The organism is Ancylomarina sp. YFZ004 (genome assembly GCF_054254355.1).
This window is the reverse complement of the sequence record NZ_JBTCHQ010000014.1, coordinates 1-110,835: the sequence shown is the minus strand read 5'-3', so window position 1 is coordinate 110,835 and position 110,835 is coordinate 1. Positions and strand designations below refer to the sequence as shown.

77 protein-coding genes and 2 riboswitches are annotated in these 110,835 nt (G+C 36.3%); of the genes, 61 read left to right on the top strand and 16 right to left on the bottom strand.

Annotated elements, in window-relative coordinates; all coding sequences use genetic code 11:
- The first annotated feature begins 572 nt into the window (after positions 1–572).
- From ACXR6G_RS18025 to ACXR6G_RS17995, 7 genes are all read left to right on the top strand, one after another.
- Positions 573–1,745 (top strand): thioredoxin fold domain-containing protein, encoded by a 1,173-nt coding sequence (locus tag ACXR6G_RS18025; protein ID WP_458362848.1) that lies wholly within the window; start codon positions 573–575, stop codon positions 1,743–1,745.
- A gap of 705 nt (positions 1,746–2,450) precedes the next feature.
- Positions 2,451–9,116, top strand: a complete 6,666-nt coding sequence (locus tag ACXR6G_RS18020) for an aminotransferase class I/II-fold pyridoxal phosphate-dependent enzyme (protein ID WP_458362847.1) — start codon at positions 2,451–2,453, stop codon at positions 9,114–9,116.
- Positions 9,117–9,310: 194 nt separating this feature from the next.
- Positions 9,311–9,784 carry a protein-disulfide reductase DsbD domain-containing protein gene (locus ACXR6G_RS18015; protein ID WP_458362846.1) on the top strand — a complete coding sequence of 158 codons (474 nt, stop codon included), beginning with the start codon at positions 9,311–9,313 and terminating at the stop codon, positions 9,782–9,784.
- A gap of 435 nt (positions 9,785–10,219) precedes the next feature.
- Entirely contained in the window at positions 10,220–10,708 is a 489-nt protein-coding gene (locus ACXR6G_RS18010) for a DUF4625 domain-containing protein (RefSeq protein WP_458362845.1), read from the top strand.
- Positions 10,709–11,559: 851 nt separating this feature from the next.
- The gene (locus ACXR6G_RS18005) at positions 11,560–13,575 is read left to right on the top strand and encodes a protein-disulfide reductase DsbD family protein (RefSeq protein WP_458362844.1); all 2,016 of its coding nucleotides are present in this window, start codon (positions 11,560–11,562) and stop codon (positions 13,573–13,575) included.
- Between the two features lie 387 nt (positions 13,576–13,962).
- A complete protein-coding gene (locus ACXR6G_RS18000; protein WP_458362843.1) occupies positions 13,963–16,764 on the top strand; it encodes a M16 family metallopeptidase in 2,802 nt (933 codons plus the stop codon).
- A 324-nt stretch (positions 16,765–17,088) separates the two neighbouring features.
- Complete coding sequence (locus tag ACXR6G_RS17995) at positions 17,089–18,369, top strand: L-cysteine desulfidase family protein (RefSeq protein WP_458362842.1); 1,281 nt, start codon at positions 17,089–17,091, stop codon at positions 18,367–18,369.
- Between the two features lie 308 nt (positions 18,370–18,677).
- On the opposite strand, the gene ACXR6G_RS17990 is transcribed toward ACXR6G_RS17995, so the two are convergent.
- The 4 genes from ACXR6G_RS17990 to ACXR6G_RS17975 all read right to left on the bottom strand — a co-directional run bounded on the left by ACXR6G_RS17990 (position 18,678) and on the right by ACXR6G_RS17975 (position 25,275).
- Positions 18,678–20,543 carry an ATP-binding protein gene (locus tag ACXR6G_RS17990; RefSeq protein WP_458362841.1) on the bottom strand — a complete coding sequence of 622 codons (1,866 nt, stop codon included), beginning with the start codon at positions 20,541–20,543 and terminating at the stop codon, positions 18,678–18,680.
- A gap of 9 nt (positions 20,544–20,552) precedes the next feature.
- Positions 20,553–21,017 carry a YfiR family protein gene (locus tag ACXR6G_RS17985; protein ID WP_458362849.1) on the bottom strand — a complete coding sequence of 155 codons (465 nt, stop codon included), beginning with the start codon at positions 21,015–21,017 and terminating at the stop codon, positions 20,553–20,555.
- An 80-nt stretch (positions 21,018–21,097) separates the two neighbouring features.
- Positions 21,098–22,966, bottom strand: a complete 1,869-nt coding sequence (locus tag ACXR6G_RS17980; protein ID WP_458362840.1) for a TonB-dependent receptor plug domain-containing protein — start codon at positions 22,964–22,966, stop codon at positions 21,098–21,100.
- Between the two features lie 854 nt (positions 22,967–23,820).
- The gene (locus tag ACXR6G_RS17975) at positions 23,821–25,275 is read right to left on the bottom strand and encodes a sodium:solute symporter family protein (RefSeq protein WP_458362839.1); all 1,455 of its coding nucleotides are present in this window, start codon (positions 25,273–25,275) and stop codon (positions 23,821–23,823) included.
- A 225-nt stretch (positions 25,276–25,500) separates the two neighbouring features.
- Positions 25,501–25,707, top strand: a riboswitch (cobalamin riboswitch).
- Positions 25,708–25,840: 133 nt separating this feature from the next.
- On the opposite strand from ACXR6G_RS17975, the gene ACXR6G_RS17970 reads away from it, so the two are divergent.
- The 12 genes from ACXR6G_RS17970 (at position 25,841) to ACXR6G_RS17915 (ending at position 38,637) form a co-directional block, all read left to right on the top strand.
- Positions 25,841–26,452, top strand: coding sequence for a precorrin-2 dehydrogenase/sirohydrochlorin ferrochelatase family protein (locus ACXR6G_RS17970; protein ID WP_458362838.1), 612 nt, complete (start codon positions 25,841–25,843; stop codon positions 26,450–26,452).
- A 47-nt stretch (positions 26,453–26,499) separates the two neighbouring features.
- The gene (cobA, locus tag ACXR6G_RS17965; protein ID WP_458362837.1) at positions 26,500–27,279 is read left to right on the top strand and encodes a uroporphyrinogen-III C-methyltransferase; all 780 of its coding nucleotides are present in this window, start codon (positions 26,500–26,502) and stop codon (positions 27,277–27,279) included.
- Positions 27,280–27,297: 18 nt separating this feature from the next.
- Positions 27,298–28,158 (top strand): sirohydrochlorin chelatase, encoded by an 861-nt coding sequence (locus ACXR6G_RS17960; RefSeq protein WP_458362836.1) that lies wholly within the window; start codon positions 27,298–27,300, stop codon positions 28,156–28,158.
- Between the two features lie 3 nt (positions 28,159–28,161).
- A complete protein-coding gene (cobI, locus tag ACXR6G_RS17955) occupies positions 28,162–28,863 on the top strand; it encodes a precorrin-2 C(20)-methyltransferase (RefSeq protein WP_458362835.1) in 702 nt (233 codons plus the stop codon).
- Between the two features lie 201 nt (positions 28,864–29,064).
- On the top strand, positions 29,065–30,462 hold the full coding sequence (gene cobJ, locus ACXR6G_RS17950; protein WP_458362834.1) for a precorrin-3B C(17)-methyltransferase: 1,398 nt from the start codon (positions 29,065–29,067) through the stop codon (positions 30,460–30,462).
- Complete coding sequence (cbiE, locus tag ACXR6G_RS17945; RefSeq protein ID WP_458362833.1) at positions 30,455–31,681, top strand: precorrin-6y C5,15-methyltransferase (decarboxylating) subunit CbiE; 1,227 nt, start codon at positions 30,455–30,457, stop codon at positions 31,679–31,681. The genes cobJ and cbiE overlap by 8 nt, the downstream gene beginning before the upstream one ends.
- A gap of 226 nt (positions 31,682–31,907) precedes the next feature.
- The gene (gene cobM / locus ACXR6G_RS17940; protein ID WP_458362832.1) at positions 31,908–33,734 is read left to right on the top strand and encodes a precorrin-4 C(11)-methyltransferase; all 1,827 of its coding nucleotides are present in this window, start codon (positions 31,908–31,910) and stop codon (positions 33,732–33,734) included.
- A gap of 172 nt (positions 33,735–33,906) precedes the next feature.
- Entirely contained in the window at positions 33,907–35,733 is a 1,827-nt protein-coding gene (cbiD, locus tag ACXR6G_RS17935; protein WP_458362831.1) for a cobalt-precorrin-5B (C(1))-methyltransferase CbiD, read from the top strand.
- 58 nt (positions 35,734–35,791) lie between these two features.
- Positions 35,792–36,514, top strand: a complete 723-nt coding sequence (locus tag ACXR6G_RS17930; RefSeq protein ID WP_458362830.1) for an energy-coupling factor ABC transporter permease — start codon at positions 35,792–35,794, stop codon at positions 36,512–36,514.
- A gap of 138 nt (positions 36,515–36,652) precedes the next feature.
- Positions 36,653–36,940 (top strand): energy-coupling factor ABC transporter substrate-binding protein, encoded by a 288-nt coding sequence (locus ACXR6G_RS17925; protein ID WP_458362829.1) that lies wholly within the window; start codon positions 36,653–36,655, stop codon positions 36,938–36,940.
- A gap of 57 nt (positions 36,941–36,997) precedes the next feature.
- Positions 36,998–37,765: an energy-coupling factor transporter transmembrane component T gene (locus ACXR6G_RS17920; protein WP_458362828.1), complete on the top strand. Its 768-nt coding sequence runs from the start codon at positions 36,998–37,000 to the stop codon at positions 37,763–37,765.
- Between the two features lie 74 nt (positions 37,766–37,839).
- Positions 37,840–38,637, top strand: coding sequence for an energy-coupling factor ABC transporter ATP-binding protein (locus ACXR6G_RS17915; protein WP_458362827.1), 798 nt, complete (start codon positions 37,840–37,842; stop codon positions 38,635–38,637).
- Positions 38,638–38,757: 120 nt separating this feature from the next.
- Here the strand turns inward: ACXR6G_RS17915 and ACXR6G_RS17910 are convergent, their stop codons facing one another.
- Complete coding sequence (locus tag ACXR6G_RS17910; RefSeq protein WP_458362826.1) at positions 38,758–39,030, bottom strand: DUF493 family protein; 273 nt, start codon at positions 39,028–39,030, stop codon at positions 38,758–38,760.
- Positions 39,031–39,332: 302 nt separating this feature from the next.
- On the opposite strand from ACXR6G_RS17910, the gene ACXR6G_RS17905 reads away from it, so the two are divergent.
- Both ACXR6G_RS17905 and ACXR6G_RS17900 read left to right on the top strand, forming a co-directional pair.
- Positions 39,333–39,788: a hypothetical protein gene (locus tag ACXR6G_RS17905; RefSeq protein ID WP_458362825.1), complete on the top strand. Its 456-nt coding sequence runs from the start codon at positions 39,333–39,335 to the stop codon at positions 39,786–39,788.
- Positions 39,789–40,210: 422 nt separating this feature from the next.
- On the top strand, positions 40,211–41,293 hold the full coding sequence (locus ACXR6G_RS17900; RefSeq protein WP_458362824.1) for a hypothetical protein: 1,083 nt from the start codon (positions 40,211–40,213) through the stop codon (positions 41,291–41,293).
- 116 nt (positions 41,294–41,409) lie between these two features.
- On the opposite strand, the gene ACXR6G_RS17895 is transcribed toward ACXR6G_RS17900, so the two are convergent.
- Entirely contained in the window at positions 41,410–42,324 is a 915-nt protein-coding gene (locus tag ACXR6G_RS17895) for a nuclear transport factor 2 family protein (protein WP_458362823.1), read from the bottom strand.
- 512 nt (positions 42,325–42,836) lie between these two features.
- On the opposite strand from ACXR6G_RS17895, the gene ACXR6G_RS17890 reads away from it, so the two are divergent.
- The 11 genes from ACXR6G_RS17890 to ACXR6G_RS17840 all read left to right on the top strand — a co-directional run bounded on the left by ACXR6G_RS17890 (position 42,837) and on the right by ACXR6G_RS17840 (position 52,100).
- A complete protein-coding gene (locus ACXR6G_RS17890) occupies positions 42,837–43,907 on the top strand; it encodes a carboxypeptidase-like regulatory domain-containing protein (RefSeq protein ID WP_458362822.1) in 1,071 nt (356 codons plus the stop codon).
- A 319-nt stretch (positions 43,908–44,226) separates the two neighbouring features.
- Positions 44,227–44,934 carry a hypothetical protein gene (locus ACXR6G_RS17885; RefSeq protein ID WP_458362821.1) on the top strand — a complete coding sequence of 236 codons (708 nt, stop codon included), beginning with the start codon at positions 44,227–44,229 and terminating at the stop codon, positions 44,932–44,934.
- Between the two features lie 250 nt (positions 44,935–45,184).
- Positions 45,185–45,907 (top strand): DNA alkylation repair protein, encoded by a 723-nt coding sequence (locus ACXR6G_RS17880; protein WP_458362820.1) that lies wholly within the window; start codon positions 45,185–45,187, stop codon positions 45,905–45,907.
- 248 nt (positions 45,908–46,155) lie between these two features.
- Entirely contained in the window at positions 46,156–47,157 is a 1,002-nt protein-coding gene (locus ACXR6G_RS17875) for a hypothetical protein (protein ID WP_458362819.1), read from the top strand.
- 106 nt (positions 47,158–47,263) lie between these two features.
- Positions 47,264–47,590 carry a hypothetical protein gene (locus ACXR6G_RS17870; protein WP_458362818.1) on the top strand — a complete coding sequence of 109 codons (327 nt, stop codon included), beginning with the start codon at positions 47,264–47,266 and terminating at the stop codon, positions 47,588–47,590.
- Between the two features lie 123 nt (positions 47,591–47,713).
- The gene (locus ACXR6G_RS17865; RefSeq protein ID WP_458362817.1) at positions 47,714–48,283 is read left to right on the top strand and encodes a hypothetical protein; all 570 of its coding nucleotides are present in this window, start codon (positions 47,714–47,716) and stop codon (positions 48,281–48,283) included.
- A gap of 81 nt (positions 48,284–48,364) precedes the next feature.
- Positions 48,365–48,829, top strand: coding sequence for a hypothetical protein (locus tag ACXR6G_RS17860; RefSeq protein WP_458362816.1), 465 nt, complete (start codon positions 48,365–48,367; stop codon positions 48,827–48,829).
- Positions 48,830–48,967: 138 nt separating this feature from the next.
- A complete protein-coding gene (locus ACXR6G_RS17855) occupies positions 48,968–49,372 on the top strand; it encodes a hypothetical protein (RefSeq protein WP_458362815.1) in 405 nt (134 codons plus the stop codon).
- Between the two features lie 678 nt (positions 49,373–50,050).
- Entirely contained in the window at positions 50,051–50,503 is a 453-nt protein-coding gene (locus tag ACXR6G_RS17850) for a hypothetical protein (protein ID WP_458362814.1), read from the top strand.
- A gap of 59 nt (positions 50,504–50,562) precedes the next feature.
- Positions 50,563–51,555, top strand: coding sequence for a PliI family lysozyme inhibitor of I-type lysozyme (locus ACXR6G_RS17845; protein ID WP_458362813.1), 993 nt, complete (start codon positions 50,563–50,565; stop codon positions 51,553–51,555).
- Positions 51,556–51,680: 125 nt separating this feature from the next.
- Positions 51,681–52,100: a hypothetical protein gene (locus tag ACXR6G_RS17840; RefSeq protein ID WP_458362812.1), complete on the top strand. Its 420-nt coding sequence runs from the start codon at positions 51,681–51,683 to the stop codon at positions 52,098–52,100.
- A gap of 4 nt (positions 52,101–52,104) precedes the next feature.
- On the opposite strand, the gene ACXR6G_RS17835 is transcribed toward ACXR6G_RS17840, so the two are convergent.
- Positions 52,105–54,177, bottom strand: coding sequence for a helix-turn-helix domain-containing protein (locus ACXR6G_RS17835; protein WP_458362811.1), 2,073 nt, complete (start codon positions 54,175–54,177; stop codon positions 52,105–52,107).
- A gap of 314 nt (positions 54,178–54,491) precedes the next feature.
- Between ACXR6G_RS17835 and ACXR6G_RS17830 the strand changes: the two genes are divergently transcribed.
- Both ACXR6G_RS17830 and ACXR6G_RS17825 read left to right on the top strand, forming a co-directional pair.
- Complete coding sequence (locus ACXR6G_RS17830) at positions 54,492–55,097, top strand: ankyrin repeat domain-containing protein (protein WP_458362810.1); 606 nt, start codon at positions 54,492–54,494, stop codon at positions 55,095–55,097.
- 96 nt (positions 55,098–55,193) lie between these two features.
- Complete coding sequence (locus tag ACXR6G_RS17825; RefSeq protein ID WP_458362809.1) at positions 55,194–56,297, top strand: acyltransferase family protein; 1,104 nt, start codon at positions 55,194–55,196, stop codon at positions 56,295–56,297.
- A gap of 88 nt (positions 56,298–56,385) precedes the next feature.
- On the opposite strand, the gene pepF is transcribed toward ACXR6G_RS17825, so the two are convergent.
- The gene (gene pepF / locus ACXR6G_RS17820) at positions 56,386–58,284 is read right to left on the bottom strand and encodes an oligoendopeptidase F (protein WP_458362808.1); all 1,899 of its coding nucleotides are present in this window, start codon (positions 58,282–58,284) and stop codon (positions 56,386–56,388) included.
- A 268-nt stretch (positions 58,285–58,552) separates the two neighbouring features.
- Here pepF and ACXR6G_RS17815 point away from each other — a divergent pair, with 268 nt between their 5' ends.
- The 13 genes from ACXR6G_RS17815 (at position 58,553) to ACXR6G_RS17755 (ending at position 74,032) form a co-directional block, all read left to right on the top strand.
- Entirely contained in the window at positions 58,553–59,251 is a 699-nt protein-coding gene (locus ACXR6G_RS17815) for an aspartate/glutamate racemase family protein (protein WP_458362807.1), read from the top strand.
- A 294-nt stretch (positions 59,252–59,545) separates the two neighbouring features.
- A complete protein-coding gene (mscL, locus tag ACXR6G_RS17810; protein WP_458362806.1) occupies positions 59,546–59,971 on the top strand; it encodes a large-conductance mechanosensitive channel protein MscL in 426 nt (141 codons plus the stop codon).
- 71 nt (positions 59,972–60,042) lie between these two features.
- Positions 60,043–60,486, top strand: a complete 444-nt coding sequence (locus ACXR6G_RS17805; protein WP_458362805.1) for an SRPBCC family protein — start codon at positions 60,043–60,045, stop codon at positions 60,484–60,486.
- A gap of 83 nt (positions 60,487–60,569) precedes the next feature.
- Positions 60,570–61,571, top strand: coding sequence for an AmmeMemoRadiSam system radical SAM enzyme (gene amrS / locus ACXR6G_RS17800; protein ID WP_458362804.1), 1,002 nt, complete (start codon positions 60,570–60,572; stop codon positions 61,569–61,571).
- A gap of 28 nt (positions 61,572–61,599) precedes the next feature.
- Positions 61,600–62,445 (top strand): AmmeMemoRadiSam system protein B, encoded by an 846-nt coding sequence (gene amrB / locus ACXR6G_RS17795; RefSeq protein WP_458362803.1) that lies wholly within the window; start codon positions 61,600–61,602, stop codon positions 62,443–62,445.
- 414 nt (positions 62,446–62,859) lie between these two features.
- Positions 62,860–63,645, top strand: a complete 786-nt coding sequence (locus ACXR6G_RS17790; RefSeq protein ID WP_458362802.1) for an outer membrane lipoprotein-sorting protein — start codon at positions 62,860–62,862, stop codon at positions 63,643–63,645.
- Between the two features lie 58 nt (positions 63,646–63,703).
- Positions 63,704–64,915, top strand: coding sequence for an ABC transporter permease (locus ACXR6G_RS17785; RefSeq protein ID WP_458362801.1), 1,212 nt, complete (start codon positions 63,704–63,706; stop codon positions 64,913–64,915).
- Between the two features lie 49 nt (positions 64,916–64,964).
- Positions 64,965–66,179, top strand: coding sequence for an ABC transporter permease (locus ACXR6G_RS17780; protein ID WP_458362800.1), 1,215 nt, complete (start codon positions 64,965–64,967; stop codon positions 66,177–66,179).
- Positions 66,180–66,251: 72 nt separating this feature from the next.
- Complete coding sequence (locus ACXR6G_RS17775; RefSeq protein ID WP_458362799.1) at positions 66,252–66,917, top strand: ABC transporter ATP-binding protein; 666 nt, start codon at positions 66,252–66,254, stop codon at positions 66,915–66,917.
- Positions 66,918–66,932: 15 nt separating this feature from the next.
- On the top strand, positions 66,933–68,078 hold the full coding sequence (locus tag ACXR6G_RS17770; protein ID WP_458362798.1) for a hypothetical protein: 1,146 nt from the start codon (positions 66,933–66,935) through the stop codon (positions 68,076–68,078).
- A gap of 229 nt (positions 68,079–68,307) precedes the next feature.
- On the top strand, positions 68,308–69,426 hold the full coding sequence (locus tag ACXR6G_RS17765; RefSeq protein WP_458362797.1) for an efflux RND transporter periplasmic adaptor subunit: 1,119 nt from the start codon (positions 68,308–68,310) through the stop codon (positions 69,424–69,426).
- 30 nt (positions 69,427–69,456) lie between these two features.
- The gene (locus ACXR6G_RS17760) at positions 69,457–72,621 is read left to right on the top strand and encodes an efflux RND transporter permease subunit (protein WP_458362796.1); all 3,165 of its coding nucleotides are present in this window, start codon (positions 69,457–69,459) and stop codon (positions 72,619–72,621) included.
- A 124-nt stretch (positions 72,622–72,745) separates the two neighbouring features.
- Entirely contained in the window at positions 72,746–74,032 is a 1,287-nt protein-coding gene (locus ACXR6G_RS17755) for a TolC family protein (protein ID WP_458362795.1), read from the top strand.
- Between the two features lie 73 nt (positions 74,033–74,105).
- Here ACXR6G_RS17755 and ACXR6G_RS17750 read toward each other — a convergent pair whose 3' ends face one another.
- The 3 genes from ACXR6G_RS17750 to ACXR6G_RS17740 all read right to left on the bottom strand — a co-directional run bounded on the left by ACXR6G_RS17750 (position 74,106) and on the right by ACXR6G_RS17740 (position 77,070).
- Positions 74,106–74,702 carry a porin family protein gene (locus ACXR6G_RS17750; protein ID WP_458362794.1) on the bottom strand — a complete coding sequence of 199 codons (597 nt, stop codon included), beginning with the start codon at positions 74,700–74,702 and terminating at the stop codon, positions 74,106–74,108.
- A gap of 215 nt (positions 74,703–74,917) precedes the next feature.
- The gene (locus ACXR6G_RS17745; RefSeq protein WP_458362793.1) at positions 74,918–76,132 is read right to left on the bottom strand and encodes an aminopeptidase C; all 1,215 of its coding nucleotides are present in this window, start codon (positions 76,130–76,132) and stop codon (positions 74,918–74,920) included.
- 251 nt (positions 76,133–76,383) lie between these two features.
- Positions 76,384–77,070 (bottom strand): cytidylate kinase-like family protein, encoded by a 687-nt coding sequence (locus ACXR6G_RS17740; RefSeq protein WP_458362792.1) that lies wholly within the window; start codon positions 77,068–77,070, stop codon positions 76,384–76,386.
- 294 nt (positions 77,071–77,364) lie between these two features.
- Here ACXR6G_RS17740 and ACXR6G_RS17735 point away from each other — a divergent pair, with 294 nt between their 5' ends.
- Both ACXR6G_RS17735 and ACXR6G_RS17730 read left to right on the top strand, forming a co-directional pair.
- Positions 77,365–79,344 carry a tetratricopeptide repeat protein gene (locus ACXR6G_RS17735; protein WP_458362791.1) on the top strand — a complete coding sequence of 660 codons (1,980 nt, stop codon included), beginning with the start codon at positions 77,365–77,367 and terminating at the stop codon, positions 79,342–79,344.
- Between the two features lie 124 nt (positions 79,345–79,468).
- A complete protein-coding gene (locus ACXR6G_RS17730) occupies positions 79,469–80,743 on the top strand; it encodes a replication-associated recombination protein A (RefSeq protein WP_458362790.1) in 1,275 nt (424 codons plus the stop codon).
- 70 nt (positions 80,744–80,813) lie between these two features.
- On the opposite strand, the gene ACXR6G_RS17725 is transcribed toward ACXR6G_RS17730, so the two are convergent.
- The gene (locus tag ACXR6G_RS17725) at positions 80,814–83,225 is read right to left on the bottom strand and encodes a penicillin-binding protein 1A (RefSeq protein WP_458362789.1); all 2,412 of its coding nucleotides are present in this window, start codon (positions 83,223–83,225) and stop codon (positions 80,814–80,816) included.
- A 572-nt stretch (positions 83,226–83,797) separates the two neighbouring features.
- Here ACXR6G_RS17725 and ACXR6G_RS17720 point away from each other — a divergent pair.
- From ACXR6G_RS17720 to ACXR6G_RS17695, 6 genes are all read left to right on the top strand, one after another.
- Entirely contained in the window at positions 83,798–85,138 is a 1,341-nt protein-coding gene (locus ACXR6G_RS17720; RefSeq protein ID WP_458362788.1) for a serine hydrolase domain-containing protein, read from the top strand.
- Between the two features lie 40 nt (positions 85,139–85,178).
- Entirely contained in the window at positions 85,179–86,297 is a 1,119-nt protein-coding gene (locus ACXR6G_RS17715) for a glycerate kinase family protein (protein WP_458362787.1), read from the top strand.
- A gap of 133 nt (positions 86,298–86,430) precedes the next feature.
- Positions 86,431–87,507 carry a butyrate kinase gene (gene buk / locus ACXR6G_RS17710; protein ID WP_458362786.1) on the top strand — a complete coding sequence of 359 codons (1,077 nt, stop codon included), beginning with the start codon at positions 86,431–86,433 and terminating at the stop codon, positions 87,505–87,507.
- A gap of 534 nt (positions 87,508–88,041) precedes the next feature.
- Positions 88,042–88,518, top strand: a complete 477-nt coding sequence (locus ACXR6G_RS17705) for an NADH-quinone oxidoreductase subunit NuoE family protein (RefSeq protein ID WP_458362785.1) — start codon at positions 88,042–88,044, stop codon at positions 88,516–88,518.
- A gap of 32 nt (positions 88,519–88,550) precedes the next feature.
- Positions 88,551–89,738 (top strand): NADH-ubiquinone oxidoreductase-F iron-sulfur binding region domain-containing protein, encoded by a 1,188-nt coding sequence (locus tag ACXR6G_RS17700; RefSeq protein ID WP_458362784.1) that lies wholly within the window; start codon positions 88,551–88,553, stop codon positions 89,736–89,738.
- A gap of 81 nt (positions 89,739–89,819) precedes the next feature.
- Entirely contained in the window at positions 89,820–91,610 is a 1,791-nt protein-coding gene (locus ACXR6G_RS17695) for an NADH-dependent [FeFe] hydrogenase, group A6 (RefSeq protein WP_458362783.1), read from the top strand.
- A gap of 153 nt (positions 91,611–91,763) precedes the next feature.
- Here ACXR6G_RS17695 and kdsA read toward each other — a convergent pair whose 3' ends face one another.
- Together kdsA and ACXR6G_RS17685 are read right to left on the bottom strand one after the other, a co-directional pair.
- A complete protein-coding gene (gene kdsA / locus ACXR6G_RS17690) occupies positions 91,764–92,582 on the bottom strand; it encodes a 3-deoxy-8-phosphooctulonate synthase (RefSeq protein WP_458362782.1) in 819 nt (272 codons plus the stop codon).
- Between the two features lie 86 nt (positions 92,583–92,668).
- Positions 92,669–93,502, bottom strand: a complete 834-nt coding sequence (locus ACXR6G_RS17685; protein WP_458362781.1) for a nitroreductase family protein — start codon at positions 93,500–93,502, stop codon at positions 92,669–92,671.
- A gap of 162 nt (positions 93,503–93,664) precedes the next feature.
- Between ACXR6G_RS17685 and ACXR6G_RS17680 the strand changes: the two genes are divergently transcribed.
- From ACXR6G_RS17680 to ACXR6G_RS17660, 5 genes are all read left to right on the top strand, one after another.
- Positions 93,665–95,605, top strand: coding sequence for a histidine kinase (locus tag ACXR6G_RS17680; RefSeq protein ID WP_458362780.1), 1,941 nt, complete (start codon positions 93,665–93,667; stop codon positions 95,603–95,605).
- A gap of 388 nt (positions 95,606–95,993) precedes the next feature.
- Positions 95,994–98,678, top strand: a complete 2,685-nt coding sequence (locus ACXR6G_RS17675) for a zinc-dependent metalloprotease (RefSeq protein ID WP_458362779.1) — start codon at positions 95,994–95,996, stop codon at positions 98,676–98,678.
- A gap of 94 nt (positions 98,679–98,772) precedes the next feature.
- The gene (locus tag ACXR6G_RS17670) at positions 98,773–102,093 is read left to right on the top strand and encodes a SusC/RagA family TonB-linked outer membrane protein (RefSeq protein ID WP_458362778.1); all 3,321 of its coding nucleotides are present in this window, start codon (positions 98,773–98,775) and stop codon (positions 102,091–102,093) included.
- A 10-nt stretch (positions 102,094–102,103) separates the two neighbouring features.
- Complete coding sequence (locus ACXR6G_RS17665; RefSeq protein ID WP_458362777.1) at positions 102,104–103,444, top strand: RagB/SusD family nutrient uptake outer membrane protein; 1,341 nt, start codon at positions 102,104–102,106, stop codon at positions 103,442–103,444.
- A gap of 96 nt (positions 103,445–103,540) precedes the next feature.
- Positions 103,541–104,311, top strand: coding sequence for a LytR/AlgR family response regulator transcription factor (locus tag ACXR6G_RS17660; RefSeq protein WP_458362776.1), 771 nt, complete (start codon positions 103,541–103,543; stop codon positions 104,309–104,311).
- A 75-nt stretch (positions 104,312–104,386) separates the two neighbouring features.
- Here the strand turns inward: ACXR6G_RS17660 and ACXR6G_RS17655 are convergent, their stop codons facing one another.
- Together ACXR6G_RS17655 and ACXR6G_RS17650 are read right to left on the bottom strand one after the other, a co-directional pair.
- Positions 104,387–105,406: a transglutaminase domain-containing protein gene (locus ACXR6G_RS17655; protein ID WP_458362775.1), complete on the bottom strand. Its 1,020-nt coding sequence runs from the start codon at positions 105,404–105,406 to the stop codon at positions 104,387–104,389.
- A gap of 205 nt (positions 105,407–105,611) precedes the next feature.
- Positions 105,612–108,041: a TonB-dependent receptor gene (locus ACXR6G_RS17650; RefSeq protein WP_458362774.1), complete on the bottom strand. Its 2,430-nt coding sequence runs from the start codon at positions 108,039–108,041 to the stop codon at positions 105,612–105,614.
- Positions 108,042–108,215: 174 nt separating this feature from the next.
- Positions 108,216–108,401, bottom strand: a riboswitch (cobalamin riboswitch).
- 236 nt (positions 108,402–108,637) lie between these two features.
- Between ACXR6G_RS17650 and hrpB the strand changes: the two genes are divergently transcribed.
- Positions 108,638–110,835, top strand: a 2,198-nt coding sequence (hrpB, locus tag ACXR6G_RS17645) for an ATP-dependent helicase HrpB (protein WP_458362773.1), incomplete at its 3' end; no start/stop codon positions are given.

Here is a 110,835-nt window from a genome sequence, read left to right as displayed (position 1 = left end):
TTTGCGATTTTGATGGATTTAAAGGTGATGTAGCCGAAGATTTCAATCTAAAATTTATACCTCAATTTTATATATTAGATCGTAAAGGTAAAATCTTAGCCAAAGGATTACGAGGTGAAGCTTTATATAATAAAGTAAAAGAAATATTTGAAAATGAATAACTAGTAAATTATAGTTATTGATTTTAAAGACACTTTCTCTCGAAGTGTAAAAAAATAAAACACTCCTTTCTGCACATCCAAACTGAGAGGGGTGTTTTTTGTATTATCTAGGATTTAATTAAATTCACGCTTGAGTTTTGTGACTGTTAGGGAAAGTCGTCAGATTGCTAATGGGTAAGAACCTATTGCCTCTGGACTAATAGTATTAAGTATTTCAGGAATTAATCGTTAATGTATTTTTTCTATCGATCTTCATTTATACAGAATTTGTAAAGACGAAAATGCTTATTAAATCTATGAGTTTAAGCTTATTTAACATTTATTTTGCCATATGAATTCACCCTAATTGCGTTTTATAGGTTCTTATATATGTAACTTGTTGCAAACTTTTGTGACATAAATCTAAAATTGATGAAAAAAATTATTCTATCACTAGTTGCAATATTTGCTTTTGCTGGTGTATTTGCGCAAGGAATTGAATTTGAGCATGGAACGCTTGAAGAAGCTTTAGTAAAGGCTAAAAAGGAAAATAAAATCATTTTCATGGATTGTTATACCACTTGGTGTGGACCATGTAAGTATCTGTCTAAAAATATTTTCACTCAAAAGCAAGTTGGAGATTTCTTCAATAAGAATTTTGTGAATGTGAAAATGGATATGGAGTCGGAAGCAGGTAAGCCTTTAATGGCTATGTACAATGTAAGTGCTTTCCCTACTCTATTGTGGTTAGATGCTGATGGTAATATTCAGCACAAAACTGTAGGTGCTGGCGATGCTAATTCATTAATAGTAACAGCGACATTAGCTTTAGATATGGAGAACAATTGGTCTGCTTTGGATAAACGATTCAAAAAGGGTGATCGCAGTTCTGAATTCATGCAAAAGTATATCATGACTTCATCAAGAGCGGGTATTGATGTGAAGGAAGCCACGGATATTTATTTTTCAAGTAAGAAACCTGAAACATTGATTAATTCTGGCGATGCTGAGTTGATTACTAACACAATTAAAAGCACGTCAAATCCTATATATCACTTTGTGCTGAAGAATAAGGCTAAGTTTTATGCCGTAGCTGATAAAGGCCGAGTTGATCAATTTCTGGAATATACGATGATGGGAGAACTGGGACAGTTAGCTCGTAAAGGTGACATGGATGCTTTTAATCTTAAGAAGCAGGAATTTATTTCACTTGATAAAGAAGTGGGAACTAAGGTGGTTGCCTTTATGGATATGAACATGCTTAGGAGAGATCCTGATCAGAAGAAGTATTATCAGGCAATGGCTGATTATGCCGTTAAGTATGATTTTGACAATTCTGAAAATCTAAATCGTTACGCATGGGGTATTGCAGAAGCTAAAGAAGATCTTGGTCAAGAGCTTTTGAGCACAGCTGTTAAAATGGCAAAACGTTCGGTTGAATTGAATGCCAATTTTGCAAACATCGATACTTACGCTTTTTTATTGAATAAAGTAGGACAGAAAGAAAATGCTAAAATTCAAGCTGAAAAATCAGTGGAACTTGCCCCTGAAGATCAGAAGAAAGACCTGTGGGCAGTGGAATTTCTTAAGGGAGAAGAAAATTAAGCATAGAAAAGATTGTAGCTCAAGGTGAAAAAGTTGGAGCCAGTGTTTTGCAATTGAAAAAGGAAATTGAAAATATGCAGTCATAGAGACTGCCTTTGTGATTGATAAATGTGTTTGGAATCAGCTTCATTTCGGGAGTGGTTTTTAAATTCCCCCTTTCAAAGTGGTCCCGATATCTATTTGGAAAGGAGAGTGTCTTTCAATCTTTTTTCACCTTTCATTCACCCATTTTAATCGATTAGGGGTCTTATAGGTATAAACATGAATTGTTTCAATAAACAATTAAGTACTTACAACAAACAACTATTCTATTCTTGTTTAGGATTAGATGATTTAAACCACCTCCACCTCGGGGGTGGTTTTTTTTATGACTTGTCTTCATCTGAAAACGATTGAAATCATAAAAACCTATTGTGCAAAGGTTTGCGAAATTAATAGTGGGAAAAAACACACGAAGGAGTGAAAAATCTCACTATGTTTGTATGACTGATGATGAATAATCTCTAGTCCGTATTTCTAACTAATATCAATTTAATTTCAAAAGTATCTTGAAATAAAATAAATTAGTTTTTAGCTAGATCGAGGCAAAAAAGTAAAAGATAGCCGTAGTTACCTTGCATCTTTTTTAACGAAGAGATAGCTGAAAAGAATCATTTTATAAGATATGTTTTGGTGTTAATTTGGTATACAACAACCAAAATTAAAATGCACGTATCCGGAAGGCCACAATCCGAATTAAACTACGAGGCGCAGGTTTTTATCAACCTGTACCAATCCTTGGGAGAAAGAGCAGAGAACTTTCTTCCACATCGTATTTTTGAAAGCCTTACTCAATTTGTAAGGCTTTGTTATGAAGAATCAGATGATCCGGTCAATCAAGAACTGGAAATCAACAAGCGACTATTAGACCTTAAAGAGTCTATTCCAGCTTATGTTGATGTTTCCCTGATGATTTTCCCTCATGAAAATTCGAAAGCATTTGAGTACAGCGCTAAACGACAGTCCTTTGTCAAGCGAATTAACCACCTAATGGACATCGAAGCTGTAGACGAAAAGGAAAAGAAACAACTGAATCACATTTTAAATGCGCCTGACTTTTCTGTTGGTACACCACCTGTTAGTCAACATCTAATCAACTTTCTGTATCAGATTTTACTTGGAGATAAGGTCCGTGAGCTACGAAAGTTTCGCGACGTCATCGGTGTAAACGGCTATATTGAAGAAGCTCAATGGAATTACCTTTTAGATGTAATGGATCAGCTTGTTGTTCAAAGTACACATTACACCACAGCAAAGGAGAAAGAGCATTTCTTAACCCGTACCGAATCGACCGTCAATTTTAAGGGCTTGAATGGTTTTATCAGAACTCTGGTTTCTGGAACGGCTGACACGGCTATTAAACTCATTCGTGATGAGATTTTCCAGCCTGAGATTGTTCGTGTGATTGAATTCACAAGTCCCGATGAGGTTTACGATCAAATTTGTGAGGATACTACCAGCATTTTTATCGTGAAGGTGCAGCATATGCGTCGAAACCCACTGAATGATTTCAAATGGTTTCCATTGCTAACACGTATGATATTTGTTGATTGCTCGCCTGAGTCATTGGCATCGAACACCAGCTTGGTATTCTCCTTCCACAACGAAGTGATCAATACCCTGAATAAGGTTCATACCAAGAAATTGGGAGCGCCTGCCAATACTCAAATGAATCTTCGTTTGATTCTGGATAAGGTGAATTCCCGTAATTTGGAGAAATTCCGTTTGGCTGCCGAAGCTAAGATCAAGGATTATGAAGAGGAGTTGGCTCGACTGAAAACCGAGCAATTGGCGGAACCAGAAAACCCTGACCAGGATATCATTTTATATAAGTTTGATGAGTTTGCTCGTCAGATTATTAAAGACAAATACATTTTGTCGAAACTAGTTGCTTTTATCTCTTTTATTGAGAATATAAAAGATTCTAAAAAGCAGACTGAGACCATTGAGATTTTGCTTCAAGAGTTTGAAACTCGTATGAAGTCCTATTTCTATGCTGATAGCAAGGATATTGAATTGGCTACCATTGTTGAAGGTGGTGGTCGAAATCAACTTAAAACCTATGGCGAATATCTGCTTGAGCGTAAGTTAAAGAGTTTAAAAAAGGATGTTGTTGAGCGTTGTCGTGTTATTTTGGATATCATTCCTGATAGTTATCAGCGTACCCTGCATAACCATTTCCATAAGAATTTTGGGATTAATCTTTTCCTCGAAAAGTATAAGGAGTATTTGATTAAAGTTGAGAACGAAGCGGATAATAAAGGCCGCTTCAGAAACCTATTGATTGATCTTGGTATAGAGAAAAAATACGAGCAGAAAAGCGAGGAGGATAAGCAAATTATTCGTGAGTTCATCTCAGGTTTGGGTAATCTAGAAAAAACATCAATCTCTGATGATGTTCAGATGATTATTCGTGATTTGGTCTTGAATCGCACTCATGCGAAGCCTTTTATTTTCTTGAATCAGCAAGCAGCCTGGGAGTATAAAGATTTGTTCCCAATCGAGCAATTCGATATGAATGCTTTCGATGTTGAGATTGAGTTAGATGATGAAGGTCGTATCGATTACGAGCGCTTTTTAACCAAGCTACAACGCATCAAGAGTTCTTTTCAATTGTTTGATGAGACAGGAAGTTTGTGGGATAATTTTTGTGCCAACTCGACCATCTTAATCAATGACCCTTCGAACCCAACAGGCTATACGGATTTTAATAATGTGGCATTAATAAAATTCCTGAAGTTTATTAGCAATACACAGTTAACTCTTTTCTTGGATGAGGCCTATAACGACTCCGTTAAGATCGATGATCCTGAAGAGCCAAAGTGGAGAACGATTTCTTCTTATATCATTAATAATATAGCCAGTTATGCGCGTATTTCTATGGTGGCATCTATATCGACCACTAAGAATTTGGGAGCAACTGGCGACCGATTGGGAGCCTTGGCCGTAACTGAGGCTAAAAAGGATGTAACGGCTTTTGCCCGTAAACAATCAGATGCAAGCAGGGGTAATTCTTGTTCGCTCTTTATGTTGGTGAATATTTTGGAAGTGGCTCAACAAGCCAAGCGAATAAAAGTTCAGATGGATGAGGCTCTTCCTAAGGATGCTTCTCGTCATAAGGTGAAGCAGAAGCTGGAGGATTTCATTAAATCGAAGGTGAAAAGCAATGTGCCAACAACTATAGCACTCAGTTCGGAGTCCACCAAAAGAGAATCTTTGTTTGAGGGTAGTCCGCTTCATCTTTTCCTTTTGGATGAGCTACTATCTTTAGATAAGCTAGATGTATTGGAACTTCCTGATGATTTTAAGTATAAGGGGGAAGCTTTCTTTAGCTATTACAAGCAGCATATTGTTGGTGAATTGAACCAATTTCGTGTTAACCGAATCTTTAGATCCGAATCAATCAAAAGGTTGAAAATGGCTAAGGCAGTGGCTGCTAAAATCATAGACGAACAGCAATTAAGCGATGTGGGATTCTTGAATTCTGAGGGTGCTTACTTATTCAATATGACATTGAAGGGGTATTCTTCCTATCAGGATTTAGAGGCCTTTACTCAGGCGTTTGCCGAGAAAAGAGGCATTGCTGCCATACCCTATAAAACGGGAATTGTTCGTTTCTCATTGGGTGACTATGTGGAAGGAACCGAGGCTAGCTATCAAGTTTATGCCAAAGAGTTAGAGAATGCATTCAGATTGTTTATCACTAACTGGATTCGTTTTAATGAAGGCAAGAAAAAGGGTGGACTGGAGAATGATGACGTTTTAAATGAACTCTTCCCAGTGAAACGTGATAGGGAGTTTATTGATTCAGTCCTTGAGGATTATAAGCAAATTCGTGATCTTGAAAAACGCACGAATTATAGCTTGAAGATCAATGATATTAAGACCATGTATCATGCATTTCCTAATGTGTGTGGCGTGAGTATTAATTCTATTGGAGATTCTACGAATGCTGTGATCGAATTCTACGAGAATATTGGTCAGTGTACCAACTTGGTTGAATTTTTGAGCAGTCAGGCTTTCTCGAAGATTTATGAGAATTTATTGCCTCAGATCTACAGAAATATACCTGCGATTAAGCATTTGGATATCAATGAAGTTCTGGCTCGTTATGGCAAGCCAACCATTCAAAAATATGTGAATAGCAAGTTGAAATACCAGCCTAATGCGCATCTTCTTGATGGTCCGGATGAGAAGCTTGTCATGACGGAAATTCTGATTGATATGGAGCGTATTCTCTTCTCAGATTCCAAGGTGAAGATGTTGGTTTTGAATGCCAATGAAAAAGACCCCTCGGGTGATTTGGCGAAGCTTGAGGGCTATAACGTTATTCTACGTAAGTACATCCGTGAAATTCTCTTGCATTTCAACTTGCCTTTCGAGAAAGAGTTGATAGAACCTTCAGTTGATCAGTTGTTTGCAAAAGCAAGTGAGCGCCTGCAGGAGATATCGGGTAAGCGGATGAGTGGCGTTAATCTTGATTTACTGGTGCATGATCTTTTACAAAGCTTAGCGTCTGAAAAAGAGTTGAGTGAGCATTCTCATAGGAATCTGATACTTGCTTCTGTTCAGTCAGAACTTAATACGTTATTAAAAGATAAATCCGCTGAAGGAAAGCTATTGTCTATCTATTTGATTCAATCAGAAGTGGCCTTGGTCAAGAATCTAACGAATTCGGTGAACAGACTATTCCGAGGACTGGGAACACATGATGAACCAGATACACGCTTGTATTCTGAGAGTTTGATTGCTAACGAAGTCAAGGTTCTGTTGGAGCAAATCGTTATTCGTCAATCATTTAAACTAGTCGAAGAACAGATCGTAAGTGAAGCCAGACAAATGAGCTTGTTCTTGACTTCTGCTTTGAATCGTACTCGAAATACACAGCTTTACAATAGGTTCAACCATATTTTGATTAAGCTATTGAGCATGGATTATCTGTGCCAAAATTCCAAGTTGAACGAGATGATTCAGCATGGTTTTACCATGTATCAGAATTTTGAAATGGAGAACAAGGTTTTGGATACCCATGAAAAAGGAAAACTTTCCTGGATTAATGAGGTGATGACCAAGTGTGGTGTGATTGCTGCCGAGCAACCCGTTCAAACGCATACGCGTATGAATACCGATGCGAAGAAGAGGGAGTATCCATTCCATAAAATTGATAGAGCTAATCTTGAAGATCATAAGATTTCGGAGCTTAGTGAACAATCGCCAAGAGAGTTTATTAAGAACATGTCGACACGTCCATCTTCAGATTTCTTTGCGACACGTATGTCTAAATTTATCCAAAATATGGATACCGACGATTACCGTTGTCGAATTGTAAAAGGTGGTTTGGTTAACGAACTGTATGTTTTCCAAAAGTCGTACATGAAGTACTTGGCGGATAATTATAGATTGATTCAGCCAAAGGCGGTTAGCTTAAAAGAAGCGAAGAATTTTGTGCCGGATATCGTCTTGTTTTTAGGTGCACCAGAGAAGGTGATTTCCTACCCACAAATTGGTTATTTCGATTTGAATGGACCCAATGGAAAGATTAAAACCATTGTTACACCTCTTAAGAAATCGGTAGACTATTTTGGTGACGTGAAAAAGCCAAGATTAACCATGCTGAACGAGAAGGTGAAAGAAATGGGAGGTGCTCCTGTTCACGGTTCATTCTTTGTGATAGAAGGTGATGATGGTTCTTTGTTTGGTTTATTAATCAGTGGTGACTCTGGAGTTGGCAAGTCTGAAATGCTAGCAGCTATGATGCTGAAATGGTTAAAGAAAGACCTGCCAGGGGTTCGTTCTATCAAGCTGGTTGCAGGTGATATGCTTCATCTTTTCCCTGATACTGAGGGGAACTTATATGGTGTAGGTACCGAGCTGGGTGATTTCTCTCGTGTCACTGACTTTGATCCGGAATACATCAAGCAATACAGACCTCTATTCGAGTCGAGTGCCGATTCTAATGTGGAGGATTTGAACTCAAGATCTACCATTTCGGGATTCTGTGATATTAGCATGCCTTATAAGGTTGATATTGTTTTAACAGCCAATAATTTTTCTAAGGATGAGGCTGGCATAGTGAAATATTCCAATCCTGAGAACTTTATGCTTTATCGCGATGCTCACGGTGAGCGTAAGGAAAAGGCAACTAGTCAGGATAACCCTCATTTCCAAAGAACTTTATTGCGCTATACGGCCGATAAGAATATTGTGGAAGTGTTGGATCAACATGGTAACTATTTGGATGAAGTTCTGGATTGGGAAAAGGATCCAAAGAATGGGAAATGGTACTTGGCTTCTTCCTATAAATTGATTGAGAAGATTGATATTGAAGAGGTGGTTAATAAGATATTTGCCAGGAAACAATTCCATAGAGAGGCATTGGATTTAGAAGTTAGATCTATCCGTTTTGATATCATCAAGAATCGATTTATTGTGACAGCTCAATCTGAAGATGCACCTGTTGAGTTTGTTCTGGATCGAGCTTTCTTTAGCAGCATCTTTAATTCTTTAGCAAGTACACCAGGAGGTAACCCGTTTATTCATGAAGATGATGAATTAGAGATTCGTAAGCATCTGATTGAAGTCCTTAAGGGAGGTAAATCGGGTAAAGGAAAAGGCAAGCACATACAGTGTGGTATTCTTTCTACTGATTTGGGTAAAAAAGGGAAGGAGATTACCGGGCCACAAAAGGCTGCTCAGGATGTGAGACGATTGATACAAGAGGTTAGGAATGCCAATCCAGACATTCATAAAACGAAGAATGTGGTGAAAAAGGATATTGAGCAAAAGTATGGCTGGTTGTTCTTGCATCATAAGAAGAGTTTGGAAGTGGAGCGATACAATTTCTTTTTGTACCAAATGGAGCAAATGAGAAAGGCGCGTTTTACCAGACTGGATAATACAAAGAAAGCGGTTGATTTTTCGATGTTGGATGGTTATGAACCACTTCCAAAGAATCATCAATTTAGTCCATTGTTGGTAACACCAAACATTAATATTGAGCTGAATAGTTTCACTGAAACCTATGAGCAATTAATGTGGTTGCCAAATAATCAGGAGTTTGCTGAGTCGTTTTACGAGGATTGTGATCAGCTTTATATTGCAGAAGCTTACAGTGAAGAAACCATTGTCAATAACATGATTGTTCAGCTTCTTTTGAAGAATGGTTATATCGCGGTAGATGATCTTTCCCGTGGAAAGATTACCGAAAAAGCGAATCGTGAAACCATTGCTGCGGCTAAATTTGCTGCTGTGAAAAAATACAGGGAGCATACGACAAAGGAGAGTAAAACCTCTGAGTCTGTCGTTAAAAAGCAAAGCAAAACGAAAAAGTAGCCTTGTTCATCTTATTACTTTTAAAGCCATCCTTAGGGGTGGCTTTTTTCAAAAGAATGGCTTGGACTCAGAGAATTAACATCCTTTAATAGTTTTTTCTGTATATTAATTCACCCATGTTGGTATTTTAGGGGGCATTATTATAGTGAGATGCTATCTTGCTGCATAATTTGTACAAATTAATAAAAGAAGATATGAACAGAAGAATTACTGTATTAGTTGGTTTGTTGTTGATGTTGAGTAGCCTATCTTTTGGGCAAATTCTAACTCCAGCAAAGTGGAAGGTAGACTTATCGAAAACAGAAATTAAAGTAGGTGATGTAATTGATGTTGTTTTTAAGGCAAAGATTGATAAGTCATGGCACTTGTATTCTAATGATTTTGATCCGGAATTGGGACCCATTTTGATTGAATTTGATTTTGAAGCGAATGCAAGTTATGAGCGTATTGGAAAAGTTAAGCCTTTGAATTCTAAGAAGAGCTACGATAAAGTTTGGGATGGTGAAGTGAGTTATTTCGAAAATACCGCAGAAATGCGTCAGCAAATTAAAGTGTTGAGTTTACCTCTAAAGATCGAAGGAACCTTTGATTTTCAATCTTGTTCTGATGTAAGTGGACAGTGTGTATTGGGGGATGATGAATTCGATTTGAACTACCCTGGCAAATAAAAAATAATCTTCTTTAAAAGATTTGAGTCATCCTTCGGGGTGACTTTTTTTGTATTTGCAATAAGTGTAAGGGCTTAATTAGAACCTTGTCTATTCAGTAAGGATACTTGTTTTAAATATGCTCATGAGTGTGACAGACAGTAGGTTTCGGGGATTGTCCAAGAAAAAATTAAAGATATCTGATCTTTAATTTTTATTAATCAATAAAGGTAGTAATGTGTGTTTTATCCCTTTATGGACTACTGAAATTAACATTTATTAACGAAATTGTTCTGTATTAAAGTTTTGATCTTGATCAAGTTTTCTGATCATTTTACATGTTAAAAGTGTCCTTTAACAGATGAAGTGTACATCTATTGTTTTTTTTATTCTTCAAGTCAGTTTACTATCTTTATTTCAGCTACATTGAAATAAGTAATCCCTAAATATAAACCTATGGCATATTTTACTTCCCCAAAAAGTAGGATTAATAAAATAAGATTTAATTCAAAACTGTTTATCTGTTTGTTAACTTTTCTTCCTTTAGTAGGATTTTCATATATTTCTCAAGAACAGACTGATAAGGTATCTCCAAAAATTAATTTACTAAGTCCCAATACTCACTTTGAAGTACGACGTGGAGATAAAATTCATATAAATGCACAACTTCAAGATGATCAGGAATTAGCATCCTATAGAATTGTAATAAGTAAGGGAGGTATCACTGCCGATAAATATTCTGATGCTTTTTCAACGCATCAGCAATTGGATGCTGAGGGAAAAGCTTTTCCGACTATTTTAGGAGCTAAATCATATGAACTTAATTTAGACGTAAAAGTTGGCGAGAATGCCATAGTTGGAGATTATAATTTTAAATTTCATTTAAAAGATAAGGCTGGTAATGAACACATAGTTGAGCGTTTTTTTAATGTTTCCCGTGATTAAAAAAAGATGCATAGAATCCACTACCTATGTAATTATCTTATATGATATTGAACCACCTCTACTTAGAGGTGGTTTTTTTGATCCTATCTTTTTTCGCTGTGTCAAGTAAATAAATTACCTGATATTCATCAAAATGATAACTTCCAATTTAAAGTGTTAAAATGGATTGAGATATTAAACCATGAATTCAACTGTCAGGTTCCAAGCTTTGTTTCGACTATTTCAGTGATATAGGATACCTGATCAGGAGGAAGCTTCATATAAGTACAGTCTCTGTTCTATTTCGTAATTAATGTATTATTGAAGGACAGCTCCATTTTGAAACGGACTTGTTTGTTTGAATATAATCCAGTGAATTATGAATTGCCTCGAGCTGCAATTGTTAACTCCTTGTTAAAAGAACGACTGTTCTAACAAAAAACGAGAAAAATAGGCTTGGTTTTAATCTGAATTTATCAATTTTACATCAGGTTAAGCTCTAGATGGAGACAGATGAAAAAAAAACACAAAAATGTTATTTTTTTTCAAGAAAGAATGAATTTCTATTTTCATCTAATCTAGATTAAATGTGAGCGTGTAAGTTTATGCAAATTAAGCTGCTTATGCGATCTTTTGTTAACAAAACAATTGGGGTGATTGTTTAGTCTATGATCGCTATCTTGCTGAGTTTAATATTTTTTGACAAAAAAAAATGAAATCTGATTCACCCATTTTACCTGATTGCGGGTCTTATGAGTGTAAGAAAATTGAAAATAATCAAAAAACACAATATCTCTCAGGAGATAAAAAGCAATATTGAATTAGTGGTATATTAATTTGCCACACACAACAACTAACAAAAACTAAGACCAATGAAATTGAATTTTAAATTTGCTCTCGTTTTTATTTTGAGCAGCATGATTACTTTAAGTGCATTTAGTCAGATTGTTCAGCCAGCCAAGTGGAAGGTCGAATTTTCGAAGAAAGATGTGAAGGTAGGAGAAACTCTTGAAGTATTAATTAAAGGAGACCTTGAGGATACATGGCATGTGTATTCAAATGACTTTGATCCTGATTTAGGCCCTATTGTAGCGACTTTCAACTTTACCGAAAATGATTCTTACGAATTAGTTGGTAAAGTAAAATCAATAAATGCCCATAAAAACTACGACGAAGTATGGGAAGGTGAAGTAAGCTATTTTGAAAAGAAAGCTGAATTTCGCCAAACAATTAAAGTTTTAACAGCTAATTTAAAAGTTGCGGGTTCGTTCGAGTATCAGGCATGTACTGATGTTTCTGGACGTTGTGTAATGGGGGAAGAAGATTTCAATTTATCATTAAGCGATAAAGAGACTGCAGCTGTTGTTAAGGAAGAGCTTAAGGCTGATACAAAAGAGGCAGCTCCGGTAGATAAGGAGCAAAAATCAAAGAAAGGTCTTTGGGCAATTTTCATTGCGGCTTTCATTGGTGGTTTGATTGCAATTGTTACACCTTGTGTATTCCCAATGATTCCTATGACAGTGAGTTATTTTATGCACTCTGGTGGGGGTAATAAAGCTAAGGGAAGAATGAATGCTTTCTTCTATGGTTTCTCAATTATTGCAATCTATACGATTATCGGTACTATCCTAGCCGTAGTGATGGGACCAGATTTTGCTAACTTCTTGAGTACACACTGGATTCCAAACGTACTGTTCTTCATCATCTTTGTTGTATTTGCATTTTCATTTTTTGGAATGTTCGAAATTACAATGCCAAGTTGGATGGTAAACAAGTCTGTTGCAAATGAAGATAAAGGTGGGTTTATGGGTTCATTCTTTATGGCTTTCACACTTGTGTTAGTTTCATTCTCATGTACTGGACCAATTGTAGGATCTATTCTTGTGGCTTCAGCAGGTGGTGAAGTTTTGATGCCAATTATTGGTATGTTAGGATTCTCATTAGCATTTGCACTTCCATTTACATTGTTTGCAATTTTCCCGGGATGGTTGAACAATATGCCTAAGTCAGGTGGATGGTTGAACTCTGTGAAAGTTGTATTGGGATTCTTGGAATTAGCTTTAGGATTGAAATTCTTAAGTATTGCAGATCAGACTTACCATTGGGGAATCTTAGATAGAGAAGTTTACTTAGCTATTTGGATTGTCATCTTCACATTAATGGGATTCTATTTGTTAGGGAAATTAATGTTCTCACACGATAGTCCAGTGAAACATGTAAGTGTTCCTAGATTAATGTTAGCTATCGCATCATTCTCTTTTGTAGTTTATATGATTCCAGGAATGTTCGGTGCTCCACTTAAAGCATTATCAGGATTTACACCTCCACAATCAAGTTTAGATTTTGATATTCAGGCAATGGTTCGTAATAGCGGTGGTTCTGGTGGAACTCATCAAGCTAAGATCAATGCAAAATATAGTGATTTCCTTCACTTGCCACATGGTTTACAAGGTTATTTCGATATGGATGAGGCCAAAGCAGCAGCCAAAGCTCAGAATAAACCATTGTTTATCGATTTTACGGGTCACGGTTGTGTAAATTGTCGTGAGATGGAGTCAAACGTATGGTCTAATCCTGAAGTGTTGAGACGCTTAAGAGACGATTATATCATCGTAGCCATGTATGTTGACGATAAGAAAAAATTACCAAAAGAAGAGTGGGTTGTATCTAACTACGATGGTAAGACAAAAAAGACATTGGGTAAGATTAATGCTAATTATCAAATAGAGCATTATAACGTAAACGCTCAACCTTATTATGTGCTTTTAGATAATGAAGGTAAAACTTTACATACACCAAGAGCTTACGATTTAGATGTGGAAGCATTTGTTAAGTTTCTTGATGATGGTATAAAGAATTTTAAGAACGGGACAAGCGTTACACTCTAGTTCTCTAGTGTAAAAAAAGCAATATATTTGCAGCGTCTTTGTACTGTATTATATGCAAATAGTTTTTTAATTATTTTTTTAGTTAGTCGGTAGAGGGGCAGGGTCCGTCTGGAATCGTTTGGTGTCTTAGAGGCACAATCTTCTTTAAAATCATCTTTGGTCGGATCTGTTTTTAAAGAAATTGAAAGCGAGCTCTTGGATTCTGTCCTTTCTTGTCGGAAAGATTTTACAAATAGTTGAAGAATGTCAAAGTCGAAAGAAACCAGTTAAACATCTAGTATGTTTTCCTTTTAAATCAAATTCAGTTGAAATAGATTAAAAATGTTTTGTACACCACTAAAGAAAGCAGGCTTACCTATTGGACCCACTGGATTAAATATTTTAAATATGACTTCAAAATTAAAATTTTCACTTCTAGTGTGTTTTAGCATTCTAGGATTGAACTCTTTTGCTCAGTATACAACTACTGTACCTACCAATGAGGCGGTAAAGACGGGTAAGCTGGAGAATGGCATGACCTACTACATTATGCATAACGAGGAACCTAAGGATAGAGCTAGTTTCTACTTCGTTCAGAATGTAGGTGCTATTCTTGAGGACGATGCACAGAATGGTTTGGCTCATTTTTTGGAGCACATGGCTTTCAATGGCCTAAAGAACTTCCCTGGTAAAAACATGCTCGATTACTTAGAGAAAAACGGTATTCTATTTGGTCGTGATATCAATGCATACACAGCTCAAGACGAAACGGTTTATAACTTGAGTAATATTCCTGTTGCAAGCGAGAATTTATTGGATTCAGCTTTATTGGTACTACATGATTGGTCTGGCGGACTATTATTAGAAGGTAAAGAAATTCAGTCGGAGCGTGGTGTCATTCACGAAGAGTGGCGTACAAGAAGAAATGTTCGTAAGCGTTTGGGAGATCAAACTTCTCCTGTGATGTATAATAATTCAAAATATGCTGATCGTGATGTGATTGGATCTTTAGATGTTATTGACAATTTTGAGCACTCAACATTACGTGATTATTACGAGAAATGGTATCGTCCGGATCTACAAGCTGTCGTTATAGTTGGAGATATTGATGCTGAGAAGATGGAAGCTAAAGTAAAAGCTTTATTCTCAAAAATCCCTATGCCTAAGAATGCTGCTGAGCGTACATACTGCCAAGTTGAAGATTCAAAAGAATTGGCCTACGTAGCAGCTAAAGATAAGGAAGCAAGAAGTCTGAGCATTATGTGGGGATTTCGTTATGATTTAGATCCAGTGATCACTGAAGAGACTCAAAGACGCGATATGGCTAATTCGATGTTCTCTCAGATGCTTAAATCTCGTATTTCTGAAAAAACGAAGAAATTAGAATGCTCTGCTGTTGGGATGGAGCTTGGCGATTTTGAAATGGCTAGAACCAAGGGGCTTAATTATATTTATGTATCTCCTAAAATTGGTAAAGAACTTGAGGCTTTTGCTGAAGTCCTTACAGAATTAGAACGTGTGAAGCGTCATGGTTTTAATCAATCAGAATTGGATCGTGTTAAAGTTCAAATTCAAAGATCATACGAATCGTACTATGCGAATCGTGCTAAAATAGGTAACGATTCTTGGGCAAAGCAATTGGGTGACTTGTTCTTAAAGTCAAAGCCTTTCCCGTCTATAGAGTGGGAGATGGCTTATGCGGCTAAAACAATCCCTGCAATTACGCTTGAAGAAGTGAATGCAATGGTTAACAAATATTCAGATGAGAATAATTCAGCATTGATTTTGAAAGGCCCTGAAAATGCGACACAATATTTCCCAACTAAAGAAGAGTTATTAGCTGTTGCAGCTAAAGTGAAGTCTTCTGATGTTGAAGCTTATAAAGATGAAGCTGGTGATCAGCCTCTTGTTGCTAAGAAATTAGCTACTGCTAAAATCACAAGCACATTTGAAGTTGATGGAACTGATGCAAAAGGCTATGTTCTTGAAAATGGTGCAAGAGTTGTTGTTCTTCCAACAGAATACAGCAAGGATAATATTTCAATGTCATCATTTAGTTTTGGTGGATCTTCATTAATTGCAGAAAAGGATTTAGCTTCAGCAGATATGGCTACTGGAATTGTTGGCATGTCTGGTGTTGGAGAATTCGATGCAACTCAATTAAAAAAGAAGTTAACGGGTAAAATTGTTGGTTTAAGTGCAAGCCTTGGTGAGCTGACTGAAGGCTTTTCAGGATCAGCTTCTCCTCAGGATTTTGAGACATTAATGCAATTGCTTTATTTGAATTTCGAAGCACCACGTTTTGAAGAAGCGCCTTTTAATGCACAAATGGCTCGAATTAAAAACTACCTTGCAAATATTGGTGTTGATAATAAGAAAGCTCTACAGGATACGATTTCATTAGCAAGTACAAATTATTCATCTCGTACTCTATTGTTTGGAGACGAGTTTGTAAATAATATTGATTTCAATAGAGCAAGCGAAATTTATAAAGAGCGTTTCTCTGATGCTAGTGATTTTACGTTCATCTTTGTGGGTAACATTAATGAAGAGGTACATTTGCCAATGATCCAAAAGTATGTTGGTAACATTAGCTCTACTAAGCGAAAAGAATCTTTCGTAGATCATAAAGTTGGTCCTGCAAAAGGAAAAACCAGCAAGATTTTTGATCGTAAGATGGCAGTGCCTAAAACAACGGTTTCATACTCTCTAAGCGGTGATTTTGATTACACACTTAAGAATAGATTGATGTTGAATGTGGTATCTCAACTTCTTTCAAAGCGTTACATGACAACCATTCGTGAAGAAGAAGGTGGTTCATATGGTGTAGGGGTTCGTCCTTCGTCATCAAAATTACCTACTCCTGAGTTTTCTTTAGGAATTAACTTTGATTGTGATCCAGAGAAATGTGATCGTCTGGTTGAGATTGTAAATGCAGAAATCATCAAAATTCAAAAAGAGACGTGTAGTGCTGCAGATCTAACTGAGATTAAGAATAATTTCATTAAAAGTAGAGAAGAAGCGGAATTACAAAATTCTTTCTGGATGAGTGCTTTAAAAAAGAACCAAATGTTAGGTTCTGAATTTACTTCAAAGGAAGATTATAAGAAATTGATTGAAGGTATCGATGCTGCTGCTGTTAAAAAGTTTGCAAAGAAACTTTTCAAGAAAACGAATACTGTAGAGGTTATTATGAACCCTGCAGAATAATTTTGATTGTTAGTTTGTGTTAGTTGTGGATCGATCGGTTTTAATCGGTCGATCCTCTCTTTTAATATCACAGATGAATTTGGAAAAAAGAATGAATGTTTTAGGGGCATTCGTTTTTTTTTATTGAGTTTCCTTATTTAAAGGTAGCATCGCTTAAACCTCAGACCGGTTAGATTTAGATGTGCACTTTTAAAAGCTCGAAATCTAAATTGCATTGTTTTACATCCCTATTGGGATCTACTTTTGAATTTTTTCACCAAGGTGAGAATAATTAATACTTAACCTAATTTAAAAGCGACTATTTGCTTTTAATAAACAACAACAATGAAGGACGTTTACTTAAACAAATTAAAGAAGGAGTTTGTGCCAGCTGCTGGCTGTACAGAACCTGCTTCTATTGCTTTGGCAGCTGCTAAGGCTAGTGAAATATTGAATGCTAAACCTGAAAGAATAGAAATGAAGGTTAGCGGAAATGTTTTTAAAAATGTGATGGGAGTAGGAATACCAGGCTCCACTCTTGTAGGTATGCCAATTTCAGCTGCTTTAGGAGCTTTAGGAGGTGAGTCTAAAAATGGATTAGAGATTTTCACTCACATTAGTAGTACTGTAGCTGAAGAAGCAAAGAATTTTGTTAGTGATGCGAAGGTTCAAATTCATATGGTACATGATGTACCTAAGCTTCATGTTGAATGTATTAGTTATAATGGCGATGATATGAGTCGTGTTGTTATTCAAGATAGACATGAAAATATCGTATTGGTAGAACGTAACGGAGAAGTTATTTTTACCAAGGAAGTAAATACATCAGTAGAAGTTTCTGATGGACAAGAAGATTGGAGTATTGAATCAATCTATAATTTTATAAAAGATGTGGAAATTTCTGAGCTTCAATTCCTTCATCATGGTATTGAGTTGAATAGAAAAATTGCAGAGGAAGGTCTTAAAGGTAGTTACGGATTGCAAGTTGGGAAGTCGATGTTGTTGAATATTGAAAAAGGTGTTCTTTCTGAAGATATTATCAATAAGTCGGTTATGATGGCCGCTGCTGGTTCTGATGCTAGAATGGCTGGTTGTTCATTACCTGTCATGTCTAATTGTGGTAGTGGTAATCAAGGTATGAGTTTGACTTTACCGATTATGGTTGCTGCAGAGAAATTAAAGGTTGCTGACGATACTATGCTAAGAGCATTGGGATTGGGATTATTAATCTCAATTCATATGAAAACTTTTGTAGGGCAATTGTCAGCACTTTGTGGTGTATTACTGTCAACATCAGGTGCTGCTTGTGGTATAACCTATATGATGGGGGGTGAATTGAATCATTTGAACTCAACATTGAAAAATATGACTGGATCCGTTACAGGTATGATTTGTGATGGTGCAAACAGCAGTTGTGCTCAGAAAATTTCGGCAAGTGTAAGCGCTGGAATTCAATCATCTTTATTAGCAATAAACAATCAATGTTTAAAGAATATGGACGGTATCGTTGACGAAGATGTCGAAGCCACAATTCGTAATATTGGTTTATTAGCAACTGAAGGAATGCAAATAACAGACGATGTTATTCTTAAAACAATGCTTGATAAGATGAATAGAGCTTGCTAGTATAAGATATAAATGAATTATTCGGTTTAGAATCGATTCAGAAAAATAATGGGCTATCGGATTTATTCTGATAGCCCATTGTTAGTTTTATACGTTTCATTTTTGCAGTCTAATTGGAGTCGCTACATTTACATGGACAAAAGATTAAGCTACCATTTTATAATATTCAATTTACAAATAAGCCCTGTGTCAGAACCAAACTGAGTATAACTAGAACTGTGGCTTAGTCTTAAAGCTAAATCAGTCCATTTTTAGTTGAAAATTAACAGATTTTACTTTTTGGATTATTTGAAGTAATTCATCCTTTTTCATTGTTTCGTAATATATGCATCACAGCCAGCTTCCAAGGCGTGCTCTTTATCGCCAGCAAGAGCAAATGCGGTAACTGCTATAATAGGTAAATCAGGCAAAAATGTTTTTATATGCCGGGTAGCTTCGTGACCATCTATTACGGGCATTTTAATATCCATCAATATTAGGCTAATACTTGGATTATTTTTACATATATCTACAGCTTCTTTACCATTATTCGCGCGAATAATTTTCACGGGTTTTTTAGAAAGCATCTCTTGGATAAGATTGAAATTTACATCATCATCTTCAGCTACCAGAATAGTATCACTCGCATACTGATTTATGTTTTGAGTAGGATTTTCAGAAACAATAGTCTTTTCTTTTTCAGCTTCTTTATATGGTATTGTAAAGGTGAATAATGATCCTTTGCCTGGTTCCGATTGAAGCTGTATAGCCCCACCCATCATTTCAATATATGCTTTTGAAATTGCAAGACCTAAGCCCGAACCACTATGCATAAATTGCAATTCATTATCTGCCTGTCGGAACCTATCAAATATAATATTGTGATACTTTTCATCAATTCCTAAACCGGAATCTTTAACAAAAAACTCCAGGTATGAATTGTTAACTTGTTTATATCCGAATTCGACAAATCCCTCTTCTGTGAATTTAAAAGCGTTTGTAAGCAAGTTTGTAAGTATTTGCTTTAATTTCGTTTCATCAGCAATGATTTTAACTAACAGTTTAGGCGATGAATTATTCAACTTAAAATCGACATCCTTATTTATTTGCTTACTAATACTCAATTCTTTAAAAACATTCAAGCTAAAAGCATCAATATCAATAGGTTCTTCCCTTAGTACGACTAAATTGACTTCAATTTTGGAGATCTCAATAATATCCGAGATTATAGATAATAGTTGCTTGCCACTTGAGTTGATAATATCAACGAACTCTGCTCTTTGGGCAAAAGAATATTCAGGAAACTTAAGTAAATCTGCATATCCAATTATTGCATTCATCGGAGTGCGTATTTCATGAGACAAGTTTGCCAAAAAAGATGACTTTAAACGATCGCTCTCTTCAGCTTTAATTTTTGCCTGCTCTAATTCAATTGTTCTCTTTTTTAAATTTTCCCGTTCAATTACGAGTTCTTTTTCCGCCTTATCGCGTTCCAATTGATACTCTTCTATACTGGTAAGCATACCATTAAATCGATCATATAGAATACCTGTCTCATCGTTTGTTGTTTTTTCAATTCTTAGGTGGTAGTTTGATGATTCAGATATTTTCTCTGCAAACTGAGCTAGGTTAAGTATTGGTTTCGAAACTATATTCTGAAACTTAGCGGCCAGAATAATAGCAATAATGATTACGATAATTAAATTTAGAATTGCACTTGCGATATAATTGAATATTTTTTCATGAATAGCTTCAGTTGATACCTCCAGGCACAGCGTACCATATTGTTTATTGTTGTAAAGTATTGGTTCATTTATAATTATATGATCGTTTTTCGTTTCAGTAATGTTCTTGATCAGAAGATTATGCTCTTCGTAATTTTCGTTTTTGCTCAAATAACTAGCAAAAATAAGACTATCCTTATCGTATATTCTGGCAAAATTTATGTTAGGAATTTTATTTAAAGTTTTCAGTACTCTATTTGCTCCTTCTGCATCATTAAACAAAAGAGTTGTAACACAGTTTTCTGCAATTAACTCAGCATTTAATTGTTGATTGTCAGTTATGTCTTCATTTAGATGTCGATAAGAGCTTAGAATTCCCAGAGTAGAGATTAAACCAATACTTATAATGGTAATACTCAGAATTATAAATATTATTTTTTGCTTTATCGTTAGTCTTTTGATTGGAATCATATCATCAAATTATAAAATGCGGGCACTTTTCATTAACAAATGGCTGATTTTAAATCCAGCTGAGTCTACAGAGCTCTTATTTATCTCAAATTTTAGCTTTCCTTTATCTATGAAAAAATTAATATGAACTCCTGCCTTTGCACACATCTTGTTTTGTGAAAAAAGAAGAATACCATATTTATTTGCCAAGGGTATAGTTGATTTCAGGCTTGCTGAATCAATTTTATCTATAAAACAGATTTGACATGAAGAAATATCGTCTCCTTCAAGTAAACTTAGAACCTTAACAGTTCTATTTTTTATTTTCTGCGATTTGAATATTTCTTTAATCGTATTCGCAAATGCTGGATTGTTCACAACACCAACTGTTATAATTGTATTCTCATCAGATAAACATTCCGAAGGCCATTCTACAAAACGGGTAATACGTTCCATATACGCAGCTCTAAGAAGGTCTTGGTCGACCTGCGCCATCATCTTCCCGGGGAAAATGAATATTAATAAAAGGATTATGATTTTCTGGATTTTCAATTTATTTTTATTTAACCCTGTTATTACAAATGCACCTTTAATCCAAAACTGAAATTTCTTCCATTTTGAATTATAGAATGTTGAGCGTGTTCGTATCCACCCGGATAAGCATATTCTGTATCAAATATGTTCCTTATTTTAAAATTGACCATTACATGATTAAATAACATTTTGGACCTTATATTGAGATTTGCCAGAAAAAACGGATCTGTTGAAGTTTTGTAAATCGTTTTCCTTTTTGATTCAAAAAAACATTCAGGAGAAATCGTAAACAAATCAGTAACTGATTGAATAACTCCTGCTTTTAAAAGTAATTTTGGCGAATTCGTTAGTTTAGTTTTTGAATTCGAATCAATAGACTTTTGTAATGCGCCATTTACAAATAGAGTCGTTTTATTTTGAGGTTTGTATTTAATTTCAAACTCTAAACCTTTACCAGAAACTCTCCCAATATTTTGAAAATAAACTAAGCCATCTTCCTCATCAAGAGTCTGATCAATTAGCTTTCTCATTTTGTATTGATATAATGCCGTTGATATAAAAAGATTATTTAGAGGATTATATTCCCAAACCACTTCTGTTGTTCGAATTCTTTCCGGGTCTATATTACTATTGGCTTTTAAATACCCATTCTCTTCATACTGTGTTTCATAAAAGCTGGGCGTTCTGTACGCTTCACAGTATAATAGTTTTAAGGTTGATTTTTTTGTGATATTGTATATTGCAGCTAGTCTTGGTGAGAAAGAATTGGTGCCAAATGAATGGTAATCAAACCGAAGACCTGCTGTTAACCGTAAATTTGGTAACACTTTATATTCATCCTGTACATAAATCGAAAATTCAGAATATGGTTTGTTCTTATCCATATATGTTTCATCCAAATCCCACTCCTTGTAACTGGCTTCAGAATTATATTTATATCCGACACCTCCTGAAAATTTATTTTTCTTGTTAATATTATAAATAAATTGTGCCTCAGTACCTAGCCAGTTACTATTCGATTTATCATAGCTTTTGTAAGATTCATAAGAGTATTTCCCCTTATAATTGTCACTGTCATAATATGAGCGAAGTAGAAAGGAAAGTTTTTTATTAAATTCTTTTTTGTATTGAAGATCGAAGTAATATCTTAAGTCCAGAGATTTTGAGGTGTTTATGAGGTCTGTTTCCCATGCGCCGGTCGGAATCCCTTTCCTGCGATTTGATAATGAAGCCTTAATTGTCAGATTTCCTTTAGAAATTTCTGAGTATAAACCATACAACTTTTCCCAATCAAGACCGTTCGAAATTCCGTGATTTGTTTCGGGAGTATCTAAATCTTCGAAATATAAATCGGGACCATCTGTTTGACCAGCAATTCCCGAGATAACTATATCAATGCCATTCTCCAATGTTTTTCCCCAGAGGGCAGAAGCTTCTTTTTTATTATAACTGCCTAATGTAGTTTTAATATCAAGGCCATCAATGTCATGACCCTTTTTGGTGATTATATTTATAACACTTAACATTGCACCGGAACCATACATCGATGAACCTGGTCCTCGTACGATTTCAATACGGTCAATTAAATCCATGTTAAATGATAAGGCCGAGCCAAACGATGCTGAACCAAACACATTTTCATTTAATGTATGCCCATTTATCAACAATTTACTACGATTGTTATAATCGCCCGACCTTCCAAATCCACGGGTTCCGATATAACTATAATTACGATCGTTTGAAATATAAAATCCTTTTTGGCTATTTAATGCTTCATCCAATGTATTATAACCATAATCCCTTATATCATCTGAAGTAACGATCGTAATTGAAGAAGGAGCTTCTGATAAAGACTGTTCGTATTTTGAAGCCGTTACAACATTTTGGTTTAGCAATTCTTCGAACGACATATCAAAGAGATTTTCAACTTTACTTGTATCTGTTTGGCTAAAGAGTTGAAACGAATTAAGTATCAAAATTAAGACAAGTAGGGGAACATTTTTGGGTAAATGGACCATGCGATTTGGGTTATATTTAGGCTTAAGAAGCCTTAACTTAAAAAATATTTAACTGATTAGCTAAATATCAATATTGATTTGTATTAAGATTAATTAAAAACAACATAAGATTAGTGTTATTGTAAATAGTGTTTTAAGATTTCAGGGGGAGTTGAAATGAAATTTATCTACTTAAAAAATACTTCAAAATATTCCAGTTGTAACTGATAAACCTATAATTATTATGCTTGATACCACTTGTGAAAAGCAACCATGTTTCTGTAAGTTGTTGTTCATAAGGGGAATGGGAGGTGCTGGGTTGTGTGTCTTTAAAAATGGAATCTATTTAACAGGGTGGGGGTGCCTCCGAAGTAGGGGGGAGTACCTCAAAAGAACCAAGTCGGAGTGAAAAGATGCCAAACCGGAACTCAGAAGTACCAAGCCGCACTTCCCAGGTAGGGAGGGTACCTCAGAAATACCAAAGCGGAGCAAATAAGGACCAAACCGGAGAAAAAAGATTCAAGGATAAAGAGAGTCTTAATAAGTGCGATGCTTATGTCGGACTTATACTAATTAGCTTCGCCGAGCTCCACTTCGTTTCAGTAGTATCGCGTTCCTTTGTTAGAAATAAAAACCACACGATGTAATCGTCCAGTAGCAAGGGGTTTTAGCACGCTGCTACTTTACTGTAACTTGATACTACTTGTGGAATTGTAGCCTATCATGCCGATGAATCTATTATATATCTTTGGGAGTGTAGAAACGTTTTATGATTTATTGAAACCAACCTTAGCAATAAATGATGCCGATTTATTTGTTTCAGCTTTGCTGACTAAGCTGGCAATTAAATAAACTAAGGCTGATCCAAGCATGCCAATTAAAACATGTTTGGCTGTTCCAATTTCCCAGGGAAGAGGCAGTTTGGCACCCAGAGCAACCGTTAAGTTGTAAAGCGAGAAAATGGTGCCAAAAATCATAGACGACATCGCTCCAATCGTAGTCCCCCTTTTCCAAATAAAGCCTAGCATTAAAGGGACGAAAGCACCCGTTGATAAAAGATCGGCAGCAAGCCATGAAACCTTAAGAATTGATTTTATTTCGAGACCAATAACCAAGGCAATAAGCGTGACAACAATTGTTCCTAGCTTTCCAACGATCAGAAGTTGTTTTTGTTTGGCATCAGGCTTAAACTTGTTTTTGTATATATCTACACAAAGAACCATAGCTCCCGTGTTGATCAAAGAATCCATGGTAGACATAATGGCCGAACAAATACCCACAAAGATTAATGCACCAAGGAATGGAGGCATATAATCATTGATAATGCCTGAAATAACACCACCTTGAGGCATCTCTTCAAATAAGCCTAAAGCTAGCATCCCCGTAAAAGTCACCATTAGGTAAAGAGGGATATAGACTAGAAAGCTTAAGCCTATCATCTTACGAGCATCGTGGGGAGATCGAGCTGCTGAAATTCGTTGCCAGACATTGGCCTGTATCATCCACGCACTACCAAATGTGATGATATAAACCATATTACTTGATATCTGATGGGTAAAAGAGAAATAGTTGCTTAAGCCTTTTGTATCAGCAATATTCTTAATTGCAGGAATTCCTCCTGAATAATAATAGGCGTAGGCAAAGACCAATATTGAGGCCGATAAGAGAAAGACAAATTGTATGATATCAGTACGGACAACAGCTTTGAATCCTCCAAAAAAGGAATAGAGTAAGACAATACCTGTTCCAATAATGGCTGACATCTTATAATCTAAGTGTAGAAATTTTTCGAAGAATATACCAATTCCTACAATTTGTGAGGCAGCTGTAATCGTCATGAATAAGAAAATCAGTACCGAAAGCATTAGTGCTGGAGCTTTTCCATATCGTTCTTCCAATAATTGGGGTTGCGTGATGCTGCCCACTTTTCGGATGGCCCTCGCAAATACAAAGAGTAAACCCGTAGAGAATAAAACAGGCATTCCATAAATCCAGAAGGCAGAAACTCCATTCTGATAGGAGTGATCAGCCGTTTCAATAGCTGAACCAGCTCCCCACCACGAAGCAATAAACGTGATGGCTAAGGCTAAGAAAGAGAGGGATCTGTTGGCTAGGAAATAGCCTTCAATAGAATCACTTTTCTTAGAAAATATAGATGATCCGACAATGAGAATAACATAGATTGCTAATAGGGTTATGGAGAATACTTGTAAAGAAGCCATGTGATTATTAAAACTTAAAAATTGATTAAAGATACATAGATACAGATTTTCTTGATGGTTTAGGAATAAAAAAAGAATAATTAGTCTGAATTAGAAGCTGTGATGACCTAATCAGAAAGCTTATGATGTTGATATTTAACACCTGTTCAGGATATTGATGTTTTATAACAAATCTAAAAAAGAACAAATCGTCTTTAAATTGTTTTGGAGAGAATAAAAAACGCTTACATTTGACGCAGTTTTGGTGAAAGCTTAATCGTCGATTGAGCTTTAAAAGGGAATTCGGTTAAAGTCCGATACAGCCCCCGCTACTGTAAGTTTTTTATGGTTTTTACTAAATCCACTGTTCCAACACTCGGAATGGGAAGGAATAAAACCGATCTATTGATCTACGAAACAAGTCAGGAAACCTGCCAAAACGGTAATCAAACTTAAGACTCTTGGGGAAGGGAGTTGTTTGTAGATATATTTATCTTCAATTAAACAAACATACCCCATCATATTTAGTTGCTTACCTGGAAATTGATTTGTTAAAAATCAGAGTGTTAATGTAAACTAAAGTGCGATGAGCTGGTATTCAGTAAGTTTAAATCTAAAGGGCCGGAATTGTTTAATTGTGGGCGGCGGAAAAGTGGCAGAACGTAAGCTTAAATCTTTGATTAAGGCTGAAGCAAATGTCACACTAATTGCTCCAAATATTACTGCTATTCTGCAAGAAATGCGTGAGGCAGGTGCCTACCATTATCTTAATAGCACGTATCAAGCCAATGATGTCAATGGCTTTTTTCTTGTAATAGCTGCAACTGATTGTTCAGAAACAAATTCTCGAATAGGTGCAGATGCTGAATCACAAGCTATTCTATTTAATTCAGCCAATTCATCTGAATATTCCAATTTTTATCCGGCAGCTGCTACTCAATGTGGCGATATTCAACTGGCTGTTTCATCCAATGGTCAAAATCCTTATCTGGCTAAAAAAATACGTACATATCTCGATCAAAAATTCGATAACTCTTTGCAAGAAGAAGTTCTGGAGTTGGGGCGTCTGAGAAATCAGATGGTAAAGGATACTCTTGGACTTGGCGAAAAGGAAAAGAAGGCCTTTATGAAGGATAATTTACTTGAAAAGGTAGAAGCATTATTAGATAAGGTTGATACAAAAACTTGGAACCTATAAATCGATTCGCATCGATAAATTGAGATACTATATTTAAGAAAGATATAATGAACGGAAAAGTATATATAACCGGAGCAGGACCTGGAGATAAAGGTTTAATTACCGTTAAGGCCGCTGAGGCTTTAAAAATTGCCGATGTCGTATTCTACGACTACTTGGTTAATATTGAACTTCTGGACTATTGTAAGGACAGTTGTGAGAGTATTTATGTTGGGAAAAAGCATAAGAATCACACTTGCCCACAGGAAGATATCAATCAGATGATTGTGGATTATGCCAAAATGGGTAAGACGGTTGTTCGATTAAAAGGTGGTGATCCTTACGTATTTGGTAGAGGGAGTGAAGAAGCGATTAAATTGCTTGAGAATGGAATTCAATTTGAAGAGATTCCTGGTATCACTTCAGGTATTGCTGCACCAGCTTATGCTGGTATTCCTGTAACGGCTCGTAATGTTTCTTCTTCAGTGGCATTCTTCACCGGTCATCCTCCAGTAAGTCGCGAAAGAGATTTGCAGTGGGATAAAATTTCTACAGGTATCGATACGCTTGTCTTTTATATGGGCATAACCAATGCGCCGACTATCATTAACAATTTGATGAAACATGGACGTTCAAAAGAAACTCCGGTTGCCTTAATTCGTTGGGGAACTTGTCCAGAGCAGGAAGTTGTGAAAGGTGAATTGCATAATATCATTGCAAAGATGGAAGCTTTAGATTTTCGCCCACCAGCCATTATGGTTGTTGGCGAGGTCGTTTCTATATCAGATAAACTGATGGCTGTAGCTGAAGAAGCACAAGCAAAAGAGGAATACTCAATCATCAATTAAAATTCATAAATCTTAAATATGAAGAAGGGAATATTACTGTGCGGACACGGTACTCGTGTTCAAGTTGGAGAGTTAGCTTTTAAAGCATTTGCAGAGAAATTTGCAAGCACAATAACTGATTATGAAGTTGAATATGGTTTTCTGGAACTTTCTGAACCTAATTTCGAACAAGGTGTAAGCAAGTTGAAGGCTAAGGGTGTAGAGGAAATTATTGCGGTGCCTGTTTTCTTATTCAATGGTGTTCATATTGCTGCTGATATTCCGAATAAGCTTCACGAGCTTCAGGAAAAACATGAGGTGACAATCAAATTGGCTAATTACATTGGCGTATGTCAGGAAATGGTGGATCTTTCTTTGGATCTAATCAAGAAGAGTATCTCTGATGAAGATATGAGCGATACCGCTTTCTTCCCAATTGGTATTGGTGCTTCTATGGCCGATTCAAATGGTGATATGCTCAAGCTCTCTCGTTTGGCTCAGGAAGAGTTGAAAATGCCATTCATGATCAATGCTTTTACTTCACGTATGACTTTCCCTTCGGTAGATAAAGCTTTGGCTGTTTTAGATCAATTATCATATAAGCGTATTATCGCTTTACCCTATATTTTCTTCCCAGGAGTTTATCTGGATAATGCAATTAGAAGCATAGAAGAATTCAAATTGAAGCATCCTGAAAAGGAGTTCATTCTATGTCCTAAAATTGGCGAGAGTGATCTGCTGATCGATATTCTGATGTTGAGATTGAAAGCGGTTGAAGAAGGCAAGGTGGATTTGATTGAAAGTAGAGATCCTTCTGCTTGTTCACATCACCACCATCACCATGGACACGATCACAGCCATGCACATCATCACGGACATTCACACGATCATAAACATTAGAATATGACAGGTAAAGTATATGGGGTTTCCTTAGGACCAGGCGATCCCGAATTGATTACAATAAAGGCTCTTAAAACACTTCAGCATTCTGATAAGATTTATTATCCTGCTAGTGTATCTGAGAAAAAAGGTAATTCTAGTTTTTCGCTCCCTATTTTAAAACAATTAGGTTTAAATGATTTGCAACTATATCCGATACCCTTGAAAATGTCTTACGACAGATCAGAGGCGGAGGGAGCCTATTTTGAATTGTTTCAGAAAATTCAGGCAGATATAGAGCAGGATTTGCATGTTTCGGTGGTGAGTGAGGGCGATATTTCGTTCTTCAGCACATTTGCTTATCTCTTAAAACATCTGAAAAATAACAATATATCATATGAAATGATTCCGGGTGTACCCGCTTTTATTTTGGCAGGTTCAAAATCAGGTTTACCCATTTGTACTTTAAGCGATAAGGTTTTAGTCGATCCGAATGTAGACAGCAAAGAAGGTTTGCTAAAACAACTTGAAGAGAATGATACCATCGTATTGATGAAAGTGTCAAAAGTAAAAACCTGGATTGCAGACTTTATTTTAGAGCATAAGCCAGAATTATTCTATGGAGAATATCTGGGAACCGATAAGGAGTTTATCACCGACGATGCAGAAGTGCTTCGTGACAGAAGAATCCCTTATTTCACGATCATTATTCTGAAGAAGGCTTAAAAGTTAGAGAGAGTTTAAAGTACTTACAAGTGCCTAAAATGCACTAGAGTTAAAAGTTATAAATTCAATTGTAACCTATTCTCCCTTTCAGGGGAGATGTCCGAAGGACAGAGGGGTGTTCGATTGTATGAAAAATAGATACAGTGATTTCGTATTGTAGATCATGTTTACAATAAACACAAGTATCAGATAGAAGAAATTATGCAAGGAAAAATATATATCGTTGGCTTGGGTCCTGGTGATCCAAACATGTTTTTAAATCCAGCTATTGATGCCATTAAAGAGGCAGATGTTGTTATTGGATACAAGTACTATTTCCAGTTTATTCAAACTTTCCTTCAAGAAGGAACAGAATGTTTGGATACAGGAATGAAACAAGAAACTCAACGAGCAGAGATTGCTTTTGAGCATGCTGAACAAGGCAAGAAAGTAGCTGTGATTAGTTCAGGTGATGCGGGCATCTACGGCATGGCGCCACTGATTTATGAGATGGCTGAAAAGCGTGAATCAAATGTTGATATTGAATTGATTCCAGGTATTTCTGCTTTCCAAGCTGCTGCCGCAAAATTGGGAGCTCCAATTGGTCACGATACTGTTATTCTTTCTTTATCGGATTTGTTAACCCCTTGGGAGTTGATCGAAAGGCGTATTAAAGCCGCTGCTTTTGGCGATTTTGTTACCGTATTATATAACCCTAAAAGTAAGGGGCGTTACTGGCAAATTTATCGTCTTCAGGAAATTTTCCTTGAGGAGCGTAGCCCGGAAACACCCGTTGCCATTGTTCGTCAGGTTGGACGAGCTGAAGAGAATATTGAGCTTAGTACGCTAGCCGAAGTAGATCTTGAAAAAGTGGATATGTTCTGCTTGGTTGTGATTGGAAACTCTCAATCTTATATCTCTAAAAATAAGAAATTTATAACCCCACGTGGTTATTACAATAAATACAGCGAAAAAGGTAAGCCTGGACCGCTAATTATGCAAAAAAGCTTTGCAACTATTGCTGAAGAGTTAAAGGGTAAAGATATACCCTTGGAGACAAAATGGGCTCTAATGCATTTGATTCATACCTCGGCAGATTTCCAAATGGTAGATCTATTGAAAGTGCGCAATGACGCATTGAATGTTTGGCATGAGAAGTTGAAACATGGGGGTGTGATTATCACTGATGTTACCATGATTACGTCTGGTATTCGTAAGGCTGCCTGCGAGCGAATGGGCATAGAAGTGAAATGTTATTTACACGACCCTCGTGTGGCTGAGTTGGCAGAAAAGCATAAAATCACCCGTACTCAAGCGGGTATACGTTTAGCGGTTGAAGATCATCCAGATGCTTTATATGTTTTTGGTAATGCACCAACTGCCCTAATCGAACTAACTGCCTTGATGCGTTCGAAGAATTTCTCCCCAATGGGAATTGTTGCATCGCCAGTAGGTTTTGTGAATGTAGAAGAATCAAAACATAGAGTGAAGAGTTTTGCGAAGCTACCAGCTGTCATTATCGAAGGACGAAAAGGTGGCTCAACATTAGCTGCAACTATTGTAAACTCGGTATTAAGCTTAGATGATGCTAAAGAATTAAAAGTTGGTCGCGATGTCTAAATTTGTGGTCATAGGCATTACAGATATGCCGCATCCCAACCTGAATAGAGAAGCGATTCAGCATATTGCTGAGTCTCGTTTCTTTTCGGGTGGAATTCGTCACAAGGAGTTGATTCAGGATTATTTGCCTGAAAATTCCGAGTGGATTAATATTACAGTGCCCTTGACTAATGTGTTTGATCAATACAGACAAATTGACGAAACCATTGTTGTCATTGCTTCGGGAGATCCTCTTTTCTATGGAATTGGGAACACGATTAAACGTGAATTTCCTGCTGCAGAACTCTTGGTCTATCCAGCTCACAATAGCCTTCAACTTTTAGCTCATCATTATCAGTTGGAATATGGTAAAATGCACATTGCGACTTTAACAGGACGCGATTGGCCTGAGATTGATTTGCCATTGATCAGAGGTGAACAGATGATTGGGGTTTTAACGGATAGACAAAGAACACCAAATACCATTGCTCAATATCTGCTTGACTACGGTTTTGATAATTACGATTGCTATTTAGGTGAAAAGCTAGGTGGTCCCAATCAGAAATGTCAGAAGTTAAGCATAGCAGAACTTTTAGAGGTTGATTTTGTTCATCCTAATTGTATGATATTAGTTCAGAAAGAGCCAATTATTCGCCAGTTTGGTATTCCCGATGAGGTTTTTCAAACTCTGGATGGGCGTCCAAAGATGATGACCAAGAGTCTGATTCGATTGGCTAGTTTGTCGAGTCTGCAATTGGATTCAGCCTCTGTCCTTTGGGATGTGGGCTATTGCACAGGATCGGTTTCGATAGAAGCGAAACAAGCTTTTCCAAAACTAAAGGTAATTGCCTTTGAGAAGAGAAGTGAATCAGATGCTATCATTCGCAACAATATGAAAACTTTTCATGTTCCGGGAATCGATATTCACAATGGTGATTTCTTCGAACAGAATTTAGACGTATTAACTGCACCTGATCGTATTTTCATTGGTGGACATGGAGGCAAACTTCAGGCGATGATGGAAAAACTACATGCTTATTTAAAGCCCAATGGTTGCATCGTATTCAATGCTGTTAGTGATGAAACCATCGCAACATTTAAAGAATCGGCCCTTGAGTTAGGGATGCAATTGGAAAAAACAAGTCGCATTCAGTTGGATGATTTTAATCCAATTGAAATATTAAAGGCAACAAAAGTTGATTCGATGATGTGCAAATGCGACGATTCGATAATGATTTAATTTCGTATCAGAAAATGCAAATGATAGCCCGAAGGGCTTAAATATGAATAACCGCGGATGAAGTCCGTGGTCAATCGAAAGTATATAAAAGAGTCCCGAAGGAGTTCACCAAAATATCTATCTGCAATTGAACTTGTAGATACAATCGAAAATATAAAAAGAGCCCCGAAGGGGTTCAATAAAATATCTATCTGCAATTGATGTTGTAGATGTAAATAATTGAGCCATGGATAAAATAGCCATAATCATAAATAATAAGCAGTCGCTAGAAGTTGCTGATACGCTTCGTAAAGAACTGGATCATGTTGAGATCTTTTCGGTTGGAGCATACGAAGGAACAACTAAAATTGAATCGATAAACTGTTTCCTTGAGAAAGATTTCAATCACTACAATGCCTTTGTGTTTATTGGAGCGTTAGGAATATGTGTACGATCAATAGCACCATTTATTCAGAATAAGCAGATCGATCCAGCAATCATTAATATGGATGTGAAAGGTCAATATGTACAGTCGGTATTGTCAGGACATAAAGGTGGCGCCAACCATTTGGCTAAAACCATTGCCAATATCTCAGGAGGAACAGCTTTGATTACTACTGCTAGCGATACGCTGAACCTTTGGGCTTTGGATATCATCGGTAGAAAATACAAGTGGACAAATGAGTATTTCAATACCACTGAAAATGACTTTATTGCTGCTTTTGTGAATGGCAAAAAGACGGCTTTATTACTTGATATAAAAGATGAAGGTAGCGAGCAATTGGAAAGAACGCTTCCTGATTTTGTAGAGGTCTTTTATGAGTTCTCAGCAATCAATCCTAAGGATTTTGACTTGATTATTGCTTTGACACCAAAGCTTTATGAAACAACACTTCCTGTTTTATTCTTCCGTCCAAAATGCCTGCATTTGGGAACGGGTGCTCAAAAGAGCATCAATGCTGATGAGTACGAAGCGCAAGTTTTGAGTTTGCTTGAAGAACAAGCTTACTCTAAGCATTCATTGGTGGCAATCAATACGGTTGACCTCAAAAAAGATGAAACAGCTTACAAAGCGATGAGTGAAAAGCATGCTTTGACTTTCAACTACTATGGAGCAGAAGATTTGAATGAAATTGATGCTGATCTATTATTCTCAGAAGCAGCACATGCAGCAACAGGGGCTAATAATGTGAGTGAAGCATCTGCACTATTGTCATCGGGAGCTAAGGCATTGTTGCTTGGGAAATCAAAGCATGTTGATTCTTTCGGTAAGCATTTCACTTTAGCCTTGGCTATGGATGTTCGTCAGGAAAGAAAAGCAGGTTTTGTAACCATTGTTGGTGCTGGTCCTGGTGATCCGGAATTGGTATCGGTTAAAGGAAAGAAACTATTGCAAAATGCAGACTTGATTCTTTATGCTGGAAGTTTGGTTCCACGTCGATTGACTGAATACGCTAAAGAAGGCTGTGTGGTTCGCAACTCTGCATCTATGACGCTTGAAGAGCAATTCGATATCATGCATGAGCATTACAAAATGGGACATTCAGTGGTGCGTTTGCATACAGGTGATCCTTGTATTTATGGTGCCATTCAAGAGCAGATGAATTTCTTCGATCACAATCATATGTCTTATGAAATTGTTCCTGGTATTTCTTCATTTCAAGCGGCAGCAGCTCGTTTAAAATCACAGTTTACGATTCCGGATCGTATTCAAACCATTATTCTAACTCGTGGCGAAGGGCGTACTGCCATGCCAGAGAGAGAAAAATTGACGGAGTTGGCTAAGTTTCAATCAACTATTTGTCTGTTCCTAAGTGCAACTTTGGTTGATCAGGTTCAAGCTGATTTATTGGCGGCTTACCCTCCTGAAACTCCAATTGCTGTTTGTTACAAACTGACTTGGCAGGAAGAAAAAATCTGGAGAGGAAAATTGAAGGATCTGGCTAATATTGTGAAGGAGAATGAGCTGACCCTAACCACTATGATTGTTGTTGGTGAAGCCATTGATAATAGAAAGAACCGATCGAAATTATACGATCCGACGTTCAGACATATTTTTAGAGAGAAAAGCTAATTGTCTGATGTGAATATTTGGGGATGTGTTGATATTATAATTGACGTTTGTTCGCAAATTTAATGCAGCTCCTGTTGATTTGAAATCAGCAGGTAAGGGCTTGGGGATTTCTAATCCCCTTATCAAAATCCTAATCGCTCATCACAAATTATTCATTGCTAATTATACTTGAATGAAAAGGCAGATTTTAATATTTGGAGGGACGACAGAGGGACGCAAAACAGCCAATTGGTTGAGCGATCTGAAGCAACCATTTTTCTATTCAACCAAGACCAATAGTCATCCTCTTATTTCGGAGATGGGTGAATGTTTGTCGGGAGGAATGAATGAGGAAGAAATGATTGAATTCTGCCGTAATCAGGAGATAAAATTGATCGTAGACGCAGCTCATCCTTTTGCAGCTGATTTGCATATCAACTTGCATCGTGTGGCTTCTGAACTTGACATAGCTATCGTTCGTATCGAACGTGAATTTATTGAAAGGTTAGATCACGAATTTATTCATTATTTGCCATCGATGGATGCTTGTATTGAGTCGATTAGGAAGATGGGAATTGAGCGAGTGCTTTCCTTGGTAGGTGTTAAAAATCTACCAAAGATAAAAAAGGCCTTACCTGATTGTGATATATGGTTTCGCATTCTCAACTTTCCAGAATCAATTCATATTGCGAATAAAGCAGAAGTGAAAGAAGAGAGATTGATTGTTTCTTCTCGTTTCGAAAACCTGCTTTTGGAAGAAGAATTGATTAAGGATGAGAGTGTACAAGCCATTATGACTAAGGAGAGTGGTTATTCGGGTTTACTCGATAAAAAGATGGACTTGGCAATTAAGCATGAGATTCCTCTATTTGTAGTGAAACGACCAGATCTTCCAGAATACGATAAGATTATTAAAACCCGATCTGAGTTTCAATCTTATTTAGATGAGGCTTTTGGTATTAAACGCCTGGAGTTGGCTCATGGCTATACTACAGGAACCTGTGCATCAATATCGGCAAAAGCTGCACTGAAAGCTTTAATTACTCAAGAAGGAATAGAATGGGAACGCGTTGACTTGCCTAATAATAGGGAAGCAATGATGCCGATACATTGTACCGAATTTACAGAGGATTATGGTATTTGTACGGTCATCAAAAACTCAGGTGACGATCCTGATGTGACTGATGGCACAGAGATAGGCTGTAAGATAAGCTTTAACGATTCTGGTGAGATTCGTTTTCTAAAAGGTGACGGTGTGGGAACAGTGACCAAGGCAGGTTTAGAAATGCCAATTGGTGATCCTGCCGTAAACCCGATACCTCGTCAAATAATGCAGAGAGAGCTCACAAGGGTTTTAGAGGCAAAGCATATTGATAGAGGTCTTGATGTTTCAATCTTTGTGCCTATGGGTGCTAATCTTGCGAAAAAAACCTTCAACTCACGTTTAGGAATTGAAGGTGGAATTTCAATCATTGGAACAACAGGTATACTGAAACCTTTTTCAGCTGAAGCCTATGTGCAAACCATTAAAAAACATGTGAGGTTTGCTGTTGAGAACGGTAGTTCACAGGTTTTTATCAACTCGGGAGGTCGATCTGAGCGATATCTGAAGCAGAAGTTCCCTGAAATGCCACAGCAGGCTTATATCCAATACGGAAACTTTATAGGTGATACCATTCATGCTATAAATGGGAGTGGGGTTGAAAAAGTGACAATGGGTATTATGATGGGGAAGGCTGTGAAACTAGCCGAAGGCCATTTGGATACACATAGCAAGAAGGTTGTTTTTAATAAGGAATTCCTCATACGAATTGCCCGAGAAGTAGATTATGATGATTCGTATATCGACCAAATAAAAGAGGTGAATATGGCACGCGATTTAGAGAGGATTTTCCCTTTTAATGAGGATGAGGTTTTCTATAAGCACCTAAAAAGTAAATGTTGCGAAGTGCTGGGAAAGGAAATTGAAGATTATGAGATCGAATTGCTCCTGATGAATATCAAAGGGGATATAATTTAACTATTCGAATCCTGACAGAGTACTCGTACCAGTCAGCGTTTAGAAAAAGGAAACGAAAATGAAGAAACTTTTTATAATACTAGCGATACTGTCACCTGTTCCTGCATTTAGTATGCACATTATGGAAGGCTTTTTACCTGCTTTTTGGTCCATGTTTTGGTCATTGGTTTACTTGCCCATCTTTATTATAGGATTCAGAAAAATTAAACAGTTAGTAGTTGAAAAGCCTGAATTGAAATTGCTTTTAGCCTTGGCAACTGCATTTGCATTTGTTTTATCAGCACTCAAGTTACCATCGGTAAGTGGTTCATGTTCTCACCCAACAGGAGTTGGATTAGGAGCCTTGCTTTTTGGACCTTGGGTGATGTCGGTCATTGGTGTCTTGGTCCTTTTGTTTCAGGTTTTGTTGTTGGCGCATGGTGGTATTACAACGCTTGGAGCGAACGCTTTTTCAATGGCTTTTATTGGACCTGTTTTTACTTGGTTAATTTTTTCTCTGAGTAATAAGTTGGGCGTTAATAAGAAAGTGGCTGTGTTTTTAGCAGTTTTTGTTGGGAATATGGCAACCTATATTTGTACATCTGCACAATTGGCTTTTGCACACCCTGATGTGGTAAATGGAGTGACTACAGCATTCTATAAGTTTGTTAGTATTTTTGGTTTGACTCAAATCCCAATCGCTATTATCGAAGGTTTATTAACCGTAGTGGTTCTGAATTTATTATCAGATCATGTGCCTATGCGATTTGATTTCTTAAGTCAGTATAAGAAGAGAAGTTGATGCGGTAATGATTTAATGTGGTGATATGTTGATGAGATAATGTTGGCTTAAAACATATAAACACAATATAAAAAAAAACAGCACCCTGAGCGCTTTGCATTGAGCGGAGTCGAAATGTGATGATGATATAAATTAGATATGATGACAAATAAAACGAGTAACCTGCTTTTGATAGGCGCCATAATATTAATTGTGGTGTTAACCTTATACTTTTTCCCAAATGCTGAGTTTATGGGAGCTGATGGTTTAGCTGAAGATTATATCACAGAATCTCAACCGAATTATAAACCTTGGTTTTCGAATATTTGGGAGCCACCAAGTGGTGAAATTGAAAGCCTTTTGTTTTCTTTGCAAGCCGCTATCGGTACAGGAGTCGTAGCCTACGTTATTGGTTACTATAAAGGCAAAAAGAAAGCTGTCAAATGATGATTTTCGAATTCAATTAATCAATCTAAAATCATAATTCTTAATTCAATATTGAGCGTGTTTATAAGCGAAAAATACAACCTATTACAAGCCAAACTCACTTGGCATCCTTTCGAAAAGTTCACTTTCTTTGTAGCTTTTCTTTTGGGTAGCTTGTTAACGCAAAATATTCTGGCACCCTTTCTTGTTATTGCTTGCATTTCGGCTTTCTTTCTTTACCATGGTTTATCTGTAAAAGCCTTATTACAAATTGCTGCTCTTCCAATGAGCTTTATGTTGGTAGCCGTTGCGAGTATTATTTGTATTATTAGCCAGGAGAGTTTCGACGCGATTTATATCACTCAATTTGGGAATTATCATATTGGTTTTTCTCAGGTCAGTTTGGATATGGGAATCTATATTGTAGGAAAAGCCATGGGAGCCATGTTTGCTTTCTATTTTTTGATTCTGACGAGTCCCATAGATGAGATTGAGTATCTGTTGAGAAAAATGAAATTACCAGATTTACTGATAGAACTCTTTGTTTTATCCTTTCGTTTTATAACCATTCTACTTATGTTCTCCCGACAATGCTATCTGTCACAGAAGAAACGAATGGCTTACCAATCATTCTCATCATCTATTCGATCCTCAGGCATGTTAGTATCATCAGTCTTGATAAAATCTCTTATTCATGCTGATTTTTCACAACAAGCCTTATTGAATAGAGGTTATAGAGGCGAAATGAGATTTATTGAAGCTCATGGTTCTTTCAAACTGAAACGAAGTATTATACCTTTCTTATTAATGATTAGCTTGATTGCTTTGGGTCAAATAAATTTATAGAGCGCATATAATTTATTCAAAATATCACATCATCTAATCAACTCATTTTCATATTAACTCATCATCATATCAAAATGCCTTATCTAGAACTAGAACATATCAGTTTCGAATATCCAAACCAGACTTTGGCTCTCGATCAAGTGAACTTGCATATTGAGAAGGGACAAAGAGTGGCAGTCGTTGGTGAAAATGGATCGGGTAAATCCTCCTTATTTCTATGTCTTTGTGGTATTCATTATGCGCAAACTGGTCGTTATATTATCGATGGAGAAGAGCAAAAATGTAAGCGTAAGGATAGGAACATGCTCTTTAGAAAGGTGGGCTATGTGTTTCAGGATCCTGAGGTTCAATTATTTGCTTCTACGGTAGAGAAGGATATTTCTTTTGGAGCTATTAATGCGGGTATGAAGGGGGAAGCATTGCAAGAATGTATGGATGAGGTGATGACGATGACTCAAACACATGAGTTAAGAAAAAAACCACCACATCAGCTTAGTTATGGGCAGAAAAAAAGAGTGGCTATTGCAGGCGTATTAGCTTGTAAGCCCGATGTCTTGCTTTTAGATGAACCTTTTGCCTGGTTGGATAATCAGCAGAAAAAAAACACCATTCAGGTGCTGGATCATTTGCATGAGCAGAATAAAACAATCATCATCTCTACTCATGACATTAACTTTGCTTACGAATGGGCTGATAAACTTGTGGTGATGAAAGAAGGACGGATTTTGGCAACGGGCCACCCACAAGACTTATTAGAAGATGAAAATTTACTTGAAACAGCTGGCTTAGAAATGCCTTTAATTCTTCAATTAACAAAGAAGTTAAACTTGGACACGACACCTAATACAATGGCAGATTTTCTTTCAAATTAATAAGGAATATAAAGTTAATGTGACCCTATAACTTCAATTGTTAGTGAAAAAAAAAGGATGTAGTAGATGTATATTACCCATCAACTCATCCTCATATTATCAAATCTCCAAATTAACCTCTTATAGAGCTAATAAGCCTTCAATATGCTTCGTTTGCTCATAAATAGCAATCACTGCATCAGCATCTTGCATCGTGATTTTCACGGTAATACTGATAAAACGCATATCCTTTGACGTTTTATAAGCGAATTGGGTTCCTTCTGGAAAAATGGCTTTTAAAGTCTCCAGTTTTTCATCCTTATTTGGGATAATAAATTTGAACATATAGAGTGCAGGCCACTGAGCAGATTCAACAAGCTGTTCGCGTAATTGGTTGTATTTTTCTTGATCCATTTTTAAGCTTCATTTAATATTCTGCAAAAGTCGAAAAGATTTTTCAAAATACCATAATAGATAGGAAGTTATTATACCATTTCACAGATTATTCATTCTTTAATTCATCCAATTGTTCTCATTATAGATATGCTTATTGATCTTAGTTTTTCAATCCAGTACTCATTGAGCTTTAAATGATGAAATTATAAGAATCAATCGTTCTTTTCTTAGTAATAATTCACTATATTAAGTGATATTATCAACAATCCCCACTCTTTATACTTGTTGATTATAATCGTGTTTAACCCAAACTTTTTTTTATGAAAATAATCGTCTTAATTTCCGCCTTGTGTCTTATTTTTCAAACATCTTTTGCACAAAAGCAAAACTCTGAATCTACGCTTCCTCCTGAGATAAGTTCTCAGACTTCTCTCAACTCTTCTATTAATGACCTAGAGCTTGCTTTCAAGTTTGTAAAAACAGATCGTATTTGTTTGAAGTCAAACATTGGTAAACAAATCCTTATCTCACAAGCTGTTGATATTGCAAGAAACAGTGGAGGAAAGCATGCTGAGGGCAGACTTCCAACTGCTTATAGTGAAAGTCTGAGTAAACCCATATACTTAGAACTAACTACAGATATAGGCAGGAATAGTAATGGCAAGCAGGGTGATGGGATTTTTCCAGGTTCATACTCTAAGAATTTGAGCAAAAGTCCTACAAACGTCATTGTAGATGATATTGCAAGAAACTGTGGTGGACGGAATAGCAAATAAGAAATCGTATAATGTCTTTTAAAACATAAGACTGGTTATTGAATGTACATAACTTTTCTTGTGATGCAACTTCTTGTGAGTCAGGTTTTCAGTTAATAAATCCTTGGTTGTTTTTGACTGTCAACTTATTTTTTTTATATATGAATGATATAAAGTGCTTGCTTGAAGCATAATTGCTGAGATACAGGTTTTTATATGTATAAAAGTTGATTTCTGATAAGGATTTATTTTTTTTTGCTTGCCTACTTTTTAGTATATTAAGGCGTATGTCAGTATCCCCCAGTTTTATAAAGCTATTTATTGACTGAATTTATTCTAAATCTGGAACTATGAGAAGGGTGTTTATAACTCTAGTATTAGTCTCGATTATTTCATTTGCCTTTGGGCAAGACCTAAATGTTAATCGAGATATAAAGCCCAATATGAGCTTGGAAAAGCGCAAGGTTTACACGCTCGATTTTTTCAATGGAATGAGTTTCCCTCAAGGTGATTTAAACAATTTTCTGAAAGATGGTTTTAATAGTGGAATTCTATTACATAAAAATTTCTCAAAAAAAATCTCATTAGGCCTTAGTGCCAATTATAGTAAATTCGATCATCGACAGGCTTTGGGACTTGAGCAAAATTCGAAACGACATGAATTAAGTACAACTTCTTTTGAAATAGGCCCTCAGTACAATCTTAAATTTGGTCGATTCACTCTCGAGTTTTATGGTCGATCGGGTTTATCTATTGTGAACTCACCACAAACATCTATGATGTACCCAGAAACGAATATAACCATTACGACCTTGGAGGCTTATAAAAGTACAGCGCTCACGACTCGTTTGGGTGCTAATATGACGACTAATATTTTTCAAGGAATTAATTTTTATTTCAGCTCGGAATATCTGACCAGTTTAAATAAAGATATGAATTATCAAATACGTGATGTTTCTGAAGCAATAAGAGAAGATGGTATGCTTGATTCAGAAGCAGCCAATCTAATACCTTACAGAAATGAGAAGCTATCATTATCTATGCTAAATGTGAATATTGGTGTGCGAATCTTCATTGGAGGTAATACGAATAAGCGAAAACATAAGCCACTTTATCTGGATGATGGACGAAGTTTCTCTAATAATAATGTGGGAACTCGAACTAATAACTCTTCAACTGTATCATCTGACACTGATGGGGATGCAGGTAGACTGTATTCAATAGCTTATAGTTTAGATCAATACGATCGCTTTGGTGCGGTGGCTCCAAGAGATGCTGCTCAAAATGATGAAACTGCTGCTCAAGATTATTATTCAAATCGTCCTGTCAATACTTCCATCCTAGCTCCTGATCATGCCGAGAAGGAAAGACGATTATATTCCCAATCAGGGCCAGTTGATGAGGCGACTTTAGTTGATATCCCCAAGGAGAAATTGAAACTTAAAAGCAAAGCACAATTGGCTAAGGAAAGACGTCAAAAGAAAAGAAATGAGCGTCGACTGAAACGATTAAAGGCAAGTAAATAAACGAAATAAATTGATAAAAAAATGTTAGATAACAAATAAACACCTCTTCCAGTTACGGATGAGGTGTTTTTTGTTAATAAATTATTATGGATAGCCAAGTTTAAGCTCAAAACTCTCTATTCATCAAAGTGATTATTACTATACCACACGTAATCTTTTACAATTAATCCATCCTTATCGAATGTTGTACTCACCATTAATGGAACTTCAATTTTCTTGTCTTTACTCCACTCGGTATATAGCCACCAGGAATATACCACGTAGCCATCACCCTTGGCATAATATAAGCAATCGGGATAACCGATCTCTTTGATTTTAAACTTAGTTTCTGGTTTGAAGAAACGACTCTCTTTTAGTTCTTTGATTTGATCTTCCAAATTCTTGGTTTTACCAAATTTCATTGTCGAGTTACCGAAACGAGCTTTTTCCGAGAAGAAAGTTGCCCATTTCTCAATGTCCTTTGCTCTAAAGGCATTCATAAGTTTTCTAACCTTAGCAATAAGAGGGTGGTTGATATACACTTTCCCATTTTCCGTGATTTTTTTACTATCCCCAATTTGTTCAAACACATCGTTGTTGAAGTAATAATGAAGCGAAGTAATCTTACCATCAGTATTGAAACTATACAGATGATGTACAGGTAAATCGAGCATAATGCCACTTTTAGTATGTAAGCCTGTTAGTTTTACCCAATCTTGTACCCATACGCCGGCTTCCTTATAATCTATCGCATCGGGGTAGGCGGGTTTATGATCTATAACTTTTATATTTTCGTAATTATCCTTGTAATGTTTGATATAGCTCATGGTTCTTTCTTTTGAAGAATTAACCATTTTCCCATTTACGAATACTTTAATTGTATCCGACAAATAACTTAGAAAGGCATCTGCATCTCCGGCCTCAAAGGTTTTCCATAGTTCCCGGGTTTTTGTTATTGCTTCATGATCAGAGTAAACGGTTCCGCTTTCCTTTTGCGAATAAGAAGTGCTTGCTAGAAATAAACACAACAATAAAATACTAAAAGCTTTCATAAATGTGTGATTTTAAATTAATAGTGAAATGATGTCTACCACTTGTTGGTATACGTGAGAGGGATAAAAAAAGCATAATTTATTCTCTAACCATTAAGTTGGCTGAGCTTATTCTTATGATGTTTTTTTTGTTCGATGGATTAGAGTGGAAATTCTTCTCTAGTTATCGTTGAGAGATTTAGCTGCTTACAAAGTGACTAGGTATCACAATATAAGTTGCAAAAAAGAAAGTAGGGAGTTCTGAATTCAATCCTCAATTTACAACTCTTTTGTCAGATTGTCAATGCTATAATGCTCAAAAGGCTTTGTTCAAGGAACTATGCCGGAATGATAATTTTATTAATGTCCCCAAAAATAAGTTTATGTGGAATTCTCTGAGAGTATTAATTATGTAGAAGCTTTCTATTTTGGGAGAACATATTATTTGTAATTCTATTTTTCATAAGTTTATGTAGCTTCAACAATAAACTGATTAGAAAGAGATTTTGAAATGTTGAATTAAGATAATAGCTATGATTAAGACACTATTTGTTTTCCTGTTTCTATTGTTTGGAACACATAACTTAATGTTTGCAGAAAGTATCAAACATACCATTACAGGTAAAGTGATTGATAGTATAAGTAAACAACCGATAATAAATGCTGCGATCTTTATATCAGGAACAACAATTGGTACCACAACCAATAAGAATGGAGAATTTAAACTCGAATCGCCTTATGTTCCCTTTCAGCTCGTTATCATGCATCTCAGTTACAAGCTTGTTGTTTTAGATATCAAATCTGCTGGGAACTTTCATGTTGAGCTAATCAACAGACCTCTTAATCTGAGTGAACTTAGTGTTTGCGCAAAAAATATGCGTCGTAGGAATCTTCGTTTATTTTACAAATATTTTATGTGGAATTCTAACAAGCAACAAGTTAAAGTTCTTAACGATTCAGTCTTAAGTTTTAGACGTGATGGTCATGATTTTCACGCCTATTGTAAAACGCCTCTTTTGCTGGAAAATAAATACTTAGGTTACAATATTAAGCTCATTATTCAAGATTTTCACGTGTGTAAAAAACAGATGTCTTCGGGAAAAAAACTTAAGCTAAAATCTGGATCTGGAATTGGGGTATTCAAACTTAAAGGCTTCTATTATTATAAACCAGCTGACATAGAGAATCCACAAAAGAAACTAGTAATAAAACGTAATAGGCGCAAACATTATTTTGGTTCATTACGTCATTTCCTTACGAGTATGTATCAGAACAAATTCAAAGAAAATGGATATGACATAAAAGCCAAACTTGATTCTACGAAACGGCACTTTGTTCTTACAAGTGAAGAGAAAAACTTGAAGCACTACAAATTTGGCACAGATACGCTTCGAGTGACTTATTTTGAAAATCAAGATGAAGAACCAATTAACTTAAATGAATTGGATGGAGTCTACTATATTTACACCTCTACCTTATTGTCATTAGGCAAAGAATTCGAAGTTCGCGCCAATGGTACTTCAAGAGAGCTTTCTTTTGAATTGAAAGGGCCAATGGGGCAGCGTTCACCAGCTAATTCATTACCGGATGATTATACGCCATGAATACCTCTCATTAATATTAATGAAAATTATATAATATTATTATAGAGTTATTATGTAGAGTCTTTCTGTTTTGCACCTGCTTATAGTTTTACTTTAATATAGGATATTGTTTAATTCTTGTTTTTTATAATTTAGATGGCCTTTAAGTCTTGATTAGAGCTTTCTGAAAAATGCTTTTTATTTTGCAAATCAAAAAGCAATTTTTAGGTTGAAAATTGAATGTAAGGATTGGAATAATAATAATAATTTATAAAAACAGACAGATAAGTGATATAAGTCGCTATGCGACTTACACACTTGTTAGCTGCAACATATAAATATGGACATAAAAGAGTATAGATTTTTGGAAGCTTCTTGGATCTTAGTGATATCTGTTTTCATTTCAACAATGATTCTAAACGCTTTCGTAGCATTTAAAATTCAAGAAACATATGAACTATCCAATGGGCCAATATCAGGAATTGCGATTGTAATTTATATTTTACTTGTTCCTGTATTAGTTTCTCGAATTCTAGCATTTAGCAAAACAACTATTCGCATCAATAAAAGAGAAATCCATGTTTATCGAAGTTCAATGATTGGATTGCCTATTAAGTCAAATTTTAAATTGCATTATTCCCAAATAAAAGAGTACGTCTTTCAAGAAGATCTGAACTGGTATTGGCTAAAACTTGTTGATGTAAGCAATAATAAATATCGAATATGGAAGCTCGAACTCTTCAACAATAAAGAGTATAAAAATTTTCGAGACAGACTAAATAATGAAATTCGATGGTATAATGAAGAAACTAAAAATTCAAAAAATATTGACTCAACAACCTACATGATAGAAGTCGCATCGAATATTTATCAAGGAAATGTAGGTTTAATACTAGGATTAATTTCACTTATTACTTTAATAGTTATTCCAATAATATTAATAATGTTTGAAGTGAAGAACTTAAGTTCGATTGCTCCTATTTTAATTGGACTTTCAGGTGCTGGTTACACATTGATTAAAGTGAAAAATGAACGATCAAAAAAATAAAATGCAGCAGCTAACAAAAGCTAAATTACATGGGCGGTGATGAGCAGTTTGAAAGTTTATCGCAATTAATAAACACCAGCAAGCCAATTAAAATTGGTTTGTTCAAAATATAAACAATTTCACTCGGCTTGCTTCTTTAGCGCATTGATAAGATTACTCTTTGAAATTGCCCACGAAACTTAGCAAGTCCGTTGTGCCGCATGCACGGAAACGTTTCAGCAAACAACTAAATCATCGAAATAAAAATGCCATGATAGTAAATAAATTCAAGGAGATAAGGAGCTTTTGTGAAGTTAATTCCAACCCAGAGATAATTAATAAATATCAGAAATATTTCAAGAAAGGATATGATGGTTATGGAATAGATGATAAGTTGTTTAAAAGCCAAATTGAAATTTGGTTTGAGCAATGGAAAGAAGAAATGACCATTGAAAGTTACCTGGATTTAGGCGATGAGTTAATGAAAAATGGGAGATTTGACGAAAAGCATGTTGCTATAAATTTCGTAAAATCAAGTAGAACGGATTTTTCAAAGGAAACATTTTACCGAGTGAGCAACTGGTTTGATTATGGAATTAATGATTGGGCAACAACAGATGTTCTCTGTATGATTGTTTTATCAGGTTTGCTCTATGACAAGGTTATAGAATATAAGGATTTAAAAGCATGGATTAATTCTAGATCTGAATGGAAACGAAGAGCTATTCCTGTTGCACTTATTGAATTGGATAAATTAACGAAGAATCTAAAGCCAATTGAAGCTATAGAATTGATAGAACCTCTAATGCTTGATAACTCTGAATATGTTCAAAAAGGTATTGGGACTTTATTACGTGGACTTTGGAAAAAATATCCTTCAGATATCGAGGAATTTTTAATGAAATGGAAAGACCAGTGTGGCAGATTAATAATACAATATTCCACAGAAAAAATGGATAAGGAATATAGAAAGAAATTTAGGAAAAGTAAATAAAGCACGACGGCACAACAAAAGCTAAATTTCATGGGCGCTGATTAGCAGTTTGAAAGTAAAATTCAATTAATAAACACCAGCAAGCCTTTTAAATTGGTTTGCAAAAAAATATAAACAAATTTATGCGGCTTGCTTTCGCGCGGTCTGAAAGGGAAATTCTTTGAAAATTGCCTACGCGCACCTAGCGCAGCCCGTTAGGCAAAATACTAGGAGAACGTGGCTAAATTCAATAATCTAAAATAACGAAAATGAAATCTAAATTATTTTTCGCAACATTTATTCTGTGCATTTTAAATATATCAGCTTTTAGTCAACTAAATGGATACAATTCTTTTGAAAAACTTGATTCATTAGGAAGTAAATATTATTATGAAAATAATTCAGATTCTTCAATTCTTGTTTTTGAATATGCAAGGAGTATGTTTCCCGAATACGATGAAAATGCAACTCTAACACTCAGCTTTTTATACTCAAAAACAAAACAAGATTCCATGATATTGGAAAATTGGGATTATGGATTAAATAAAAGATATTTTTTTGGAATAAATGATTTGCAATTCAAACAATTTGAAAATAATCCTGAATTTAACAGACTCTTAAAAATTGATAGGCAAATTGGAGACAGTTTGAATAATTTAGCTCATGTGGAATATGAAGTTATTCTGCCTGCAGATTACTCAGAAGATAAAGAGTATCCCTTATTATTTGTTTTTCACGGAAATAACAGAAATCTTCAACAAGCAAAATCAGTGTGGACATCTAAGGTAATGCAAGATAAGTTTGTAACCGTTTACTTGCAGTCATACATACACATGAGTAAAACTGCATATCAATGGAAGTTGAATGATGAAAGGACAAACAAGGAATTCAAAGAAATATATGAACAGATATTAAAAAAATACCCTGTCAATAAAAACAAAATTATTTATTTAGGTATGTCAGCAGGCGGCAGACAAGCTGTTGATTATGCCTTCAATCAATTTGTACCAGTTAATGGATTAGTTTTAAACTGCCCAGTGATAGCAATGATAAGCGAAAATTTAATCAATACATTCATTAATGAAAACAAAAAAATCGCTATCATAACAGGTGAAAACGATTGGGCATTAAATGACCAGAAAAACTTAATAAAGAAGGTGGATAGTTTAGATGGCTACGGTAAAATAACCATAAATGCAGACCTTGGTCATCAATTTGCAAAAGACTTTTCAACCGTACTTGATGAATATTTAAATTGGATATTGGAATAAAGTACTTTGCCTAACAAAAGTTCAATTTCATGGGCGGTGGTGAGTCACTTGATCCCGATAGCTATCGTTAACAACAAGTTCAACAAGATAAATACAAAAGAATATTATGAAAGAACAAAAGAATAATTCAAAACTGATTTTTGCCTTATCAATGCTCTGGGGATTATCACTCATCTTCGCGCAATTTGCTTATTATTTAGGCAGTACCGAAGGGTTTGCAAACGCATTGGATGCAATGATTTCATATATGCCTACTTCAGTGGCAATATTAATGTTGAGTTGGATTGCTGGACGAAACTTGAGTAAAATGCAATTCAATATGAACCCAACAAAGCGACAATTTATTCTAATTGCAATTCTATGTTTATTCTTTTTTCCAATTGGATTATTCTTCTTATTTGGGACAAAAAAATATAAAGAATTAGAGAGCTAGGTATACAAGTTGCTAACAACTAAGTGTTCAATAAAAGCTAAATATCGCATGGGCGATTGTGATCCCGATAGCCTAAGAGCCTAGCAAGATCGTTGACAATGAACATTAATTAAAAGAGAAAACATGACAAAAAAAACTATTTTACTTACGATTCTTATTTTTTCAATTTTATTAGGTGCATTTTCTGTTACAAAATTTTTAATGTCGAAGAATGAGTTTCAAGAAAGATTTGTTGAATTTTCAACGCCTTCAGAACAGCAAATTGTACTTGAAGAGGGAATATATGATTTGTTTGAATTATCTACTAAATCTGATATTGAAAATGATATCGATTATATCATTTCAATACAGGAAACAAATCCAATGCTTATTGAAATAAGTGAAGATACGAATGACTCTGTCGAAAATCTAAAGACAACGATACGCTTTACGATAAATGACAATGTATATAAAAGCATAGGTTATTTTGAGATTGATAATAAGCAATCTGTAACACTTATTTCCAATGTAACTAGCAGTCAAATTGATAAATTAGCATACAAGATAAAGACAAACACAAACACCTTCTTTGATGTTATGAAATTTGGACTGTTATTTTTAATAAGTGTTGTCGGAATATTAATTTCAGGAATCTCGCTTATTGTTATCATAAATAAGAAAAAAACTATTGCCAACGATGCCACTATCCTATAGGACCGTGTGTGTGAGGGGTGAGCAAATTCCAAGCAGGGTAGCTTGTCCTTAAACTATGAATTGAATCAATTATTGATGAATATGGAAATTAAAGAACTTATACGGGGGGCAAATATTGAGCAAGACAAAAAGTTGCCTGCTTATTATGATATTTTTGAAAATCTAATTCAGGAATTGAGAACCAAGGAAATACACTTAGAGTTAATAAATACCATAAATCAAGCTATTGAGGCGCTTAATATATTTACTGGTTCGAATAAAGATTTGTTGAAACTTCTGAGGAAGAAGCAATCTGAGATACTTCAATTATTAGAAAAAGAACTTAAGCTGGTAACGAAAAACCATTATATGACTTTGTGGATGTCTATTGGAATGCCTGCTTTTGGTATTCCCATGGGTGTTGTATTCGGATTCAGCTTAGGGAGTATGGCCTATATAGGTTTAGGTTTACCATTAGGAATGCTTATCGGAATGGTTTTTGGAATTTCATTAGATAAAAAGGCTTATAATGAGGGCAAACAACTTCAGGTGGAAATATCAATTTAAACATTCTGAATTAGAAAAAGCAAATGATAAATAAGCTATTTATATGAATAGTATATTATTCATTTATTCATCCAAAATCAAAAAAGATTATAGAGACTTAACTCTCTTTGATTAGAGAGATAGATATAAGATAAAGTAATGGAATACGATTTGAGAAAAAAATATCAGAAGAAATCAGATAAGGAATTATATCTGATTTTTTCAGGAAAAAAGAACTTGGGTGAAGATGCAAGTTCGCTTGCAGAAGAGGAGTTGAAGAATAGAAATTTCGATTTCGAAAATATTGAAAAATATCAGAAAAAATGGGAACTTGAGAAACTTATAGAAGAAGATCGGGGTTCGAATTCCTTTTTTCGTTCTGGGAATTACAATTCCAAACATTATCTATTAACGGGAATTTTAGGAGTTCTAGTGTGGCTATTTTTCACACTCGACCATTTTTTTAATTTTATTAATGATACAAGTTCAACTACAAGTGAAGTCGAAAAATATTTATTCCCTTTTATATTTCTAGGAATGGCGCTTGTTAGTTTTATTGGTTAGCGAAATAAAAGAAATAGTGAAAGATATCGTAAAAGAAAAATCAAGGCGTTAATTGAACAGTTATAGTTTTTAATATTCAAATATAGAATTTTAATTATGGGTTTATTTGATAAGAAAGAACCAGAAACAATTAATGTGGCAGGGCATGACTTGGTTTGCCCTATATGTAGTAGTCAGTTATTTTGGAGACGAGAAGCGCAGTTGAACACAGCGGTAGCCAGTTTCTTTGATTTGGATTGGGCTAATAAAACAGCCACCTGTTTCGTCTGTTCTGGATGCACGCATATATCCTGGTTTTTAGACTAAAATAAACTGTTTAAAATCAATCGCGTCCTAAACGTTTTTGTTTGTATCGTGTATTTTATTGTTAATAATAGATTTAAGCTCGATAATAGAATTGAGGGGTTCTTTTTGATCTTCTCGAAAAAGGGCATTTCTTTTAAATAGTTTTCGTTTTACGAAAGCTTTAGAAAGACTGGGAAGTTCCGAGCCTGCCGAGGAAATCACCCGGCCGCACTTAAGCATGAGGCAAATAAGAAAGGTATTTAAAAAGTAGCCTTGATTTTTTTTGCTTCGTTTTTTGGATCAAGCCAAAAAATGAAGTCGGGTTTGGGCAGACAGCCCAATTAATAAAATTATTTAGGACAACATTGGTTTAAAATATTAAAAATCTATAGAATGGAAAGAATTCAATTATTCAAATTCAATAAAATTAGCTTTCGCTTTTTATTAGGTGCAGCTATATTCTTCTTACTATTTGGCATTGGCGATTTTGTCATTGCTATCATCGGTGGTTTTGAATTTGAATTCCCCGGGGATTGGAGATCTGTACTTTTTATTATTCAGGGGATTATATATTGTATATGGGCTTATGATGTTCGTAGGAAAACTAGATTTTTTATCGAATGTAATGAGAAGGAATTTAAGTATTTGATACCAAAATCGAAAACCCTTAAATGTGTTGCTATAGCTGATATGGAAGAATTAAAAATGGATGGTATTGATATCCGTTTTCTGGCTAAAGAAAAAGAGCATCACATACGTTTGGAGCATATTGAATGGAAAGAATTGAATCTTGTAAAAGCCTTAATTACGGATTTATCATTGAGAACAAGTCATAATAATGCCTAAATTTGAGGGAAATAAGTCTCGGCTTATCTTTTGATTTCAACAGTAACACAGACAGGATCATGATAAAATTAAAAACAATTTTTCTGACGACTGCTATAGGATTAGTCGTTCTTAGTGGATGTAAAAATTCAGTTCAAAAGACTGGAAAAGACAAGCTCGAAAAACAGCCTGTTAAGGCATTAAGCATAAATATTTACGGGAACTACGTTTCTGATGCTTATGCCAATAGAAATGAAGGTTACGATTGGCTTGCTGTTTCGATAAGGCAAGCTGGAGAAAATAAGATTAGCTTATCGGTTCGTTCACGAGCTGATAAAAAAAAGCCCACCTGTACGTTTGATGCTATTTTTCACAAGCAAAACGATAGTATTTATCAAACTCGTGTTGACGGGAAAGAGGTGCTGCTCGCTATTCAGAACAAAACCATAAGCCTGAATACTAGAAATGTTGAGGATAGTGGTGTTCTATCTTTTTATTGCTCGGGTGGAGCAAGCCTGGCAGGAGAGTATACCAAAATAGATGGTGAGCTGGATAGTAGCCAGATCGATAAAACCTTGTTTTCAAAATTTCTGGAATTGCAAGGCATCGGATTTAGAATTTCATCTGTAAAAAATGATTCCTGCCATATGCTTAGCATTGCACCCTTGGGATTGGAAATAGATAATAGAGTTGAAAATGTGGCGATTGATGGGCGAGTGATTGATGCCGAAATTGAAGATTTAAATTCAGACGGTTCGCCGGAGCTTGTAATTTATACCTGTTCAGAGGGGAGTGGAAGCTATGGGGATGTTATCGCTTATTCTGTGAATAATAAAAAGTTTATGAGTCGAATTTATTTTGAACCCGTTGTTGAAAATGTTAAAATTAAGCAAGGCTATATGGGACATGATGAGTTTGCACTTGTTGAACGTTCATTGGTACAGCGTTTCCCGATATATAAGGATGGCGATTCCAATGCCAATCCAAGTCGTGGCATTAGACAAATCGCTTATGAACTTATAGATGGTGAGGCATGCAGACGATTTGTTGTGAAGCAGATAAGTGAATATTAATAAGTGAAATAGGCTATTTAAATGCTTGATTTCTAATATGTGACTGACAACCTATCTCAATTAAAAAGGTGGAACATGTAACTTAATGGGGAATTAAACACTCCAAATTTATTAATACGAAGCATATGAATACGATTGTTAGAAATATACTTGCTGTAATAGCTGGATTTATTGTAGGGAGTGCCGTGAACATGGGACTTGTAATGATTAGTGGTTCCGTAATTCCACCACCAGCTGGTGCAGATACTTCAACAATGGAAGGCCTGAAAGAGGCTATGCATTTGTTCGAGGCCAAGCATTTTATTTTTCCATTTCTAGCTCATGCCTGTGGAACTTTCGTGGGTGCTTTTTTAGCCACTTTAATAGCAGTCAATCACAAGCTTAAGTTTGCTATGGGAATTGCCTGCTTCTTCCTTTTGGGGGGAACAATTAACGTGGCTTTGCTGCCTACACCTTTATGGTATGCCTTCGTTGATCTGATTGGAGCTTATTTGCCTATGGCTTGGTTTGCTTTTCAATTGGCAAAATCCTTTTCAAAAAAATAAGAATTTAATTGTGTTGACCGAGTAATCCCTTTTTATCAAGGGATTTCTTAAGTTGCTTGTGACGTTTCCAGAATTTTGATTCAATTTTATTCAGGATCAGCTTAAATTCTGGTTCGTCTTTCATATTATCTATTAAGGGATCGATCTTTAAAAATAGTAGAATCCAATATTGATAATTGTCTTCCATCGAAAACAGTTCCAGATGTTTAATGGCTTTTTTTGCATCTCCTTTTTGAGAATAGTACATCGCTAAGCTTAAATTTTTGTAAATAGATTTATCTTTAGTGGCGTAGTTAAAATAATCGTTAAAATGTTTTTCGGATTCCTCAGCCAGACCTAATTTTGCTAATACCAACCCGATTTTAATATCCTCATGAGGATAAATACTCAAATTGTATTTTTCCTTGGCAGCAATAAAATGTTTGTAGTATTTGTAGGCTCCATCGTAATCGCGCATGTAATAATGAATTTTCCCAACCTCTTGTAAAATATCCAAACGGGTTGTGTCTTTCTGGAGAGCTGTAATTAAAAGGTCTCGGGTTTTCTGAATATCTCCATTTTTTGCATACAGAATGTAAGCTTTCACATATTCTGAAAATAAATTCTTATGATTATATTCCAATGAATTGTTAATGTATAATTCAGCTTTATCCACAAAACCGGTTTGTACGAAGGCATTGCTGACATGCAAATATATAAAACTGGCCGTTACCGAATCCTGTGCTGCAATATCCAAACGAATTCCTTTTAAAGCATACTCCAGATACTTTTCTGTATTGGGCATATAATTGGTATAATAATCGGATAGAAAATTAATGACCAGAGCCGAATTAGGATTGTATTGCAAGGCTTTTTCAAGATAAGGAACTGCCATTTCGTATTTGCCCTTGTTCATATAATATAGAGCCTTTGCAAGCAAAGATTGTGGCAATTTCGGATCAAGGAGTAAAGCTTTATCTGCATTCTCATTTATGACAAGAGCATGTTTTTTTTCAGCCTGAAAAAGATCCAAATAATAGTAGGCCATAGCAATATCAGCGTAAGCACGTGCAAATTTTGGATCGTGCTCAATTGCTTTTTCAAAATAGCCAATGGATTCCTCAAAATTCTCTTTTTTCCCTTTAAAGAATAAATCAAGGCCCTTTAAAAAGTAATCATAGGCAACAAGATTATTAGTAGGCACTTTATTTATCCTCTCTACTTCTTCCGGAGTAATAATAGCCTGAATTTTTCCTGCAATATTTTTTGCAACTTCCTGTTGCAGTTTAAAGATATCTTTGGCTTCTCTGTTATATTGTTCAGCCCACAAATGTTTATCACTTGAAGCATCTATCAATTGAATATGAAGTGAAATTTGATCATCAATCTTTTGACCGCTGCCTTCTACAAAGTAACTTACATTTAATTCCTTGGCAATTTCCTTAATTGTTTTAGTATTGTTTCTGTACCTCTCAACCGAGGTTCGGCTAATGACTCTTACATCTTCAATTTTTTGAAGTTTGGTAAGAATTGATTCCATTAAGCCATTAATAATATAGACATTGGTTGAATCGTTACTATCGTTCTTGAAGGGTAAAACAGCGATTGATTTCTCGAGAGTAGGCTTTATGGTCTGACTTGGTTTATATATGACATAGAGAATCGAGACAAGTAACAATACGGAAAGAGCTACCACAAGGATATTTCTATTCTTATTATTAGGGCTTGGTTCATCTTGCAGGGAACTATTTTCCAGTTCTCTTTGTTTTCCAGTTTCGCCGGGAGGGTAGCCGTAAAAATCACGAAAACATTTAATAAAATAAGAGACACTACTAAAACCTACTTGGTAGGAGACTTCTGAAATGCTTGAAGATTCATTTCTCAGCATTTCCATGGCCTGTTGCAAACGAATTTGTCGGATAAATTGACTGACGGAAAGATCGGTGAGTTTCTTTATTTTTCGGAGTAGGTTAGAACGACTCATAGCCACTTCACTGGCAAGTTCCGATACACCAAACTTTTCGTTTGATAGATTCTCCTCAATAATTTCGGTGACTTTCTTCAAAAAATCATTTTCTATGGGGCTTGAATCTGGCATTCGTTTATGGACTTTGTATGTTAGATCAAATTTTTACAAAAGATACGAATATTGACTAAGGATGCAATTCTGTAGGCATTAAACTCGAATTTATAATGATGAATTTACATGCTTTGAATTGGCAAAATTAAAGAGGAATATTTTTGGGATTTTTCATTCATGATTCAAGCTTTGCGTCATAATTGATACTCCTGCGTCATAAATTCAATGGCTAAATCAAACTTGATATCATTCGCATCATGTATGATTAGTCCTGCGTCAGGCTTTGATAGACCTTTACAATATAGAAAGTAAGTCACATCTTAAAACAATTCATGATGAAAACACAAATGATTAATACGAGTAAAAAACTTATAAGCTACCTATTCCTAATGAGTCTAGTAATGTCTATATCTTGTCAAAGCAAATCAGCTGATTCTGTAAAAGGGAATAGTAAAAAAGCAGATAAGGAAGCAAAAGTGGAAGCACCAAAAATGGATATTCATGCAGCTGCTTTTATGGGGAATGTTGAGGTGATTCGTCAACATATAAAAGCAGGATCAGATTTGAATGTGAAGGAAGCTGTTGGTGGATCTAGTCCATTGATATCTGCAACTGTATTTGGAAAGACAGAGGTTGCTCTTGCTTTAATTGAGGCAGGTGCTGATTTAAATTGTACAAATAATGAAGGATCAACAGCATTGCATTCAGCAGCTTTTTTCTGCAGAAGTGAGATTGTAGAAGCTTTGATAAACAAAGGAGCGGATAAAACGATTAAGAATAAGGCAGGATCAACCGCATTGGAATCGGTGCAAGCACCTTTTGATGCCGTAAAGGGAATCTACGATTTCATAAGTAAACAACTTGGACCGTTTGGATTCAAACTTGACTATAAGTATATCGAAGCCACTCGTCCTAAAATTGCGACGATGTTGCAATAAAATCTGTCAGGCCAAGGCGACTCTTATTAATAATGGTCGCATGGCCTTGATTTAAATAGAAGTTAAAAGAAGAAAGTTAAGCGCAAAAAAAACATCATGGCACATTTACAAAGAAGATACGATATAGATTGGTTGAGAGTTATTACCATTGGTTTGCTGTTAATATACCATATAGCCATTGTGTTTCAACCTTGGGGTATATTCATAGGTTTTATACAAAGTTCTGACTCTTGGGAATCTTTGTGGATACCCATGTCGATATTGAATATTTGGAGAATTCCTTTGCTGTTTTTTGTTTCAGGAATGGGCGTTTGTTTTGCCATAAAAAAGAGGAATTGGAAAGAATTGTTGACAGAACGTAGCAAGCGAATTTTGCTTCCTTTCATCTTTGGAGTACTTCTGATTGTCCCTTTACATTTTCTGATTTGGCAAAACTATTACAAGCAAGATCTAAGCTATTCTCTAAATCCTAGTCATCTTTGGTTTCTTGCTAATATCTTTATCTATGTTCTTGCTTTATCACCTTTGTTCTTTTATCTGAAAAAGCATGTGGATGGACGATTGATGAAAGGCTTCATGAAATTAATAGAGAAGCCTATCGGATTGTTACTTGTCTTGCTTCCTTTTGTAATTGAAGTGTTATTGGTAAAACCAGAAACCTTTGAAATGTATGCCATGACCTGGCATGGTTTTTTCTTAGGAGGCTTAGCTTTTCTATTCGGCTTTTGTTTCGTTTTAGCTGGATCTGCATTTTGGCAAAACCTACTCAAATGGAGAGGCTTGTATTTACTTATTGCTCTCAGTCTTTATGCAGTTCGTTTGTATGCTTTTGAACTCAAATCGCCTAATTATTTAATGGCTGTTGAATCGAATGTTTGGATCTTCGCGGTTATGGGCTATGCTTATCGATATCTAAATCAACCCAGTGAATTATTGAGGTATTTAAGTGAGGGAGCTTATCCAATATACATACTACACATGTTCTTTTTATTCTTAGGATCATCGCTCATTTTACCGCTTCATCTGCCTATGCCAGTTAAGTTTGTATTGATTGTTCTTTTTACTTTTGCTGCTTGCTTTGTACTTTATGATTTGGTCATAAGAAGAGTTAATTTTTTAAGACCAGTCTTTGGACTAAAAGGGAAACGTCAATCAAGAGTGATTTGTAAGAATGAAGAAGGAGTGTATGTGAAGGTTTAAGTACATTAGAACGAAGATATTTCTAGCTGCATAAAAAAAAGGCAGTTCCAAAAAGGAACTGCCTTGAGCTATTTCGAGTTGAGAAATACTATTTCTCTAGCTTTTCAATTTCAACAGCCAGTTGATCAACCAATTGATCTAGTTGGTTAATTACAGCTAAAATCGCTTCTGGTTTCGACAAGTCAACACCTGCTTTTTTCAACTGCTCCATTGGGAAATCGTTCCCACCTGATTGCAATAGAGTTGTGTAGCGCTTTAAAGCCGCTTTCTTATCTTTCTTGCTACCTTCAGTTACATCTGTGTACAATTTAGCCGATGATGCAAAACAAGTTGCATACTGGTAAACGTAGTAAGGTGAATTGTAGAAGTGAGGAATACGAGTCCATGGGTAGTTTGAGTATTTTGTTTTCTCAGAAACATCACCGTAATACTTTTGTGCAATATCACCCCAAAGCTTAGCAAAAATATCAGCATTTACTGGCTTGTCTTGCTCAACCATTGTATGAGCTTGATATTCGAAATCTGCAAACATCGACTGTGCATAGAAAGTACCAATGATACCTTGAATTGCTTGATTCAACAAAGCAATACGCTCCTTAGGATCTTTAGTGATTTTCATCATATGATCTAAAAGCAAACGCTCGTTGAAAGTAGAAGCAACCTCAGCTACAAAAATTGTATAACCATGAGTAGCGAAAGGCTGAGTTTCGTTAGACAAGGTTGTGTGCATGGTATGACCTAGCTCGTGAGCCAAAGTAAATACATACTCTAGAGTCTCATCGTAGTTTAATAGCATATATGGGTGAACACCATAAACACCAGCAGAAAATGCACCACCACGCTTACCAGGGTTTTCATATACATCTAACCAGCCGCTTGCAGTCGCATTTTTCAATTTAGCTTGATAATCTTTTCCTAAAGGAAGAACTGATTTAGTCACGACCTCAACTGCCTCTTCGTATGGGTAAGTTTTCTCGAAATCAACCAAACTCATTGAACCATCAAAACCGTAGTATTTTTCAAGACCTAAAATCTTCTTACGAAGCTTCGTGTATTTTTGTACAGGAGCCGTGTTTTCTCTAACCGTGTTGATTAGGTTTAAGTAAACATCCTTAGGAATGTTGTTACCTTCCAATGAAGCATCTAAACAAGACTCATATTTTGCAGCACGAGCATTTGCCCATTCTGATTGAATGATACCTTTATAAATAGAAGCATAAGTGTTCTTGTTTTTGTAATAAACATCGTAAAGAGCTTCATAGGCTTTCTTACGATCTTCCTGATTCTTGTTTGTGCTAGTAATATGAGAATACATACCAGGAGTCACTTTTACTGTTTTACCGTCAGATAATTCAATTTCTTGAAATTCAATGTCAGTTGTTGAAAGAGCTGTAAAAACATCACCTGCAGTACCTGATGATTGAGAAAAGAAAGAAACCAAACGCCCCATTTCTTCATCCAATACGTGCTTCTGCATGCGGTACATATCCATTAAGTCAAATGCATGAGGTTGTAAAGCTGGTGTTGAAGCAATCCATTGTTTCATTGTAGCCTCAGGAATCTTGATCATCTCAGGAGAAATCCAAGTTGTTGTCATTCCCATATTTGCAAAGAACATACCCACTTGCTGCAGTTTAGCTTGTAGTTCCATATTTTTCCCATCAACAGTAGATTGGAATGAAACGAACTGATAAACTTTATAAGCTTTCTTCATCATCGTTTCTTGAGCAGTAAGAAGTGTTACTAAATTATCAGCATTCTCACCAAGCTTTCCCTTTAGGGATTGCATCACTTCAATATCCTTAGACATTGACTTGAAATCAGCTTCCCAAACGTCCCAGTTCTCATAAATATCAGAGAAGTTCCATTTGTACTGCGCTGGAATCTCTTCACGAGTCTTGTAATTTACCTGTGCTGTAGCTTGCAAACACATGGTCGCAGCCAAAAGGGTCATGATGATACCCCCCTTAAATTGTTTAAACTTCATGTTCATTTTATTTAAATATGTAGGTTATTATATTTTAATCTTTAAGATCAAAGATAGAGGCATGTGAGGGTATTTTCATAATCGAAGATCATATAAAAAAGAGAAAATCGATTATCATATATCTGAACAGGATGAACGGATAAACTTACACTTTAAAAATATGCTCGAGATCAGGGATGACTGGCAGAAAACTAGTAAATTTATATATTGCTGAATAAGTCGAAGAATCTGACTTAATAAATGGCAGCTATAAACTAAGCTAATAAACATGAAAAGAATTGGATTAATAGGAGGCATGAGTTGGGAATCTTCAATCGTTTATTACGAACTGATTAATAAGAAAGTGAAAGCAGTTCTGGGTGGTTTTCACTCTTGTAAAAGTTTGATGGATACTGTCGATTTTGATCAGATTGTGAAGCTTCAACACGAGGATAGATGGGAAGAGTTAGATGAGATTATGCTTGACTCCGCTAAACGACTAGAAAAAGCTGGAGCTGATATCATTGTTTTGTGTACCAATACTATGCATTTATGTAGTCCGGCCATCAAGGCAAATATCTCAATTCCTTTTCTTCATATTGCTGAAGCTACAGGTATGGAGATTGTTAGTAGAGGCATTAAGAAAGTAGCCTTACTAGGCACCAAGTTTACCATGGAAAAAGATTTTTATAAGGAGGTGCTTTCTAATCAGTTTGGTATAGAAGTTATTATTCCTAATGATGCAGAAAGAGCACAGGTGCATCAGATTATCTATGGCGAATTGGTTCAAGGTAAAATCAAGGATGAATCGAGACAGGTTTATCAAACTATCATTAAGAATCTGGAGGATAGAGGGGCTGAAGGTGTGATCTTAGGCTGTACAGAGATTCCACTTTTAATCTCGGATTCGGATGTGAATATTCCAACCTTTGATACGACAACATTACATGCTGTAAAGGCTGTGGAATGGGCTTTAAAGAAGGATTAGTTGAGTTAAGGTCGAACTTTTTATCCAGTGAAATAGGAAATCAAGAGTAAGATCATTGATAAAGTAGGAAAAGGATCAAATTCATTGATCATGAGATGGGCAAAAAAGGCTAATATGAAGTTGTTATAAAAGATATCCAGGTTTAGCTTTTTATAAGTCCAGTTTATTAGGAAAACTTAAGTATAATAGCAAGATTTCATGAATAAAAAGAGTTGCGTTTTTGTTTAATATCTTGTTAGTTATTAAAAAGATACGTAACTTTTTGTTTGTGTTTAATAACCAAACAATTAAATCATGAATGAATTTAAGAAATTTATTACAAAAGGGAATGTACTCGACATGGCTGTAGGTTTAATTATGGCTCTATATTTCGGTGCAATTATTAAATCATTAGTCAATGATATTATTATGCCACCCGTTGGAAAGCTCATGGGAGGTGTCGATTTTGCTGATTTGAAATATATAATGCAAACTGCCGTTCCTGAATCTATTGCAGGTGCAGGTGATGGCGTAAAAGAAATTGCCATAAGTTATGGTTTGTTCATTAATACAATTATTACATTCTTAATTGTGGCCTTTGCTATTTTTATGCTTGTTAAAGGATATAACCAAATGAAAGCAAAAATGGAAAAGAAAGAAGAAGAAACCCCAGCTGCGCCTCCCGCACCATCTAAAGAGGAAGTTTTGTTAGGTGAAATTCGTGATCTTCTGAAAAAATAAACGTTTACAAACTCCCCGGCCTGATTCCAGGGAGTTTTTTTTATCTTCTATAAATGGAAATCGAGTAAATTATGAATATCGATAATGGTAAAGTTGTTGTTGAGCAAAGCTTTCATGTGTCTGTCAGTCAGCTTTGGAAAGCCATAAGTGAGTTGGAACAAATGAAGCATTGGTTTTTTGAGAATATCGAATCATTTAAAGCTGAAGTTGGTTTTGAGACTCAATTTAATGTGAAGTCTGGAGAAAGAAATTTTATGCATTTGTGGAAAATTACCGAAGTCATTCCTTTGGAAAAGATTGTATATTCCTGGAAATATGAAGGCTACGAAGGTGAGTCCTGCGTTAGTTTTGAAACCTTTATAACAGAGGGAGGATCAAGCTTACGTGTTAGTCATATCCTTATCAATAGTTTTCCTCAATCCATACCTGAATTTACTCGAGAAAGCTGTCAGGGCGGATGGGAATATTTTATCCATAATCGACTAAAAACCTTTATGGATGATAAAATGTTATAATTACTAGTCTTAAATCACAAATCAAGCTCATTTGTTGAAACCCAGCCTCATTCCCTTTCGTATACGCAAGTATACCTTTAGTTATGGAAAGAGCCCAATATTATGAAACCCTGAGTAATCAGAGGGTACGTTGTACCCTTTGTCCTCATTACTGTGAAATATCTGAAGGTCTTCGTGGTGTCTGTCATGTCCGTATGAATCGGGATGGCATCCTTTTTACGGATGTCGATGGCAGGTATTCAGCCATTCATATGGATCCCATTGAGAAAAAGCCTCTTTATCATTTCTTTCCAGCTAGCTCAATTTTGTCTCTTGGTACAAAAGGCTGTAACATGAGGTGTAAGTTTTGTCAGAATCATGAGATTTCGCAAGCTATTCCAGGCGATTACCCGTATATGAGACCCTTTTCAGATGAAGAAATTCTGGAGATCGCACGAGAAAGCAAGCCTTGCATTGGTGTTGCTTATACTTATAATGAACCAACCGTTTTTTTTGAATCTATGATTGCATTGGCTCGCAAGATGAAGCTGAACGATTTGAAGAATGTTATGGTGACCAATGGCTACATTAATCCTGAGCCACTTGATGAGTTGTTAGAATATATGGATGCTTTTAATATTGATTTGAAGGCTTTTAGGAGAGGCTTTTATAAAAAATACACGCATTCACAATTAGATCCTGTATTGGAAAACTTGAAGACGGTACAAAAGAGTGGCAAGCATCTGGAAATAACGCATTTGGTGATTCCTGGTTTGAATAGTAAAGACAAAGAGTTTGAAGAACTCGTAGTTTGGATAGCAGGTGAACTGGGACCAAACACTGTTTTGCACCTTTCCCGTTTTTTCCCTGCCTACCAATTGATTATAGATCCCACACCAATAGAATTGTTGTATCGTTTCTACGATATTGCTAAAGATCATCTGAATTATGTGTATTTGGGTAATGTGAACACCCGGTTTGGAAATGATACCTCTTGCCATCATTGCGGACAGGATTTAGTGCGTCGTTTTAACTATATGGTTGAGGTGATTGGCTTGGAAAAGGGGCATTGTAGTGCATGCAAGAAGCAAATCGTTATTTGTTGAGATTACGAAAATGAAAATCTAAGATATTATGAAAGTAAGGAGAGCATCAGTTGCAGGTACTTTCTATCCAAAGCAGCCAGAAAGAATAAAGGGACTGGTTCAGCATATTTTAAGCAAAGAAGCTAAGCTGATTGATTATTCTCTGGGTAAGAATCATATATTGGGAGGAATTGTGCCTCATGCTGGTTATATGTATTCTGGCTATGAAGCGATTCACTTATATGAATTGATCCGATATTCTCAAATTCAATTTGATACGATTATTATTCTCAATCCCAATCATTCTGCTTATTTGGAAGAGGAAGTGAGTGTGGCGGGAAGTGATGCCTGGGAAACCCCACTAGGAAAAGTTGAAGTGGATGTTGAATTTGGCAAGATGTTGAAATTACCTATGAATACAGTGGCCCATCAAGCGGAGCATTCCGCAGAGGTTCAGCTCCCTTTCCTCCAATTACTTTTGCGTGAAGGTTTCAAAATTCTACCCATATGTATGAATCATCAAACTTTAGAATGTGCCCGGAACTTAGCTCTTTCTATAGCTGAAGCTAATAAGTTTCTTAAACGTAGGTTGTTAGTTTTGGCTTCTTCTGATTTTTCTCATTACGTCTCTCCCGATCTGGGATTTAAACTCGATCACTTGGTTGTTCAAGCCATTCTGAAACTGAATGCAGAGCAGATTTTTAATGAAGTTACACGGCACCGTATTTCAGTTTGTGGTTTTGGACCTATCATGACTCTCGTAGAATATTTACAATTGTTACATAAGGATGTAAAGGTGAAGGTCCTTCGCCAAGGGAATTCAGGCGATGTCACAGCTTCGGACTCCGTTGTAGATTATTTCTCTATCATGTTCTATCGACCAGAATTCGCTTAATTAAATTTATTGTGTAGGTAACTAGCCACAAATCGAAGGCTTTGAAAGCTGCCTTCTTGCTAATCCTGTTCTGATCACGATAGCATTCATAAAATCAATTTCCTCATTCATGTCCAGTTCCCTTATCTGCATCTGAAAAGCCATAGCTTAATAAGTTTCTTCTCCGTTGCTATAATTCCGAATATTTTGTTTTAAGCGGGTAGGAGAATCGGGGGATTCCAACTGCTAAGATAAGACGACAGTCTCAGGATAAAGCGTACTAAATTAAGTATTTATGAAAATATTAATTATAAAGTTTGTCTGATTTGAATCATAGTTCGTAAATTACTTAAGGAATGAAACCCAATGGGGAGTTCTTTTAGTCTACTCCATCTCAGTTTCTCCCGTTCTTTGCACTTCCTAATATTTTGATATATGAAATTCACTATAGTCTTTAAGCATAGTTTGTTTGTCATATTAATAGCGGTTTTGTTTTGTTTGTTGACCTTTCCGGGCTTGGCTCAGAAAGATAGTGTTACGGCAAAGGAAATTGTGAAGATTGCAGATGAAAAAATGCGTGGACTTAGCAGTCAGGGCGAATATAGCATGACAATTGTTCGACCCACCTGGTCGAGAACGGTAATCATGAAATCCTGGTCTAAAGGCACTGAGTATTCAATGATCTATATTACGTCTCCGGCGAGGGAGAAGGGGCAGGTTTTTCTGAAAAGGGAAAAAGACATGTGGAATTGGGTCCCTTCCATCGAACGCTTGATTAAAATACCACCTTCGATGATGATGCAATCCTGGATGGGCTCCGACTTTACCAATGACGATTTGTTGAAGGAGTCTTCAATTTTGAAGGACTATAGCCATGTACTATCCGGAAAGGAAGATATTCGGGGCTACACGTGTTACAAAATTTCAATGTATCCTAAAGAAGAGGCACCTGTAGTATGGGGCAAGCTGGTGATGTGGATTAGTACGAAAGATTATCATCGCCTTAAAACAGAATATTACGATGAAGATTCATACCTGATTAATGTAGAGAACCTGTTCGATATTCGCAAAATGGATGATAGGGAAATTCCTACGCGAATGGAAATGGTTCCTGTGGACAAGGAGGGTAACAAAACTATTTTCGAGTTCAGAAATGTGAAATTTAACATTGATATAAAAGAGAGTTTTTTTAGTCAACAGAATATGAAACGGGTTCGGTAATTCAAATTAATCACATAATTTATTTGTCAGTTATCATATGGGAATAACTTATATCATAATGGCCTGGCGCAACTTGTGGCGTAACAAGAGAAGGACTATCATCACGATAAGCTCTATTCTGTTTGCCATGTTTTTTGCCCTCGTGATGCGATCCATGCAAAAGGGATCCTATGCCAATATGGTAGATAATGTTGTGGGCAGCTATACGGGTTACATTCAGATACATGGGACCGAATACTGGGATAAGAAAACCATTGACGAAAGTTTAGATGCCAGTAAATTTCCCGAGGGAGAGATAAGCGAACTAAAGAATGTAAAAGGACTGGTTCCACGCTTGGAGTCTTTTGCTCTGGCTTCCTCTGAGAATGTGACCAAAGGCACCCTTTTAACAGGCATTATTCCAGAAAAGGAGGATGAATTTACAGGACTCTCCGAAAAAATTGTGGATGGGAATTATCTGGAAACAGGAGACGGTAAAGTGATGCTGGCTGAGAAATTGGCTTCCTATCTGAAACTAGGACTTGGCGATACGCTAGTACTGATTAGTAAAGGCTACCATGGCGTAAGTGCAGCCGGAAAATATGCAGTGAAAGGGATTTTGCATTTTCCATCTCCCGAATTGAACAAACAGCTGGTGTATATGAATTTGGAAGATTGTCAGGCTTTTTTTGGAACGGAGAAACGATTGACGTCTTATGTTGTGCTTTTGGACAGGCATAGACCTAAAACCATACTCCAAACCAGGGATGCAATAAGAAAAACTCTGTCGCAATCTTATGAGGTGATGAGCTGGGAAGAAATGATGCCCGAACTCGTCCAAATTATTGAATCGGATAATGCAAGTGGACAGATCATGTTGGGCATACTATACATGATTATTGCTTTTGGTATTATGGGAACCATCATGATGATGACCATTGAGCGGATTCGTGAGTTTGGTGTGATGGTAGCTGTTGGCATGCAAAAGTTTAAGTTGGCTTTGGTCGTTTTATTTGAGACCTTGATGCTGGGTGTAATAGGGATTATATTAGGATCAGGTTTAAGTATGCCTTTTATCTACTATTATTATTTAAATCCCATTCGCCTTACCGGAGATGCGGCTGCCAGTATTGAGAGTTTTGGTATGGAACCGATTATGCCCTTTGCCTGGGAGAGTTCTTTTTATCTTAATCAGGCTATCGTGGTATTAATAATAACCCTAATAACGGGACTGTACCCATTTTTTAAGGTGATAAAACTGGAACCAGTTGATGCTCTGAAAAGTAGATGATATCCCGTATTAGTAATTAAAATTGAACCATTAAATTGATATACAGATTATGCTTTTAATTATTGCCTGGCGAAATATTTGGCGGAACAAACTGCGAAGCTTTGTGGTAATTGTTTCGGTTAGCCTTGGATTGGTAGGTGGTATCTTTTCAATGGCAATGATGTACGGCATGATAAATCAAAGGGTACAAAACATCATTGAAAATGAGATTTCACACATTCAGGTTCATCATCCAAAGTTTACTGAGAACTACGAGATGCAATATGTCGTGCCAGATGCTGCGGAATTTCAGAAGGAATTAATGATATCTTCCGAAGTGGAAGCTGTTTGTAGCCGTTTGAGAATGCCCGGCATGGCCAGTTCTGCTCAGTCGGGAGCAGGGATAATGATTTTGGGTATCCAGCCGGATGAGGAACAAAGGGTGACCCGAATTCATGAAAGCCTGGTGGAGGGCTCCTATTTGGAGGGGAGACGGAATCCGATTCTTATCGGAGAGAAACTTGCCCGAAAATTAAAAGTTCGACTTCGGTCGAAAATAGTTCTTACTTTCCAGCCACGAGAAGGAGAGCTTGCGCGTGGAGCTTTCCGTATTGCAGGGATTTATAAAACCAACAATTCAGCCTTCGATCAGAGACAGGTATTTGTTAAACGATCAGATTTGGTCCGAATATCTGAATATAAGGATGAGCATGTGAACGAACTGGCCTTATGGCTAAAGCAGATAGATTCAGCCCAAACGTTTAGTGAGAAATTGCAAAAAAAAAGTCAGGAGCTTCAGTTTTTGACTTGGCGAAAGATACAGCCCGACCTGGCTATGGTAACCGATTTTATGGCGGAGTATTTCATCATTTTCATGAGTATCATTTTGGCGGCTCTTGGTTTTGCCATTGTGAACACCATGCTGATGGTTGTGATGGAGCGAATCCGTGAATTGGGTATGCTTATGGCTATAGGCATGAATCGGGGTAGGGTGTTTCGAATGATCATTCTCGAAAGCATATTCCTTTGCCTGGTAGGAGGAATTTCCGGGGTAGGTGTCAGCTTTGTTTTGATTGAATATTTTAACCATGCAGGCATCGATTTAGGCTTTTTTGCCGAAGGATTCGAATCGGTTGGCTACGCATCACAAGTATACCCCGAACTGGAGTCGAAATTCTATTTTATTATTGGTTTCATGGTTGTCGGGATGGGAATTGGTGCTGCCGTTTATCCGGCATGGAAAGTTCTGCGTTATCAGCCGGCAAAGGCTTTGAGGATGGAATAGTAACTAATTTGTAATTATCAATTTCTAATTGAAATAATAATGGCAGTTATCGAAGTAAAAGATATTCGGAAAGTGTACACTGAAACCAAAGTTCCTGTGTATGCAGTGAATGGTATCGCTTTAAGTTTTGAAAAGGGTGAGTTTGCCGCCATAGTAGGCCCCTCTGGTTCGGGGAAAACCACCCTATTGAATATCTTGGGAGGAATTGATGTGCCTTCTGAAGGAGAGGTTATTATCGACAAGAAGAATATTGCAAGCCTATCCTCTCGTCAGCTAATCGATTTTCGTTTAAAAAACATTGGTTTTGTATTTCAGTCCTATAACCTGATTCCAGTACTTACGGCTATCGAAAATGTAGAGTTTATCCTTCAACTGCAAGGTCAAAGTAAGACTGAAAGGCGAGAGCGGGCTCAACAGCTTCTGAATGAAGTTGGTTTGGGAGATCGTGTGAATGATCGACCAGCCCAGCTTTCTGGTGGACAGCAACAGCGTGTAGCGGTGGCCAGAGCTTTGGCTTCCCGACCTCAATTTGTGCTGGCTGATGAACCCACTGCAAACCTGGATTCAAAATCGACGGAGAATTTGCTCAATATCATGGAGAAACTGAATAGGGAAGAGGGGATTACTTTTATCTTTTCGACACATGATTCCCGAGTAGTGAGGAAAGCCAGGAGAGTAATCACCATTGAGGATGGTTGCGTGGTGAGCGATGAACGAATTGCCCCGAATAGCATATAAAATCCATTTTACCTTATGCGTAAATATCTGATCATAATTGTTATGCTTTTCTTTTCCGACTTCCTCCTGGGACAGGATAAGAACTGGTCTATGGACGGTTATCTGAAGGATATGCAAATGATCTACTATGCTGAACCAACGCAAAGCTGGACGAATCAGAACCTCTTGCACAATCGACTTAACTTTAAATGGTATCCCTCGTCCTCTTGTGTTTTTGTGGCAGAGATGAGGAATCGATTTTTCACGGGCAAGTTGGTTCGCGACATCCCAGGCTATAGCCAGTTCATTGATCAGGATAATGGTTTCTGGAATCTCTCTACTCTTGCGATAGATAGTGATGGTGCTGTGTTACATTCTATGATCGACCGTGTTTATCTGGACTATTCTATTGGAGATTGGCAGATCCGTTTTGGACGGCAGAGAATTAACTGGGGAATGAATCTGGTTTGGAACCCCAATGATGTCTTCAATACCTATTCCTTTTTGAATTTTGATTATGAGGAACGCCCCGGAACAGACGCCCTAAAAGTGCAATATTATACCAGTGAGACCTCTTCTCTTGAGTTAGTTTATCAAATCGGGGAGGATAGTGATGAAAGGGCATTGGCAACTCGTTTTCGTTTTAATAAGTGGAATTACGACTTCCAATTATTAGGAGGATGGGTTGAAGAAGATCTGATATTTGGAGCTGGATGGGCTGGTGATATTTATGGGGGAGGTTTTCGAGGTGAATTCACCTGGTTCATTCCTAGAGAAAATAGAGGGAATAAAGCTTTTCTTGCCTCTGTTTCGGGCGACTACAGTTTCTCTAATAGTCTGATGCTGCATGCAGGATTTTTATACAACAGTACGGGTAATAACGATCCAATTTTTCATACGGGCTTATTGGCACCAGTAGAATCTTCTCCACGGGGATTGAGTCGAGGAAAACATGCTCTGTTTGGCCAGATTTCCTATCCGCTTACCCCTCTGTTTACGACTTCCTTATCGGTCATTTCTAATCCTTCGGATGGCTCCTTTGTTTTGAATCCCAGTTTAGGCTATTCACTCGTGACTAATCTGGATCTTTTACTTGTTGGCCAGCATTTTTTCGGTGATGATTTTACTGAATATGGAGATAGTGGGCAAGCTTTTTTTATGCGATTAAAATGGAGTTTTTAGCACAAGGGATAATTATCAGTTATATGTCTGTTGTTCTAAGTAGTTATTGTTATCAATAAATATTTGAAATCAATCTCTTTATATCTAATTTAGGACATTAAGACACTACATAAGTCTTTGCTGACTCTTGAAATTTTAACAAGTCCTTAAGATATGTAGATGCGATTTAAACTAAAATAGAATTACTTTAGTACTTTAAATAATTGAAATTATAAAACACTATCAATAGATGAATCGAAAAGTCGTTATTGTCGTCTCAGTTGCTCTAATATTAGCCTTCGCTTACGCTGGTATGCTGGGTTTAAAGAGCCTTAAAAAGCAACCACAAAAAGATTTAAACCGAAAGAAAGTGCCTTTCGTGAAAGTCGAACAAGTCAATTATCAGGCTATTGCATCACCTATCGTAGAGAAAGGACGTTTATTGTCGAACATGGAAGTAAATTTGAGTTCAGAGGTTCCAGGACGAATTGTTGAGGTCGGCGTGCCATTGAAAGTGGGGCAGCGATTTAAGAAAGGTGATTTGCTAATTCAGATATACGATAAGGATGCTCAAATGGATCTTCAAGCTCAGAAAAGTAAGTTTCTGAATAAACTAGCTCAAAGCTTGCCTGATATTCGTATTGATTATACGGATAGATTTACTGCATGGATGGATTTCTTTAATGCCATCGATTTGGAAAAGGCGATGCCAGAGTTACCCGAAATGACTACTGGAAAGGAAAAGGTATTCCTGGCCAGTCGAAATATCTTGGGCGATTATTATGCTATTAAATCTAGTGAAGTTAAAATTTCGAAGTATCGTATATATGCGCCATTCTCGGGTTCCTATGTTCAAGTAAATACTCAGATTGGTGCCGTTGCCGGTATGGGATCAAAGCTTGCGAGTCTTATTGAGTCTAGCAAGTTGGAATTACAAGTGCCTATTGAACCAGAGGATATCAAATGGTTACGAATTGGCGATCAGGTTGATGTTTTAGCATCGAATGGAGAGAAAGTGGCTTCAGGGAAGCTCTTGCGTAAATCTGAATTTGTTGATGAAGGAACTCAATCAATTGCCGTTTTTGTGGGACTTAAAACGAATAATAGCGAACTTTATCAAGGTCAATATTTGACTGCTAAGTTTAAAGGTAAGCTGATTGATCAGGTTATGGAAATTCCTCGAAATGCTGTGTTTCGATCTAATAGAGTCTTTGTTGTTGAGGGAAATATGTTAAAAGAGAAGCAGATTAATGTGCTTAAGAGAAACGAAAATACTTTGATTTTTAATGGTCTTGCTAAAGGTGAACTTTTGGTGACAACAGTTCCTGTAAAAGCTGCCGAAAATATGAAGGTCCAGATTCTGAAATAATCTTAAGTCTAAATTCTCAAATCTAATTTTATGAAGCATATTATATCTCATTTTGTCAGGTATCCTTTTTATGGGAAGATGATTATCTATCTTTTTCTGATAGCAGGTATTTTCTCCCTGTTTAATATGAAGAAGTCGTTTTTTCCTGAAACGGAATCTAAAACAATTACTGTTTCCATGGTTTATCCCGGAGCTTCTCCCAAAGAGGTAGAAGAGGGGATAACCTCACGAATTGAAGATGCCATTAGAGGCATTGTGGGTATTAAAGAAATGAATTCTGTATCATCCGAAGGTTTTGCCCGGGTGACCATCACCACAACAGGTGATTTAAAGCTTGATGAAACCCTAGCCGATGTTAAGAACGCTGTTGATGGGATTCCTTCATTTCCCTCAGGAGCGGAAAAAGCCGTTATTGCTAAACTAAGATCCACGACTCCAGCTGTGAGGATGGCTGTAACAGGCGATGTAGATTTAATAACACTCAAGCGTTATTCTGATTTGATCTATGATGATTTGATGCGTTCGAAAAAAATGTCTCAGATCTCAATATCGGGTTTACCTCGTTTAGAACTTTCTGTTGAGGTTAAGGAGGATAATCTGCGTCGTCATCAGTTAACTTTTTCTGAAATTTCAACGGCTATTGCTAGCAATAATATCGATATTTCTGGTGGTGTCATTAAAAATGCCAAAGAAGAAATTTTGATTCGCTCTCGTAACCGTTCGGTTGATCCGGATAAGATTGGTGAGATCATTCTACGTGCAAATCCTGATGGATCCTACATCAGATTGAGAGATGTTTGTGATATTCACTTTCAATTCGAAGATGTACCACGTTCGTCCTATGTCAACTATAATCCTGCTGTATCAATCCGAGTAAATAAGTTGAATAATGAGGATTTGGAGGAAATTTCAATCTTCTGTAATCAATATGCTAAGGAATTTAATGCGGATCATACTGACGCCAAGTTAGAGATCACTTTCGACTATGTTAACATGTTGCAATCACGACTAAACCTATTGTATAAGAATGGTGGCTATGGCCTAGCTCTTGTCGTTCTTGCTTTAGCTTTATTCTTGAGTTTTCGTCTATCCTTATGGGTGGCTTGGGGAATTCCTGCCTCATTTTTAGGTATGTTTATTTTTGCCAACCTAATGGGGGTGACTATCAATATGATTTCACTTTTTGGTATGATTTTAATCATCGGTATTCTCGTAGATGATGGAATTGTGATTGGAGAAAATATATATACGCATTTTGAAAGGGGGAAGAGTCCTCGTCGAGCAGCTATTGATGGAACCATGGAGGTTGTACCAGCCGTTTTAACATCGGTAACAACAACTATGATAGCCTTTACACCACTCTTACTTGTTACAGGTAATATGCAATTTCTTTACGAGATGGCTTTTGTTGTGGTCTTTTGTCTTGGGATTTCTTTATTCGAAAGTCTTTTTGTTTTGCCAAGTCATGTGGGGAACGAAAAGGTACTGAATGTGAGAAAAAGCCATACTGCTTTTAACCGCTTCCGAAATAAAATTGAAAAGGGCATTATTTATATGCGCGATCGTCTTTATATGAGCTTTTTGAAAAAAGCCCTGAAATGGCGTTGGATCATTGTATTTCTTCCTGTAGCCTTTATCTTCATAACCATGGGTTTATTTGGGGGTGGTTTTATAAAAAGTACCTTCTTCCCCAATGTAAGTTTCGATACTTTTAATATCAATGTGGCTTATAAACCAGGGACCAATAAGGATATTACAATTAAAGCTCTGAAAAATTTTGAAGCGGTTGTTTGGGATGTGAATAAGGAACTGAAGAAAGAATTTAATGAGGACAATGATTTCATAAAATATACAAATTTAACGGCAGGGTCTGCTTTTAGTGGTCAGGAATCTGGCCCACATGCGGGTAATATTACCGTTACACTTCGAGATATGGAAGGTTCTCCTATTTCCAGCTTTGGTATTTCAAATCGAGTTAAGAAAAAGATAGGTGACGTTAATTCTGCTGAGAAGTTTACTATTGGTTCTTTTAACAGATGGGGTGCAGCCGTTTCGGTTAGTCTTCTGGGCAGTGATCTTGAAGAACTGAATGCTGCCAATATCTATTTTCAGGATGAGTTAAGAAAAATGACTTCTCTGTATAATATCAATGACAATAACCCATTGGGAAGTCGTGAAGTTCGATTGAGTCTTAAAGATAAAGCCTATTATTTGGGAATGAATTTGCGTAGTATCACATCTCAGGTTCGTCAAGGATTCTTTGGTGGACAGGCACAGCGTCTTCAAGAAGGTAAAGATGAGATCAAGGTTTGGGTACGTTACCCTAAAAGCGATCGTGTGTTTATCGGACAAATGGAGAGCATGAGAATCAGAACACCGGGAGGAGAGTATCCTTTATCGGAACTGATCGACTATGAAATATTACGAGGTCCGGTTAGTATACAGCGTTATAATGGTGCTCGTGAGATTCGTGTGGAAGCAGATTTATTAGATCCCAATGAACCTGTACCTCCAATTTTGGAAGAAGTAACAAATAATATTCTTCCTTTACTTAAAGAGAAGTTTCCTAGTGTTCGGCCTGAGTTTCAGGGGCAAGCTAAACGTTCTTCTGAAGATATTGCCGAGATGAAAACTTATTTCTCTATTGCTTTTGTAGCTATTATGTTTATTGTGATGTTGCATTTTAGATCTTTCACTCAAGGACTGATTGTGATTTTGATGGTTCCTTTAGGGATTATCGGTTCTGCTTGGGGACATGGTATAGAAGGTGTTCAAGTATCCATGCTTAGTGTATGGGGAATGGTTGCTCTTTCTGGTGTGATTATTAACGATGCCGTCGTCTTCCTCTCCAAATACAATACAAATTTAAAGGAAGGTATGAATCCCGAAGCTGCTGTACTTGGTGCAGGTAAAGCACGTTTTAGAGCCATTGTTTTGACAACCATTACCACATCGGTTGGTTTATATCCATTGATTCTTGAGAATTCATTTCAAGCTCAATTCCTAATCCCAATGGCTATTGCTTTAGCTTACGGTGTATTGGTTGGAACTTTCTTTATTCTAACACTTTTCCCAATCATTATTCTTGTTTTGAATGATATCAGATGTAAGGTTAAGGAAGTGTGGACAGGGGAGACAATTGAGCCTATTGATGTAGAACCAGCTATTAAAGAAGCAAAAGTAACTCTTGATTAAAGAGGAAGATAAGGGGAAAGGTTAAAGTAAATAAGGATAAAGGTACGTGTATGCACATTCGATCTTTTATATTTCGACTCTTTGACTTTTATGACTTTTTTGGACATTTAGAAAAATAAAAATAATGAATAGATATATAATACTCGTACTCATGTTATTTTGTGCAGGCTCTTTATCTGCACAGAAAGATTTAAATCTTGCTCAAGCAATTGAGATAGGCTTAGAGAAGAATTACAATATTCAGATTGTACGCCAATCAGAAAAGATTGCTGATTTGAATAATACATGGGGAAATGCAGGACAATACCCAAAGCTTGAGTTCAATTTTCGTTCTAGTAATAAAAAGGATTATAACGAAAGCGATGACTTCAGACAGAACATACTTACGCCATCCATTGATTTAAGCTGGACTTTGTTCGATGGTTTTGCTGTTAGAATTCGTAAGGATAAATTTAATGATCTTGCTTCTCTTTCTAAGGGAAATACCATAGTTGCTGTTGAGAGTCAAATTCAGTTGATTATTCTAGCTTATTATAAAACCTTGATGGAACAGGAGCGCTTGGAAGTGAGCAAAAGAATCAAGGAGCTTTCTGAAGATAGATATGGGAATGAGAAAATTGCCAGTGAACTGGGAACCAAAGGGAGTTATGAGTTGCTTTTAGCAAAGAATGCATTTCTTGAGGATAAATCCAATTATCTGACTCAACAGGTGAATTACAATAATACGGTTCGTGACTTGAATTTTCTTTTAGGTGTTGAGGAAAGCACCCAGTATATTTTTACGGATGCTTTTATGACCAATGTTACGGATTATCGATTGGCTGATTTGCTTGACAAGATGTTTGCTAATAATAACAATCTGAAAAACCGTTATATGCAAGAGGCTATTCAGAAGCGCGATATTGAGATGGCACGATCAAATTATTATCCTCGAGTTTCATTGGGAGCGGGAGTACAAGGCAATAAGTTTATACAGAAGCATGATGTATCTCCTAAAATTGATACAAAGTCTCATAACCTTTATGCTAACTTGAGCTTGAATTATTTAATTTTTAACGGGAATGCTAATCGCAGAGCCGTGCAGATATCTAAGATTGAAGAGGAAATTTCGAAGATACAGACAGATGACCTCAAACATAGTTTAACGAATACTTTAGCTCAGAATTTTGAATTGTATCAGTTACGTAAAGAGTTGTTAGATTTAGCTGAGGAGAATAAATTGGCAACAGAGATCAATATGCAACTTTCTAAAGAGAAATACGAATCAGGAAGCATTAATTCCTTTAACTACCGTGATGTGCAAATTTCATATCAGAATGCCTCATTAGCAAGATTAAGTGCTATCTTCAATCTGATTCAATCTAAAACCACTTTAGTTAGAATGACTGGAGGGATATTAAGTGAATTCTAGAATTAGACCTTTACATTAAAGCATAAAAAAACCACCAAATCATTGGTGGTTTTTTTATATGTCGAAAATGATTTTAGAACAAACGGAAACCTAAAGTTACATTCATCATTTTGTTTTTCTTTAAGAACTCAGAAGAAACATCAGTTAAACCAAATTCGTAATCAACATCTAAAGTTAATTTCCAAACGTCGATACCAGCACCAACTTTAGCATTCCAAACTGCACCTTTAAAATCCGCATCTATAGCATCATCAAAAGTAGATTTAATCTTGTCATCGATATTAAATGACGCTACAGGACCAGCGAAAGCTCTCAGTTTAAATAGAGGTAATTTTACCAATTTGTAACCTAGTAGTATGGGTATGTCAAGACTTTTTGTTTCAATATCCGCTGTCACAGTACCCAATACTGGTACTTCTTGTGAAATACTTGATTTTCGCTTTACGTAATTTAATTCTGGTTGAATATACCATTTGTTGATGTTGATTCTTGCAAAAGCACCCAACATCATTCCATTTTCTGATTTTTCTTTAATACCACTTAAGTCCGTGTCAACTTTAGTGCTAACAATGCCACCGTGAATACCAAGACTAATAGGAGAGGCTAGCTGTGCAAACAATGCCGATGAAAAGAAGCAGATTGCTGCTACCAATAATAATAATTTTTTCATAATGTGTAATTTTTGTATTAATAATCTAATGAGTTTCTTACTAATAAATTCGTCTGTAACATTTACAACTTTACAGATAGACGAATTTATATTAAATTTTTCAATTTCGGAAATAATCAAAAATCAGACCAAGTTTATAATAGTGGTGATGAAATGCATAAAAAAAAGCTCGACCGTCATAGTCGAGCTTTTTAAAATATGATTGAGCTTGTAGATTACAAACCTAATTTTTTTCTCAATTTTGCAGGAACTGCATCCTTGTGAATCATGAAAGACATAGTCTTATATGATACAAATGGGAATGAAGCATAAAAATGACCTTCATATGGATTATTATCAGTACCCCATGAGTTCTTTACGATAAAGTACTTGTTGCCTTTTTGGTCTTTAGAAATACCAACAAGGTGCATACCGTGATCATCAGTCGTTGTGTAGTTATCGAAAGCTTCTTGACGCATTTCTTGAGTAATCACTTTTTCTTTACCAGGACCTTCGAAGCTAAATAGTTTAGCATTCTTTTTCTTGTCTGACATATCCTGCCATTTAGAAATTTCAGAATCGCTCATGTTCTTAGTATCCGCTTCAGGAACAATAGCAACACCTTTGCGGTATGCAAATCCTTTTTCGCTTACGTCAGAAGCCCAACCAATAGTATAACCATTCATGATAGCACTTTCCATAACTTCCATCATCTCGTCAACAGGTAAGTTATAAACCTCGTCCCATAACCAGTTGTCACCAACTTCGATAATGAATTTTTCGTAGAATGGGTGGTGAGTGTAAGAAGAAATCTCGATATAATCATCAGCGTTAAGACCTGTATAGTCTTTTGCAAATGACTTAGGAGTGTATTCTTTCCCTTCGTACTTAAATGTCTCAGGTAATTTCCCTAAGTAAGCATCCAAAACGCCATCAAAACCTTTATGCCATGTTGGTGTTAATTTTCTGTTTTTATTTTTGATTACAGCATCCACATAGTTGCTAAGGATAATATCCATTTCACCATGAGTATGACCTGGCTCTCCGTATTCAATTCCAGCGTATACTGACTCAGGAACGATACCATATTTTTTCCACACGTAAGTTACATCGTGGAATGCACCACCACCACCAAAATTGAATTTTCCGCTCAAACGAACGTCTTTAATAGCTTTATCAGAGTAGCAGTTATAAACAACAAACATTTCTGATAAATCTGCTTCAGGCTTACCCATACGAAGCATTTCTGACTCCATAAATGAAAGTCCAGCAAAAGCCCAACAGGTACCTGAACGGTGCTGATCTTTTACAGAAGTTTCAGGCATACGTTTTACCTCAGTAAAAATATAACCTTCTTCTTTGTCCTTTTTTTTGTCTTTTTTCACTTCAGCTGATGAAGAAAATACAGTTCCTCCAATAAGTAGGGCTGCAGCAAGAATTCTAAAATTCATAGTATTGTTGTTTTAAGTGTTAATGGTTTTTTATTTTCACTTCTAAACCCATTTTTTTTATTTTCTATTTAGCTAGAGAATATAGACAGATTTAGAACCGCAAAAATAACAAAAACTTAAACCTAGCCAATTGAAATAAGGGCTTTGCTTAAGTTTTTAGATATAATTATGATTTGACTCGATAAGATGGGTTGAGACATTCTCTAGTATGATATTAATCATACTCATGATATCGCCTCGTAAAGATACACTTAAATGATTTTTTTTGCTTTTAAGATTTCAATTGTAGTATTAACCATCATTTCATCATCCAATTTCATTGTGTTGAATACGAGGTCAAAATGACTCAATTCCAACGGCTCTTTATTGAAGAAATTACGAAGAATCTCTCTTTTTTCATCAACCGTTCGAGCATATATTTTCATTTCTTCAAGGCTACCACCATGATTTTTCTGTAATTGAGTCGCGCGCCATTCAATAGGAGCTTGCAGTTTTAAATGCAAAGATTTTTCGATGTCTTGAGTCAGAATTACACCTCCACGCCCTATAATAACACAGTTGCCACGTTTGGCCATAGCTTGTACCACCTCGGCAATGGTTTTTTTAATTTGCTTATCGCTTTTATAATACTTGTTAGACATTGATGCAAAAACCTCATCCCAGGTCGATTTTTCTTTTGACTCGAAAACATATTCAATCTTCTTTGGATGTAGATTTAGTTTTTCAGCCGCTTCTACAAGTATTTCTTTAGTTAGTACGGTCCATTCCTCACCCGTAATTTTAGTAAGATTTTTAACCAGAGCATTAGCTATATTGATTGCATGACATCCACACTCTCTTGAAATAGTTATCACAGGTCCTGAAAATTTATATTCGGATGATTCTGTTTCTTTATGCTGATAGCGATTTTTCATGTATTGATGCAGGGTATTTCTCATAGCAATAGGGTTTGGTCGGTATTAATCACATAGAATGTATTGTATTATACACAAAACACATCGTATTCAAGTCAATGATTTTAAGATTGTAGCGAATTGAGTATGTGCTTCTAAGTTCAAGTTAAGACATTTAGTAAAATAATAAAAATGGAATGCATCTGTTTAATGGGATATGAAATTGAGAACTAAAGCCTATAGAATGAATGATTTTATTGATTTAAAATCTGTTAAATTGATCTGATTACAAGCTAGTTTTTTTAAGTTTGTAATTCTACACTTGAAATCAATGTTTCTATGCGTTTATATCGACTTCTAATATTATTAAGTTTTATTTTTTGTTTGAAAATAGCCAGTGCACAACTTAACACTGAAAATTTATTATCAAAAGGACGAAATGCCATCTATTTTGATGATTACACAGAGGCTATTATAAAATTTAATGAGATAATTAGAGTTAAGCCATACTTGCCAGAACCTTATCTGTTTAGAGCATTAGCAAAATATTACCTTGAGGATTTTGAAGGCGCTGAGATTGATTATACCAAGGCAATTTCAATTAATCCGAATTATACTTTAGCCTACCTTTATCGAGGCGTTGCTAATAATCATTTGAGTCGCTACAAGCAGGCTCTTAAAGATTTTGATATGGCTGAAGATTTGAATCCCAGTAATTCAGACATATTTGCCAATAGAGGCATTACATTGGCTGCTTTAAAACGTTATGATGAGGCTGAGAAAAACTATACAAAAGCCTTAGAACTGAAAAAGGATATGATTGGTGCTTATTTAAATCGTGCAGTTGTTAGAGAGCAATTGGAGGATATTGATGGTGCTATTTCAGATTGTAATAAAGCTGTTCAACTTAATAATTTTTCTGCAGATGCTTTCGGTCATAGAGCTTATTTAAAATATAAGAATAAGCAATATAAAGAGTCGGTTGAGGATTATGAGCGTGCTTTGAAGATTAATCCTGATGATGCACGTTTGATAATGGGCAGAGGGATCTCAAATTATGCCACAAAGAACTTGAAGGGAGCTTTGGCTGATTACGATAAAGTGATTGAACTGGATCCGAATAATGCTTACGGTTATTATAATAGAGCACTTCTAAAGTCTGAGGTTGGTGATTTTAATTCAGCGATTGACGATTTTAATATGGTGTTGGATATGAATCCTGATAATATGCTGATTTATTTCAATAGAGGTCTCGTGAAGGCTGATATTGGTGATAACCTGGGAGCTATTGCTGATTATACAACTGCAATTGATATTTATCCAGATTTTGCAAAAGCCTATCTGGCCCGATCGTCATCTAAACGTGATATTAATGATCTTGATGGTTCCATTGAAGATAGAAACCAAGGACTGATTATCATTGATAAGTATAAGCGAATGAAAAATGAAGGGGCTATGGCTGCCTTTGTAGATACCACTGAGAATTTTCAACGTTTAATCGACTTGAATTCACGTGAGAAAATTATTGAAGAAATTATTAAGGGACGTGTTCAAGATAAATTTGTGGCAATTAAGCTTGCAAAAGATTTTCATATCAGTCATCTATCCATTGATAGTCTTCGTGCAGGAAAAATGCAGTATTACGATCAGGAATTGATGAATTACAATCAAAAGCACAATTATTCTCCTGCTTTCACATTTAGTAATAAGCATTATCCATCTTCAAAGAACTTGGTAGATCAGCAAATCAAACATGCAGAGCTTGAAATAAAATCAGGCAATAGCGAAGCCTATTTCTTTAAAGGATCTTATGAGCTAAGCAATAAGAAATATAATAATGCTGTTGCTTCGTTTAATGCATGTATCAATAAAAATAAGAATTTTGCCTTTGCCTACTTTAATAGAGCCAATGCTATTGTCGATATGACTGATTACATCCAATCTATTGGTGTTAATGATGATACGAACCTGCGTTTGAATGATGATAATAAGAACAAAAATCATGAAATTATCGTTGATTATAGTTCGGCTATTACTGATTACAATAAAGCTATAGAACTAAACTCTGATTTTGTTTTCGCCTATTTTAACCGAGGTAATACTTATGCAAAATCGAAACAATTTGATAAAGCAATCTCTGATTATAATAAGGCTATCGAATTAGATAGTAGTTTAAGAGAAGCCTATTTTAACCGAGGTTTGGTCTATTTATACAATAATGATAAAACTTCGGCATATGGCGATTTAAGTAAGGCTGGAGAACTGGGTCTACTTGATGCTTACAATGTTATTAAACGTTATTGTAATAAAGAGAAGTAAACTTTTTAGTTTCTGGGCACTGAGCGCAGCCGAAGCATAACCTTTTACCTTTATCCTTTAACCTTTATATTTCACACTTTCATTTTGATTATACTTTTTAACCTTTAACCCTTAAGCTTGTCTCATGACATCAAACCAACCTTTAGCAGAACGATTACGACCTACCAGTCTTGATAATTATTTGGGACAAAAACATTTGGTGGGAGAGAAAGCTGTTCTTCGAAAGATGATCGAATCTGGGAATATTTCTTCCTTTATTCTTTGGGGACCTCCTGGGGTTGGTAAAACAACCTTGGCTAAAATTATAGCCAATCAACTCAATCGCCCTTTTTATAATTTATCGGCGATTAATTCTGGTGTGAAAGATGTGAGAGAGGTTATAGCAAAAGCTGAAAAGCAGAAATTTTTCACCACACCCAATCCAATTTTATTTATCGATGAAATCCATCGTTTCAGTAAATCACAGCAAGATTCTCTTTTAGGTGCTGTTGAGAATGGGACTGTAACGCTGATTGGAGCAACAACCGAGAATCCTTCTTTTGAGGTGATTTCACCCTTGCTTTCACGTTGTCAGGTTTATGTGTTAAAAGCTCAGGAGAAATCTGATTTAGAATATCTGATCGAACATGCTTTAACGAAAGACCTTTATTTAAAAGAAAAGGATGTCACCGTAAAAGAAAAGGACGCTCTAATTAAATTTTCGGGGGGTGATGCACGTAAACTTCTGAATATTTTAGAGTTGGTGGTTAATTCCCAGGTGACTGATAAAATTGTTTTGACCAATGAGTTGGTGCTTAGGGAACTGCAGGAGAATCCATCTATGTACGATAAGGATGGTGAACAACATTACGATATTGCATCAGCCTTAATTAAATCGATTCGAGGTAGTGATCCTGATGCTGCCGCATATTGGTTAGCCCGAATGATTGAAGGGGGAGAAGATCCTAAATTTATTGCTAGACGCTTGGTTATATCTGCAAGTGAAGATATCGGTTTAGCAAATCCCAATGCTTTGCTTCTAGCCAATGCAGGTTTCCAATCGGTAAATTTAGTTGGAATGCCTGAATCTCGAATTATTCTTTCAGAAGTAGCGATTTATTTAGCGACATCTGCTAAAAGTAATGCGTCTTATCTGGCAATTGGTAAGGCTCAAGCTTTGGTTAGAGAAACTGGAAATTTATCTGTGCCTCTACATTTGCGTAATGCACCAACCAAGTTGATGAAAGATTTGGGTTATAAGAAAGAGTACAAATACTCTCATGATTACCCAGGGAACTTTGTTAATCAGGAGTATCTTCCAGAAGAAATAGCTAATCAACGTTTATATATACCACAAAATAATGCACTTGAAGTAAAGGTTTTGGAGCGATTGAAGTTTTGGTGGAAGAAAAGATTCTAAAGTCTCTAATTTAGAATAGAAGAAAAGCGTAAAATCAACTGTGATAAGTGATTTTACGCTTTTTGTCTTTTTATTTGTCTCTATTCTTTTTACCGAAAATAGATTTAATTTTATCGTAGATTGATTTTTTATTTTTCTTTCGTTTAGCGCGACGTTCCTCTAATTTTACTTTATCATCCTTTTTGTTGTCTAGCCCCAGAAGTCTTTCGAAGAAACCAGCTCTCGGAGGCATATAGTGAGGCATGTCTAATTTAGCTAAGCTTGTATTATCTGGTTTGAAGAAAGTCGCTTTACAATAGTCGTGGTATTTACTGTTATTGTTGAGTTGGTGCATGAATTTACCATAAATTGGTAAAGCCATTGTAGCACCTTGTCCTAAACTTAGAGATCGGAAATGCACTCGCATATCGTCAGCACCTACCCAAGCACCGGCAACTAGATTTTGATTGTAACCAATATACCAACCATCAGCTTGCGATTGAGTTGTTCCTGTTTTACCAGCAAATTCACCTTTTAAGCCATATACCGTTCTCAAACTTTTTGCCGTACCACTATCGACTACTGCAGTCAACATATGATTAATGATATCTGCATTTTCAGGAGATAAGCTCGTCTCAAATTCGGCACCCATTGGGTTTAAATCGACAATAACCTCACCCTTGTTAGTTTCTATTCGTGAAATATAATAGGGATCTACTCTCTTTCCTCTATTGGCAAGATTTGCATAAACCTGTATCATTTCTAAAAGCGAAATATTTGCGGTTCCCAAAGCTAATGATGGTACATTGGGTAAGGGTGAAGATATTCCCATTTCTTCAGCTAGCTCTATGGTTGACTCAATGCCTGTTTCCATAATGATATCCACTGCAATCGTATTGACAGATTCAGCCAAAGCACCTTCCATGCTATAACTTCCTTCGTAATTGTCATCAGCATTTCTTGGCGACCAGTCCTGATATTTAGGATAAACCTTGCGTTCATTAGGGTAATAATCAAATGGAGACATATTAGCCTCTAGAGCAGCAGCATAAACGATAGGTTTGAATATTGAACCCACCTGACGTCTACCTGTAACATGATCGTACTGGAAATGTTTGAAATTAATACCACCAACCCAAGCTTTTATTTTACCGGTGTTACTTTCCATAGCTACAAAGCCAGTGTTCAGAAGCTTGATGTAATGTTTTATTGAATCAAGAGGACTCATCTTTACATCTTTTTCACCATTCCATGTGAAAATCTTCATTTCTCTTTTCTTCTTGAGAAGTGCATCAATCTCCTTTTTCTTTTTACCTTTTTTACTTAAGGATTTATAAAAAGGTGAACGTTCAATTGCAGAAGTCAGAATTGCCTTATTATTGTCCCAAGGGTTTTGCCTTCCCCAATGCTTGTAGAATATGTTCTGCAAATTTTTCATATGCGACTTAACAGCATCTTCTGCATATTTTTGCATGTTGTAATCTACAGTGCTTATAATTCTTAAACCATCTCGATAGATATCGTAATAAGAACCATCAGCTTTCGTGTATTTTTTAAGAATGTTATCAGCCTCTATACGAATGCGTTCTCTTAAATAGGGTGCAAGTCCTGAATGCGTACTTTGTCTTTGATACTTGATTTTAAGGGGTAGTCGCTTTAATTGCTCCGCTTTATTCTCAGAAATAAAGTTGTTCTTAGACATTTGTCCAATAACCACATTCCTACGTTGCTTCGATCGCTCAGGGAAACGTCTGGGGTTGTAATAGGATGGCGCTTTAAGCATTCCAATAAGGACGGCGCTTTCGTCAAGTTTAAGTTGATAGGCAGGCTTGCTGAAATATTGTCGCGAAGCACTTTCAATACCAAAAACCTGTTCTCCAAAAGGAACGGTATTGAGATAGAGTTGAAGGATTTTCTTTTTGGAATATATCTTTTCTAAACGCGAAGCAGTAATGGCTTCCTTAATCTTATTGACAGGCATTGATAATTTACCAAAATTTCTTCTTGGATAAAGATTTTTGGCCAGTTGCTGGCTAAGTGTACTGCCACCTCCTGAACTCTTATTACCAAGTATCAGCGTTTTCACAAGTACGCGAACCAAACTGATTTCGTCAATGCCTTCATGACTGTAAAAACGTGAATCTTCAGTGGCAACCAGTGCATTGATTACATTAATAGGAATAGCACTAAAATCTATATTTGTACGATTCTCAGCATAGATGCGACCCATAATTTTGCCATCCTCAGAATAAACTTCTGAAGCATCGGCATTCTGTACATTCTTTAAAGTATGGTAATCGGGTAGTTTTCCCCATGCACTGTAATAGATGCTTGCCAAGAATAAACCAAACAGAGAGCCAGCTATAAGCAGGCAGAAGAAGAAAAATCGAAAGAGTCGAGTTTTGAATGTTCTCTTCTGTTTTCCTTTTTTTACAGGTGTTGATTTTCTTTTTGGAGGATTCTTTCTCTTAGCTTTAATAGCTGTGTTCTTGCCTTTAGTCATTTATTCCTTCAGTTGTAATTTCGGACTCAATTTTTTGTGCATAAAAGCCTAGATAACTGAATCAATTCAGTTAACGTTGGTTGAATAACTTTTATTGCTTAAAGTTTAAATATTGAGTTTCAAGGTAAGGTCGTTGCAAATATAGGTAAAACTTGTGAGTTTGAATACTGAAAGCCAAGGTGCGAAAGTGTTAAAAAAGATTATTTATTACTTTGTAGATTTCTTATACGTCTGAGCTTAATAATTAGAATTTATATTCATCTGTGATTATTTGGGATTCACATGTAGAGCTATGGAAAATGGAATATTATAAATAACTAAAGCTTAGGATGGTAGAAATATGACTTGTTTTAGACGCGTATACAATATTTTTTGATATTTAGAATAAACGCTTGTATTTACTATTAATAGGCAAATACTTGCTTTTTTATGTCTATTATTAAAAGGGAATGCTTTATCTTCATGGCTGCTTATTGAGAAAAAATAGTCATTTTTGTGACGAATAGTGAACAGAGAGATAAGTATCCTTAAAGATTCTTGTTATGAGATCTTTGTAAGATAAAATGTGGAGAATGACTATAAAACAAATCATAATATTGATATTAACCCTGGTAGTTGTATTATTTGATACGCACACCAGCTCGTCTAAACGAGAAGAATTACATATACCTTACGATAGCAAACTAGATCCAGTTTCGCACCGTATTTCAAACGAACTATCATCATCTAAAGCAACTAAAAGAGCTGATTATAGAATTAATAGGTTCCTTGAATATTGGCGAATTAAGGGTGCTTCTGTTGCTTTGGTAAAAGATCAGAAACTGGTTTTTGCTAAAGGATATGGTTATGCTGATGTGGAAAATAAAGTGAAGGTTGAACCTGATCATTTGTTTCGTATTGCCAGTGTTTCTAAGTTGATTACTGCTACGGCAATTATGAAACTGAAGGAAGCGGGTAAGCTACAATTAAGCGATAGAGTCTTTGGTGAGGATGGTATTCTTAATTCTGAAAACTACTTAAATATTCGCGATAAGCGATCGAAGAGAATAACTGTAGAACATTTGTTAAGACATACGGCTGGCTTTACGAGTCGATATGGTGATCAAATGTTTTTGCCTTTGACAATTGCAAAAAAAATGAATGTTCCAGCTCCTGCGAATGCTGAAACCATTATCGAATTTGCACTCTCAAGACGTTTGCATTTTACGCCGGGTAGCCGTGGTAGCTATTCTAACCTTGGTTATGTGATTCTTGAAAAGCTTATAGAGGCATCATCTGGTCAAGATTACGAGGCATACGTACAGGAACATATTTTACAACCTGCAGGTATTTTTGATATGCATTTAGGTAAAAACTTACGTGAGGATAAGTTGCCTAATGAAGTCAATTACTACGAACAATCGAATGCCATACTTGTTCCAGCCTTTGATGGTTCTGGAGGAAGAGTTCATCGTAGCAATGGTGGAAATAATATTGAAGAACTTGGTGGTGCTGGTGCGTGGATTGCTTCTGCTGCAGAATTATTGAAGTTCTATGTTGCCATTGATGGAAAAGACAAGCAAGCTGATATTCTGTCTAAGGAAAGCATTGAATATATGACCAAGCCTAGCCGTAGAGGATTTAGTCCAATTGGCTGGAAAGGTACTCGTTCAAACGGAACGTGGTGGCGAACTGGCACCTTGGCTGGTAGTTCAGCCTTGATGAAGCAAAACCCAGATGGATCAACTTGGGTGATTATAACAAATACTTCTTCGTGGAAAGGTTCAGGTTTTCCAAAGGAGTTGAATAAATTAATGAGTCGAGTGATGCGCTCTGTTAAGCAATGGCCTGAAGCTGATTTGTTTAATTATTTTGAAGCTCAGCCAAGTCTGCTTGTTTTTGAAGATGTTTCTGATTTTATTGATCGTAGCTAAGGATTCGAGATTATCAGAATTTAATTATTAAGCACTATTGATGATGAATATTCTGATTGCTCCTAATGCATTCAAAGGCAGTCTTTCTGCTTTGGAAGTTGCTCAAATTATCCAAAACAATCTATCAAAACTCAATCCTAATTTTAATTGTAGATCCCTACCAATTGCCGATGGAGGCGATGGAACATTGACTGTTTTGTCGAATTACTACTTTGGGGCAGCACATACCTTTTCTACTACCGATCTTTTAAATAGAAAGATCAAGGCCCCCATATTTCTTACAGAGAATGGTACTGCAATTATCGAATTGACTCATGTTGCAGGGCTGTCTTTGCTTAAATCTTCTGAATATAAACCCTTACAGACTCATACATTTGGTGTTGGTGATTTAATTCGTTCAGCTCTTGATCTGAATTGTACCAAGATTATTCTTGCTATAGGTGGCAGTGGTACACTTGATATGGGCTTTGGCGCTCTAAGAGCTCTAGGCTTTCGTTTCCTGGATAAAGAAGGGAATGAATTATGTGGAGGTGGAGGAAGCTTGAAGGCTATTATAGAGATCAATTCTCAAAACTTCGATTCCCGACTTCTTCTTGTCGATTTTCAAATTGCTTGCGATGTTGATAACCCTTTACTTGGCGAATTTGGTGCCGCTCATGTTTTTGGAAAACAAAAAGGGGCCTCAGACGATGAAATCATTCAATTGCATCAAAATCATCAACATTTTGCTCAATTAATAGAGAAACAATCCCATATTGATATTTCAACCATGAAGCATGCTGGTGCAGCTGGTGGTATTGCTGCTGGACTTCATGCCCTGTGTGGAGCTAAATTGCGATCGGGAAGTGAATTGGTTTTTGATTGTTTAAATATGGATGAGGCCCTAGAGAAATGTGATGTACTGATTACTGGTGAAGGAAGAATCGATTCTCAATCATCTTTCGGTAAAGCTCCCTATGTTCTGGCTCTAAAAGCGAAGCAAATGGGGAAGCGTGTTATTGCACTTTGTGGTAGTTCTGAAAAGCTAACAAATTCTCCATTTGACCATGTCATTCCAATACAAAAAGAAGGTCAAGCTCTTAATGAAGCAATAATGTCTGCAAAAAAGAATTTGGAGGAAGCTGTCTTAAATGAATTGAAATACCGCTTAAGCCTTTGATTAACTGGACTTGCTTACCTTAATGTTTATGTGATGTAAAGCATGAAAAAGATTTTAAATTTTGTCTTGTAATCCTTGAGAGATTGGTATTTTTGCAGTCAAATACTAAATAAACAATAAACTACTATTTCTAATGGAAAATCGCAGAATTTTAGCCATCAATCCGGGATCTACCTCTACAAAGATTGCCGTGTATCAAGGCGATAAATCAGTATTTCTAAAAAATATTAAGCACTCTAATGAAGAGTTAGCTAAATTCAATAGCATTTCAGAGCAATTTGAATTCCGTAAGGATATTATCCTAAAGGAATTGATTGACGCAGAAATTCTTATTGACCTAATTGAAGCTGTTGTTGGACGTGGTGGTTTGGTTAAGCCTATCGAGTCTGGAGTTTACTTGGTTGACGAGAAACTAAAAGCTGATTTACGTGTTGGTGTTCTTGGAGAGCATGCAAGTAATCTTGGTGGACTGATTGCTGATAATATTGCTCAGTCATTACCAAATGCAAAAGCTTATATTGCTGATCCAGTTGTTGTGGACGAGATGATTGATGTTGCTCGTGTTTCTGGTCATCCAGAATTTGAGCGTATGTCTATTTTCCACGCTTTGAATCAAAAAGCTGTAAGTAGATCATTTGCTTTATCAGTAGACAAAAATTACGAAGACTTAAATATCATTGTTGCTCACTTAGGTGGTGGTATCTCTGTTGGTGCTCACCTTAAAGGTCGTGTAATCGATGTGAACAACGCCTTAGATGGTGAAGGACCTTTCTCTCCTGAGCGTTCAGGAACTCTTCCAGCTGGTGCATTAGCTAAGCTTTGCTTTAGCGGTGATGTTACTTTGGATGAAGTTAAGAAAATGATCAAAGGTGAAGGTGGATTAGTTGCTCATATGGGAACTAATGATGCTTACGAGATTGAGTTGAAAGCCAAAGATGGTGATGCAAAAGCTAAATTGATTCAAGATGCAATGGCTTACCAAGTAGGTAAATCTATTGGTGCTTGTGCTGCTTCTTTAAAAGGTCAAGTTGATGGTATTATCTTAACCGGTGGTATCGCTCACAATGGTGATTTAGTTAGCTATGTGAAAGAAATGGTTACATTTATTGCTCCAGTTATTGTTTATCCTGGTGAAGATGAAATGAAAGCTCTTGCAATGAATGGTTATATGGTATTGAGAGGTGATGTACAGCCTAAGAGATACGTATAATCTTATTATTATATAAAATGAAGCCCTAATTACTTCTAATTAGAATTCAATATAGTTTAAAGCCTTCGGTTAATTCCGGAGGCTTTTTTTTATGTCTCAACTGCTTCATTTTAATGAGTCTAAATAGAAATTGATTGTATTTTTTTATTTTTTATATGTTTTACTATTCTCTTGAAATATCAATATTATTAGGCTAGTCATTGATTATTAGTTTGGAAAATAATAAGCATAAATGGAAAGAATTTAGTAAAACGGACTGATTAAAGAAAAATTTCTCTAATATTTTGTATCTTAAAGCTGAAAATTGATAGGAAGACCTGTTGGATATGAGTTGGAATAGCCGAACTCATTAAAGTTTGAATCTGAAATTGTACTAGAATAATTAGCATATAAACTAATCTATCTCACAATAATAAGATGATGAATGAACCTTAACTCTAATATGTTTTTGTGAAGGAGCTTGTGCTACTAGCTCTGGATAAAGGTGTGTATAGAATTAAGAATCATTTGTTTTATCAAACTAAACATGAAACTATGAATGATAAGGCTGAACTCTTAAAAGATCTTGTAAAAGATCATGGAATAAAAAGGGAGAAATTGCTTCCTATTTTACAAGCTGTTGTTGAAAAAGATCGTTTTTTATCAGAGAGTGCTATTCTAAAAATAGCAGAAGAAACTAAAATCCCCGCCGCTGATGTCTATGGAACGGCTAGTTTCTACACATTCCTCGATATTGTACCAAGAGGTAAATACGTTATACGTGTTTGTAAAACTATAACCTGTGCCATGAAAGGGAAGAACCAAATTCTTTTGGCATTGGAAGATTTCTTGAAAGTTAAGTTGGGAGAAACTACTCCAGACAAACTCTTTACAATACTAGAAACCAATTGTCTAGGATGGTGCCATAAAGCGCCTGCAATGTTGGTAAACGATGATATCTATACTGAGTTGACTCCAAATATGGTAGTCGATATACTTAGTTCTTATAAGGCTGAAGCCGATAAGGAGTAGATCTTATTTTCAAATTGTAAAAATCAAGAGTTATGACGACTAAAACAAAACAACTCAATAGAATAGATTTAATCTTCAAACATGAAGATGATTGTAAAGAGATTTTAAAGAAATCATTCGATCGTTCTCATGAGGAGATTATAAACGAGATGGTAAATTCAGGTCTAAAGGGACGTGGAGGTGCTGGTTTCCCAACAGGACTTAAATGGAAGCTTACAGCTGAAGAGACAGAGCCAATCAAGTATGTTATTTGTAATGCCGATGAAGGTGAGCCAGGTACTTTTAAAGATAGAGAGATTTTAACTCGAGTGCCACATAAAGTATTGGGTGGAATGGCAATGTGTGCTAAGATAATTGGTGCTAAAGAAGGCTATATCTATTTACGTGGTGAATATAAATTTCTTGTTCCTCAACTTAGAGAAGAATTAAAGATATTTCATCAAATAATGGAAGATCTGAATCTTGATTTCGTGGTTGATATTTTCTTAGGAAGCGGTGCTTATATCTGTGGTGAAGAATCAGCTCTTTTCGAATCGATGGAAGGTAAGCGAGGCGAACCAAGAAATAAACCGCCTTATCCAACTCAGTGTGGTTACCTAAATAAGCCTACAGTTATTAATAATGTTGAAACTTTGGCTCATTCATATACGATAATGAAATATGGAGCCAAGAAATTCCGTGAACTTGGAGTTAAAGATTCATGGGGTTCCAAAGTGTTTTCAGTTTCAGGAGATACGCCCATACCAGGGATTTATGAATTGGAATTGGGAATGTGTGTACAAGATTTTGTTGATGATTTTGGTGATGGCGATACAAAGGCCGTTCAAGTAGGTGGTGCTTCGGGTTTTCTTGTTCCGCGTAAGCGTTTTGCTAAGTCTCATATTGGTTATCAGGGTAAATTAAAGGGCGTATCCCTACCTACAGGAGGTTCTATGATGATTTTCAATAGCTCTCGTTCGATGTATAATGTCTTGGATAATTATCTCGTTTTTTTCGAAGAAGAATCCTGTGGTCAATGTACACCTTGCCGTGTAGGTTGTCAGCAATTACTTAAAGGCATCAAGGCTGTAAAGCGTGGTGAAAAACCAGCAGCTTATCTTGATAAGCTTCTAAAACTAACAGACACCATGCGTTTGACTGCTAAGTGTGGTTTGGGGCAATCAGTCGCAAATTCTTTTTCCTCTATTGTAGAGAATTTCCGTGAGGAGATGATTTATTAATGGATTTTAAATAAATGAGTCTAATGTTCAATTTTTTTAAGGCAAAAATATAAGAAGCCTTAATTCCTAAAGAGAATGAAAATGGCAAATATGATCAATTTATCAATTAATGGAATCGCTGTTAGTGTAGAGGAAGGAAAAACCATACTTGAAGCAGCTCAAAGATTACATATACATATACCTACATTATGCTATCACAAAGACCTATGTGTCGCCGGTAATTGTAGAGTTTGCGTAGTGGAACAAGCTGGCGTTGATCGCTTGGTTGCATCTTGTGCTACACCTGTAAACGAAGGGATGGAGATTAATACCAATAGTTTAAAAGTGAGAAACAGCCGAAAGCATATTATTGAGCTTTTGTTGGCCGAACACAATGAAGAGTGTACCAAATGTTACCGAAATGGGCATTGTGAACTTCAAACTATAGCTGCTGATTTACAAATTACCAATCAAGATTTTATCGATTTAGTTCCAGATAAATGCTACACTGTTGATTCTTTTTCACCATCTATTGAAAAAGATGATAGTAAGTGTATTCGTTGCCAACGTTGTGTACGAACTTGTGCCGCGATTCAGAGTGTTGGAGCAATTGCAGTGGCGCATAAGGGTGCTGATATGAAAATTTCAACATTCTTTAATCACTCATTAAATGAGGTGGTTTGTACCAATTGCGGTCAGTGTATTGTACATTGTCCAACAGGGGCTTTGCATGAAAAATCGTATGTGGAACAAGTATGGGATGCTATAGCAGATCCTGAAAAGCATGTTGTCGTTCAAACAGCACCAGCTGTTCGGGTTGGTCTTGGTGAAGAATTGGGCTTTGAGCCAGGCACCAGAGTAACCTCTCGTATGGTATCAGCTCTTCGACGTTTGGGTTTCGATTCAATATTGGATACTAATTTTACGGCTGACCTAACTATTATGGAGGAAGGCACAGAGTTATTGACTAGGCTTAAAGGAGCATTGGTTGATGATAACCCTGATGTTGCTTTACCTATGGCTACTTCTTGTTCGCCAGGTTGGGTGAAATATATCGAACACAAATATCCTCAATATTTACCAAATTTATCGACTTGTAAATCGCCACAGCAAATGTTTGGCGCTTTGGCTAAAACCTATTATGCTAAGAATATAGATGTGGATCCAGCCAATATCGTTTCTGTATCTATTATGCCATGTACGGCTAAGAAATTCGAAGCTAATCGACCAGAAATGAAAGATAGTGGTTATAAGGATGTTGATTTTGTTCTGACAACTCGGGAATTAGCTGTGATGATTAAACAGGCTGGTATCGAATTTGATCAGTTAAATGAAGAGAACTTCGATTCTATTATGGGAATTGGCTCCGGAGCTGGTGTGATATTTGGTGCTTCAGGTGGTGTTATGGAAGCCGCCTTACGAACAGCTTACGAAATAGTAACAGGTCGTGAGGTGCCATTCGAGAATCTGGAGATTAAACCTGTTAGAGGACTAGCAGGTGTGAAGGAGGCAGTTGTACCAATTGTAGATGTTCGTCCGGAATGGTCATTCCTTGAAGGTGTTGAATTGAAATGTGCCATAACCAATGGATTGGAAAATGCACATCAACTAATGGAAGCTATTGACAGAGGAGATCGATTCTATCATTTCATAGAAATTATGGCCTGTCCGGGTGGTTGCCTTGGTGGTGGTGGTCAGCCATTTCCTGTTGATGATGAAATTCGTCAGAAGAGAATGGATGCTATCTACTCTGAAGACTTATCTCTGGCAGTTCGGAAATCACATGAGAATCCTGAAATTGTAAAGATTTATAAAGAGTTTCTTGAGAAACCGCTGAGTCATAAATCTCATAAATTATTGCACACTTCTTATGTGAAACGTCAGCCGTATTAAAGTCGAAAGGTCTAATTGTCGATAGTATGAAATGACTGAAGACTTGAAACTTCTACTTTGAATCATATAGAGTAAATGGTTAAAATGGGAAATCCCTTGTAAGCTTTATGCCTACAAGGGATTTCTATATATCTAAAAAAGAAAATTCAATTATTAGAACTGATTTACAACCTTACGGATAGCAACCAGTTTTGTCAATAAATCTTCAAGATGATCTAAGTGTAACATATTGGCTCCATCAGATTTCGCATTGGCTGGATCTGGATGAGTTTCAATGAATATACCATCAACACCAACTGCAATACCAGCTTTGGCAATTGTTTCAATCAAATCAGGACGTCCACCCGTTACACCAGAAGTTTGATTAGGCTGTTGTAGTGAATGTGTGATATCTAATACAACAGGGCAATTATTTTCTTGCATGGTTGGAATTCCACGGTAATCCACAATCATATCCTGATAACCAAACATGTTGCCACGATCGGTTAATATCACTTTGTCGTTCCCTGATTCTCTAACTTTAGTAACTGCAAATTTCATCGATTCAGCAGCTAAGAACTGACCTTTCTTGATATTCACTACTTTTCCAGTTTTAGCAGCCGCAACTAATAAATCAGTCTGACGACAAAGGAAAGCAGGAATCTGTAAAACATCAACATATTCAGCAGCCATGGCAGCTTCTTCTGCAGAGTGAATATCTGTTACGGTTGGTACACCAAAAGTGTCGCTAACCTTTTTCAGAATTTTCAATGCTTTTTCATCCCCAATACCAGCAAAAGAATCCAAACGAGAACGGTTGGCTTTGCGGTACGAGCCTTTAAAAATTAAAGGAATCTCAAGTTTGTTTGTGATTTCTACAATACGTTCTGCAATTTGCATTGCAATTTCTTCACCTTCTATGGCGCAGGGTCCTGCTAAAAGGAAAAAGTTGCCTGATTCGGTGTGTTTTATATTGGGAATATTCTTAATCATGATGTATTTGTGTTTTATTTATTGCAAAAATAAGAAAAGCTTTGATATATATTGAATGCCTGAGTGAGTTAATAAGTAAAGACGTTTTAGTTCTTATCCATTTTCACTCTATTAAGGCTAAGACCTTCTGATTGTATAGCACGTGGATACTTAACGGCTGATTTTCCAAAAATCAATCCATAACCGACAGTGTAATCCTCAGGGATGCCAATTAATTCAGCTATGCTAGGGTCAATATCATTCAATACCCAAGTCAGCATGCCATTCCATAAAGTCCCAATATTATGGCTGTTTGCTAAAAGTTCAAAATAACTTAAAGCAATTAGGCAGTCGGGTAGAGGGGATGAGTTTTTCTTAGGAGCTGAAGCAATTAAAAGATGGGGCGCATTTCTGAAAATAATATCAACGCCATTATTTTCCCATACTTTTTGAATCGCATATAAGAACTGAAACTGAGGTAAAAGCGTTTTAGCTTCTCCTGCTTTCTTGATAGCCGCATACACCTTATCTCTAAATAATTCTAAGTCTCCTCTTTTATCGATAAGGGTGAAATGTACCGAGTTGTAATTGTGTCCCGTTGGTGCATAAGCCGTAGTTTCCAAAAGTTCTTGAATGAGCTCTTGATCTAAATCTTCCGGTACGTATTTTCGAACAGATCGACGTGTTTTAATTAAACGAGTCATGGCTTCATAAGTAGGACGCTCTCCTTCTGAAGATAGACTATCCTCTGGTTTTTTTCCTAAAATAGATAGGGCTGCTGTCGGACAAATTGCCAAACAGTGTTGGCATTTTAAACATAGCTTTTCTCTTGATTTGCGAATGCTAGGCTGTGGATTCATATCGATAATCCCAACAGGGCAATCTTGTGCACATAAGCCACAAGTGATGCACTTATCTTCATCTATCTTGAAATCTATCATTTTTCCTTCTTGCTTTTGGCAGATATTTAGAACACAAAGAAAAGGACAAACTTGTTACAAACAAAAGACTATCTGCTGTATTCATATAAATGAAATATTGTGCGTGCCTTTATTTTTGAATAATTTATAGCTTTGCAAAATATTTCCATGTAAAGAAGACCTATGAAATTGCGTAATAAATCTATCGTTCAAGTTGGTATTGTCATCATTGTGAGTTTTGTGATTGTTGCTTATTTAATAGGTGAGAAAATGTCACAAACCGCTCGTAATATGAGCGTTGATTTGGCTATGTCTAAAGCTCAGAATAGTTTTCTGATTGTAAAAAAGGAATTAGATGAAAGCATTTTACGTACTCGACTATTAGCTGAATCAATTGAAGAGACAATTGACATGAATACTGAAGGTGCAGCTATAATGAATAAAGTTTTTATTGCAAAACTTAAACTAAGAAATGAAATTAATGCAGTTTGGTACATTCCTATTGATATTTTAATGGACTTACGGAAGGGATATTATTATCATGAGAATTCTTCTTCTTCTTTTCAATCAGGTATTGATAAAAAGCATTTGCTTATGGCTGGTCAACTATTAGATAGTAAAATAGAGACCATATCTGCTCCATATCGGGGGCCAAATAATCGTTTAATAAGCTCAATTCTAGTACCAGTAATACGTAATAATAATATTATTGGTGTATTAGGTGCTGATCTCGACTTGTATCGCTTTCAGCAACATTTTTACGACAATGAAGCTTTGGGTAGAGCTTATGTAAGTATTATTTCTGAGCAAGGATATTGTATTTCACATCCAGAACAAAGCCATATTGGAAAAAGTATCGATAGTCTTTATGATGCTGATGCTGATGTTATTCGTGAAGTTATGTCTAGCGGAAATAAAAATCACAATGAGGTACATTCTAATTTTCTTCAGGTTTTGGTCATTAGAGTCTATCAGCCGGTAAAAATAGGAGAGACTGACATCAACTGGGTAATTACGGTAAGTGTACCTTTATTTAATGTAGAAGAGGCCGTTCAAGAAGTCAGGAATTCAACAGCACTAATTGGTATTGTCTTGGCCTTCCTATTAATGATATTTCTTTATTATTCGCAACATAGATGGCTGTCTGAGTTTGAAGGGCGACAAAAAGCTGAAACGAAACATCGCAATATTTTAAATAAACTCTCATCAATTATGGAGAGTACCGATCAAATTAGAATTTTTTCGGTTGATCGGAAATGTCGCTATACAAGTTTCAATTCGGTGTATCAAAAGGATGCTTCTGATAATGAGGGGATGGAGATTGAAGTTGGAATGAGTGCCATAAATACCTATCATCATGATTTTGGAGATTTAATGAAGAAACATTTTGATCGAGCTCTGAGAGGTGAGCACTTTTTGACTGAATATAAAAGAAATAACAGACATTATCAGCAAGTGTTTAATGCCATTTTTGATGAAGAAGAAAAGGTAATTGGCTTTTCTAGTTTCCGATTTGATATTAGCGAAACGGTTGAGTTAAGAAAGCGTGCTCATCAGGAAGAAGAAGAGAAAGTGAAAGCTCAACTTAAAAACATTAAAAATCAGATTAACCCACATTTTTTATTCAATTCGTTGAATTCTTTATATGCCTTGGTTGAAACCGAGCCTAGATTGGCGCGTAAGTTTATACTCAAACTGTCGAAAGTCTATCGTTATCTTTTGGATCGAAATAACTCAAGTTTGGTCGATTTAAAACAGGAGCTTGATTTCATGAAGCACTATATTTTTCTTCAGAAGATTCGATTTGGGGATAATTTGAGTTTGGAATATGATATCCCCGAGAATTACATGACTTACAAACTGCCTTCAGTTAGTTTGCAATCTCTTGTTGAAAATGCGATTAAGCACAATATTGTGACTACAGAAAAACCTTTGCTTATATCAATGAGAATAGAGAATGATAGATTACTGGTTGAAAATAATTATCAATTACGTTCTGACTTTGCATCGTATTCTGGAACAGGCCTGAAAACTTTAAATGCCTTGTATTCATTTCTAGGTGATGAAAAAGCTGAGTATGGTGTAGAAGGAGAAAAGTTTGTTGTCAGATTACCTTTATTATAATATGACTCCGTTTAAGTATTAAATCATTCCTGCCTTTTCACAAAATTGATATCGCTTTGTTAAGATATTGATTAGCTCAACAGCGCTTGCAGATCGCTTGTTTAGTTTTTCCAGTGAATACTGTTTGTATGGAAATATATGGAATTAAGATGATGCGATTTTTGATTCAATCCCTCTTTCTTAGATTTCACTCTTCATTTTCCCTGATTCACTCCCTTCCTTTTTATTGCTTCTTATAAAAAAATCATATTTGTTTCAGATTCTCCTTAAGGGATCGGAAATATTTTTTTGGTTAGTAAATGGTTAGATCCTGCTGAGTGATTAATATCCAATAGTTAATTGCAAATAACTATTAGTATCATCCTTTGCAAAAGAACAAAAATACGGAATGAACTTAACACACACATTTAAAAAGAGTTTTTTAGTAGCACTGATGACGGCTTGTATTCTTGGAGGAATGCTAGAGCATACACAGGCTATTAATTTAAATCAACACCAGTCTGAAACAGGTATTTTTAAATTCTTAAAGAAAAAGAAGAAGAAAACCGGAAATAAGGATGTCAAGGATGCTGAAAAGAAAAAAACCGAATTAAAGAATTACGATGAAGTTATCACTACTGAAGCAATCAGTAAAAGTGGTGTGATCGATATTCATAGAGTAAAGAAAGATTATTACTTCGAATTAGATAAGAATCTAATGGGGCGCGATTTCTTGTTAGTGAATAAGATTTCAAAAGTCCCAACCGAAATTAATGAGTTAGGATTTAATAAAGGGATAAACTATCAAAATTTATTAATCAAATTCGAACTTGATACGATTCTTGAGAAGGTTTGGGTCAAAACATCTAAGGCATCATATTCTAGTAAAGAGGGTGACGCTATATCCAAATCAGTTGAGGATAACTACATGCCATCAATCCGAGAGTGTTTCGATTTAGCTTGTCTAAGTAAAGATTCTACTTCATATGTATTTAAGGTAAATAAGGTTTTTGATGGTTCAGAAAAGAGTTTGAACGATTTATTTGGAATCATAGGTATGCCAGGATCGGCTGTGAGTAAGCTGTCGAAAATAGATGAAGTGAAATCTTTCCCTGAAAATGCTATTGTAAAATCTTTATTGACAACAAAAGCAGAAGGAATTACGGTTTCAATTGAAGTGACAACGAATATCGTTTTATTGGATGAGAAGCCGATGAAACCAAGATTTGCAGATAAAAGAGTAGGTTTCTTTTCTACAAAACATTTCTATTTTAATGACGATCAGCAAGCACTTGAAAATCGCGAGTTGGTTAATAGATGGAGACTTGAGCCTAAAAAAGAAGATATTAAGAAGTATTTAGCTGGTGAGTTAGTTGAGCCACAGAAGCAGATTGTATATTATGTGGATCCTGCTACACCTGCACAATGGCGTCAAGCTATTAAGGATGGTATCAATGATTGGCAAATCGCTTTTGAGCAAGCTGGTTTTAAAAATGCCATCATTGCTAAAGATGCTCCAGTAAATGATCCCGATTTTGATGGTGACGATGTGCGTTATTCTATGGTAACCTACGCGGCATCAAGTCAGGCAAATGCAATGGGCCCTTCTGTTGTTGATCCTCGATCGGGTGAGATTATTGAAGCTGATATTATTTGGTGGCACAATGTGATGACTGCTCTACAATCGTGGATTCGAGTTCAAACTGGAATCATCGATCCTAGAGCGCGCGCAAATAAGTTCGAAGACGAACATATGGCACATGCGATTCGTTTTGTTTCATCACACGAAGTAGGGCATACCTTAGGTTTAATGCACAATATGGGAGCATCTTATGCATACCCAGTTGATTCTCTTCGATCAAAAACATATACGACTAAAATGGGAGGTACAGCACCTTCGATTATGGATTATGCTCGTTTTAATTACGTTGCGCAACCTGGAGATGGTGTTGAGAATATCACACCTCAAATTGGAATCTACGATATTTTCGCAATAGGTTGGGCATACAAATGGAATAATAAGAATAACCCTTGGGATGAATTGAATGATCAAAAGGCTATGATTCGCAAGCACGAAACTGATCCTTTATACCATTATGGTCCTCAGCAAGGTGGTAAGAATACAATTGACCCATCTGCACAAAGTGAAGATTTAGGTGATAACTCCATGCATGCTAGTCGTTATGGCTTGAAAAATCTTAAACGCATTGTTCCTCAGGTTGAAAGCTGGACTTATGAAGAAGGTCAGGATTATGAGAAAGCCGGGAAGATGATGATGGGTATTATTGGACAATGGTTTACTTATGCCAATCATGTGGTTACAAATGTGGGTGGTGTTTATCTTGATATGCCTGTATATGGTGAGCAAAAATCAGCTTACACACATGTTGAGAAAGCCAAGCAAAAAGATGCCATTAAATATTTACTTGATGACGTGATTGATATTCCTGAATGGTTGACTAAAGCTGATATCTACAATAAAACATATCCTATTAAGGAATCACCTATTGGGGATATTGAATATGCACCAACAACTTTATTCCGTGATCTGCATGCTCGAATTTTCTATTCGCTTTTGCAAAAAGAGCGCCTGTTGAGAATGCTTGAAAACGAAGCGAAGAATGGGGATAAGGCTTATACAGTTGCAAATATGATGAATGATTTGCATCAGGGTATTTTTAAGAAGACGATTAAAGGCTATAAGTTGAATGTGTTTGATCGTCAGAGTCAAAAGAATTTTATCGATGCCTTAATTATTACCCAGAATAAGTCCATGGCAAAAACAACGAAGAAAACTTTACAGTCGGCTTGTTCATGTTCTTTACATAAACACATGCCTGTATTGTGTGACTATTCGGTGAGTAATGACAAGATGTTTGAAGATGAAATTGAGTCAGATAATTCAAAGAACTTCCGTCGTAACGTGTTTTATTCTACAATGAATCGTGTTTCAGATGCTGTTTCGATGAAAAGAGGTGAACTTATGAAAATTAGAAGCCTGTTAAAGAAGCGATTGACGATAAAAGATGAGGCAACTCGTTACCATTATAATGATCTGATCATGAGGATTGAAGAAGCATTAAATATGAAATAATATTAAACTACATGATAGGTAGGGTGAAGTCATTCGCCCTACCTGTCTTTTTTACTTACAAAAACCACTATTTTTAACCTTTAAAAATTAAACTATGAAAAGACTGCTAACCTGGCTTTTGATCTGTTTACCTGCCATAGTTATGGCACAAGAGACGAAGCAAATAAAGGGGAGAGTACTCTCAGCAACCGACGGCGATGTGCTGATCGGTGCTTCGGTGTTTATTGACAGATCGACAATTGGGACCGAAACGGGAGTAAAAGGAGTGATTGAGAATATCACAATGGGAACGATTACAGATCTTGATGGTAATTTTGTGCTTGAAGTACCTACAGCATTAAAAACTATTTCTTGTAGCTTTTTGGGTTTCGAAACTCAGGTTGTTGATATCGCAGGAAAAGATTATGTGAAAATCAAGCTAAGTGACGCTAATAGTCAGTTAGGTGAGATTGTTGTGACAGGTTATCAGAAAATTGAAAAGCGCAAGTTGACATCTGCGGTTGTGAAAATTAATGCTGATAACATTCGCCAAGGTGGTATTGCTAATGTGGACCAAATGCTTGCTGGACAGTTAGCCGGTGTTACATCTGTAGCTGTAGCTGGTGGACCAGGTGCCCCTGCTAAAATTCGTATACGTGGTACTGCTTCTCTTAATGGAACACAAGATCCTCTTTGGGTATTGGATGGAATTCCTTTAGAAGGAAATGAAGTACCTGATTTTAATGATTCGGATAATATTGATCAGTTATACAATTCTTCTATTGGCGGATTAAATCCTCAGGATATTGCTGATATTACCGTTTTAAAAGATGCTGCTGCCACAGCTATTTATGGTGCACGTGCTGCCAATGGTGTCATTGTAATTACAACTAAAAAAGGTAAGCAAGGAAAAATGAGAGTTAATATCTCAAGCAATACCTCTTTTATTTCTCGACCAGATTTTAACAAGCTGAACCTGATGAATGCCAATGAAAAGGTTGATTTAGAAATGGCTTTGGCTGCTCGTAAAGATTATATCTTTAATGACAATAAAGGTGGCGTTTCTGAAATTCTTCATGCAAATAGCGATTGGTATAACTACCAGGATAATGGAATCTCGGGTATTAGTGCTGAGTCATTATCTGCCATTAATGCATTAAGATCTGTGGATGCTAATCTGGAAGATGAATTGTATCAATCAGCTGTAAATCAAGATCAGAGTTTAAGTATCTCTGGTGGAAATGAATTGGCTAATTATTATTTCTCATTTGGTTCTCACACCGAAAAAGGAACAACAATTGGTACCTCTCTAGAGCGTTACAATGTAACTCTAAAAACAGATTTCAACTTGAGAGATAACTTGAAGTTTGGTGTAAGTTTGTTTGCAAACAAACGTAAGAATAAAAGCTATTTAACGGGATCAAGTTTATTGACAAACCCATCTAACTATATTCGTTTAGCTAATCCATATTTGAAACTTCGTGATGATAATGGCGAGTATGTGTATAATAATGATGAAGAAGGAATCTGGAATATTGTAAACATTCCTTTTAATATTTTGGAAGAAAGAGAAGGAACGAGTCATATTCTTGATGGTAAAGGCTTAAATGCTATTTTTGATTTAGATTGGAAAATCAATTCAAACTTCAATTTCCGTTCTCAATATGGTATCCAGATTGACAAGACTAATACGACAAAGGAAGCCGATCAGGAAACCTTTTATGTAAGAAAAACACGTCAGTTGAGTGCTTATGAGCAAAACAGTAAGTTTTTTATTCCAGAGGGTGGTATTCTTAAAAACTGGGATGCTGAAAGTAACTCATATAATTTCAAAAACATGCTTGAATTCAAAACTCTGCTAAATGATAAGCATGAGATTGAAGTAATGGTAGGTAATGAATTGAGACAAACAGAATATACTCAGGTCTTCTCTGCTGCTTATGGCTGGAATGCTGCAAGTATGACTTCAAAGCCTATTGTATTTAGAGATGAGACTGATGCTAAGGCATTCCCACTTTTCAAGAAAGCATATAGAATGAACCGTTACGCTTCATTTTTTGCAACAGGTTCTTATACTTACGATAGACGTTATACATTTTTTGGTAGCGTTCGTTACGATGGTTCAGATTTATTCGGTGTTGATCCTAAATACAAGTACTTACCTCTTTATGCGGTTAGTGGATCATGGAATGTAAGCGAAGAATCATTTTTAGCTAATACAAATTGGTTGAGCAAACTAAAGCTTCGTGCTTCATATGGTTTGCAAGGAAATATCGATAAGAATAGTTCTCCTTATATTGTTGGTTCACCTACAGTTGTTTCGAATCTTCCAAACACATCTGAAAATGGAATTGATATTGCAGGTTTACCAAACGATAAGTTGAGATGGGAAAAAACATCGACATGGAATATTGGAGCTGATTTATCGGTTTTACGTCATGCAATTCGTATGAGTTTTGATTACTATCAACGTAAAGGTACTGATCTTATTAGTTCTCAATCTTTGGCTCACGAAACAGGTTTTAGTGCTATGTCTGTGAATTGGGCTGAAATGACTAATAAAGGATGGGAATTGAGTATTGCGACTCGTAATATCAAAACTGATAATTTCGAGTGGAACACAAATTTCAATATCTCGCATAATGAGAATAAAGTATTGAAAGAAAAGATTCCTGCAAATCAATTGTTACCATCAAGAGAAGGTTATTCTGCAAACTCTGTTTGGGTGATCAAAACAGCAGGTTTAGATGAAAATGGCTATCCTCAATTTAAGAAAAAAGGCAATACTGTTTCAGGAACTGAATACTTTGGTCTATTTGACGAATGGGCTGATTTTTATCCAAACTATAAAGCTGCATCTAACAAATCAGTTCAAGATGTAAGAGACTTATTTGAATACGCAGGAGATGCAGATCCAAAATATTCTGGTGGTATTATTAATAAATTTAAATATAAGAATATTGATTTAACCGTATCTGCAAACTTTAATTTGGGAATGCATCGTTTAGCGACTCCATCATACAGCATGACTGAATATGATAGAGGTCGAAATACGTCTAAAGTATTATTAGATGTTATCAATGGTAATAATAAAGGCTTACCAAACTTATTAGGCCCTACCTCTGCTGATGGTCAGTATTGGATGGAGCAGCAATGGTATGGTAATATTGATAATGCTGGAACTTATAATCATTTGGATACTTGGTTGAAAGAAGTTAATTATTTAAGAATTAGTAGCATCCGTTTAGGTTATACTTTATCTAAAGAGATGTTGAAGCGAGTAAAATTATCGAATGTTCGATTTAGCTTCGAAGCACGTAATCCTTTTGTTGTTTCAAATGGATATGATGGTTACTTTGATCCTGAGTCATATGGTAATATCTATGCTCAGCCTCAGCAAAAGTCCTTTACATTAGGTGTTAACTTAACTTTTTAAACGGTAAAAAATGAAAAAAATAAATATATACATAGCTCTTTTGCTGGCAGCATTTAGTTTTTCTGCCTGTGATAATTATTTGGATGTAAAACCCAATGATCGACTGATACCTACAACAGTAGATGATTTTCGTGATTTGTTGACAAGTGCTTATAATGGTATTCCTTCTGATAAAGCTAAAACAACATTTCGTTCTGATGAATTGAAGTTGGACGAATCAAAATATGATTTATCACCCGTACAGGATATTTTCTTGTGGAATGATGTCAATTACAAAACAAATACCTTACCATTCTCATGGAAAGCGTTCTATAAGATAATCATGTACACCAATCATATTATTGATGCAGGTGTAGATGCTACCGAAGGAACTGATGAAGAAGTTAATCAGATTGTCGCAGAGGCTTATTTGCTGAGAGCGTATATGCATTTCTCTTTAGTGAATCAATATGGGAAACCATACAATGTTGCTACATCTAAAACGGATAAAGGTGTACCTCTTTCATTAGTGATTGATACAGAAGCTGTTTATTTTCCAAATACTGTTGAAGAGGTTTATACTCAAGTTTTATCTGATATTGCAGAAGCTGATAAGCGCATCAATATAGATACTTACGAAGAAGGTTTAAATTATCGTTTTAGCCGAGTGGCGGCTTTTGCTTTCAAATCAAGAGTGTATTTATACATGGGAGATACTGAGAAATCAAGAGAAATGGCTTTGGAAGCTTTAAAACTGAAATCAGATTTACAGGATTTAGTTGCCGATAATTCATTAGCGCCTCATAAGTACAATTCGGTTGAGAGTATTTTAGCATTAGAAAAGGTGTTTACGGATGATGTAGGTAAGTCTTCTCTAGCTTCAGAAAAGCTAAAAGCGACTTATGTGAAAGAAAGTGACTTACGTTTTGATCTTTACTTTAAAGAAAAAGAAAATACTGCAGGTGAGTATACCATTGAAAAAGGATGGGAGACTGATTCAAAATGTACTTTTAGAACTTCGGAGTTATATCTGACTGTTGCAGAATCTGCTGCCAGATTAGATGATTTAGATCAGGCGAGAACTTACTTGAATAATCTAAAAGCAAAAAGATTAAAACCTGATTTTTATACAACAGAGGTTGCTCGTGTAGCTGCAATGAAGAAGGCTGAGTTGATTGATGAAATTATGACTGAACGTTTACGTGAGTTTGCTTTCGAAGGTCACCGTTGGTTCGATTTAAGAAGAACAACACAGCCAGAAATCACACATATTTTTAATGGCGAAACATCAACTTTAATTCAAGGCGATCCTCGTTATACACTGCCTTTTCCTCAAGATGCGATTATTAATAATCCTAACTTGTTGGACTAAATGTAAGAGGTTAATAAATATATCTGAATCAAAATGGGGCTTTCTATTATAGAAAGCCCCATTTCTTTTTAAATTTGTAGGCTAAATATATGAGCTATGATTAATGTTGCTATTGTAGAGGATGAGCGCCTTGCTGCTCGGGAGTTGGAAAAGAATTTATTGAGTTTGCGTCCAGGAGGAATAGATGTTAAAGTAAAACTTGAGAATGTTAGTCAGGCTGTAGTTTGGTTTTCTGAGAATCAGGTTGATCTTATCTTTATGGATGTGCATTTGGGTGATGGCAATAGTTTTTCAATATTTGAGCAAATAAAACTCAAAACGCCTGTTATATTTACAACGGCTTACGATCAGTATGCCATTCAGGCTTTTAAGCAATGCAGTATTGATTATTTATTGAAGCCTATAGATGAAGATGATCTAGAGCAGGCATTAGATAAATATGACGACATGTTTGCCAAGCCTAAATCACTGGATATTGAATCTTTGCAAAATTCTTTGCAATCTATTATAGGAGGGAATAAATATCAAGAGCGTTTCATGGTAAGTCGAGGTGAGCGTATTCTTTCTATGGATTTAGAGCAAGTATCCTATTTTATGGCTGATGGTAAAGCCTGTTATCTTTTTAGTAAAGATGGAACGCGTTACTTGTTCGATGGCACTTTGGCCAACCTTGAAAAGAAGTTAGATCCCAATACCTTTTTTCGTATCAACCGAAAATTTATCGTTAGTTATTCATGCATAATAGATATGGTCTATTACTCAAAAACTAGAATAAAGTTGAATCTCAAGCCAACTTGCGAAGAAGCTATGGATGCTATTGTCAGTCAGGACAAATGTGCCGAATTTAAGAGATGGTTGAATCAGTAAAAGTATACGTAACAGTCATTAAATAAAAAAGGCTGAGTTTCCCCAGCCTTTTCAAATTCATCTTAGTTATTCCCTTTAGATTTCTTTAAAGGAAAATGATTTAGTGTATGCGGTAGCTTTTCCATCACATTCTACAATAGGGTAGACAAAGAAGTTGACTGGACCTTTAGAATAAGCTTCCAATATTAAGTCACGACCTTGAGTCATTTCAACACGATTGGCATCTAAATTTCCATAATAGAATTCCGCTTTTTCAGGTGCTTTATCCGCTTCAGAAATATCTACTGGAAACCACTCATTGTTTTGATTGAAATCAGCCCAACAGTGGTACCCACCAATTTTTCCTTCTTGTCCTTCAGGAATTGAAAAGCCGATATGAAAACGTGAAGGCACTTTCATACTACGAGTTAAAGACATAAAATATGAATGGAAGTCAGTACAATTACCGACCGAAATATCACAAGCATAGTTTGAATTACCATTCCCAAAAGTAAACTCACCTGCAATTTTTGTCGTATTTAGATAAAGAGACACAACACTGTCTTTACTTATGCCTTCTTTAATACTTGTTGGTAAGCTGGCATAATAATGATCAGAAGGATTCTGAGCTTTTGGTTTGCCATAATACATCTCATTCAAAACAAAATCGTAAACTGATTTCATATTATCAGTAGAAAAGTGATTTGCATTTACAATTGAATCGAAGCGTTCTCCAATAGGAACCAATCTATTTGCTTTTAGGTATAGGTTTGGATCTGTATCTTTAAACTTAGCATTTGCTCTTTGCATTCGTTTCACAGTAAAATGAATGTTTATATCAGCAGTTTGAGCTAATCCATCTTTTAAATCAGCATAAAAGTAAGTATTACCATGCTGTTCCTCAGTTTTAATTTCATAAGGGATATCCGTATCAACAGAGAGCTTACTAATCGTTTGCACTTCATTCGATTGAGGTATAGGAATCCAAACTTTCATGTTTTTGCCAGAATTGGCTTGCAGGCTCACTTTATAATTGAATTCAAAATTTCTTTCTGGCACTTTACTGCAACTGCTTAATACGATTACAGCTATAAACAACATCCATCTCATCATCATCTTTTCTATTTTGTCTTAAATACCTTTTTTTTATAATCGTGCGAAAGTAGGCTAAAGCAATTGTTTCACAAAGTGATGAGTCTAATAAAAAGACTTTTTGCTCTTATTTATAAAGTGTAATGAGTGATTAAACGAAATTCCCCATCTCAAAGCAAGATGAGATGGGGAATAGTCCTGTTTTTTAATGTTTTTTAGCTGCAGAGTTTTAAAAGTTTCCAATTTTGATTCCGAAGAATATGCTTCGTGGTGAAATAGGTCCGTACACATAAGTCGCATCACGAGAATTACCATAATCAGCATCCTTTTGGAATGAATTAAATACGTTTTTAGCTCCTGCATTCAGTTCCAACTTCATATGATCTCCAAAATCAAAATGGTAGGTGATTTTGAATCCCAGATCGAAGAAATCATTTGTCTTGATAAGTGACTCATTGATTTCAATATTATTTTCGTTAACACCACCACCCAAGTGAACTAAGTGCATTGGACCTGTGTAAGTTCCATTAAAACTAAGATTTGTATGATGATTAAGTTTGGTGTTTAGCATGAAATATCCGTAGCTGTTGGGACTTCTTAGCATCTTATCAGTGTAAGTGTTTTCTCCCTGATTAATAGCTTTGTCATATTTTCCATTCTGAAAGGTTAGTCCCATTTGATAATTGATAAGTGCAGAAGGGACTAACTTAAATTCTAGATTGACACCTTTTATGTCAGCACCAGGTGCATTAATTCGGAGAGCAATCAGATCATCAGCATTGTTTGGGTTTTGTATGTAATCATTACGAAATGGCTTATTCAATTGATTGTAAAAACCTTCAACAAGAATATAAGACCTCCAGCTTTTCATCTTGAAATTCCAATCTGCTGATAAAAGAAAACTGTCGGATGTTTCTTCTTTGAGATCTTTAGCCATTTGATGTGTGATGGTTCTCGCAGTTGAGGCTTCGATATGTAAATCTTCGTCGAAAATTTGTGGCGCTCGGTAGCCTTTGGCATAACTAGTTCGAATATTGATTTGCTCAGATATTTTAAACTGGAAGTTAATTCTTGGACATATCACTAAATTAGTGTACTCCGAATTATCAGCATCATTGGTGATTTTATAGGCATCCATTCGTGCACCAAGAAGCAGGTTCATAAAACCCAGATCCCACTTACTCTGTAAATAACTCCCTATTGTATTCAGTTTTTGATCGGAGATAAGTGTGTTGGGAATCATTTTTGCCTCTTTATCATCGAAATAACCAAGCTTATTATCCTTAAGCGTATTGTAATTGTTCTCGATTCCTGCAACAATCTTAGCCGGAGCAAAAATTAGCTTATCCAAATCACCTGAATATTGAAAGCCGAATATGCTTGCGATATCGTCTGTCTTTCCAAAGGCAGAATAATCTGGAAGTGGTGTTCCTAATGCATTTCCATCCTTGTCTTCGAATTGCTGAGTGCCATAGTAGGTGCTTCTATCTGTTAATTGAGCTGATACAAAACTTGAAAACTTATGTTTTCTTGCTTGATCGAGATATAAATCCCAGGTAAGACCAGCAGAATGAATATCGTGTTCAACCTGCTCAGCTATTTCTGAATTAAAGGGCTGACGATCTAAATGGTCGCCACCACGGCGGTATTCATTCATAAAATGATACTCGGCAGAAAGTTTACTGCGATCAGAGAAGCGATGGTAAGCCTGCATGCCAGCACCTTTACTTCTAATCTCAACTAAGTTTGAAAAACCATCGCCATTGGCATCCCAAGCCTTACGATCTCGATTAATTCCGAATAAGAATAGACCTGTTTTTCGATCATCAGAAACGATTGACGAATTAAAATTTAGATTGAAATCGTTCGCTTGGTCATTGAGTCCGACTCCAATAATCCCGTTTTGGATGTTCACGCTAAAATTATTACTAATCGGGTCTTTGGTTATGACATTAATGGTACCCGCAATGGCATTACTCCCAAAAAGAGCAGAACCACCACCTCGAACAATCTCTATGCGTTGAATCATGGAAGTCGGAATATGTTCCAAGCCATAAACGCCTGCTAAGCCACTTATAACCTGACGACTATTTATTAGAATTTGAGAATAGTTTCCCTCCATACCGTTCATTCTAACTTGGTTGAACCCACAATTGTTGCAATTGTTTTCAACACGAATGCCTGGAGCAAAGGCAACTCCTTCAGCTAAAGAGCATGAACTTACCTGCTCTAAACTTTTTGCCGAGAGCATATTCACCACAACAGGTGAGTTTTTACGGCTCACCTTACTTCTATCAGCACTCACAACTATCTGGTCCAAACCAATAACATCTTCACTTAAAAGTATGTTTAATTCTAAAGTACTGCTGCAATCTATTTCAATCTGCTTGTTTATTGATTGATAGCCGATACAGGAAAAACATAAGGTATGTACACCGGGAGTTAGTTTATCTAAAGTAAAGTTACCTGTATTATCGGTTAGTGTTCCCTGACTGAATTTAGGAATTGTTACACTAACAAATGGGAGAGGATCTTTTGAAGATTCATCTGCCACATAGCCTTTGACTATGGCTTTGTGATCGTGTTTTTTAGAATAAGCGAAACTGTAGGCATTTATTGCTAGTAGAAGCAATAGTGTTGCGCATAATTTTTTCATCATTTTTGTTTTTTTGATTTAAAAAATATGCTCGTGAGAATGAAAGATGGTGTGTAAGATGGGCCCTTCTCAAATAAAAAACATCTATAAAACAGGATGCCTAATTATAGACACCTATTAAATTCAAATTCTTATTTTGTGAAATGTTACACATCAATTACCCTTTTCCCGGAGCAAAGTGATTATATGGCAATGGCAGGTCTTCTGACTTATCTCTATCAATTAACGCCTTCCCATTCCATTTGAGTTTGAAACAGTGGCATGTGTTAATGACTTAACGAGAATTACAGCTACGGGCACAGTTCCGGATTTACACCGGATTCCCTATTGAGCAAATTTGCACCAATTGCGCCGCAAAAGTAATTATTTTTATGAACTGAATTCGTAATCCCCCTTATTGTTATTTAAACCTAATACGAGTAGTGGAGGTGATGATAAAATGAAAATTTATACTTTTTTCAAAGACATCAATTTATTACTGCCTGTCTTAATTCTTTTGAGTCTATAATCAGGTATCCATTCGTGCTGTATTCTTTGTTGATACCTTTTTACTAAATTTGCAGCTCACGAGCATATTGACATTATTAAAGCTTTTCAACTTGACTTTCGACCCTTTCAAAATAGATTTACCTGTAAAAGAAATTATTACTGAAACCAGAGAACTTCTGGCAAATCAGAATACACTCATTATTTCAGCCCCTCCAGGAGCAGGGAAAAGTACTTTGTTGCCACTAGCCTTAATGGAAGAAACCTGGCTGAAAGGACAGAAGATTCTGATGTTGGAACCACGACGTTTGGCAGCTAAAAGTATCGCGATACGTATGGCTTCTCTTCTGGGAGAGGAAGTGGGACAGAGTATTGGTTACCGCATTCGTTTCGAAAAGCGCGTTTCAAAGGCCACACGTGTTGAGGTTCTGACAGAAGGGATTCTAACCCGAATGTTACAGTCCGATAATGCCCTTGAGGGGGTGGGTATGGTTATTTTCGATGAGATTCATGAGAGAAGTCTGCATGCCGATCTGGCTCTTGCTTTGTGTAGAGAAGCTCAGGATATCTTACGCCCTGATTTACGCATTATGCTGATGTCAGCTACTATCAATAGCACCGAATTGAGTGATCGGTTAAAAGCAAAGGTGATTGAAAGTCAGGGGCGACAGTATCCTGTTGATCTGATTTATACCGATGCTAGTGATGTGAGATTACTTCCTGAAATAACTGCTAATACGGTTGTTAGGGCAGTGAAGGAACAATCTGGCGATACGCTGGTCTTTTTACCAGGTGAGGGAGAAATCCGGAAATGTGAAGCCTTGCTCAAGGCACAGTTTTCTGATATCATGATCTATCCCTTATTTGGTATGCTGGCAGGTAATCAGCAGCAGGCAGCCATCATGCCCGATAGGCAAGGGCGAAGAAAAATTGTACTTGCAACTGCCATTGCCGAAACCAGTTTGACCATTGAAGGCATTCACACTGTTGTGGATTGTGGTTTTAGTCGGGTATCTCGATTCGATTCCAAAACAGGTTTATCACGATTGGAAACCATCGAGATATCTAAAGACTCTGCTGATCAGAGAGCAGGGCGTGCAGGACGATTGGGACCAGGGGTTTGTTATCGCATGTGGTCCTTGGCATCTCATAACCGACTAAAGAAACACCGTATACCCGAAATATTGGAAGCCGACTTAAGCTCTCTAGTTTTGGAAATGGCCGCTTGGGGAGTAGAGGATATTCAGGAACTCACATGGTTGAGTCCGCCACCTGCAGGGGCAATTGCACAGGCTAGTGAAAGTCTTCATGAGCTTGAAGCACTGGAGGATTATAAAATTACCGAACATGGGCGTCAGATCCAGAAACTACCCTGTCACCCTCGTATTGCCCATATGCTACTCAAGGCTAAGGAGGAAGACTTGTTAGCACTGGCTACCGATTTGGCTGCACTTTTGGAAGAGCGAGACCCTTTGCCTCGTGAAACAGGCATCGATATTAATTTGAGAATAGAGGCTTTGCGTCGTCATCGTAAGGGTGATAGAACGCTTAGAACTCTCAATCGAATTGAGAAAGTGGCCTCTTCGTACAGGCAACTCTTCAATATAAAAGCGGACAATGGCCTTGTTGATCCTTATGAAACGGGTGTGATTTTGGTTCAGGCTTATCCTGAACGAATTGCACATGCAAGTCCCGGAACCAATGCGCGTTTTATGATGGCTAATGGGAAGCAAGCTATGACGAGTCATCAGGACGATTTGGCTTATGAGCCCTGGTTGGCTATTGCCCATGTTGATGATAGGGAGCGTGGAGGAAAGATCTTTATGGCTTCGGCTCTTAATCCGCAAGACTTAGCTCCATTGGTAAAAGAGCGCGAAAATATTGTTTGGGACACACGCAAGGGAGGATTGATAGCGACTAAGGAGCTGAGAATTGGTCGTATCGTTTTGCAATCGAAACCACTTCGCCAGCCCGATGAGGAGCAAGTTGTAAGTGCTATTTCTAAGGCCATTGAGAAGGAGGGAGCCAGCCTTTTGAATTTTAGCCCTGAGTTTATGCAATGGCAGAATCGAATTTTGAGCTTACGAAAGTGGCAAGCAGATGATGAGTGGCTAGATGTGAGCACCGATAATCTTCTGAAAAGCAATATGGAATGGTTAAGTCCCTATCTATCCCGTATACGGAAACCTGAAGATTTGGCTAAGATTGATCTTGAGGAAGTTTTGCAAAATCATTTGCCTTGGGAGAAACAAACGAAATTAGATAAGTTTGCTCCTAAGCATTTTATTGTACCCAGTGGTTCAAAAATTAA

Bases quoted from the DNA above. Each gene is read 5' to 3' on its own strand.
- pepF (WP_458362808.1), bottom strand. From the start codon at position 58,284: ATGAAGTTTAAACAATTTAAGGGGGGTATCATCATGACCCTTTTGGCT.
- ACXR6G_RS17975 (WP_458362839.1), bottom strand. From the start codon at position 25,275: ATGGCTTCTTTACAAGTATTCTCCATAACCCTATTAGCAATCTATGTT.
- ACXR6G_RS17715 (WP_458362787.1), top strand. From the start codon at position 85,179: ATGATGAATATTCTGATTGCTCCTAATGCATTCAAAGGCAGTCTTTCT.
- ACXR6G_RS17990 (WP_458362841.1), bottom strand. From the start codon at position 20,543: ATGATTCCAATCAAAAGACTAACGATAAAGCAAAAAATAATATTTATA.
- ACXR6G_RS17785 (WP_458362801.1), top strand. From the start codon at position 63,704: ATGGCCTGGCGCAACTTGTGGCGTAACAAGAGAAGGACTATCATCACG.
- ACXR6G_RS17805 (WP_458362805.1), top strand. From the start codon at position 60,043: ATGAATATCGATAATGGTAAAGTTGTTGTTGAGCAAAGCTTTCATGTG.
- ACXR6G_RS17875 (WP_458362819.1), top strand. From the start codon at position 46,156: ATGAAATCTAAATTATTTTTCGCAACATTTATTCTGTGCATTTTAAAT.
- ACXR6G_RS17870 (WP_458362818.1), top strand. From the start codon at position 47,264: ATGAAAGAACAAAAGAATAATTCAAAACTGATTTTTGCCTTATCAATG.
- ACXR6G_RS17840 (WP_458362812.1), top strand. From the start codon at position 51,681: ATGAATACGATTGTTAGAAATATACTTGCTGTAATAGCTGGATTTATT.
- ACXR6G_RS17845 (WP_458362813.1), top strand. From the start codon at position 50,563: ATGATAAAATTAAAAACAATTTTTCTGACGACTGCTATAGGATTAGTC.
- amrB (WP_458362803.1), top strand. From the start codon at position 61,600: ATGAAAGTAAGGAGAGCATCAGTTGCAGGTACTTTCTATCCAAAGCAG.
- ACXR6G_RS17765 (WP_458362797.1), top strand. From the start codon at position 68,308: ATGAATCGAAAAGTCGTTATTGTCGTCTCAGTTGCTCTAATATTAGCC.
- ACXR6G_RS17995 (WP_458362842.1), top strand. From the start codon at position 17,089: ATGAAGGACGTTTACTTAAACAAATTAAAGAAGGAGTTTGTGCCAGCT.
- ACXR6G_RS17665 (WP_458362777.1), top strand. From the start codon at position 102,104: ATGAAAAAAATAAATATATACATAGCTCTTTTGCTGGCAGCATTTAGT.
- ACXR6G_RS17770 (WP_458362798.1), top strand. From the start codon at position 66,933: ATGCGTAAATATCTGATCATAATTGTTATGCTTTTCTTTTCCGACTTC.
- ACXR6G_RS18010 (WP_458362845.1), top strand. From the start codon at position 10,220: ATGGCATATTTTACTTCCCCAAAAAGTAGGATTAATAAAATAAGATTT.
- ACXR6G_RS18020 (WP_458362847.1), top strand. From the start codon at position 2,451: ATGCACGTATCCGGAAGGCCACAATCCGAATTAAACTACGAGGCGCAG.
- kdsA (WP_458362782.1), bottom strand. From the start codon at position 92,582: ATGATTAAGAATATTCCCAATATAAAACACACCGAATCAGGCAACTTT.
- cbiD (WP_458362831.1), top strand. From the start codon at position 33,907: ATGAAAAGGCAGATTTTAATATTTGGAGGGACGACAGAGGGACGCAAA.
- ACXR6G_RS17960 (WP_458362836.1), top strand. From the start codon at position 27,298: ATGAAGAAGGGAATATTACTGTGCGGACACGGTACTCGTGTTCAAGTT.
- ACXR6G_RS17670 (WP_458362778.1), top strand. From the start codon at position 98,773: ATGAAAAGACTGCTAACCTGGCTTTTGATCTGTTTACCTGCCATAGTT.
- ACXR6G_RS17750 (WP_458362794.1), bottom strand. From the start codon at position 74,702: ATGAAAAAATTATTATTATTGGTAGCAGCAATCTGCTTCTTTTCATCG.
- ACXR6G_RS17680 (WP_458362780.1), top strand. From the start codon at position 93,665: ATGAAATTGCGTAATAAATCTATCGTTCAAGTTGGTATTGTCATCATT.
- ACXR6G_RS17815 (WP_458362807.1), top strand. From the start codon at position 58,553: ATGAAAAGAATTGGATTAATAGGAGGCATGAGTTGGGAATCTTCAATC.
- ACXR6G_RS17780 (WP_458362800.1), top strand. From the start codon at position 64,965: ATGCTTTTAATTATTGCCTGGCGAAATATTTGGCGGAACAAACTGCGA.
- ACXR6G_RS17880 (WP_458362820.1), top strand. From the start codon at position 45,185: ATGATAGTAAATAAATTCAAGGAGATAAGGAGCTTTTGTGAAGTTAAT.
- ACXR6G_RS17725 (WP_458362789.1), bottom strand. From the start codon at position 83,225: ATGACTAAAGGCAAGAACACAGCTATTAAAGCTAAGAGAAAGAATCCT.
- ACXR6G_RS17695 (WP_458362783.1), top strand. From the start codon at position 89,820: ATGGCAAATATGATCAATTTATCAATTAATGGAATCGCTGTTAGTGTA.
- ACXR6G_RS17720 (WP_458362788.1), top strand. From the start codon at position 83,798: ATGACTATAAAACAAATCATAATATTGATATTAACCCTGGTAGTTGTA.
- ACXR6G_RS18015 (WP_458362846.1), top strand. From the start codon at position 9,311: ATGAACAGAAGAATTACTGTATTAGTTGGTTTGTTGTTGATGTTGAGT.
- ACXR6G_RS17745 (WP_458362793.1), bottom strand. From the start codon at position 76,132: ATGAATTTTAGAATTCTTGCTGCAGCCCTACTTATTGGAGGAACTGTA.
- ACXR6G_RS18025 (WP_458362848.1), top strand. From the start codon at position 573: ATGAAAAAAATTATTCTATCACTAGTTGCAATATTTGCTTTTGCTGGT.
- ACXR6G_RS17790 (WP_458362802.1), top strand. From the start codon at position 62,860: ATGAAATTCACTATAGTCTTTAAGCATAGTTTGTTTGTCATATTAATA.
- ACXR6G_RS17980 (WP_458362840.1), bottom strand. From the start codon at position 22,966: ATGTCGTTCGAAGAATTGCTAAACCAAAATGTTGTAACGGCTTCAAAA.
- ACXR6G_RS17705 (WP_458362785.1), top strand. From the start codon at position 88,042: ATGAATGATAAGGCTGAACTCTTAAAAGATCTTGTAAAAGATCATGGA.
- ACXR6G_RS17660 (WP_458362776.1), top strand. From the start codon at position 103,541: ATGATTAATGTTGCTATTGTAGAGGATGAGCGCCTTGCTGCTCGGGAG.
- ACXR6G_RS17905 (WP_458362825.1), top strand. From the start codon at position 39,333: ATGAAAATAATCGTCTTAATTTCCGCCTTGTGTCTTATTTTTCAAACA.
- cbiE (WP_458362833.1), top strand. From the start codon at position 30,455: ATGTCTAAATTTGTGGTCATAGGCATTACAGATATGCCGCATCCCAAC.
- ACXR6G_RS17970 (WP_458362838.1), top strand. From the start codon at position 25,841: ATGAGCTGGTATTCAGTAAGTTTAAATCTAAAGGGCCGGAATTGTTTA.
- ACXR6G_RS17885 (WP_458362821.1), top strand. From the start codon at position 44,227: ATGGACATAAAAGAGTATAGATTTTTGGAAGCTTCTTGGATCTTAGTG.
- ACXR6G_RS17760 (WP_458362796.1), top strand. From the start codon at position 69,457: ATGAAGCATATTATATCTCATTTTGTCAGGTATCCTTTTTATGGGAAG.
- ACXR6G_RS17900 (WP_458362824.1), top strand. From the start codon at position 40,211: ATGAGCTTGGAAAAGCGCAAGGTTTACACGCTCGATTTTTTCAATGGA.
- ACXR6G_RS17855 (WP_458362815.1), top strand. From the start codon at position 48,968: ATGGAATACGATTTGAGAAAAAAATATCAGAAGAAATCAGATAAGGAA.
- ACXR6G_RS17985 (WP_458362849.1), bottom strand. From the start codon at position 21,017: ATGGCGCAGGTCGACCAAGACCTTCTTAGAGCTGCGTATATGGAACGT.
- ACXR6G_RS18000 (WP_458362843.1), top strand. From the start codon at position 13,963: ATGACTTCAAAATTAAAATTTTCACTTCTAGTGTGTTTTAGCATTCTA.
- ACXR6G_RS17930 (WP_458362830.1), top strand. From the start codon at position 35,792: ATGAAGAAACTTTTTATAATACTAGCGATACTGTCACCTGTTCCTGCA.
- ACXR6G_RS17655 (WP_458362775.1), bottom strand. From the start codon at position 105,406: ATGATGATGAGATGGATGTTGTTTATAGCTGTAATCGTATTAAGCAGT.
- cobM (WP_458362832.1), top strand. From the start codon at position 31,908: ATGGATAAAATAGCCATAATCATAAATAATAAGCAGTCGCTAGAAGTT.
- cobJ (WP_458362834.1), top strand. From the start codon at position 29,065: ATGCAAGGAAAAATATATATCGTTGGCTTGGGTCCTGGTGATCCAAAC.
- ACXR6G_RS17755 (WP_458362795.1), top strand. From the start codon at position 72,746: ATGAATAGATATATAATACTCGTACTCATGTTATTTTGTGCAGGCTCT.
- ACXR6G_RS17910 (WP_458362826.1), bottom strand. From the start codon at position 39,030: ATGGATCAAGAAAAATACAACCAATTACGCGAACAGCTTGTTGAATCT.
- ACXR6G_RS17850 (WP_458362814.1), top strand. From the start codon at position 50,051: ATGGAAAGAATTCAATTATTCAAATTCAATAAAATTAGCTTTCGCTTT.
- ACXR6G_RS17730 (WP_458362790.1), top strand. From the start codon at position 79,469: ATGACATCAAACCAACCTTTAGCAGAACGATTACGACCTACCAGTCTT.
- ACXR6G_RS17700 (WP_458362784.1), top strand. From the start codon at position 88,551: ATGACGACTAAAACAAAACAACTCAATAGAATAGATTTAATCTTCAAA.
- ACXR6G_RS17890 (WP_458362822.1), top strand. From the start codon at position 42,837: ATGATTAAGACACTATTTGTTTTCCTGTTTCTATTGTTTGGAACACAT.
- ACXR6G_RS18005 (WP_458362844.1), top strand. From the start codon at position 11,560: ATGAAATTGAATTTTAAATTTGCTCTCGTTTTTATTTTGAGCAGCATG.
- cobI (WP_458362835.1), top strand. From the start codon at position 28,162: ATGACAGGTAAAGTATATGGGGTTTCCTTAGGACCAGGCGATCCCGAA.
- ACXR6G_RS17740 (WP_458362792.1), bottom strand. From the start codon at position 77,070: ATGAGAAATACCCTGCATCAATACATGAAAAATCGCTATCAGCATAAA.
- mscL (WP_458362806.1), top strand. From the start codon at position 59,546: ATGAATGAATTTAAGAAATTTATTACAAAAGGGAATGTACTCGACATG.
- ACXR6G_RS17675 (WP_458362779.1), top strand. From the start codon at position 95,994: ATGAACTTAACACACACATTTAAAAAGAGTTTTTTAGTAGCACTGATG.
- ACXR6G_RS17895 (WP_458362823.1), bottom strand. From the start codon at position 42,324: ATGAAAGCTTTTAGTATTTTATTGTTGTGTTTATTTCTAGCAAGCACT.
- ACXR6G_RS17825 (WP_458362809.1), top strand. From the start codon at position 55,194: ATGGCACATTTACAAAGAAGATACGATATAGATTGGTTGAGAGTTATT.
- amrS (WP_458362804.1), top strand. From the start codon at position 60,570: ATGGAAAGAGCCCAATATTATGAAACCCTGAGTAATCAGAGGGTACGT.
- ACXR6G_RS17835 (WP_458362811.1), bottom strand. From the start codon at position 54,177: ATGCCAGATTCAAGCCCCATAGAAAATGATTTTTTGAAGAAAGTCACC.
- ACXR6G_RS17735 (WP_458362791.1), top strand. From the start codon at position 77,365: ATGCGTTTATATCGACTTCTAATATTATTAAGTTTTATTTTTTGTTTG.
- buk (WP_458362786.1), top strand. From the start codon at position 86,431: ATGGAAAATCGCAGAATTTTAGCCATCAATCCGGGATCTACCTCTACA.
- ACXR6G_RS17915 (WP_458362827.1), top strand. From the start codon at position 37,840: ATGCCTTATCTAGAACTAGAACATATCAGTTTCGAATATCCAAACCAG.
- ACXR6G_RS17830 (WP_458362810.1), top strand. From the start codon at position 54,492: ATGATGAAAACACAAATGATTAATACGAGTAAAAAACTTATAAGCTAC.
- ACXR6G_RS17650 (WP_458362774.1), bottom strand. From the start codon at position 108,041: ATGATGAAAAAATTATGCGCAACACTATTGCTTCTACTAGCAATAAAT.
- ACXR6G_RS17865 (WP_458362817.1), top strand. From the start codon at position 47,714: ATGACAAAAAAAACTATTTTACTTACGATTCTTATTTTTTCAATTTTA.
- ACXR6G_RS17685 (WP_458362781.1), bottom strand. From the start codon at position 93,502: ATGATAGATTTCAAGATAGATGAAGATAAGTGCATCACTTGTGGCTTA.
- ACXR6G_RS17925 (WP_458362829.1), top strand. From the start codon at position 36,653: ATGATGACAAATAAAACGAGTAACCTGCTTTTGATAGGCGCCATAATA.
- ACXR6G_RS17860 (WP_458362816.1), top strand. From the start codon at position 48,365: ATGGAAATTAAAGAACTTATACGGGGGGCAAATATTGAGCAAGACAAA.
- cobA (WP_458362837.1), top strand. From the start codon at position 26,500: ATGAACGGAAAAGTATATATAACCGGAGCAGGACCTGGAGATAAAGGT.